Source organism: Flavobacterium shii (genome assembly GCF_025847235.1).
GTDB classification, from domain to species: domain Bacteria; phylum Bacteroidota; class Bacteroidia; order Flavobacteriales; family Flavobacteriaceae; genus Flavobacterium; species Flavobacterium shii.
This window is the reverse complement of the sequence record NZ_JAOZEW010000009.1, coordinates 1-115,343: the sequence shown is the minus strand read 5'-3', so window position 1 is coordinate 115,343 and position 115,343 is coordinate 1. Positions and strand designations below refer to the sequence as shown.

The 115,343-nt window shown below is 34.0% G+C and carries 94 protein-coding genes and 2 tRNA genes (1 of these 96 running past the window's edge); 52 read left to right on the top strand and 44 right to left on the bottom strand.

What is annotated here, in order from left to right:
* From OIU83_RS10110 to OIU83_RS10070, 9 genes are all read left to right on the top strand, one after another.
* On the top strand, window positions 1-82 hold the 3' end of the coding sequence (locus OIU83_RS10110) for an XAC2610-related protein (protein ID WP_264206135.1). It extends 935 nt beyond the left edge of the window; the window shows 82 of its 1,017 coding nt (coding positions 936-1,017); its start codon lies beyond the left edge, outside the window; the stop codon is at window positions 80-82.
* Window positions 83-197: 115 nt separating this feature from the next.
* On the top strand, window positions 198-1,097 hold the full coding sequence (locus OIU83_RS10105) for a S66 peptidase family protein (RefSeq protein ID WP_264206196.1): 900 nt from the start codon (window positions 198-200) through the stop codon (window positions 1,095-1,097).
* Between the two features lie 174 nt (window positions 1,098-1,271).
* A complete protein-coding gene (locus tag OIU83_RS10100; RefSeq protein WP_264206134.1) occupies window positions 1,272-1,631 on the top strand; it encodes a YraN family protein in 360 nt (119 codons plus the stop codon).
* A 118-nt stretch (window positions 1,632-1,749) separates the two neighbouring features.
* On the top strand, window positions 1,750-2,406 hold the full coding sequence (locus tag OIU83_RS10095) for an aspartate kinase (RefSeq protein ID WP_264206133.1): 657 nt from the start codon (window positions 1,750-1,752) through the stop codon (window positions 2,404-2,406).
* Window positions 2,407-3,156: 750 nt separating this feature from the next.
* Window positions 3,157-6,297 carry a SusC/RagA family TonB-linked outer membrane protein gene (locus OIU83_RS10090; protein ID WP_264206132.1) on the top strand — a complete coding sequence of 1,047 codons (3,141 nt, stop codon included), beginning with the start codon at window positions 3,157-3,159 and terminating at the stop codon, window positions 6,295-6,297.
* 23 nt (window positions 6,298-6,320) lie between these two features.
* The gene (locus tag OIU83_RS10085; protein ID WP_264206131.1) at window positions 6,321-7,820 is read left to right on the top strand and encodes a RagB/SusD family nutrient uptake outer membrane protein; all 1,500 of its coding nucleotides are present in this window, start codon (window positions 6,321-6,323) and stop codon (window positions 7,818-7,820) included.
* A gap of 145 nt (window positions 7,821-7,965) precedes the next feature.
* Window positions 7,966-10,053: an MGH1-like glycoside hydrolase domain-containing protein gene (locus tag OIU83_RS10080; protein ID WP_264206130.1), complete on the top strand. Its 2,088-nt coding sequence runs from the start codon at window positions 7,966-7,968 to the stop codon at window positions 10,051-10,053.
* A 41-nt stretch (window positions 10,054-10,094) separates the two neighbouring features.
* Entirely contained in the window at window positions 10,095-12,230 is a 2,136-nt protein-coding gene (locus tag OIU83_RS10075) for a beta-galactosidase (protein ID WP_264206129.1), read from the top strand.
* A 262-nt stretch (window positions 12,231-12,492) separates the two neighbouring features.
* Window positions 12,493-14,796: an aminotransferase class III-fold pyridoxal phosphate-dependent enzyme gene (locus OIU83_RS10070; RefSeq protein ID WP_264206128.1), complete on the top strand. Its 2,304-nt coding sequence runs from the start codon at window positions 12,493-12,495 to the stop codon at window positions 14,794-14,796.
* Window positions 14,797-14,894: 98 nt separating this feature from the next.
* On the opposite strand, the gene OIU83_RS10065 is transcribed toward OIU83_RS10070, so the two are convergent.
* The 3 genes from OIU83_RS10065 to OIU83_RS10055 form a co-directional block, all read right to left on the bottom strand.
* Window positions 14,895-15,449, bottom strand: a complete 555-nt coding sequence (locus OIU83_RS10065; protein WP_264206127.1) for a DUF5683 domain-containing protein — start codon at window positions 15,447-15,449, stop codon at window positions 14,895-14,897.
* Window positions 15,450-15,622: 173 nt separating this feature from the next.
* Complete coding sequence (gene mfd, locus OIU83_RS10060) at window positions 15,623-18,988, bottom strand: transcription-repair coupling factor (protein ID WP_264206126.1); 3,366 nt, start codon at window positions 18,986-18,988, stop codon at window positions 15,623-15,625.
* Window positions 18,981-19,586 (bottom strand): hypothetical protein, encoded by a 606-nt coding sequence (locus OIU83_RS10055; RefSeq protein WP_264206125.1) that lies wholly within the window; start codon window positions 19,584-19,586, stop codon window positions 18,981-18,983. The genes mfd and OIU83_RS10055 overlap by 8 nt, the downstream gene beginning before the upstream one ends.
* A 229-nt stretch (window positions 19,587-19,815) precedes the next feature.
* Between OIU83_RS10055 and OIU83_RS10050 the strand changes: the two genes are divergently transcribed.
* The 4 genes from OIU83_RS10050 to OIU83_RS10035 all read left to right on the top strand — a co-directional run bounded on the left by OIU83_RS10050 (window position 19,816) and on the right by OIU83_RS10035 (window position 25,003).
* Window positions 19,816-20,763, top strand: coding sequence for an L-threonine 3-dehydrogenase (locus OIU83_RS10050; protein ID WP_264206124.1), 948 nt, complete (start codon window positions 19,816-19,818; stop codon window positions 20,761-20,763).
* A 185-nt stretch (window positions 20,764-20,948) separates the two neighbouring features.
* Window positions 20,949-22,157, top strand: coding sequence for a DUF418 domain-containing protein (locus OIU83_RS10045; RefSeq protein ID WP_264206123.1), 1,209 nt, complete (start codon window positions 20,949-20,951; stop codon window positions 22,155-22,157).
* A gap of 212 nt (window positions 22,158-22,369) precedes the next feature.
* A complete protein-coding gene (locus OIU83_RS10040; RefSeq protein ID WP_264206122.1) occupies window positions 22,370-23,578 on the top strand; it encodes a DUF418 domain-containing protein in 1,209 nt (402 codons plus the stop codon).
* 216 nt (window positions 23,579-23,794) lie between these two features.
* Window positions 23,795-25,003 (top strand): DUF418 domain-containing protein, encoded by a 1,209-nt coding sequence (locus tag OIU83_RS10035; protein WP_264206121.1) that lies wholly within the window; start codon window positions 23,795-23,797, stop codon window positions 25,001-25,003.
* A gap of 84 nt (window positions 25,004-25,087) precedes the next feature.
* Here OIU83_RS10035 and OIU83_RS10030 read toward each other — a convergent pair whose 3' ends face one another.
* From OIU83_RS10030 to OIU83_RS10020, 3 genes are all read right to left on the bottom strand, one after another.
* Window positions 25,088-26,965, bottom strand: a complete 1,878-nt coding sequence (locus OIU83_RS10030) for a M1 family metallopeptidase (RefSeq protein WP_264206120.1) — start codon at window positions 26,963-26,965, stop codon at window positions 25,088-25,090.
* 62 nt (window positions 26,966-27,027) lie between these two features.
* Window positions 27,028-28,644 (bottom strand): S8 family peptidase, encoded by a 1,617-nt coding sequence (locus tag OIU83_RS10025; protein ID WP_264206119.1) that lies wholly within the window; start codon window positions 28,642-28,644, stop codon window positions 27,028-27,030.
* A 199-nt stretch (window positions 28,645-28,843) separates the two neighbouring features.
* Window positions 28,844-29,701 carry an MBL fold metallo-hydrolase gene (locus tag OIU83_RS10020; protein ID WP_264206118.1) on the bottom strand — a complete coding sequence of 286 codons (858 nt, stop codon included), beginning with the start codon at window positions 29,699-29,701 and terminating at the stop codon, window positions 28,844-28,846.
* 256 nt (window positions 29,702-29,957) lie between these two features.
* Between OIU83_RS10020 and OIU83_RS10015 the strand changes: the two genes are divergently transcribed.
* The 6 genes from OIU83_RS10015 to sufD all read left to right on the top strand — a co-directional run bounded on the left by OIU83_RS10015 (window position 29,958) and on the right by sufD (window position 34,462).
* Window positions 29,958-30,287, top strand: coding sequence for a HesB/IscA family protein (locus OIU83_RS10015; RefSeq protein WP_264206117.1), 330 nt, complete (start codon window positions 29,958-29,960; stop codon window positions 30,285-30,287).
* 97 nt (window positions 30,288-30,384) lie between these two features.
* The gene (gene sufB / locus OIU83_RS10010) at window positions 30,385-31,833 is read left to right on the top strand and encodes a Fe-S cluster assembly protein SufB (protein WP_264206116.1); all 1,449 of its coding nucleotides are present in this window, start codon (window positions 30,385-30,387) and stop codon (window positions 31,831-31,833) included.
* A 17-nt stretch (window positions 31,834-31,850) separates the two neighbouring features.
* Window positions 31,851-32,051, top strand: coding sequence for a DUF2683 family protein (locus OIU83_RS10005; RefSeq protein WP_264206115.1), 201 nt, complete (start codon window positions 31,851-31,853; stop codon window positions 32,049-32,051).
* Window positions 32,042-32,311 carry a Txe/YoeB family addiction module toxin gene (locus OIU83_RS10000; RefSeq protein WP_264206114.1) on the top strand — a complete coding sequence of 90 codons (270 nt, stop codon included), beginning with the start codon at window positions 32,042-32,044 and terminating at the stop codon, window positions 32,309-32,311. The genes OIU83_RS10005 and OIU83_RS10000 overlap by 10 nt, the downstream gene beginning before the upstream one ends.
* A gap of 21 nt (window positions 32,312-32,332) precedes the next feature.
* Window positions 32,333-33,079, top strand: coding sequence for a Fe-S cluster assembly ATPase SufC (gene sufC, locus OIU83_RS09995; RefSeq protein WP_035618340.1), 747 nt, complete (start codon window positions 32,333-32,335; stop codon window positions 33,077-33,079).
* 66 nt (window positions 33,080-33,145) lie between these two features.
* Window positions 33,146-34,462: a Fe-S cluster assembly protein SufD gene (sufD, locus tag OIU83_RS09990; protein ID WP_264206113.1), complete on the top strand. Its 1,317-nt coding sequence runs from the start codon at window positions 33,146-33,148 to the stop codon at window positions 34,460-34,462.
* A gap of 235 nt (window positions 34,463-34,697) precedes the next feature.
* Here the strand turns inward: sufD and OIU83_RS09985 are convergent, their stop codons facing one another.
* The gene (locus OIU83_RS09985) at window positions 34,698-36,041 is read right to left on the bottom strand and encodes a serine hydrolase domain-containing protein (protein WP_264206112.1); all 1,344 of its coding nucleotides are present in this window, start codon (window positions 36,039-36,041) and stop codon (window positions 34,698-34,700) included.
* Window positions 36,042-36,065: 24 nt separating this feature from the next.
* Here OIU83_RS09985 and OIU83_RS09980 point away from each other — a divergent pair, with 24 nt between their 5' ends.
* From OIU83_RS09980 to OIU83_RS09950, 7 genes are all read left to right on the top strand, one after another.
* Window positions 36,066-36,317 (top strand): hypothetical protein, encoded by a 252-nt coding sequence (locus OIU83_RS09980; protein WP_264206111.1) that lies wholly within the window; start codon window positions 36,066-36,068, stop codon window positions 36,315-36,317.
* 49 nt (window positions 36,318-36,366) lie between these two features.
* Window positions 36,367-37,581: an aminotransferase class V-fold PLP-dependent enzyme gene (locus tag OIU83_RS09975; protein WP_264206110.1), complete on the top strand. Its 1,215-nt coding sequence runs from the start codon at window positions 36,367-36,369 to the stop codon at window positions 37,579-37,581.
* 11 nt (window positions 37,582-37,592) lie between these two features.
* Window positions 37,593-38,018, top strand: coding sequence for a hypothetical protein (locus tag OIU83_RS09970; RefSeq protein WP_264206109.1), 426 nt, complete (start codon window positions 37,593-37,595; stop codon window positions 38,016-38,018).
* Window positions 38,019-38,020: 2 nt separating this feature from the next.
* Entirely contained in the window at window positions 38,021-38,446 is a 426-nt protein-coding gene (locus OIU83_RS09965; RefSeq protein ID WP_264206108.1) for a SufE family protein, read from the top strand.
* 51 nt (window positions 38,447-38,497) lie between these two features.
* On the top strand, window positions 38,498-38,821 hold the full coding sequence (locus tag OIU83_RS09960; RefSeq protein ID WP_129540193.1) for an SUF system Fe-S cluster assembly protein: 324 nt from the start codon (window positions 38,498-38,500) through the stop codon (window positions 38,819-38,821).
* A gap of 65 nt (window positions 38,822-38,886) precedes the next feature.
* Window positions 38,887-39,396: a DUF2480 family protein gene (locus tag OIU83_RS09955; protein WP_264206107.1), complete on the top strand. Its 510-nt coding sequence runs from the start codon at window positions 38,887-38,889 to the stop codon at window positions 39,394-39,396.
* Between the two features lie 80 nt (window positions 39,397-39,476).
* Window positions 39,477-40,409, top strand: coding sequence for a DUF3078 domain-containing protein (locus OIU83_RS09950; protein WP_264206106.1), 933 nt, complete (start codon window positions 39,477-39,479; stop codon window positions 40,407-40,409).
* Window positions 40,410-40,448: 39 nt separating this feature from the next.
* On the opposite strand, the gene hflX is transcribed toward OIU83_RS09950, so the two are convergent.
* The 7 genes from hflX to OIU83_RS09915 all read right to left on the bottom strand — a co-directional run bounded on the left by hflX (window position 40,449) and on the right by OIU83_RS09915 (window position 51,056).
* A complete protein-coding gene (hflX, locus tag OIU83_RS09945) occupies window positions 40,449-41,693 on the bottom strand; it encodes a GTPase HflX (RefSeq protein ID WP_264206105.1) in 1,245 nt (414 codons plus the stop codon).
* 107 nt (window positions 41,694-41,800) lie between these two features.
* Complete coding sequence (locus tag OIU83_RS09940; protein WP_264206104.1) at window positions 41,801-42,667, bottom strand: hypothetical protein; 867 nt, start codon at window positions 42,665-42,667, stop codon at window positions 41,801-41,803.
* Between the two features lie 169 nt (window positions 42,668-42,836).
* Window positions 42,837-44,189, bottom strand: a complete 1,353-nt coding sequence (locus OIU83_RS09935; protein WP_264206103.1) for a DUF5689 domain-containing protein — start codon at window positions 44,187-44,189, stop codon at window positions 42,837-42,839.
* An 18-nt stretch (window positions 44,190-44,207) separates the two neighbouring features.
* Complete coding sequence (locus OIU83_RS09930) at window positions 44,208-47,045, bottom strand: TonB-dependent receptor (protein WP_264206102.1); 2,838 nt, start codon at window positions 47,043-47,045, stop codon at window positions 44,208-44,210.
* 316 nt (window positions 47,046-47,361) lie between these two features.
* Entirely contained in the window at window positions 47,362-48,579 is a 1,218-nt protein-coding gene (locus tag OIU83_RS09925) for an MFS transporter (protein ID WP_264206101.1), read from the bottom strand.
* A gap of 222 nt (window positions 48,580-48,801) precedes the next feature.
* Window positions 48,802-49,842 carry a Gfo/Idh/MocA family oxidoreductase gene (locus tag OIU83_RS09920; RefSeq protein WP_264206100.1) on the bottom strand — a complete coding sequence of 347 codons (1,041 nt, stop codon included), beginning with the start codon at window positions 49,840-49,842 and terminating at the stop codon, window positions 48,802-48,804.
* Window positions 49,843-49,985: 143 nt separating this feature from the next.
* A complete protein-coding gene (locus tag OIU83_RS09915) occupies window positions 49,986-51,056 on the bottom strand; it encodes an NADH:flavin oxidoreductase/NADH oxidase (protein ID WP_264206099.1) in 1,071 nt (356 codons plus the stop codon).
* A gap of 197 nt (window positions 51,057-51,253) precedes the next feature.
* On the opposite strand from OIU83_RS09915, the gene rseP reads away from it, so the two are divergent.
* From rseP to OIU83_RS09900, 3 genes are all read left to right on the top strand, one after another.
* Window positions 51,254-52,597: an RIP metalloprotease RseP gene (rseP, locus tag OIU83_RS09910; protein WP_264206098.1), complete on the top strand. Its 1,344-nt coding sequence runs from the start codon at window positions 51,254-51,256 to the stop codon at window positions 52,595-52,597.
* 83 nt (window positions 52,598-52,680) lie between these two features.
* Window positions 52,681-52,754, top strand: a tRNA-Asn gene (locus OIU83_RS09905).
* A gap of 38 nt (window positions 52,755-52,792) precedes the next feature.
* A tRNA-Asn gene (locus tag OIU83_RS09900) sits at window positions 52,793-52,866 on the top strand.
* 65 nt (window positions 52,867-52,931) lie between these two features.
* Here OIU83_RS09900 and OIU83_RS09895 read toward each other — a convergent pair.
* The 20 genes from OIU83_RS09895 to OIU83_RS09800 all read right to left on the bottom strand — a co-directional run bounded on the left by OIU83_RS09895 (window position 52,932) and on the right by OIU83_RS09800 (window position 75,504).
* Window positions 52,932-54,464 carry a hypothetical protein gene (locus tag OIU83_RS09895; protein WP_264206097.1) on the bottom strand — a complete coding sequence of 511 codons (1,533 nt, stop codon included), beginning with the start codon at window positions 54,462-54,464 and terminating at the stop codon, window positions 52,932-52,934.
* Between the two features lie 39 nt (window positions 54,465-54,503).
* On the bottom strand, window positions 54,504-55,175 hold the full coding sequence (locus OIU83_RS09890; RefSeq protein WP_264206096.1) for a hypothetical protein: 672 nt from the start codon (window positions 55,173-55,175) through the stop codon (window positions 54,504-54,506).
* 235 nt (window positions 55,176-55,410) lie between these two features.
* Complete coding sequence (locus tag OIU83_RS09885; protein WP_264206095.1) at window positions 55,411-56,607, bottom strand: C1 family peptidase; 1,197 nt, start codon at window positions 56,605-56,607, stop codon at window positions 55,411-55,413.
* 180 nt (window positions 56,608-56,787) lie between these two features.
* The gene (locus tag OIU83_RS09880) at window positions 56,788-57,003 is read right to left on the bottom strand and encodes a hypothetical protein (RefSeq protein WP_264206094.1); all 216 of its coding nucleotides are present in this window, start codon (window positions 57,001-57,003) and stop codon (window positions 56,788-56,790) included.
* A 362-nt stretch (window positions 57,004-57,365) separates the two neighbouring features.
* A complete protein-coding gene (locus tag OIU83_RS09875) occupies window positions 57,366-58,520 on the bottom strand; it encodes a BamA/TamA family outer membrane protein (protein ID WP_264206093.1) in 1,155 nt (384 codons plus the stop codon).
* A 1-nt stretch (window position 58,521) separates the two neighbouring features.
* Complete coding sequence (locus OIU83_RS09870; RefSeq protein ID WP_264206092.1) at window positions 58,522-59,520, bottom strand: hypothetical protein; 999 nt, start codon at window positions 59,518-59,520, stop codon at window positions 58,522-58,524.
* A 94-nt stretch (window positions 59,521-59,614) separates the two neighbouring features.
* On the bottom strand, window positions 59,615-60,328 hold the full coding sequence (locus OIU83_RS09865; protein WP_264206091.1) for a PorT family protein: 714 nt from the start codon (window positions 60,326-60,328) through the stop codon (window positions 59,615-59,617).
* 88 nt (window positions 60,329-60,416) lie between these two features.
* Entirely contained in the window at window positions 60,417-61,394 is a 978-nt protein-coding gene (locus OIU83_RS09860; RefSeq protein ID WP_264206090.1) for a SphA family protein, read from the bottom strand.
* Between the two features lie 105 nt (window positions 61,395-61,499).
* The gene (locus tag OIU83_RS09855) at window positions 61,500-62,429 is read right to left on the bottom strand and encodes a helix-turn-helix domain-containing protein (protein ID WP_264206089.1); all 930 of its coding nucleotides are present in this window, start codon (window positions 62,427-62,429) and stop codon (window positions 61,500-61,502) included.
* A 432-nt stretch (window positions 62,430-62,861) separates the two neighbouring features.
* Window positions 62,862-63,446, bottom strand: coding sequence for a DUF4136 domain-containing protein (locus tag OIU83_RS09850; protein WP_264206088.1), 585 nt, complete (start codon window positions 63,444-63,446; stop codon window positions 62,862-62,864).
* Window positions 63,447-63,714: 268 nt separating this feature from the next.
* On the bottom strand, window positions 63,715-64,446 hold the full coding sequence (locus tag OIU83_RS09845) for a DUF6515 family protein (protein WP_264206087.1): 732 nt from the start codon (window positions 64,444-64,446) through the stop codon (window positions 63,715-63,717).
* 18 nt (window positions 64,447-64,464) lie between these two features.
* Window positions 64,465-65,205 (bottom strand): DUF2092 domain-containing protein, encoded by a 741-nt coding sequence (locus tag OIU83_RS09840; RefSeq protein WP_264206086.1) that lies wholly within the window; start codon window positions 65,203-65,205, stop codon window positions 64,465-64,467.
* A 129-nt stretch (window positions 65,206-65,334) separates the two neighbouring features.
* Window positions 65,335-66,879 (bottom strand): arylsulfatase, encoded by a 1,545-nt coding sequence (locus OIU83_RS09835; protein ID WP_264206085.1) that lies wholly within the window; start codon window positions 66,877-66,879, stop codon window positions 65,335-65,337.
* Window positions 66,880-67,016: 137 nt separating this feature from the next.
* Window positions 67,017-68,417 carry a DUF2252 domain-containing protein gene (locus tag OIU83_RS09830; protein ID WP_264206084.1) on the bottom strand — a complete coding sequence of 467 codons (1,401 nt, stop codon included), beginning with the start codon at window positions 68,415-68,417 and terminating at the stop codon, window positions 67,017-67,019.
* A 12-nt stretch (window positions 68,418-68,429) separates the two neighbouring features.
* On the bottom strand, window positions 68,430-69,125 hold the full coding sequence (locus tag OIU83_RS09825) for a DUF2490 domain-containing protein (protein WP_264206083.1): 696 nt from the start codon (window positions 69,123-69,125) through the stop codon (window positions 68,430-68,432).
* 138 nt (window positions 69,126-69,263) lie between these two features.
* Entirely contained in the window at window positions 69,264-70,613 is a 1,350-nt protein-coding gene (locus OIU83_RS09820) for a DUF1214 domain-containing protein (RefSeq protein WP_264206082.1), read from the bottom strand.
* A gap of 33 nt (window positions 70,614-70,646) precedes the next feature.
* Complete coding sequence (locus OIU83_RS09815; RefSeq protein WP_264206081.1) at window positions 70,647-71,474, bottom strand: hypothetical protein; 828 nt, start codon at window positions 71,472-71,474, stop codon at window positions 70,647-70,649.
* Window positions 71,475-71,582: 108 nt separating this feature from the next.
* Window positions 71,583-72,602, bottom strand: a complete 1,020-nt coding sequence (locus OIU83_RS09810) for an HAD family hydrolase (protein WP_264206080.1) — start codon at window positions 72,600-72,602, stop codon at window positions 71,583-71,585.
* Window positions 72,603-72,669: 67 nt separating this feature from the next.
* Window positions 72,670-74,325 (bottom strand): arylsulfatase, encoded by a 1,656-nt coding sequence (locus OIU83_RS09805; RefSeq protein WP_264206079.1) that lies wholly within the window; start codon window positions 74,323-74,325, stop codon window positions 72,670-72,672.
* Window positions 74,326-75,168: 843 nt separating this feature from the next.
* Window positions 75,169-75,504 (bottom strand): single-stranded DNA-binding protein, encoded by a 336-nt coding sequence (locus OIU83_RS09800; RefSeq protein WP_264206078.1) that lies wholly within the window; start codon window positions 75,502-75,504, stop codon window positions 75,169-75,171.
* A gap of 170 nt (window positions 75,505-75,674) precedes the next feature.
* On the opposite strand from OIU83_RS09800, the gene OIU83_RS09795 reads away from it, so the two are divergent.
* The 3 genes from OIU83_RS09795 to OIU83_RS09785 all read left to right on the top strand — a co-directional run bounded on the left by OIU83_RS09795 (window position 75,675) and on the right by OIU83_RS09785 (window position 80,151).
* Entirely contained in the window at window positions 75,675-77,204 is a 1,530-nt protein-coding gene (locus OIU83_RS09795; RefSeq protein WP_264206077.1) for a bifunctional GNAT family N-acetyltransferase/carbon-nitrogen hydrolase family protein, read from the top strand.
* A 185-nt stretch (window positions 77,205-77,389) separates the two neighbouring features.
* Window positions 77,390-77,737 (top strand): hypothetical protein, encoded by a 348-nt coding sequence (locus OIU83_RS09790; RefSeq protein ID WP_264206076.1) that lies wholly within the window; start codon window positions 77,390-77,392, stop codon window positions 77,735-77,737.
* A gap of 14 nt (window positions 77,738-77,751) precedes the next feature.
* Complete coding sequence (locus OIU83_RS09785) at window positions 77,752-80,151, top strand: M20/M25/M40 family metallo-hydrolase (protein WP_264206075.1); 2,400 nt, start codon at window positions 77,752-77,754, stop codon at window positions 80,149-80,151.
* Between the two features lie 56 nt (window positions 80,152-80,207).
* On the opposite strand, the gene OIU83_RS09780 is transcribed toward OIU83_RS09785, so the two are convergent.
* Entirely contained in the window at window positions 80,208-81,140 is a 933-nt protein-coding gene (locus tag OIU83_RS09780; RefSeq protein ID WP_264206074.1) for a DMT family transporter, read from the bottom strand.
* 391 nt (window positions 81,141-81,531) lie between these two features.
* Window positions 81,532-81,927, bottom strand: a complete 396-nt coding sequence (locus OIU83_RS09775) for a rhodanese-like domain-containing protein (protein ID WP_264206073.1) — start codon at window positions 81,925-81,927, stop codon at window positions 81,532-81,534.
* A gap of 147 nt (window positions 81,928-82,074) precedes the next feature.
* Here OIU83_RS09775 and OIU83_RS09770 point away from each other — a divergent pair, with 147 nt between their 5' ends.
* The 3 genes from OIU83_RS09770 to OIU83_RS09760 all read left to right on the top strand — a co-directional run bounded on the left by OIU83_RS09770 (window position 82,075) and on the right by OIU83_RS09760 (window position 84,503).
* Entirely contained in the window at window positions 82,075-82,974 is a 900-nt protein-coding gene (locus tag OIU83_RS09770) for a LysR family transcriptional regulator (RefSeq protein WP_264206072.1), read from the top strand.
* Window positions 82,962-83,411, top strand: a complete 450-nt coding sequence (locus tag OIU83_RS09765) for a GNAT family N-acetyltransferase (RefSeq protein WP_264206071.1) — start codon at window positions 82,962-82,964, stop codon at window positions 83,409-83,411. Before OIU83_RS09770 ends, OIU83_RS09765 begins: the two co-directional genes overlap by 13 nt.
* Before the next feature lie 261 nt (window positions 83,412-83,672).
* Window positions 83,673-84,503 (top strand): Rossmann-fold NAD(P)-binding domain-containing protein, encoded by an 831-nt coding sequence (locus tag OIU83_RS09760; RefSeq protein ID WP_264206070.1) that lies wholly within the window; start codon window positions 83,673-83,675, stop codon window positions 84,501-84,503.
* Window positions 84,504-84,744: 241 nt separating this feature from the next.
* Here the strand turns inward: OIU83_RS09760 and OIU83_RS09755 are convergent, their stop codons facing one another.
* Window positions 84,745-86,805: a M13 family metallopeptidase gene (locus OIU83_RS09755; RefSeq protein ID WP_264206069.1), complete on the bottom strand. Its 2,061-nt coding sequence runs from the start codon at window positions 86,803-86,805 to the stop codon at window positions 84,745-84,747.
* A 209-nt stretch (window positions 86,806-87,014) separates the two neighbouring features.
* Here OIU83_RS09755 and OIU83_RS09750 point away from each other — a divergent pair, with 209 nt between their 5' ends.
* Window positions 87,015-87,938: a DMT family transporter gene (locus tag OIU83_RS09750; RefSeq protein ID WP_264206068.1), complete on the top strand. Its 924-nt coding sequence runs from the start codon at window positions 87,015-87,017 to the stop codon at window positions 87,936-87,938.
* Between the two features lie 207 nt (window positions 87,939-88,145).
* On the opposite strand, the gene OIU83_RS09745 is transcribed toward OIU83_RS09750, so the two are convergent.
* Entirely contained in the window at window positions 88,146-90,206 is a 2,061-nt protein-coding gene (locus tag OIU83_RS09745) for a M13 family metallopeptidase (RefSeq protein ID WP_264206067.1), read from the bottom strand.
* Between the two features lie 237 nt (window positions 90,207-90,443).
* On the opposite strand from OIU83_RS09745, the gene OIU83_RS09740 reads away from it, so the two are divergent.
* The 4 genes from OIU83_RS09740 (at window position 90,444) to OIU83_RS09725 (ending at window position 93,763) form a co-directional block, all read left to right on the top strand.
* A complete protein-coding gene (locus tag OIU83_RS09740) occupies window positions 90,444-91,109 on the top strand; it encodes an SCO family protein (protein ID WP_264206066.1) in 666 nt (221 codons plus the stop codon).
* Window positions 91,110-91,292: 183 nt separating this feature from the next.
* Window positions 91,293-91,523 carry a FeoA family protein gene (locus tag OIU83_RS09735; protein ID WP_035618447.1) on the top strand — a complete coding sequence of 77 codons (231 nt, stop codon included), beginning with the start codon at window positions 91,293-91,295 and terminating at the stop codon, window positions 91,521-91,523.
* An 8-nt stretch (window positions 91,524-91,531) separates the two neighbouring features.
* Complete coding sequence (gene feoB, locus OIU83_RS09730; protein WP_264206065.1) at window positions 91,532-93,631, top strand: ferrous iron transport protein B; 2,100 nt, start codon at window positions 91,532-91,534, stop codon at window positions 93,629-93,631.
* 6 nt (window positions 93,632-93,637) lie between these two features.
* Window positions 93,638-93,763, top strand: coding sequence for a FeoB-associated Cys-rich membrane protein (locus OIU83_RS09725; protein WP_319005350.1), 126 nt, complete (start codon window positions 93,638-93,640; stop codon window positions 93,761-93,763).
* Between the two features lie 215 nt (window positions 93,764-93,978).
* Here the strand turns inward: OIU83_RS09725 and OIU83_RS09720 are convergent, their stop codons facing one another.
* From OIU83_RS09720 to OIU83_RS09705, 4 genes are all read right to left on the bottom strand, one after another.
* On the bottom strand, window positions 93,979-94,548 hold the full coding sequence (locus OIU83_RS09720; protein ID WP_264206064.1) for a hypothetical protein: 570 nt from the start codon (window positions 94,546-94,548) through the stop codon (window positions 93,979-93,981).
* Window positions 94,549-94,715: 167 nt separating this feature from the next.
* Window positions 94,716-95,369, bottom strand: a complete 654-nt coding sequence (locus OIU83_RS09715) for a metal-dependent transcriptional regulator (RefSeq protein ID WP_264206063.1) — start codon at window positions 95,367-95,369, stop codon at window positions 94,716-94,718.
* 96 nt (window positions 95,370-95,465) lie between these two features.
* The gene (locus OIU83_RS09710; RefSeq protein ID WP_264206062.1) at window positions 95,466-97,337 is read right to left on the bottom strand and encodes an Nramp family divalent metal transporter; all 1,872 of its coding nucleotides are present in this window, start codon (window positions 97,335-97,337) and stop codon (window positions 95,466-95,468) included.
* 85 nt (window positions 97,338-97,422) lie between these two features.
* Window positions 97,423-97,800, bottom strand: coding sequence for a Fur family transcriptional regulator (locus OIU83_RS09705; RefSeq protein WP_264206061.1), 378 nt, complete (start codon window positions 97,798-97,800; stop codon window positions 97,423-97,425).
* An 84-nt stretch (window positions 97,801-97,884) separates the two neighbouring features.
* On the opposite strand from OIU83_RS09705, the gene OIU83_RS09700 reads away from it, so the two are divergent.
* From OIU83_RS09700 to OIU83_RS09645, 12 genes are all read left to right on the top strand, one after another.
* Complete coding sequence (locus tag OIU83_RS09700) at window positions 97,885-98,238, top strand: MerC domain-containing protein (RefSeq protein WP_264206060.1); 354 nt, start codon at window positions 97,885-97,887, stop codon at window positions 98,236-98,238.
* Entirely contained in the window at window positions 98,235-99,443 is a 1,209-nt protein-coding gene (locus OIU83_RS09695; RefSeq protein WP_264206059.1) for a GTP-binding protein, read from the top strand. Before OIU83_RS09700 ends, OIU83_RS09695 begins: the two co-directional genes overlap by 4 nt.
* Before the next feature lie 17 nt (window positions 99,444-99,460).
* On the top strand, window positions 99,461-100,372 hold the full coding sequence (locus tag OIU83_RS09690) for an NAD(P)/FAD-dependent oxidoreductase (RefSeq protein ID WP_264206058.1): 912 nt from the start codon (window positions 99,461-99,463) through the stop codon (window positions 100,370-100,372).
* 191 nt (window positions 100,373-100,563) lie between these two features.
* The gene (locus tag OIU83_RS09685) at window positions 100,564-102,840 is read left to right on the top strand and encodes a TonB-dependent receptor (RefSeq protein WP_264206057.1); all 2,277 of its coding nucleotides are present in this window, start codon (window positions 100,564-100,566) and stop codon (window positions 102,838-102,840) included.
* Between the two features lie 218 nt (window positions 102,841-103,058).
* Window positions 103,059-103,520, top strand: a complete 462-nt coding sequence (locus OIU83_RS09680) for a thioredoxin family protein (protein WP_264206056.1) — start codon at window positions 103,059-103,061, stop codon at window positions 103,518-103,520.
* Between the two features lie 151 nt (window positions 103,521-103,671).
* Window positions 103,672-104,844: a lycopene cyclase family protein gene (locus tag OIU83_RS09675; RefSeq protein ID WP_264206055.1), complete on the top strand. Its 1,173-nt coding sequence runs from the start codon at window positions 103,672-103,674 to the stop codon at window positions 104,842-104,844.
* Window positions 104,845-105,439: 595 nt separating this feature from the next.
* Window positions 105,440-105,868 carry an ArsR/SmtB family transcription factor gene (locus tag OIU83_RS09670; protein WP_264206054.1) on the top strand — a complete coding sequence of 143 codons (429 nt, stop codon included), beginning with the start codon at window positions 105,440-105,442 and terminating at the stop codon, window positions 105,866-105,868.
* A gap of 216 nt (window positions 105,869-106,084) precedes the next feature.
* Entirely contained in the window at window positions 106,085-106,513 is a 429-nt protein-coding gene (locus tag OIU83_RS09665; protein WP_264206053.1) for an ArsR/SmtB family transcription factor, read from the top strand.
* A gap of 184 nt (window positions 106,514-106,697) precedes the next feature.
* Window positions 106,698-107,108, top strand: coding sequence for a BrxA/BrxB family bacilliredoxin (locus OIU83_RS09660; protein WP_264206052.1), 411 nt, complete (start codon window positions 106,698-106,700; stop codon window positions 107,106-107,108).
* Window positions 107,109-107,370: 262 nt separating this feature from the next.
* The gene (trhO, locus tag OIU83_RS09655) at window positions 107,371-108,738 is read left to right on the top strand and encodes an oxygen-dependent tRNA uridine(34) hydroxylase TrhO (RefSeq protein ID WP_264206051.1); all 1,368 of its coding nucleotides are present in this window, start codon (window positions 107,371-107,373) and stop codon (window positions 108,736-108,738) included.
* 6 nt (window positions 108,739-108,744) lie between these two features.
* Window positions 108,745-109,986, top strand: coding sequence for a peptidase U32 family protein (locus OIU83_RS09650; protein ID WP_264206050.1), 1,242 nt, complete (start codon window positions 108,745-108,747; stop codon window positions 109,984-109,986).
* Complete coding sequence (locus OIU83_RS09645) at window positions 109,986-110,216, top strand: ferredoxin (RefSeq protein ID WP_264206049.1); 231 nt, start codon at window positions 109,986-109,988, stop codon at window positions 110,214-110,216. The genes OIU83_RS09650 and OIU83_RS09645 overlap by 1 nt, the downstream gene beginning before the upstream one ends.
* A 104-nt stretch (window positions 110,217-110,320) precedes the next feature.
* On the opposite strand, the gene OIU83_RS09640 is transcribed toward OIU83_RS09645, so the two are convergent.
* Together OIU83_RS09640 and OIU83_RS09635 are read right to left on the bottom strand one after the other, a co-directional pair.
* A complete protein-coding gene (locus OIU83_RS09640; protein WP_264206048.1) occupies window positions 110,321-111,298 on the bottom strand; it encodes a PorP/SprF family type IX secretion system membrane protein in 978 nt (325 codons plus the stop codon).
* Window positions 111,299-111,339: 41 nt separating this feature from the next.
* A partial coding sequence (locus OIU83_RS09635) for a T9SS type B sorting domain-containing protein (protein ID WP_264206047.1) occupies window positions 111,340-115,343 on the bottom strand: 4,004 nt, incomplete at its 5' end.

The following is a 115,343-nucleotide window of genomic DNA, read 5'->3' as shown; positions in this document are numbered from 1 at the left end:
TTGGGATGGAAATCTTACAACCAAAAAAGGCAAACTAACAGATATAACAACTACCTCATTTGACAATGTTGCAGAAAACTAAAATAAGAAATATGAATACAAACCAATTCCAACACGTAAAGAAACATTTTGCCATTTGTAAATTCGCATTTCTTATTTTTGCTTTACAATCATTCACCTGTCAATCTCAACAAAACATGATAACACCACCTTATTTACAAGAAGGCGATACTGTAGCACTTGTAGCAACGGCCAGAAAAAATATCGATGATAATTTACAACCTACTATAGATTTACTTAAAAGTTGGGGAATAGAAACTGTAATAGGAAACACAATAGGTCTAGACACAAATCAGTTGGCAGGAACCGACGAGCAACGTGCAGCCGATTTCCAACATCAAATGGACAATCCAAATATCAAAGCAATTTGGTGTGTTCGTGGTGGTTATGGAACTGTTCGAATGATTGATTTACTTGATTTTACAAAATTTAAACAACATCCTAAATGGGTTATTGGTTTTAGTGATGTAACAGTTTTGCACAATCATTTAAACACAATGGGTTATAAATCTATTCATGGTATTATGCCAGTAAGTGTAGCACGCGCTACTCCAGACGCTGTTGCAACTATGAAAATGGCATTATTCGGAGATCCTATATCCTACACCATTCCGTCAGATCCAATGAATCGATTCGGAAAAGCAACTGGTGAATTAGTTGGTGGAAATCTCTCTATTTTATATAGTTTGTTAGGTTCTAAATCGGCTATAGATTGTCGGGATAAGATATTATTTATAGAAGATCTCGATGAATATCTATATCATATAGATCGAATGATGATGAACTTAAGACGCAACGGTTGCATCGAAAACCTAAAAGGAATTGTGATTGGAGCAATGACAAAAATGAAAGATAATGATATTCCGTGGGGTAAAAATGCATTAGAAATCGTTGATGATGTGACCAAAAAATACAATATTCCAGTGATTTTTAATTTCCCAGCAGGACATATCCAAGACAATCGAGCATTGGTAATGGGAAGTACAATTACTATAGATGTGAATCAATCCGGAAGTACAGTTATTTTTAATAAATAATCGAAACTAATACTGAATTCGACTCTCTGTCTCAAGTCACAAATTGACACTAATCAATTCGTAAAATTCTATATCAATATTACTCAAATTAGACCTAACAGGTCTTTAAAACCTGTTAGGTCTTCGTTTATACTAGATACTGAGACTAAATACTAACCTCACAAAACTAAGAAAATGGCAGCACACAATGAATTAGGAAGAATAGGAGAAGAACTTGCTGTGGAATATCTTGAACAGAATGGTTATAAAATTCTGGACACCAATTGGACTTACCAAAAAGCCGAAATTGATATTATTGCAACCAAAGAAAACATCTTGGCCATTGTAGAAGTAAAGACCAGATCGAGACTGGATTTTGGTTCACCACAAGATTTTGTCGATTCAAAAAAAATTCAATTACTTGTAAAAGCAGTAAATGCCTACATAAACTATAGGGAAATAGATTTTGAAATTCGTTTTGATATTATAGGGATCCATAAAAATAAGGAATCATTTGTTATAGAACATCTTATAGATGCATTTTATCATTTTTAACATAATTTTTTATTGTTATATTTGTAACAAATTGTTTTTTTATTTATATTTGCAAAAAAATATAACACACAAATTAACTAAACCACCACAACTAAATTAGTACAAAAACCAGAAAATTATGAAAACTGTTTCCTCCATCGTAGAAAATTACATCAAAACGAAGCCTTTTTTATTAAATGCATTGTCACTCGGCATCATTAATTTGACCTCATTATCCAGAAATATAATGACCGAATTAGAAAGCGAGTTTGGCAAAGAAGTAAAACAAGGAGCTGTAGTTATGTCTTTAAAAAGATTAACGGAAGAATTAGACTTTAAGTTAAATCATAAAATCAACAAAGTAATCAAGAATATTGGGGAGATTACTGTTCGATCAGAACTTACAGATTACACTTTTGCAGCATCAGAAACTGTCTTAAATAAACAAGCCGATTTAATTTCGGATATCAATACCTTATCAGATATATTTTATACCTCTTCTCGTGGTGTAAACGAAACCAACATTGTAGTAAGTAGTAGTATAAACCAATTGGTAGAAAAGCATTTTGCCCGCGAAAAATTAATCCAAAAACTAAGTAACTTAGCTTCAATTACAGTAAAATTGCCAAAGGAAAACATTGTAGTTCCTGGAATTTATTATTTCATTTTCCAGCGTTTGGCTTGGGAAGGAATTATAATAAATGAAGTAATTTCAACATCAAATGAGTTTACAATTTTAGTAAGTGAAGAACAAGTCGATATTGCTTTTAAAGTAATCAAAGATTTAAAAAACTAAAATTTAACAATAATATGTCAAAATCCCTTTTTCAATTTAAGTTGAAAAAGGGATTTTTTTTACCTTCAAATTAAAAAAGCACATTAGAATTTCCTATTATCTCATTCAAAAAGCGCGTAAAAATCTACTGGTAGGGTCAATTTTTAAGTAATTTATTGCCCTTAAACCTTTCTATATTTTTTTAATTTCAGTATTGAAACTCGCTAAACTTCAACTTATAAATACTTCATAAGTTGAACTCCCATTAACCATTTCTACATCGAATAAAATCATCAAAATTGATAACAATTTAAAATATTAAAATGCATTCTTCACTTTGCTTCTAAATAATCTCGTGACGCATTTCACTTAATATTACCAAGAAAAAACCTATTTTAAAAAAGGCGTTTATTCTGATTTTTTAGTGTTCTCGAACACAGTTTTTTTTGCGCATAAAAAACTTAAATTCAATGGTTTTTCTTACATACAAAACCTTCTTTTGAATCAATTTCTTTTCCACCTAAAATTCATTTGTAAAAACAGACCACCATTAAAACAAAAAACAAACTGGTAGGTACTGGTGTATTCTGAATAGGCAATCTTCTAAATTTGGATTTCACTATTCTTAAAAAAACATATTCAAAAAAACGAATATTACTATTTTAAGCGTGAAAATTACACATAATAATAAAAATTTTAATAAAAATAAAAAACTCAACAATTTAGAATACAAAAAGCTTAATCACAACCAGAAACCAAAAACCAGTACAAATGAAACAACTTAAAACCGTACTTAGAAAGCAATTTCTAGTACCAATCATGCTCCTTTTTTGGCTGCCAAATACCATGATTGCACAAGAGAGCCAACAACGAAAAACGGTGTCTGGGAAAGTCACAGATGACAAAAACAACACACTACCAGGTGTAAGTATTTCCATAAAAGACACTAAATACAATACCTCAACCGATATTGATGGGAATTACACATTAACGTATTCATCAAATGGTACAACAAATCCAACTATTATTTTTTCTTACTTAGGTTTTATAGAAAAAACAGAAACTCTGGGAAACCGTAATGAGATCAATGTTGTAATGCAAGAAGAAACCAACAAACTTAACGAGGTAATCGTAATTGGTTATGGTTCCCAAAAGAAAAGCAACGTTACCGGTGCCATTTCTTCTGTAAAGAAAGAAAGTCTGGAAACACGAGCCACAACAAATCCAGCCGAAGCGCTTCAAGGCTTAGTTGCCGGGGTAAATGTGCAAAAAAGTGGTGGTGTTGCAGGAGCTGATGTAAAAGTAAAAATACGTGGAGTAAATACCTTTGGAAAAACAGAACCACTTTATATCATTGATGGATTTCAAGGTTCTATATCCACTGTAAATCCAACGAACATAGAATCTATGGAGGTTCTTAAGGATGGTGCTGCTGCCGCAATTTATGGATCGGTCGCTGCCAACGGAGTTATTATTGTTACAACAAAAACCGGACAAAAAGAAGGTGTGAAAATAGATTTTAGCTCTTTCTTAAACTATACCAATGCATCAAAAACACTGGATATGTTGGATGCAGATGGATATCGCACGGTACATAAAAGAATGTATGATGAGTATAATAAATATGCTACCTCTCCAAAACCATTACCAGCTTACATAACTGCTCCTGCTACAGCCAATACCGATTGGCAAAATGAAGTTTTCCGCTCAGGACTTACTCAAAATTATGGTTTGGGCATACAAGGAAGACAAGGCGATGTAAAATTTGCTCTTTACGGTAACTATGTAAAACAAAAAGGAATTGTAATCGATAATGATTTTGGCCAGCAAAATGCGAGTGCCAGAATTAGCTTTAAAAAATCCATCTTTGATATAGATGCAAAAATGGCTTACATAGCAACACAAAATGAACTGCCAAATTTCCAACTAAAAGAAGTTTATACAATGTCTCCGTTAGTGCCTGTTTATGATGAAAATGAGCCTTACGGTTATGGACTTACAAATAAAAATGGCTTACCTGCAGGAACAAACCCTGTTGCCGAAGAACATTTTAAAAGCAGTATGGACAAAGGACAAGATTTAACCGCAAACATTGCTGTTACAGCAAACATTAGCTCTTGGATAAAATATAAATTGGCCTATTCTTACCGTGTAAAAAACAACCAACAAACGGCTCATTTCCCACCATATATTGCAAATCCAAAAGAAGTTCATCTGTATCCGATGCAAACCGAACTAAGGACATTTTGGGATGAAGAAATTTTAGACAACATTATAACAATTGATAAAACCTTTGGCAAACATACCTTTGGTTTGATGCTTGGTAATACCATAAATGGCGTATCGTCCAACTGGAATCAAGTAAGTGTAGAAGGAAAAACAACCGATTATTCTGTAAATAATGGAGAATTAGTATCTATTGATCGTCCATCAGGATTTTTAGATCCAAATTTCCAAACTATTGGTGCAGGAAAAGGAGGGACATACTCGGCAGATGGTTCAAAATTTCAATACAACCGTCTTTCATTTTTTAGTCGACTTAATTATTCTTATAATGATCGTTACCTACTTCAGATGACTATCAGAAAAGATGGCTCTTCGAAATTTGGAGAAGACAGCCGTTGGGGAACTTTCCCATCAATAGCTTTAGGTTGGAAAATAGAACAAGAAGATTTTTTTCCAAAGGATTTTATCATATCAACTTTAAAATTGCGTGCTAGCTGGGGACAATTAGGCAACGAAGCTGCTTTAGGATATTATTCGGCAAACACATTAATTAGCACAGGAAACACATTAGGCAATGGTTATGTACAAGGAAACGGAAGTAACCCTTGGCCAGGAAGTATTGCAAAAACATTAGAAAACAGAAATTTACAATGGGAAACAACGGATTCTAAAAACATAGGTATTGATTTTACGCTTAAAAACGGGAAAATTAGCGGTTCTATGAACTACTACCACAATGTAACTGATAATTTATTGATTACAAAAAAACTGGCTCCATCTGCCGGAATAGACAATCCCATTCTTAACGTAGGTAAAATTAGCAATAGCGGATTTGAACTTGAAGTTAACTACCGCGACCAGATTAATGAGTTTAAATACAATATCGGCTTCAACCTTACTACGCTTAAAAACAATGTAAAATCCCTTGCAAACGAAGGGCAAACTATTTACGGTGAAGGGTTAAAATATGGAGACGAGCACTTCCCTACCCAAGCACGTGTAGGAAGTCCTATAAGTGGATTTTATCTATACAAAACCGATGGTATTTTCCAATCTGTTGCAGAAGTAAATGCTCATAGCAAAAATGGTGTTTTATTGCAACCAAACGCACAACCGGGAGACATCCGATTCAAGGATTTGAACGGAGACGGTGTTATCGATGAAAATGATAAAGCCTATTCTGGAACTGGATTACCAAAACTAGAAGCCAATCTTAGTTTAGGCGCAAGCTATAAAGGCTTCGATTTCTCTGCATTGATAGGCAGCGGTTGGGGAAACAAGTTATATAATGGAAACAGGTATTTCTATGAATCAATGAATTCCGGAACCAATATGTTGGCAACAACACTTAATTCCTGGACACCAGACAACCACAGTAACATTCCACGTGCCGTCTTACAAGATCCAAATGGAAACAGCCGTGAATCGGATCGTTTTCTTGAAAGTGGTGATTTTATAAGAATGCGTCAATTACAATTTGGATATTCTATACCTAAGAAAATGTTAGGTAATGCAAAAATTGACAAGCTTAGATTTTATGTAAGTGTAGAGAACTTGTTTACAATTACCAAATACACCGGTATCGACCCGGAATTTTCACGTGAATCTGTTCTTGACACTGGTGTGGATCGTTTTGTATATCCATTTACAAGATCATTTGTATCAGGTGTTCAATATATATTTTAATTCTATTTATAAAAGACATAATCATGAACAAGATATTTTTTTTATTATCCGTTATAGGTTTATTCACCATTACTGGTTGTAGTGACTATCTAGACCAACAATCACCAGATCAACTTACCTCAGGTATTTTTTGGCGAAATAAAGCCGATGCCGAATCTGCATTGGCAGCAACTTATTCACAACTCGAAGGAGCAGTAGATCAATGGGCTTTTGCCGAAGTAAAATGGCCAGTTGAAGCCTATCGTGAAGACATTTGCGACTTAGGAAGTGATGCTTTAAATTACCAAAACTGGGTAGAACTTTCTACATTTACCTATACCAATGGTAATAGTCAGTTTACAAGATATTGGACATTAAATTACAGAGGAATTAGTAATGCCAATCAGATAATTGATAAACTACCACAAGTTCCAGCAGCAACGCTAAACGATACTGACCGCAAACAAATAGAAGCCGAAGCCCGCTTTTTACGTGCTTATTATCACATGAAATTACTTCTAAACTGGGAACAAATTTACATACGAAACAAATACATAACCAAAGAAAGTGACCTAAGTATTCCGTTATCTACACGTGCCGAAGCTTGGGATTTTATTACAAGCGAATTTAAGGCTGTAGCCGAAATATTACCACTTAAACAACCTCAGGAAAAAACAGGCCGTGCCACAAGTGGAGCTGCCAACAGTTATCTTGGATTTGCATATTTAACAAGAGCATATGAAGAAACAGCTCAAAAACAAGCATTCCTAAACGAATCTCTTACAGCGCTAAACAAAGTGCAAGGATATGAACTTGTCAAAGATTATGCTTCAATGTTTGATGGTACCACTAAAAACACCAAAGAATCTATATTCGAATTACAATTCTCAGAAACAACTGCCAATGGAGCATTCTATCGCAATGCACTCCACTATTGGATGGCTGCAGGAGAACTAGGCGGATGGGACGAAATTCTTCCTAGCACAATGCTTGTAAATGAATTCAAGAAAGAAGGAAAAATTGCGACTACAGGAAATTATGATAGCCGTATTTACAATACTCTTTTCTTTAAAGATCCGTATTTTAATGATGTAGATAATCCAAGAGTATTGGGAACAACTTATGATGATAAATTTGGAGACACAGATAAACCAGTATTCCGTAAGTTCATACCAAACACTCAGGAAAAAATGGATCAGGAATTTACAGCAATCAATATTCCTCTTATGCGATATTCGAATGTATTATTAATGCAAGCCGAAGCACTTAATGAATTAGGTCGCACACCCGAAGCTATTCAGTATATCAACAAAGTTCGTGACAGAGCTGATATGCCTGCAATGAATGGTACAACTGGCAACGAAGTAAAAGCACAAATCGAGCATGAAAGAATATTGGAATTCCCTCTGGAAAACTACCGTTTTTATGATTTACGCCGTTGGGGAAAAACAAAAGCTGCACTTGATGCTGTAGGACGCACCGGTTTTGACGCATCAAAGAACAATTTTTATCCAATTCCATTAACAGAATTACAAGCAAATTAACCACCTAAACAATTCCAAAAGAATAACCTATATTACTTAGGCTATTCTTTTTACCTAATAATAGAATTTCGATTATTATTGAAAATTAAATACAATTGAAAAATAGAATTCATTCATAACAGTGTAATTCCTGCAAGGTTTTAATATGTTGTTATATCAACAGGTTGACAAAACCTTACAGGATAATGGATTTGAAAAAGTAAAACACACCATAAAACAAAACAACATGGGCAAAAGGCAAACACTTTTTATTCTTTCATTCCTTTTTATCTTACAATCTAGTTGGGCACAAAAAGGTTTTCCAATTTTAGAATCTTCAAAAAATAGTATAAATTACAAAGGAAATCCAGCAAATGCAACCGACAGAAAATCATTAGTTTTCTCAGATAAAGGCGCTTGGTTCGGATTCGGATTCCTAGAACCATCCGAAGTTCAGGCAGGTTTTTCTGGTCCTTTTTTAATGACAGAACAAAACGGCGTTTGGTTAAGTCCCTCATTTGTTTCCTTGCAACTTAACGACGAGAACAAGCAAGAAGTTATTAACTGGAAAACAGCTTTAGTAAGTCAAAACAGCTACAATAGCCACTTAGAACAACAATTTAAAAACGAAAAATTAGAGATAAAGCAACAACTTGTTTTTTTATCAGGACATTCGGCATTACAAAAAACAAGTATTACCAATAAATCAGGAAAAGCAATAACACTTTATCCATCTTATGGTGCTACTCTTTTTATAGATGATTTGCAGTTATCTAAAGAAAATAAAACATTAAAAATCGTTTCCACGAAAAGTACAGCCGTGGGTTATATTCAGTTTTTTAATGCAACACCAGAAATTGAAATCACAAAACAAGGTTATAAAACTCAAACAGAAAAGCTAACATTAAAACCAAACGAAACCAAAGAAATAGTTGTTTCTCAATCCTTTATTTTCCCACAATACTCATGGAAAAAGGAGAACGAAGTTATAGCCAAAACTACCTTCAATACCTTACTTAAAAACACACAAAAAGAAAAAGAAACCCAACTAGCACAATTAATAGCCAGGAAAAAAGCCATCTATAAAGACAATACGTATTCTGATTTAGTAGCTAAACTGGTACTTACATTACAAAACAATACCCGAATTGCAGCCGAAGGTTTAAAACATGGTGGACTTTTCCCGAGTTACAATTACGAATGGTTTCATGGTTTTTGGGCATGGGACAGTTGGAAACACGCTGTTGCCGTTGCCAATTATGATTCTGAACTAGCAAAAGACCAAATGCGCGCACTATTTGATTATCAAGAACCAAACGGATTTATTCCGGATTGTGTTTACAGAAACAATCTAATAGAAGAAAACAATTACCGAAATACAAAATCTCCACTTGCAGCATGGGCAATCTGGAAAATTTATGAAAAAACTAAAGATGCTAATTTTATAAAAGAGTTTTATCCAAAACTAAAATCATATCATAACTGGTGGTACAAAGAGCGTGACCATGATCAAGACGGAATATGCGAATTTGGTTCTACAGATGGAACATTGGTCGCTGCCAAATGGGAAAGCGGAATGGATAACGCAGTACGTTTTGATGATAGTAAAATCTTAAAAAACGGTGATAAAGCCTATTCATTAGACCAAGAAAGTGTTGACTTGAATTCCTTTTTATACGCCGAAAAGAACTATTTAAACAAAATGGCTCAAGTTTTAAAATTGAATGAAGAAGCTAAAAAATGGCAAGACGAAAGTGTAGCATTAAAGGCTAAAATCCAAACTCAATTTTGGGATCCGGCAACAGGTTGGTATTACGATACCACAATCGACGGTAAAACATTGATAAAAGCAATGGGATGCGAAGGTTACTTGCCTATTTGGGCTGAGGTTGCTACTGCCGAACAAACCAAAGTGATGAAAGAAAACATGATGAATCCTGCTATCTTCAACACTTTTGTTCCATTACCAACATTGGCAGCAAACCACCCGAAGTTTAAACCAGAACGCGGCTATTGGAGAGGGCCAATTTGGCTTGACCAAAGTTATTTTGGTATAAATGGATTAGAAAAATATGGTTATACAACCGAAGCAAACCAATTGGCACATAAACTCATTCATAATGCAGAAGGAGTTCTGGACAAAGGCACATCTATAAGAGAAAACTACCAACCGCTTACAGGAAAAGGAATGGAAGCTTTTAACTTTAGCTGGTCGGCCTCACATTATTTAATGCTACTTTTAGAAGATAAATAATAAAAAATACCACAAATTCGATTAACCCAATACAACCAAGAATGTTCAAGCAAAATATACCATTAGTCAAAATTTTATTTACACTATTGCTAATCGCAAATTGTAATTCGAATCCTGTTTTTTCTCAAACTAAAAAAACCATTGCTACAGAGAAGAAAGACCCACAACGCTTTTTCTCAAAACCTGATTTAATGCAAATTGGTGTTTACTATTATCCTGAGCAATGGCCAAAAGAACAATGGGAACGTGATTTAAAAAACATAAAAAAACTAGGATTTGAGTTTACGCATTTTGCCGAATTTGCTTGGACTTATATGGAACCTGAAGAAGGCAAATATGATTTTAAATGGCTTGATGACGCACTTGCTATAGCCGAAAAAAACGGTTTAAAAGTGATTCTTTGTACTCCAACTCCAACTCCACCAGCATGGATGGGAGACAAATATCCTGAAATTTATTTGGTAGATGCAAGCAGACGTCGCAGAGAGCACGGCAATAGAGCTAATGTATCTATAACAAATGAAAAATACCGAGAATATACAGATCAAATAGTTGCCGAACTTGGAAAAAGATACGGTAAAAACAAAAACATCATGGGTTGGCAAATCGACAATGAACCTCTAGGTACTGCCGATTTTAGTCCTTCTGCTCGCAAAGCATTTCAAATTTGGCTTAAAGCCAAATACGGAACAATCGAAAAATTAAATACGGAATGGGTTGGGAATTTTTGGAGTACCCGTTATAATAACTTTGAACAAATAGTTTTACCTAATGCAGAAATTTATTTTGAAGATAAATTAAGTCCGCATGCCGTATTAGATTTTAAAAGATTTACCTCTGATGCACAGGGGGAATATTTGAACAGACAAGCCGAAATACTTCGTAAATATGTTGATCCAAAACAATGGATAACAACCAACTTTACCAATGTAATTTATGATGCCGACCCAAGAAGTGCCAACAAAATGGATTTCATTACCTATACGATGTATCCTGTAAGTGGACAAAATCCTTTGGGAGGAGATAGTTTTAGAATGGGATCTCCTAACAAAATCTCTGAAGCCAACGATTACTATAGATCAATAAGTGGTGTTACTGGTATTATGGAGTTACAACCTGGGCAAGTAAACTGGGCAGGGATTAATCCACAGTTACAACCCGGAACGGTTCATATGTGGATTTCGCAAGCTTTTGGTGGTGGGTGTTCATTTACTTGTACGTATAGATACAGGCACCCGCTAGGAAGTAGCGAAATGTACCATGACGGAATCGTAGGAACCGATGGTGTAACACTTACAACAGGCGGAAAAGAATTTGTACAATCTATCGAGGACATGAAATTGCTTCGTAAAGAATACAATCCTAAAGCAGTAATTCCGCAAGAAATTGCAAAGAGAAAAACAGGTTTTTTATGGAGTCATGAAAACCTTTGGGATTTAGAAAACCAAAAACAAACCGAATTCTGGAGTACTTGGAGACATAGAAACACGTATACAACAGCTATTAAATCGACTGGTGCTCCTGTAGATTTTATTACCGAAAATGATGATTTCTCTGCTTATCCATTTATCGTTGCTCCTGCTTACCAACTTATAGATCAAAAATTAGTAGATAAATGGACTAAATATGTTGAAAACGGAGGAAACTTAATCCTTTCTTGTCGTACAGGTCAGAAAGATAGAAACGGACATTTCTTTGAAGCCAATTGGAGTGCACCAATCGTACCGTTAATTGGTGCCGATGTAGATTTTTTTGACATGCTTGTTGCTAATGTAAACGGAACAATAACAGCAGGAAGCAATACTTATAAATGGAATACTTGGGCAGATGTCTTGAGTCCGAAACAAGGAACAGAAGTTCTGGCAACCTATGCCGACCAATTTTACAAAGACAAAGCAGCAGCTGTTACAAGAAAACTAGGCAAAGGAACAGTTACTTATATTGGAGCAGAAAGTAAAGATGGAAGTCTGGAAAGACAAGTCGTACGTACTATTTACGAACGTGCCAAAGTAGCTATCGAAGATTTGCCAAAAGGGGTATTCATAGAATGGAGAGATGGTTTTTACGTAGGTGTAAACTATACAAATGAGCCTATAAACTTACCTATACCTCAAGGAAGTAAAATTCTTGTGGGACAAAATCCTTTACAACCAGCACAAGCCATTATTTGGAAATAAAAAACAGCAACGAATTTCATACCTGCAAGGTTTTTGAAACCTTGTAGGTATAATTCTCACACCATTAATCACAAAAAAAGCAATCACAACCCGAGTCCGAAAGAGCGAACAGATGAAGCAATTACAAGATTTTTTAAAAACAAAACACAAATATTTTGTATAAATTCGTGACAGAAAATTTAACTACAAATACCTACAAGGTCAAAAAAAGACCTTGTAAGATTACTAGAAAACAAACAAAATAACTTAATAAACAATACCAATGATTTTTTCAGAAACAGACATTCAGCAATTAGCGATAGAACATTATGGATTATCCGCTACCGTAAAAGCATTAGACGGTTATGATGAATTGAACTTTATCTTAACCGATGAAAAAAATCAGAAGTATATTTTAAAACTTTCCGATGAAAATCAGTCGTTTCCATTTTTGGAAGCACAGGTTAAAATCATCCAGCATTTAAGCAAAAGCCCATTAGCTGAAAATTTTCAGCAGTTTTCTACCAATAAAAACGGAGAAGCTTTAACTCAAATCATCAGAGATAACAAAACGTATTACATACGAATCCTTAGTTTTCTTGAAGGTACTTTTTGGTATGAACAACCAAAAAAATCAAATACTGCGCTCTATAATTTAGGGGCTTTCATGGGCAATATGGATAAATCGCTTCAGGATTTTTCTCATCCGGCAATGCATCGTCATTACACTTGGGACATTAGCAGAGCTAGTGATGCTAATGAAAAACTGAAATACATTACCAATCACGAACGAAGACGAATTGCAGGGTATTTCCTTTTACAATTTGACACCGAGGTGCTTCCGCAAATACATCAGCTACGGCATGCATACATTCATAATGATGCCAATGATTGTAACGTGATGGCTCAGGAAGAAAAAACAACTGGTTTGATTGATTTTGGCGATATGGTTTATTCTGCCTTAATTAATAACCTTGCCATTGCTTGTACCTATGCAATCCTTGAAAGTGACGATCCATTAACCGCTGCTTCATTTATTGTAAAAGGATATCACGAAACGTATCCACTTACAACACAAGAATTAGATTTATTGTATTATTTAATTGCTGGAAGACTTTGTATAAGCGTAACACAATCGGCTTATAACGCATCGCTAAATAGCGATAATGTCCATCATTTCCTCACCGAAAAGCCTGCTTGGGAGTTACTATACAAACTCATCAAGATAAACCCGATAAAAGCTCAGGATGTTTTTAGAAAAACATGCGGATTTGATGGTGTAATAAATGATTCCGATTATTCGGATTTATTACAAACTCGCCAAAAAAATGTAGGTCGAAATTTAAGCATTGGTTACAACCAAAAACTAAAAATCGTAAAAGGAGCATTACAATATTTGTATGATGATAAAGGACGAACATTTGTAGATTGTGTAAACAATCCATCTCATGTAGGTCATTGTCATCCTGTAGTAGTAAAGAAAATGCAAAAGCAAATTGCGACTTTAAATACAAATACGAGATACCTTAACGATACTATATTAGAATATGCCGAAAAACTTACGGCAACATTACCATCGTCATTAAGCGTTTGTTATTTCGTAAACTCTGGTAGTGAGGCCAATGACCTTGCTATACGAATGAGTCGCCACTTTACTAAGCAAAAAGACATTATTGTATTAGATCATGCCTATCACGGAACCTCAACTGTGGCAATGGAAATGAGTCCGTATAAATTTGATAGCAAAGGAGGCTTTGGTCAAATGCCTTGGATTCACAAAGCTATTAACCCTGACCTATATCGAGGTCCTTATAAATATGGCGATGCAAGGGCAGGCGAAAAATATGCTGCCGATGTACAACGAATTATTGAAGACTTAAAAAAAGAAGATAAATCACCCGCAGTATTTATTTGCGAAACCTTATTGGGTGTTGGAGGTCAAATCCCGCTACCAGAAAATTATTTAAAAACAGTATATGATTATGTAAGAGCTTCGGGAGGAGTTTGTATCGCCGATGAAGTTCAGGTAGGATTTGGAAGAGTTGGGGATAAATTCTGGGGATTCGAATTACAAGATGTTGTTCCAGATATTGTTGTACTAGGAAAACCTATAGGAAACGGTCATCCGCTTGCAGCAGTAATCGTAACAAACGAAATTGCCGATGCTTTTAACAACGGAATGGAATACTTCAATACTTTTGGAGGTAATCCCGTATCAATGTCGGCTGGACTAGCCGTTCTAGAAGTAATTCAAGATGAGGAAATGCAACAACATGCCTTAGAAGTTGGTAATCATCTTATGGATTTACTAAAAGGATTAATGGCTAAATTCCCAATTATTAGTGATGTTCGCGGACATGGTTTATTCATTGGTGCCGAAATGGTAAAAGACAGAACAACCATGGAGCCTGCAATTCCTGAAATTGATGTTGTTGTCGAAAAAATGAAAGAAAAGGGATATTTGCTAAGTACTGATGGTCCTTTGCATAATGTTTTAAAAATAAAACCACCAATGCCATTCAACAAACAAAATGCGGATGAAATGGTACAATTCCTTGAAGAAATTTTAGAAGAAGTTCATGTTTAAAAATTAATTATCAAATAGTTAATTACAATAATCGGGTATCGTTTCTATCCTGATAAATTAATAAGGGCGTATGAAGTTTTCATACGCCCTTTGTTTATTTAAAAAGAATAACTAAAAGCAAAGCCAAAATTAGATTGCATATTTTCATTCTTGAAATTCATTACGGGTTTAAAAGCTAATTTTTCGCTTATATTAAATTGGGATAAAGCAGCATCAATATTAGCATCGATAATATTTAAAACATAAAAACCAACAATAAATAGAGCTGATAAATCCCTGTTTCGTTGGAATTGCTTTTGGGCAGAAATTAATTGGCTATCACTTAGTCTAGCTAGATATTCTGAGTCGCTTGTGTTTCCTGCAAGTCTGTTTTTATATTCGTTTCTATAAGTATTATAGTTTTTCTGACTATCGATATAAAAATAAGCACTAGTCCCAATTGCACCATAAACCAAAGGAAGTTTCCAATACTTTTTATTATAGATCTGTCCTAACCCAGGAAAAATAGCGGAGTAAAAAGCTGCTTTTGCGGGACGTAGAGGGTCAATAGTTTCTGACTTAAGAGCATCGTTTAAAATGATTTGTTTCTTTTCCTGAGCGAAAATTGAAGTTAATCCAAAAAATAAAAACAGAAGAATGAATTGATATTGCATATTGGGGTTTGCTTTGAAATTTTGATTCAAAGAAAACCTATTATATCTAAGACTTTTCTTAAGTAAAAGATAAATAAAACTTAATGTTTATTATTGTTTTCGCGACGAATTTCACAAATTTTCACAAATCATTATGAACAATTCTTTGTGAAATTCGTGGCAACTTTCTCTGTTTACTCCCCCAATAATTCCATCAATTCGAGAGCTCGTTTGGTTGATTTTACATTTTCGAAAGTCAATAAAAGTCGTAAACCGTTTGGAGTTTGCTTTTCTTTCATTTGACAAAGATTACTGTGGGTTTGCACAAATTTTATTATTTTATGAAAACGCTTGGATTGGTAATAATCAGACTGTTGATCTGAAACGAAATAGCCAATCATTTTGCCTTTTTTCATGACCAGCTTCTCAATACCTACACTTGTAGCAATCCATTTGATACGGATGCTATTCATCAATGCATTGGCACGCGGAGGCATTGGACCGAAACGGTCAATTAATTTGTTTTGAAATACAACCAGTTCCTCTTCATTTTTTACAGAACCCAACTCGTTATATAAACTCAAACGTTCTGTGACATTATTAATGTATTCATCAGAAAACAAGAGTTCAAAATCGGTATCGATTTGTAAATCTTTTACATATTCCTTGGTTTCAATATCGTTCTCTTCCGGATACAAATCTTTGAATTCGTTTTCTTTTAATTCTTCGATTGCCTCGTTCATGATTTTTTGGTAAGTATCAAATCCAATTTCATTAATGAAACCACTTTGTTCACCTCCTAATAAATCTCCAGCACCACGAATTTCAAGATCTTTCATGGCGATGTTAAAACCGCTTCCTAACTCGCTAAATTGTTCTAATGCCTGAATACGTTTTCTAGCGTCTTCGGTCATAGATGAATATGGCGGGCATATAAAATAACAGAATGCCTTCTTGTTACTTCTACCTACTCGACCACGCATTTGATGCAAATCCGATAATCCAAAGTTATTGGCATTATTGATAAATATGGTATTGGCATTTGGTACATCCAATCCACTTTCGATAATTGTTGTAGCAACCAAAACATCAAATTCACCGTTCATAAACGCCAACATTAATTCCTCTAGCTTAGCTCCTTCCATTTGTCCGTGACCAATTCCTACTCTTGCATTTGGAACTAATCGCTGAATCATTCCGGCAACTTCTTTTATATTTTCGATTCGGTTATTAATAAAGAAAACCTGTCCGTTACGCTGAATTTCATACGAAATCGCATCCCGAATCAATTCTTCATTAAACCCAACTACATTGGTCTCGATAGGATAACGATTGGGCGGCGGCGTAGTAATTACCGATAAATCTCGCGCTGCCATTAAGGAGAATTGTAATGTTCTCGGGATTGGCGTTGCGGTTAAAGTCAATGTATCAACATTTGCAGCAATAGTTTTAAGCTTGTCTTTTACGTTTACTCCAAACTTTTGTTCCTCATCGACAATTAGCAATCCTAAATCTTTAAAAACTACATTTTTGTTTACCAACTGATGCGTACCAATTACAATATCAAGTTTCCCTTCTGCTAAATCTTTTAGGGTTTGTGCTTTTTGTTTTGCAGTTCTAAAACGGTTTAAATACCCAATAGAAACTGGCATTTCTTTCAATCGTTCGGAAAAAGTACGATAGTGTTGGTAGGCGAGAATCGTTGTCGGAACCAAAACTGCTACTTGTTTGCTATTATCCACAGCTTTAAAAGCCGCACGAATCGCAACTTCAGTTTTACCAAATCCTACATCTCCACAAACCAAACGATCCATTGGTCGATCGCTTTCCATATCGGCTTTTACTTCCTGAGTTGATTTAGTTTGATCGGGTGTATCTTCATAAATAAACGAACTTTCTAATTCATTTTGCAAATAACTATCTGGTGCAAACTGGAATCCTTTTTCCAATCTCCTTTTAGCATATAGCTGAATAAGATTGAATGCAATATGTTTAACACGTGCTTTGGTTTTTTGTTTTAAAATCTTCCAGGCGTTCGAACCTAACTTATAAATTTTAGGTGGAGTTCCGTCTTTTCCGTTGTATTTGGAGATTTTATGAAGCGAGTGAATACTTACATACACAATATCATTGTCGGCATAAACCAACTTAATGGCTTCTTGTGTTTTACCTTCGACCTGAATCTTTTGTAAACCTCCAAATCGCCCAATTCCGTGATCAATATGCGTTACATAATCACCAACAGATAATGTGGTGAGTTCCTTAAGCGTGATATTCTGTTTTTTAGAATATCCATTTTTAATATTGAATTTATGATAACGCTCAAAGATCTGATGATCGGTATAACATGTAATCTGATTTTCGTCATCAATAAAACCTTGGTACAATGGTAAAACGACTGTATTATATTGCTTGCGAATGTTCTCGGAATTGGCTTCGTCTAAAGTTTCGAAAATATCGTGAAACCGTTTTGCCTGTGCATCATTCGAACAGAATAAATAATTCTTATATCCATTAAAATGATTATCACTAAGATTATTCAGCAACAAATCAAATTGTTTATTAAATGAAGGTTGCGGCTGTATATGGAAATCATATTTTTTAATCGTTTTAAAAATTGGTTTACTAGCCAATTCTACAATCGAAAAATCCAAAGCCTTTTTAATAAACGATGACTGATTTAAGAATAACTGATCAGGTGTTGCGCGTTTAATTTCTTGTGATAATTTCTCGTAAGCTTCTTCGGCTCTGGTAAATTGTTTGTCAAGCTGGCTTAAAAGCCCATCTGTATCTTGAATAAAAAGCACCGTACTTGCAGAGATATAATCTAGAAAACTTTCTCTGTTTTCCTGAAAAAGTTTATTCTCAACATTGGGAATTATCATGATTTTTTTATGTATTTCCACAGATAGCTGTGTTCCAACATCAAAACTTCGGATACTATCGACTTCATTTCCAAAAAACTCTATACGATATGGATTGTCATTCGAGAAAGAAAAGACATCGACAATTCCTCCACGAACCGAAAACTCTCCGGGTTCGGTAATAAAATCGACTCTTTTAAATTCGTATTCAAACAAAACTTCATTGATAAAATCAATTGAAATTTTATCGCCTACAGCAACTTTCAACGTGTTTTTATCTAATTCTTTTCGAGTCACTACTTTTTCAAAAAGTGCTTCGGGATAAGATACAATTACTGCCGGTTTTTTACGGGAATTAATTCGGTTTAATACTTCGGCGCGAAGTAAAACATTGGCATTATCTGTGTCTTCTATCTGATAAGGTCTACGATATGATCCAGGATAAAACAGTACATCCTGCTCTCCAATCATTTGTTCCAAATCGTTAAGATAATAAGCCGCTTCCTCCTTGTTATCCAAAATAACAAGAAAAGGCAATTCAGATTTCTTAAATAAAGAACGAATTACAAATGAAACCGACGATCCTAGCAATCCGTTAAGATGCAATTTTGCTTCGTTGTTTTCTAATAATTGATTTGCAATTTGCTGTACTTTCGGCAAATTATCGTACGTAGTATATAAAGCGCTTTTACTCAACTCTAGGAATATTTGGATTCACACTCACATCAGGAATTGCTCTTGCAGTATCCTTAATCATTTTCATTAATTCTGATTCTCCTTCTTCAAGCGGAATTTTATTTTTCTCGACTATTTTATCCATTTGTCTTTCTAGAGAAACGAGTTCTTTATTGATATCGCCAATCAAAAAAATGACTTTTTGATCTGGAATTTTATCTAAATGGATATACAAATCCATCATTTTTATTTTGGTGATCAAGATAGAAATTCTGCTTTTTATTTGTGGCTGATTGAATTGTGCAGGAATATTATCGTTCAATGCCGTTGCTCTTTTTGCAATTGCACTCGATTTTTTCTGAAAAGCACCAATTGTTTTTTTAGGCTTCTCACCCAATTCGGCTAAGAATTGACGCCATTCGTTCCAACTTTTTGCATTTTCTTCAGAAACTGTATTAATTGGTGTATCATAAAAAACCCAGCCTTTATTGATATTATTAAAAATCAATTCTTTTCTTTTGGCTTCTTTTTTATTTTCGGCAAGTCGTTTTTCATCCTCATTTTGACAAGAATTCAAAAGAAAAGCAAAAAGAAGAAAAAGGAATATTCTATATTTCATTGGTTCAAACATTAAGCTACAAAGTTACAAAGTAAATCCACAATTACGAATTCCCCTTTAAGAAGAAGTTATGAAATTACCACACTGTTTTTAATCAACTTACTAAAAACAGAAACCGATGAACAATCTTAAGAAACAAACATCCTTTTTGAGAAGTCTTTAAATAATCATCTGTCAATTAAAATATAATTGCGAAATCGTTATCTTTGCTACACTAAATCAACATAACATGAATCCAAAAATATTGATCATTGGCGCTTGCGGTCAAATCGGAACAGAACTTACCCAAAAACTACGCAAACTATACGGAACAGAAAATGTAATTGCATCTGACATTCGTAAATTAAATACTGACGTTGTTAATTCTGGTCCTTTTGAAGTAGTGAATGCTTTAGATTTTAATCAAATCGAGCACCTCGTAGAGGTTCATAAAATAACTGATATTTATTTGATGGCTGCTTTATTATCAGCAACTGCCGAAAAAAACCCAGCTTTTGCATGGGACTTAAACATGAACTCTTTGTTTCACGTTTTAAATTTAGCCAAAGCAAATAAAATTAAAAAGGTTTTCTGGCCATCTAGTATTGCTGTTTTTGGACCAACTACTCCTAAAGAAAATACGCCGCAATATACCATCATGGAACCTTCGACTGTATACGGAATTAGTAAACAAGCTGGTGAAAGATGGTGTGAATACTACCATAATATCTATGGTGTCGATGTACGTAGCATCCGTTACCCTGGTTTAATTAGTTGGTCTACACCTCCTGGTGGTGGAACAACAGATTATGCTGTTGACATTTTTTACAAAGCTATTGCCGATAAAAAATACGAATGCTTTTTATCATCCGAAACAAAAATGCCAATGATGTATATGGATGATGCTATTGATGCTACTATTAATATCATGAAAGCTCCTGCTGAAAAAATCAAAATTCATTCTTCATACAATTTAGCAGCAATGAGTTTTACTCCTACTGAAATTGCAGAAGAAATTAAAAAACATATTCCTGAATTTACAATTACTTATGAGCCTGATTTCCGTCAGAAAATTGCTGATAGCTGGCCTGCTAGTATCGACGATAGTTCGGCTAGAGAAGATTGGGACTGGAAACACACTTTTAACCTTGAGTCTATGACAAAAGACATGCTTGCGCATTTAGGTGACAAAAAATAAATAATCCCTTTATACGATAAAAGCCCGTTTTTAAAAGAAATTTCTTTTAAAAACGGGCTTTTTCATAGGTCATATTATTTTATAATTTAAAAAATGATTGCTTTATAATTTTCATACTTTTGGTTTGTTTTCAACAACATCATTAACCAAAATCATTTATAAAAACTATAAATTCAGTTAATTATATGACAAATTCACTTCAACCTATTCAGGAAGATAAAAGAACAGCTATTGTTGATATTTTAAGAGGTTGGGCTTTACTAGGAGTCGTGATAGGAAATTATGTTGATTTTCGATATATCGGATTAGAACGTTTTATTCTAAAAAAAGGTGTTTTTTCTGAAGTCATCAGCTATTTTAATCTGTATTTTTTTTCTGCTAAATCTTGGACTTTATTAAGCGTTTTATTTGGATATGGATTTGCTGTTCTTATTAATAATGTCGCTGATAAAGGAAAAAATCCTGTTTATTTTTTTTGCTGGAGAATGTTTATCCTGTTTATTTTTGCATTTATAAATTCCGCATTTTGGCTGGGTGATATCTTAAAAGACTATGCTTTTTTAGGTCTATTCCTTTTATTATTTTACAAAAGCTCAAAAAAAACAATACTTATAAGCTGCGCAATACTTCTTTTAACTGTTCCGTTTCTTAATGCTTATATTCATTCTATAAAACAAACATTACCTGACGTACAATCTAATGCTAAATACTTAAAATTATTTTATTCTGATAACTGGTTCGACGTATTCAAATTTAATTTACTGGGAACTTATTATCAAGAGATGATTAATCTTGCTTATGCTGTTACGGTACATGTTGTGATGTTTGCCCTTATGCTTTTAGGTTTCTACGCTCAAAAAGTCAACTTTTTTAATCGTTTACCTGAGTTTAAAAACACACTAAAAAGAACTGTTTTAGTAACATTTGTTCTGGCAATAATTTCTGGTGTTCTTTTTGAAATTGCAATTAAACAGAAAATAACTTTTACCTATTTTCATCCCGTTTTTTGGATAATTATAAATACAATGGTTTGCATTGCGTCTGGAATCTGTTTATTATATACGAACGGAAAACTGAAAACAACTTTTAGCTATTTTAGAGTTAGCGGTAAAATGACACTTACCAACTACATGATGCAAAATATTCTTGCTGCTTTTCTTTTTTCCGGAATTGGCTTCAAAATTTACAATACTTTACCTTATTGGTTTTACTTTTTCTTAGCTATTATAGTTTTTACAATTCAGTTATTCATAAGCAAATGGTGGCTTTCAAAATTCAATTATGGCCCCGTTGAATGGTTGTGGAGGGTATTAAGTTACAGAAAAATGTTTCCGTTTAAAAAACAAAAACAGAACGCTACTCCTTCAGAAATCAATGCAGAAGCAGCAAAATAATCATTTTAATAAGAAAACAATTTTCTAAATAAAAGCCCTTAAAGTACAACCTCTTTAAGGGCTTTTATACAAATACCCTTAATTTATTGAAAAATAATTATTCATCTTATAAAAACTGATTGCCTTATAATTTTATTACTTTTGAGCGCGTTAACAATAACACATAGTTTACACACAATCATCAATCAAATCACAACAAAAACGTTAATCAAATGACAAATTCTTATCATCCTATCGAACTAAGCAAAAGAACTGCTATTATCGATATCCTCAGAGGCTGGGCAATTTTAGGTGTTGCAATTGGCAATTACAGCGATTTTCTCTTTATTGGTTTACCCTCAAAAATCAATAGCGATCTCTTTTCTGATATTCTCCAAATAATTAATCGCTATTTTTTTGCTGCAAAATCCTGGACATTATTAACCGTATTATTTGGTTATGGTTTTGCCATTTTAATCAACAATATTGCAAGTAAAGGCAAAAATCCTGTTGCCTTCTTTTCCTGGAGAATGATTTTACTTTTTATATTGGCTTTTATTAATTCTTCGTTCTGGTTTGGCGACATCTTAAAAGATTACGCTTTTTTAGGGCTTGTATTGTTGCTTTTTTACAAAGCCTCAACAAAAACTCTAGCAATTATTTGTAGTGTACTTCTTGTTTCAATTCCATTTTTGATGGCTTACATAAATGGCCTTCAGATGGAACGTCTTGAGATTACAACTAACCCAGAATACTTAAAGCTATATAACTCTGGGAATTTACTAGATTTTTTTAAATTCAATTTACTAGCTTCTGTTCATGAGCAAATAATTGTTCCGGGATATGCAATTACGGCACATGTTGTAATGCTCCTTTGTATGTTATTTGGTCTTTTACTTCAAAAAATAGATTTTTTTGTTGACTTGGACAAAAAGACTAAACTCCTGAAACGTATTCTTTGTATTAGTTTATTTTGTGCTGTTACTATTGGAACTCTTTTTGCAATTGCAATCAATCAAAAAGCTGGATTTCTTAAATTTTTCCATCCTCTTTATTGGCTCATTTTAAGCACTATGATTTTTATCGCTACAGGAATTTCGTTATTGTACATAAACAGTAAGCTAAAAACCGTTTTTAGCTATTTTCAGGTTGCAGGAAAAATGACTCTTACAAATTATATATCTCAGAACATACTGGCTGCTCTTATTTTCTCAGGAATTGGTTTAGGTATTGGAAACTCAATGCCTTATTGGTTTTATTTTTCATTGGCTGTTTTTGTATTCATTGTTCAATTATTTATAAGCAAGTGGTGGCTTTCTAAATACAATTACGGCCCAATAGAATGGTTATGGAGATGTGCCAGCTATAGACAACTTTTCCCATTTAAAAAACCAACTCAAAACAACGTTACTATAGAAATCAATACCAAAATAGCAGAGTAATTTATTGCTAAAGCTTTTTTGCAAATAAAAAGCCCTTAAAGAACAATGTGTCTTTAAGGGCTTTTTACATTTATACGAATGCCCTTAGTTTAATGAAAATAATTATTCATCTTATAAATCTGATTGCGTTATAATTTTATTATTTTTGATTATGTTAGTAATAACACGCAATTATCTCATGATTACCAATCAAATCACAACAAAAACGTTAATCAAATGACAAATTCTTATCGTCCCATTGAACTAGGCAAAAGAACTGCTATTCTCGATATTCTCAGAGGCTGGGCCATATTAGGCGTTGCAATTGGCAATTATTCCGGTTTACCACACATTCATTCAACACATGAGCCTGAGAATAGTATGTTATCTGAAATACTAACTAATTTTGATCAGTTTTTTTTCTCTGGAAAATCCTGGACTTTACTAACCATCTTGTTTGGCTATGGCTTTGCTATTTTAATTAATAATATCGCCTCGAAAGGCAAAAATCCAGTAACCTTTTTTAGCTGGCGAATGTTATTACTTTTTGTTTTAGCTTTTATTAATTCTTGTTTTTGGTTTGGCGACATCTTAAAAGATTATGCTTTTTTAGGACTTGTATTATTACTTTTTTACAAATGTTCTGCAAAAAAATTAAGTATAATTTGTGCTGTTCTTGTTCTTATCATTCCGTTTTTTATGGCTTATCTCAAAGGTTTTAACTTTGAAAGGATAAATATTATCTCCAATCCAGAATATTTAAAATTATATTATTCTGGAAACTGGCTGGACTTTTTTAAATTTAATCTATTAGCTTCTTATTACCAACAAATCATTTCTCCGGGCTATGCCATTATAGGACATATTGTAATGCTGGCTTGTATGCTTTTTGGGGTTGTGCTTCAAAAATTAGATTTTTTTAATCGTTTAAACAAAATGAAAAAACTTTTAATATACATACTTATAATCAGTCTGATTATTGCCGTTATAACTGGTATTGCTTTTTATTATGGTATTGAAAACAAAGCTGACTTCCTTAAATTCTTCCAACCCTATTACTGGTTTATTTTAAGTACAATGATTTTTATTGCAACGGGAATATGCTTGTTGTACGAAAATGGTAAACTAAAAACGATCTTCAAATATTTTAGTGCCGGCGGAAAAATGACTCTGACCAATTATATAACTCAAAATGTACTCGCTGCTTTTATTTTTTCAGGAATTGGGTTAGGTATTAGAAATCCCTTGCCTTATTGGTTTTACTTTTCATTAGCAGTTTCTGTTTTTATAGTTCAATTATTTATTAGTAAATGGTGGCTTTCAAAATACAATTATGGTCCAATAGAATGGCTATGGAGATGTGGCAGCTATAGACAGCTTTTCCCGTTTAAAAAACCAGTTCAAAACAACGTTATCATAGAAACCAATACCAAAATAGCTGAGTAACTTATTGCTAATTCTTTTGCAAATAAAAAGCCCTTAAAGAACAATGCGTCTTTAAGGGCTTTTTTATTAAATGAGAGCAAAGATTTACTTTACTTCATAAACATTATTTGCTGCTTTTACATCAGCCATTAATCCGCTTGGATCAATAGTGATTTTCTTAATTGTGCTTTTGCTTTTATCAATTGTAAAATTATAGCTAGGCATTGCCCAAGCCCAGTCGTTTAAAACAGTTCTTTTTACAGAAGGATTTGGGTTTTCTTTTATAAAATTCATCATTCGCAACGGAATGTAAAAACTCTCTTTTGTTCCATCTGTATATTCTACAGTTAAATCAATAGGCATTGGCATCCTTCCAATTCTTTCTAAAGTTATAGTAGTTTTATCCCCACTATCAGCAACGTCTTTAATACCGTAATCAATTGTATTTGTAGTTTCGGTCCAATCGATCAAATACCAATCCAATTCAGCTCCCGAAACACGCTCGGCAGTCCTCTTAATATCATTTGGTGCTGGATGTTTGAATTTAAAATCACTATAATATCTTTTTAGTGTTTTATCCAAATTATCTTCCCCGATCAAATATCCTAATTGCGATAAAAAGATACTTCCTTTTACATAAGAGGATATGCTATAAGGTCTGTTCTCATCATAACGATCACCATGCGTAGTTTGAGGTTGTTCTTTACCGGATTCTACCAATTTATAATATGCTGCATAGTTTCCTTTAAACGGATTCACTACTTTTTTATCTCCGGCTAATTCATTCAAAGCCAAATCTTCGATATAAGTTGTAAAACCTTCGTCCATCCAAGGATGTTTAGATTCATTTGAAGCTAAAACATGTTGAAACCAAGAATGCCCCAACTCATGCGTTGCTGTCCCTAGAATTCCTTCAAGTGTACCGTTTCCTAGCATCAAAGTACACATTGCATATTCCATTCCACCATCTCCACCTTGAATAAATGAATATTGCTTGTATGGGTAAGGTCCTACTTTATGATCATAAAAATCCATTACTTTAACCATTAACGGTTCTAGTTTCTTCCAGTTTTCGGTTGTCTTTGGATTATTTTTATAAAGGAAATGCAAGTCAACATCGTTCGGTCCTTTTACCACATCATGTGTATATTCTTTATCGGCAGCCCAAGTAAAATCGTGTACCATTGGCGCTACAAAATGCCAAGTAAGGGTTTTAGCTTTTTTAGGATAAACTACTGTAACTCCAGCATCTTCATATCCATGACCGATTTCGTTTTTGTTTTGCAAATATCCAGACCCACCAATTGTGTATTCCTTATCGATAGTAATATTTACATCAAAATTCCCCCAAACACCGTGAAATTCTCTTCCAATATATGGATCAGCATGCCAACCTTCAAAATCAAATTCGGCTAATTTAGGATACCATTGCGACATTGACAACGCAACGCCTTCTGAGTTGTTTCTTCCTGCACGACGAATTTGTACCGGAACCTGACCATCAAAATCTAATGTAAAAGTAGTTTTTGAATTTGGAAAAATTGGCTTAGCCAAAGTAACCTCCAAAACAGTCCCCGAAGTTCTTGTTATAGCAGTAACTCCATCTTGCTTTAAATTTGTAATATTAAGAAACCCAATTTCATTAGGTTTCAAAGTTTTCATGCGGCTTTCTTTAACATCTTTACCATCTACCTTTACCTTATTCACCATTCTTCCGTCTGGATCTTTAATAGTTTGAACTCTGGCATCCATCTCACTTCCTGGCTGGAATGCATTAAAAAACAAATGATAATATACTTTTCGTAAAGTATCTGGTGAATTATTGGTGTAAACCAATTCTTGCTTACCTTTATATAGATAGGTTTTTACATCCATCGATACATCCATCTTGTAATCTACATGTTGCTGCCAATAAGGAGCATTTTGAGCAACAACAGAGCCAAAACTAAGGCTCAAAAAAGAAAGTAATATAATTTTTCGCATGGGCTATTATAATAAAAATGGAAGGGTTGCCACCCTTCCATCGGATTAATATTCTTTATAATTTATTTCTTAGACATTTTCTCAGCCATTAACAATGCATTATAAGCATTTACCATTCTACCTGTTTTTGATGAATCTGCTCTAGTTTTCACTTCGTGGTCATCACCCAATTTAACAGTTTCTGGAAGCAATACTCCCGAATTCATCAAAATATGTTTTACTTGTGAAGCTTTCAATTTTGGATAGTAAGAACGAATCAAAGCTGCAACTCCGGCTGCATTTGGCGCTGCCATCGAAGTACCTTGCAAATATTTGTATTTATTATTTGGGACTGTCGCATAAATTTCTTCTCCTGGTGCAAATACATCTACATTAATTGATCCGAAATTAGAGAAACTTGCGATTACATCTTCCCCATATACTTTATTTATTGCACCAACTGTAAGTACATTATCTACATATTCTTTTATATTATCTTCAGAATCATTTGGATAATTAATATTTTTCTCCAAGTCGATATTATACCCATCATTTCCTGCTGCATGCACAATTAGAACATCTTTTTTCTGAGCATATTTTATAGCATCATAAACCCATTGTTTGTGAGGAGAAAAGCTTTTTCCAAAACTTCCGTTGATTACTTTCGCTCCATTATCTACAGCATAACGAATTGCCAACGCAATATCTTTATCATACTCATCACCATCCGGAACAGCTCTTACTGTCATAATTTCAACATTATTTGCAACTCCGTCTCCACCTAAATTATTATGACGAACCTGTGCAATAATTCCTGCTACGTGAGTTCCGTGTAATGCTTTTTCTTTATCTGGACCAAAAACAATATTATTACCATAATGATTGTCTTTAATATCCTCTGGATTATCTCCAACAATTTTTCGACCATCAAAATCCTTGTTCAGGTTAAAATTCAACTGATCATAAACCTGCTCTCTGTATTCTTCAAAATCGGCTTCAGGATTAAAAGTTGGACCTGCGTTAGTAAAAATCTGAGTCATAATCATTTTACATCTGGTCACTTTGGGATCTGTAGAAGTAATAGTGCTTAAATCTTCAATCTTATAGTCTGTTTTATTTAAAGCAGCTTTTATTGTCGCGTGTACATCAAGCAAAAAGTCAACTTGTTGTTTGTCTTCTAATGCTTTTTTATATTTTTCGTCATACTGCGCTAAAGCATTTTTATATTGAGCAGAACCGTCATCGCCTTTCTTCACGATACGTGTCAATTCAAGATTTTCACTCACAGCATCACCAAGAAAATTCCAACCGTGAACATCGTCTATAAAACCGTTTTTATCATCATCGATTCCATTACCAGGGATTTCCTTTGTGTTCGTCCAGATTTTTCCTTGTAAATCTTCGTGTTCGATATCCACACCCGAATCTACAATTCCCACAATTACCTTTACTCCTTTTTTATCTTTTAGTAATTCGGCATACGCTTTGTCAACACTCATTCCGGGAATAGTATCTTTTACTAAATCCAGATGGCTCCATCTCTTTAAATCATTTTCAGTAACGGGAGCATTTTTTTTAATAATTGCCGGAGCAATTTCAACAACTGGAGGAGTTGCTATTGACGCTTGTTTTGTAGCACCACAACCTGCCAAAACCATTAAAGCAAAAGCAGATATGTAAATAGGTTTGATACTATTCATTTATATAAATTTAATAAAAGTTAGAATTTCGGACTAAATTATAATTTTTGTTACAAAAAACAGACAGATTAACAATCTGTTAGGATTCTCCTTTGTTATTTTCTTGCCAAAAACAGAAACGGTTCAAATATAATCATTCTTTAGAAATGATTAATACTGAATTTCCCGTCTCCAATAACAACAATTAAAATCTCATTTTTTAAAGAATCTCTTCACAAGTAAAAACATCTTTTAGTCGAACACCTTTTTCGGTATGTTCAACAGTTATAATTTGGTTATGCGCATCATGTTCCAAAAATAAATAATAGTTATTATCGGCTGCAGCGTTTAAAAATTTTGATTTTTCGGGCATTGTCAATAATGGTCTTGTATCGTATCCCATAACATATGGCAACGGAATATGTCCAGCTGTAGCCAATAAATCAGCACAAAAAACAATTGTTTTATCCTGATATTGAATATGCGGAATCATTTGTTTTTCGGTATGCCCATCGGCAAAGAAAATACCAAAACCAAGTTCAGACGTTGAAAGAAAATCACCTTCAGGTCTTTTTATAAAATTCAATTGACCACTTTCTTGCATCGGCAAAATATTCTCGGATAAGAAAGATGCTTTCTCGCGAGCATTCGGTTTCGTTGCCCATTCCCAATGATTTGCATTACTCCAATATTTTGCATTTTTGAATGCAGGTTCATATCCTGTTTTGTCTGTATTCCATTGAACACTTCCTCCACAATGATCAAAATGCAAATGCGTCATAAAAACATCGGTAATATCATCACGATGAAAACCATATTTAGCCAACGATTTATCTATTGAGTGTGTTCCCCAAAGCGAATAATATCCAAAAAACTTATCGGATTGCTTGTCTCCCATACCGGTATCTATGAGAATAAGTCTATTTCCATCTTCGATAAGCAAACATCTTGCAGCAATATCAATCAAATTATTAGCATCGGCGGGATTGGTTTTGTTCCAAATAGTTTTGGGTACAACTCCAAACATTGCACCACCATCCAACTTAAAATTACCAGATTCTATAGGATATAACTTCATTATATTTTTTATTATAAAATTAAACATCAAAAAAGCAGAATGTCAATATGTTTAAAAAAGCACTTAAATAGTCTCTTAAATTATCAATACTTCAAACTTTTTAAATAATCCTGCAATTTAACAAAATCCATTTGCTTTAAATGAAATCAAATAGACTTTATCTATTTTAACATTAATTATAAAAATGTTAAGCGTTATGGAAAAAGGTTTTTATATAGTATCTTTGCGGATAATTTAGACAATAATCTATATAACAATGATAAAGGTTTCAGATACTGCCAAAAAGAAAATTATCGACTTAATGCAAGACGATGGTTTTGATGCCGCACATGACTACGTAAGAGTAGGCGTGAAAAGTGGTGGATGCTCAGGTTTATCATATGATTTAAAATTTGACAAAACCAAAGGAGACGACGATAAAATATTCATAGACAACGATATAACTATTGCTGTCGAAAAAAAATCATTTCTGTATTTAGCCGGAACAATATTAGAATTTTCAGGCGGATTAAACGGAAAAGGATTTGTGTTTAATAATCCAAACGCAAGCAGAACTTGTGGTTGTGGAGAATCTTTTTCTCTATAAAATAATTAAATGATTGCAAAATTTAAAGATTTAAAGATTGCGTAAGTGATTTTAACATTTAAATCCTTCAGTTTTTAAATCTTTCAATAAAAAAACAATGAGCAAATACACAGAAGACGATTTAAAAATCGAACTCGAGACTAAAGAATACGAATACGGATTTTATACAAACATAGAATCAGACACGTTTCCTATTGGGCTAAACGAAGATATTGTTCGTGCCATTTCTCTTAAAAAAGAAGAACCACAATGGATGACCGATTGGCGTATTGAAGCTTTTCGTGCTTGGAAAGAAATGATTGAACCAGAATGGGCAAATGTGCGTTATGAAAAACCAGATTTTCAAGCCATTTCATATTACTCTGCTCCTAAACAAGTAGATCCAAATAAAACATTAGACGACGTAGATCCAGAACTTTTAGAAATGTACAAAAAGTTAGGAATCTCTGTCGATGAACAAAAAATGATGAACAATGTCGCTATGGATATTGTTGTCGATTCTGTTTCTGTTGCAACTACTTTCAAAAAAACATTGGGAGAAAAAGGTATTATTTTTTGCCCTATTTCAGAAGCAATTAAAGAACACCCAGAATTAGTTCGTAAATACCTAGGAACAATTGTACCTCAAAAAGATAATTTTTACGCTGCATTAAATTCTGCTGTATTTTCAGATGGTTCATTCTGTTATATCCCAAAAGGCGTTCGTTGCCCAATGGAACTTTCAACTTATTTCCGAATCAATCAGGCAGGAACTGGACAATTCGAAAGAACATTGGTTATCGCAGACGAAGGAAGCTATGTATCATACCTTGAAGGTTGTACTGCACCAAGTCGTGACGAAAACCAACTACACGCAGCTGTTGTAGAATTAATCGCTTTAGACAATGCTGAGATTAAATACTCGACAGTACAAAACTGGTATCCAGGAAATAAAGAAGGAAAAGGTGGGGTTTTTAATTTTGTAACCAAAAGAGGTTTATGCGAAACTAACGCAAAAATTTCATGGACTCAGGTTGAAACTGGTTCTGCCGTTACTTGGAAATATCCTTCTTGCGTTTTAAAAGGTGACAACTCAGTAGGTGAATTTTATTCAATTGCTGTTACCAATAACTACCAACAAGCAGATACTGGAACAAAAATGATTCATTTAGGAAAAAACACTAAATCGACTATCATTTCTAAAGGTATTTCAGCCGGAAAATCACAAAACAGCTACCGCGGATTAGTCCAAATAAGTGCTCGAGCAGATAATGCTAGAAATTTTTCTCAATGCGATTCTCTTTTAATGGGTAACAATTGTGGTGCACATACTTTTCCTTATATCGAAAGCAAAAATCCTTCAGCAAAAATAGAACACGAAGCTACAACAAGTAAAATCGGTGAAGACCAGGTTTTTTACTGTAACCAACGTGGAATTCCAACTGAAAAAGCAATTGCATTAATCGTAAATGGTTTTAGCAAAGACGTTTTAAATAAATTGCCAATGGAATTTGCTGTAGAAGCACAAAAATTACTAGAAATTTCTTTGGAAGGCTCTGTAGGATAAATTAAAAACAATTAGTTATGGATGTCATTTTAAAAAATGTAAAGAAAAAAGATTTTCCTGTTTTAAAATCATTAGCAAAGTCTCTTGGTTTTGAAATCGTTGAAGAAAAACCATACAATCCTGAATTTGTAAAAGAGATTTTACAAGGTCAAAAAGACATAAAGGAAGGCAGAGGTATAAAAATGACAATGGAGGAATTACAAGCTTTATGCAAATAATTTTTACTCCAAAAGCTAAAAAAGATTTAGATTTTTGGGTTAAATCAGGCAATAAAAATATTCTAAAAAAAATTAATGCGTTAATTGAAGACATACAACTTCATCCTTTTGATGGAATTGGAAAACCAGAAGCTTTAAAATATAACCTAATGGGAGTCTGGTCAAGACGAATTGATAAGGAACACAGATTAGTTTATGAAATCATAGACAAGGATACAATCGAAATACTAAATCTCCTTTCTTTGAAAGGGCATTATTAAAAGAAAAAACACATTAAAAAGATGTTATCAATAAAAAACCTTCATGCCTCAATTGGCGATAAAGAAATTCTTAAAGGAATTAACATAGAAGTTAAAGCTGGCGAAGTACATGCCATCATGGGACCAAATGGTTCTGGAAAAAGTACCCTTTCAGCAGTAATTGCCGGAAACGAAAACTACGAAGTAACACAAGGTGAAGTTTTTCTTGACGGAGAAGATTTAGCCGATTTAGCACCAGAAGAAAGAGCACACAAAGGTGTTTTTCTTTCTTTTCAATATCCTGTAGAAATCCCTGGAGTTAGTGTAACTAACTTTATGAGAACTGCAATTAACGAAACTCGCAAAGCAAACGGACAAGAAGAAATGCCAGCTAACGAAATGTTGAAAGTAATTCGTGAGAAATCTGAATTATTAGAAATTGACCGTAAGTTTTTATCACGTTCTCTTAATGAAGGTTTTTCTGGTGGAGAGAAAAAACGTAATGAAATTTTCCAAATGGCAATGTTGGAGCCAAAACTAGCAATCCTTGACGAAACAGATTCAGGTTTAGATATCGATGCGTTAAGAATTGTTGCTAATGGTGTTAACAAACTAAAAAGCGACAAAAACGCCATTATAGTTATCACACACTACCAACGTTTATTAGACTATATCGTTCCTGATTTCGTACACGTACTTTACAACGGAAAAATTGTAAAATCTGGCGGAAAAGAATTGGCTTACGAGCTTGAAGAAAAAGGATACGACTGGATTAAAGCAGAAAATTAGTTTGCAGTTACAGTTTACAGTTTACAAAACTCATAACTCATAACTTCTAACTTACAACTAACAAAAATGGATTTAAAAGAAAAATTAGTGTCGTCTTTTATGGCTTTTGAAGAAAGTGTTGATGTAAATTCAGACCTTCACGAAATCAGAACACAAGCGATAAAAAACTTCGAGAATAAAGGTTTCCCAACTAAAAAAGAAGAAGCTTGGAAATACACATCGTTAAATGCCATCCTAAAAAATGACTTTACAGTATTTCCTAAACAAGAAAATGCAATTGAATTTAATCATGTAAAAAAATATTTTATACATGAAATAGATACCTACAAAGTAGTATTTATCGATGGTGTTTTCAGTTCACATTTATCTTCTACCACGCACGACGGAATTGATGTTTGTTTGATGTCTTCGGCATTGACCAAACCTAAATATAAAATGATTATTGATAAATACTTTAATCAAATCGCTAATAAAGAAGATAGTTTAACTTCTTTAAACACAGCATTTGCAATTGAAGGAGCTTATATCAATATCCCTAAAAAGAAAGTAGCCGCTAAACCTATTGAAATCATGTATTTCTCTACAGGGAATGAAGCTGCACTTATGGTTCAACCGAGAAACTTGGTAATTGTGGGTGAAAATTCGCATGTACAAATCATCGAGCGCCACCAAAGTTTAAACGAAAATCCAGTTTTAACCAATGCTGTTACAGAGATTTTTGCTGAAAAACGTGCCATTATTGATTATTACAAAATTCAAAATGACAATAGCGAAGCCAATTTGATAGACAACACTTATGTTTCTCAACAGCAAGAAAGTCACGCATCGGTTCATACATTTTCATTTGGCGGAAACTTAACCCGAAACAATCTGAATTTCTATCACTTTGGTGAGAGATTAACAAGTACGTTAAACGGAATAACAATTATAGGAGAGAAACAACACGTAGATCACTATACATTGGTAAAACATTCCACACCAAACTGCGAAAGTTTCCAAGATTACAAAGGAATTTTTACAGACCGCTCTATAGGAGTTTTTAACGGTAAAGTATTGGTTGAAAAAGAAGCGCAAAAAACAAATGCATTCCAAAAAAGCAACAATATCTTATTGAGTGATAAAGCAACTATAAATGCAAAACCTCAATTAGAAATTTTTGCTGACGATGTAAAATGTTCTCACGGTTGTACAGTTGGACAATTAGATGAAACAGCAATGTTCTACATGCAATCTCGTGGAATTCCTCAAAAAGAAGCTAAAGCATTACTTATGTACGCATTCTCGAATGCTGTTATAGAAAGTATCAAAATACCTGAATTAAAAAAACGAATCACTACAATTATCGCCAGCAAATTAGGCGTAAAAATGGGATTTGATTTATAGATAATTTAACAACAAGCTTTGCAATAGATTCAACCGCAAAGCTCACAAAGGTTTACGCAAAGACCGCAAAGTTTATATGCTTTGCGGTCTTTTTTTATAAAATCTAACCATAAAGAATGTAAAGGTTTACGCAAAGGGCGCTAGTTTAATAATAAAACTTAGCGCCCTTTGCGATTTTCTACTTTGCGAACTTTGCGGTTAAATACTTTACCTTACGTTCTTTTCGGTTAATTTTCTATTTAATCGCAGAAAGCACCTCCTTCAAAAAAATATTAAAATCAAATTCAAGATCATCTGTTAATCCCATTCTTACAATCACTAAATCTAAAGATGGAATAATAAATACTTTCTGACCTTGAAAACCGCTACAGTAAAACATATCTCGCGGCGCATCTTTATACTTTCCACCTGCATTTAACCAAAATTGAGCCCCGTAATTACCATTTGATGTATTAGTAGGTGTTGATACATATTTAACCCAACTTTCGTCAAGAATTTGCTCTCCATTCCAGTTTCCTTTATGCAAATATAAAATTCCCAATTTCGACCAATCTCTAGTTGTAGCCCAAGCATAAGAAGACCCCACATAATTACCAACCATATCCGTTTCGATAACCGTAGAGCTCATACCTATTTTATCTATTAAACCCGAATACCAAAAATCAAGATATTCCTGATGTGTCTTAAACTGTTTTCTTAAAATAGCCGACAGTAGATTACTAGTACCCGAAGAATAGTTCCAATGTGTGTTTGGTTTAAACAAAGCTGGCTTCTCTAACTGTACTTTTGCCATATCTTCAGACCCAAAAAGCATAATAGTTGCATCACAAATTGTATTATAATTCTCGACCCATTCTAAACCCGAATTCATATGTAGCAAATCGTTCGTCGTAATGAGTTTACGTTCGTCTTTTTGCCATTCAGCTATTGGAGCAGGCTTATAAATATCAAACTTTTTTTGCTTTTGCAAAACTCCAAACATAGTTCCTGTAATACTTTTAGTCATAGACCAACCAAGTAATTTGCTGTTTTTAGTAAAGCCATCCTCATACTTTTCGGCAACCAATTTATCTTTATACAAAACCAAAACTGATCGCGATCTTTTTGTTTTTTGTCCCGATACGTCAAAAGCATTTGCAACAGCTTTATTCAATTTTTCATAGTCAATATTAGCAAACACCGTATCCTTTGGCTCATTATTCCCATAAGGGAATGGCAAATTATTTACCAGTTTAGTTCTTTTGGGAACTTCATACGGTTTTGTTTCATCAAACTTGTCATTAATCAATGTCGCACCTATACCCTCCCGATATATCGCTTTTCGTTCTTTTAACCCATAAACATTTGATGTAGCAAATTTCCCCACTTCATTAATTTTACTTGTTGCCAAATCAAGCAAAGGAATATTATTATCTCCTTTTTCTATGGATTCCAACGAACGATTATCAATAAAATGGCATGACGCAATACTTTTGGATGTAAAACCAGAAATTAAATCCAGTTTGGGATAAGTAGTAAATCTGAAATAAACAATTATTATAACCAGAAGAAGAACGAGAAGTTTTAAGATTTTTTTCATACTAAGATTATATTTTATTTATAAATGACTCAAACAATAGCAAACAAGCAAAGTAATATGACAATGCCAACCCTAATTATGATTTTAAAACAAGGTAATTTCACAAAATCACAAGTTAATTTACACTGCAATATAATTATAATTTCTTCAAGAATTAACTTTGAAACCACTCAAAATCAAATACAAACCATTCAAAATTATCAAATCTGCAAGACATTATTGTATTTAATGGGATTATCCAAAACCACAAAAGGAAATTTAGCAATTACTACTTAATACAATTTAGTTTTAGTACTTTTGTATGTAGAATTTTTCTAAATAAGATATGCTAGACATTCATAAAATAAGAGCTGAGTTTCCGATACTTTCACAAAAAGTAAACGGAAAACCTTTGGTATATTTTGACAACGGAGCTACATCACAAAAACCACAAATTGTGATTGATGCTATTTCAAAATATTACGAAGAAATTAATGCAAACATACACCGTGGAGTACATACTTTAAGTCAGTTGGCAACCGATGCTTACGAAATTTCAAGAGTAAAAATCCAACATCATATTAATGCCAAACATTTACACGAAGTACTATTTACTTCGGGAACAACACATGGAATTAATTTAGTTGCAAACGGTTTTGCTTCAATCCTAAAACCAGGAGATGAAGTAATGGTTTCTGCTTTGGAACACCACAGTAATATTGTGCCCTGGCAAATGTTATGCGAAAAAACAGGTGCTGTTCTTAAAGTAATCCCAATGAATCAGGATGGAGAGCTTGAAATTGCCGCATACGAATCATTATTATCGGACAAAACGAAAATTGTTACTGTAAATCATATTTCGAATGCATTAGGGACAATCAATCCTATAAAACATATGATTGAGAGAGCTCATGCCGTAGGTGCTGCCGTTTTAATTGATGGCGCTCAGGCTGTTCCTCATTTAAAACCTAATGTTCAGGATTTAGATTGTGACTTTTATGCTTTCTCTGGACATAAAATGTGCGGACCTACAGGAACCGGAATTTTATACGGGAAAGAAAGTTGGTTAAATAAATTACCTCCTTATCAAGGTGGTGGTGAAATGATTAAAGAAGTTACTTTCGAAAAAACCACTTACGCCGATTTACCACATAAATTTGAAGCTGGAACGCCAAATATTGCTGGCGGAATTGTTTTAGGAACTGCAGTAGATTATATGAACAGCATAGGTTTTGAAAACATTCAACGACAAGAAAATGAATTATTAGCGCATGCTACAAAACAGTTACTTGAAATTGAAGGTTTAAGGATTTATGGTACTGGTAAAGAAAAAGCTTCCGTTATTTCATTTAACATCGACGGCATTCATCCTTATGACATTGGTTCAATAATTGATAAATTAGGAATTGCAGTTCGTACAGGACATCATTGCGCACAACCAATTATGAATTATTTTGAAATACCAGGAACTATTAGAGCATCTTTTTCTTTTTACAATACCAAAGAAGAAATTGATCTAATGGTTGAAGCTATCAAAAAAGCCAAAACAATGCTATCTTAACAACAAGACATATGAAAATACTATCTTTTTTACTTCTGACAATTTTTATAGGAAACAGCTGTGCTAGCCAAAAGAATACAGATATGAGTACAACGCAGATAGAATATTCGGCTATGTCGCGAGGTTATTTTCAGAAGATTGTGGTAAAAGACCAGATGGTTTCTATCACAAAAAGCAGAGGAGAGGAACCTGTTACCAACAAAATCAATGGAATGCAATGGGCAAAAATTACTTCTGAATTAAAAAAAATAAATTTAGAAGCTATTCCAAATTTAAAAGCACCTACCGAAAAACGTTTTCATGATGGAGCTGCCATTGCAAATTTAAAAATAACACGAAACAGAAAAACCTATGAAACTAAAGGGTTTGATGATGGTTTTCCGCCAGCAGAAATAGAAAAACTAGTAACATTATTAGTTGCTTTTACTGAAGAATAAATATGACAATAAAAGAAATACAAAACGAAATAGTCGACGAATTTTCAATGTTCGATGATTGGATGCAACGTTACGAGTACATTATCGAACTAGGAAAAAATTTACCGTTAATAAAAGAAGAATACAAAACCGAAGAGAACCTAATTAAAGGCTGTCAATCGAAAGTTTGGCTACAAGGCGAACAGAATGACGATAAAGTTATTTTCACAGCCGATAGTGATGCTATTTTAACCAAGGGAATCATCGCAATCTTAATTAGAACTTTCTCTAATCAGAAAGCAGAAGATATCTTAAAAGCAGATGTTGATTTTATTGATGAAATTGGATTAAAAGAACATTTATCTGCAACACGTGCCAACGGTTTGGTCTCGATGATTAAAAACATCAAAATGTATGCTTTGGCATTCGACTCTAAAAATAAAAATTAAACAGAATAAAACGAATTAAAGCACATCCGGCTTTATATTTATATAGAAATTATGGAACAAGAAATAGACACTAACGAATTAGGAGAATCAATCGTAAAAATCTTAAAAACAATTTACGACCCAGAAATTCCTGTAGACATATACGAATTAGGTTTGATTTATGATGTAATGGTAAATACCGATTATGAAGTAAAAATCTTAATGACATTAACATCTCCAAACTGCCCAGTTGCAGAAAGCTTACCAAGAGAAGTTGAAGAAAAAGTAAAATCTATTGAAAACGTAAAAGATGCAGAAGTAGAGATAACTTTTGATCCGCCTTGGAGTAAAGAATTAATGAGTGAGGAAGCAAAATTAGAATTAGGAATGCTTTAAAAATAAGTCTTCAGTCGCAGTTTTCAGTTTTACCTGCGACTGCGACTAAGAATTTCATACAAAAAATGGAAGAAATAATCAATAAAGTTGCCAATAGTGTCTTAGAAATTTTTGATCTTGAGGATTATTATCCTAAAGGGCTACGTGCGCAAGTAGACATTTCGCAATGGTTACTAGAAGGTTTTCTTTTAAAAGAAAAAGACTTCCGTGAGCATCTTAAAAATCACAATTGGTCACAATATCAAGATGCTTATGTTGCAATTAATTGTAGTACAGATGCTATAATTCCTGCTTGGGCATCTATTCTTGTTGCAATCCAACTTGCACCATTTGCCAAAAAAATTATTGATGGTAATCTGGAAGATTTAGATGCAAGTTTATATGAAGAAATCCTGCATACTCTCGATTATTCAGCATACAAAGGCAAACCTGTTATTATCAAAGGGTGTTCCAAAAAACCAGTTCCAACTCGCGCTTACATCTTGGCAGCTCACTATTTGCAGCCATTTGCAAGAAGCATCATGTATGGGGAAGCTTGCTCTGCAGTACCATTATACAAGGAAAATAAGAAATAATTTACATTTAAGTTAAGGAAATTTTAACAACTTCATGGTTTTTAGTATATTTGTTTAAATCAACTTTAAACAGGAATCATATGAAAAACCTTCTTCAACTCCTTTTTATTTTTCTTACAAGCATGACGTTTGTACAGGCACAGAATACCGAAAAAGAATTAATAAAGAACACCGAAAAAGCAGTAAAATTCATAACCGACACTACAGGAAATGGATGGAGAAGCTCGGGAAATGTCTCTTTCCTCTTTAACCAATCAAATTTTAACAACTGGATTGCGGGTGGTGAGAATAATGTCTCAGGAAATCTAGGAATTAATTACAACATTAATTACAAGAAAGACGATGTAAGTTGGGACAATAAACTCCTTGCTTCATATGGTATATTGCAAACTGAAAACTCTGATTTTGAAAAAAAGACAGATGACCGCTTAGAAATTAATTCTATTTACGGAAAAAGAGCATTTGGAAATTGGTATTATTCCTTTTTTGTAAATTTTAGAACTCAATTTACAAAAGGATATTTATACGGTCAAGATGCAAATGGTGCCGAAATACGAACTGAAAACACAAATTTCATGTCACCTGGTTACCTTACTTTTGGTCCTGGTATCTTCTGGACAAGAGATGATCATCTAAAAATAAACTTTGCGCCTGTATCTTCAAAAATGACTTTTGTAGACAAGCAATACACATCTCAGACAGGATATGTAGATGAGGCTTATTTTGGCGTTAAAGCAAACAAAACGATGCGTTACGAGTTAGGTTTTTATACATCGGTATACTACAAGCTTAACATTATGACCAATGTTTCTGCCGAAAACATTTTAAACCTATATTCAAATTATCTCGAAGACCCACAAAATGTTGATATCGATTATTCATTGAATATTGTAATGAAAATCAACAAATTCCTGTCGACCAATCTATCTTTCCAAGCTATATATGACGACAATGCATTTAAAGGATTCCAAACAAGGGAAGTCTTTGGCTTAGGAGTTAATTATATGTTCTAAAAACATAAAAAAAGAGCGCTTAAAATAAGCGCTCTTTTTTTATTCCTGATCTTCCTGATCATCTTCTTTTTCAATTGCATCTTTATAATCCGGATACAAAAACTTATTATATGGAAATCTAGTGATATGTATTTGCCTTACAGCTTCATAAACACGTTCTCTAAACTCTTCAAAATTCTCTTTATTTGTTGCCGAAATAAACAAAGCATTTTGTTCACCTAAACGATTCATCCAAGTAGTTTTCCATTCTTCAAGTGTATAATGGCTTGGCGTTTTTTCGGTAATTAAATCGTCCTCATCAATCGTTAAATGCTTGAAAGCATCTATCTTATTAAAAACCATAATAACAGGCTTATCATTAGCCTTTATATCAAGTAAAGTTTGATTTACTGATGCGATATGATCTTCGAACTCTGGATGAGAAATATCTACGATATGCAATAACAAATCGGCCTCGCGAACCTCATCAAGGGTACTCTTAAAAGAGTCAACTAATTGAGTAGGCAGTTTACGAATAAATCCTACTGTATCTGAAAGTAAAAAAGGTAAGTTTTTAATAACTACTTTTCGAACGGTTGTGTCCAAAGTAGCAAACAACTTATTCTCTACGAAAACATCACTTTTACCAACTGCATTCATTAATGTTGATTTCCCAACATTTGTATATCCTACCAAAGCCACACGAACCATTGCGCCACGATTACTACGTTGCACCCCCATTTGCTTATCGATGGTTTTTATTTTTTCTTTCAACAATGCAATTCGATCACGAACGATACGTCTGTCTGTTTCAATTTCTGTTTCTCCAGGTCCACGCATACCAATACCTCCTTTTTGACGCTCCAAGTGTGTCCACATACCAGAAAGTCTAGGCAATAAATATTGGCATTGAGCCAACTCAACTTGGGTTCTTGCATAAGATGTTTCGGCTCTTTGAGCAAAAATATCTAGAATAAGGTGGGTTCTGTCAAGGATTTTACAATCTATTATTTTGGAGATATTCTTTTGCTGTGATGGTGATAATTCATCATCAAAAACCAGAGTCGAAATACCATGTTCTTTTACAAAAAGATTGATTTCGTCTATTTTACCTGTTCCAACAAAAGTTTTGGGATTTGGACGTTCCATTTTTTGCGTAAAGCGTTTCACAACTTCTCCGCCTGCAGTAAAAGTTAAGAACTCTAACTCGTCCAAATATTCGTTTAACTTCTCTTCACTTTGATTTTGAGTTATAATACCAACAATGGCTGTTTTTTCAAAATTTAGTACTTCTTTTTCTAACATAACTTTAAATAAGATACAAATTTAATCATTTGCAAGCTACCATAGCCAATAGAATCCTTTTTTTAAATACAAAACAAAAGGATTCTATTGAATATAAATAATTTTTTCTATTCGTATATGTATGTTTTATCAATTTTCACAATCCCGTTTTGTTCAAGAAATGAAGAAGAAATAGGATAATTCAGAGTGTTATATTTATATTTTCCAGCAACTCCAGTGTAATTTGTTGTTGATGGAACAAATGCCAATTCATTATTACTTGAGATAGATTCAAAGTTAAATTCATCTTCATGAAAAGAAATTAAAGGCACAATTACTTTGTAGTTAGGACCAAATAAACTTTGTACAATTAATAAATCTACTGATTTTTTATCGTCGAAAGTATAGTTTTTTATAGTCTTTTCTCCAAGTACTCCTTTGTGTCTTATAACATTATCATTAGAATACACATATTCGGTTTTGTTGAAAATTTGCTGATTTCTATCTCTCGCAGAACGTCTTATAATAACTCCACCTTCAACAACATATTCAATGTCTTCCATTACAGTATGTACATTGCTTTTTTTGGTTATTACTTTTATTCTTGCTCCTTCATAATTCATAGTTACTGTTTTGATTACAGTCTCCCCGTTTTCATCATATTTTTTTGAAAACTTAGTAATTCTATCCTCTTTATCATAACTATAATTGACCACTTCTTTCCAGTTACTCCCTGTTCTTTCTTTAACTGTCATGTCTAATAATCCTTTTGGATTATAAAAAAAACTCTGAATAACATCAGATGTTTTAATTGTCAAAAGTTTACCTTCTTTAAATAAAACTGTCTTGTTTTCTATTTCACCACTTTTTGAATCGCGGTAATTAGTTTTTACGACATTAATTTGTTTTAATTTAATTTGATTTTCTTGGTCCTGACTGTGGATCAAAAATGGGAAAGCCACCATAAAAATGGCAATGAAGTAATTTTTCATCATGGTATTTATATCGATTTGGGATGACCAAAATACAAAAATCATGGAAAGAATGATATTCTCAAAACCAAAAATCCAAATTACATATCAAATCATCAAAACAATTCACAAGTTATCATTTGAATTACAGCAATTTACAAATTACAGCAAATATTAATTAAAATCTAAATTCCTACTTATCTCCTACAATTACAACATCATCAACCATAAAAGCACCATTAAGTGTTTTATCTTTACCAGATCCGATATACTTAAATGCAATATGAATGTTTCCTGAATAGGAGGACAAATCTATTCCACCAGAACTTATAAACTGACGAGCTGGAGTTGTCAATGAAGCAAATTTCGCTGATAATTTTGTCCATTTTGCTTTACTGATATTCGAGCCATCAAAATCACCTGACACATAGACTTCTAAAACATTTAAAGGAGAATCGACTTTTAAATCATGTTGAGCACTTCTAAAAGATAACACCGAGTTTTTATAATCCGCCATATTAATTTTAGGAGAAACCAGCCATGCAATATTTACTGCAGCAGTTGTACTTGTGGTATTGAACTCGGCATAACCATTACCAGCGTACACAATACTTTTCCATAATTTGGCTGCTTTCTCTACGATATTACTCCAACCCGGAAGACTAAAATTCACATTGTTTTTTACGGTTTGAAAATTCTCAGAGAAAAAAGGTACTGTTCTTTTCCCTGTCATAACAACATCTCTCTCCGAGCGTACCATTATTTGGTAATCGGTACCATATTTAGTCAATATACCCCTCACAGTTCCGCTACCATTTGGAACTAAACTGCTTGAAAAATCGGCATAGCTACTCGTTCTAAAAATAACCTGATTCCCTGCTTTGTCCCATAAATCCCAATTGGTTGACCCTCCAACATTATTGGATTCTTCAAAATAATGGTGACCTACTGCAGCATCGGCAAATTGAACATTCGATACCTCTACCAACGTATTAATATTATCATCATTCAACAATTCGGCTACCGTAAGGTAACGAACCAATTTACTTTCATCAATTAAATTACAAGAAGTATTGAGGACATTTTTATATTCATTTTGAGAAACCCTGCCAACTGTAGCATCACCATAGGCATTAACATACAAGCTCCCTATTCTCAATCCTCCAAAATTAACATCGGTAAATTGGTTCTTTAATTTAATAAATACTTTACTCCCAACACGGTAATCTATGTATGAATTGGATGCGTCAATACCTATACTAAATCCTTGCGAAGAAACTGTTTTTGTTGGCAATGTTTGGAATGATATTGTTTTAAAAAAATTACCAAATTCATCACTCGAAACCACATACCCTTCGATAATATCGTCATACTGATACTTTGTTGCAACAAGATTAGTACTATTACGAACCTCATCGACTGTTCTGTTTACAATTAAATCTGGCTGGTTACAAGCAAACTCAGGAATAGCTGTTTCATCTCCCACACAACTATAGAAAGCAAGAATTATTACTAAAAAAAACGAAGGGTTGATTCTATTTTTCATATTAATACATTGTAAAATTTATAAATTAATTGCAAGGTTCCCAAAATAAGTTCTTCCATACCCATAAAAATATTTTGGACCAAATGAAGGAGTTTCGCTTGAAGCTTCTTGATCTAATCGACGAAAATTAGCATTTCGAGCTTGTTCAAAACCACCCGTTTTATAAATGGTATTCGTCACATTATTAACACTTGCAAAAAAAGAAATATTCTTTCGGCGTATACGCCATGATTTCCCACCTGTAATATTTAATAAACAAACAGGATCAAACTTTTCCTGTTTTAATAATACCTTAGCTCTTTCTGGTGTCGCTTCTGGAAAAGGAAAACCACTTGCAGGATTAATATAAAATTGTGCTGTTCTAGAAATAGGAGAAACATCTATATAAGAATTTGTAAGGTAATTTATATTGGCACCAAGCCACCAATATCTAGGATTTCGATATTCTACTCCTAACGAATAAGCCTGCTGAGGCATTCCGGGTTGCTTATAATTTTTGAGTGATGCTTTTCCAAAATCAAAAGTCGGACTACTATTCGTTAGTGATGCTTTTGCATCATTGGTAATTCTGACATTTGGATTACTATCGTATGTATATTGTCCATATGCCGCAGAAAAAGTGCTTTTTAAAGTAGGCAAAATTTGATATTCAAAACTTAATTCAGCTCCAATATTTTTTTTATTTAAATGTGTTAGCGTCTGACTTACAAAGGCATTCGTATTATCATAACCAGCTCCATCATCAAAAATTCCTTCGGCATAAAAAAAAGATGTCTGTGTTGCATTCTTTATCAAAGTATAATATCCTGTAAGTCGAGTTTTAAGCTTTGGTGAATGATAAATATAATTCCCTTCAAGACTACTAATGTTTAAACTTTCGATCCCATCTACAACCAAATTATTAAGTCGGGAATTTGGAAATGTATTTCGAATTGAAGGCGCTTTGGTTAAATGTGCACCATTAAAAAGCAACCATTGTTTTCCTGATATTTTATATGTTAATCCACCTTTGAAAGCAAAATTTTCAAAATTTACTTTTTCGCTTTTACCAAAAGAATTAGTTGCATATATACCATTTTGATACAAACCCTCTCTTTGATAAGTAGAATTTGAGAAAGCCTGAGCCAGATAAAAATCTACTTTCCTGTAAATAAATTTAAATTGCGTAAATACATCAATTGTATTTGCCAGATAATTATAATTGTATCCATAAACATCTCCTACTCCAACATGTCTATTCGGGTTTTTTAAATCAGATTGCGATTGCTCGCCATCATAAAATGAATCGATATCATTAAAAAAAGATCCGCCCAATAGATCCGTAAGAAATTGAAAGTTGTGTGATTTTAAATTTCTAAAAGCAATTCCTCCATTAAAGAAAATGTTTTCGGTTAATTGCGAATTTAAATTAGAATTTATTGACAATACTTTATCATCCGTTCGATCTTCATACAAAACATAACGACTCTGAGCTGGCGTATACCCAGAAAGAATACCGTTTGTGTCTATAATTGGTTGCTCATTTGCCTGATATAATGCTTTCCAGTTTATTTGGGAATTTGCCAAAAACAAGATTCTGTTTCTTTCGGCATTTTCATAATCCGGAGCAAACTCTCCTGGATATTCTCCTTGATTCTTCGCATAAAATGAAGTATAATAACTTGGCATTTTCCTGTAATATGTGGGATCAGGGCTATTCCCTTTTTGATAATCAATACTACTATTACCTACTTTTCCGAATTGATATGATACACTTGTATTAAGACTAGTTTGTTCATCGATTTTAAAAAAATGATTTAGCATTAAAACTGGCTCTTCTACTGTTTTAACTCTGGCATCCCTTTTCTTACCATCTTGCCAACCCCAATATGAATTGTACTTTTCACTAGTCAATTGAACTACTTCATCAGTATTTGGTGAATTTTTCCCTCTAGAATTTGGAGTATAAAACCCTGTAAAATTAAGAGCATGTTTTGTACTTAATTTCTTTTCAATACTTATAAAAAAAGAATCTGCATCGTAATTTGTTCCCTCAAAATAACCTTCATTAGCCCATCGTTTTCCTGCTGAAATTACAAAAGCCCATCCCGATGACATTAAACCAGTTGCATAAGTAGCCATTGTCCGTAAACTATAGTTAGTATTACTCCCCGAAAATGTAATTCTGGAACTTGGTCTGTAAATTGAAGCTCGTGTATTAATTTGCTGCGTTCCTAAAACTCCGCCAAAAGTATAATCTGATGTTGCTGCTCCTACAGAGAATTCCTGATTTCTCGTTGCATCATTCAAACCTCCCCAATTCCCCCATTGTGGTCGTCCATCATACATTTTATTCATTTCGACACCATTAATCGTCATCTTAGCATGCTCACTATCGAGACCTCGCATCCTAAAACGTGCTTGTCCCCAATTAAAAGCCGATGCTTGTAAAAAAGCATCACGAGAAGATTGTAAAAGTCCTGATGTATTTTCGGAGGTACTATTATCATCGAACAAATCACTTTCTGATAATGTAATTAAAATTGCTTGTGATTCTATTCGTAGATCTTCTTCGAGAATTAAAACACCTAAATCGACTACTTGTCCTGTAACAACTTTAACTGGAAACAATAAATCTTTATATCCCTGACTATGCACTAATAACAATTGATTTCCTCCCGATTGTAAAACCAACTTAAAAGTGCCGTCTTCATTTGTCAATTGCATTACGTTAGAGTTTTGAATACTAACCACAACATATTGAAGCCTTTCTTGTGTCTTTGACTCTATAATTTTTCCTAAGAAACCAGTTTCGCTTTGCGCAAAAATGGACCCTAATTGAAAAATAACTAAAAATACTACTGCCCATTTTTTCATAAATATTATTCTGTTTTAGATTGTGAAATTCCCTAACGATAAAAAAGAATAACAATTGAAGATAAAATCCCGAAAGCACTACATCTTGAAATATTGAATATTTCAATTTATAGCACAACCGAAAAACAAAAAATCTATTTTTGGAACAGTGTATTAATAAAAATGGTGGTATTTAGCATTTAATCAAAAAACAACCTGTAGGTTTTTTCCTTGATTAAGCATCAAATGTAGTTAAAAATATTTAACTTTCTTTTTCTTGTTAAATTATTTTTTAAGCCGTAAAAACCTATTTAAAGTAATTTGAATAAATTTAGAGTTATTCTATTGCTTTAATTCTGGAAACCATGAAGGCAATAAAGAATCCGAAGATGCCTATAAATGCAAAAGAAAAACGAAGACCAAAAGCTTCGGCTATGTAACCAATAACCGGAGGCCCCATTAAAAATCCAAGAAAACTAACACTCGAAACAATGGTTAAAGCTTCACCTGCAGGAACAGTAGGATTTTTTCCTGCCACACTGTATAACGTTGGCACAACTGTAGAAACACCTAACCCTACAAACATAAAGGCGATGGTACAAGGAATTATATAAGGAAAAAGTACCGAGGTGAAAAGTCCAAGTGAAATAACGATACCACTTATTTGCAATACTTTCTTTCTTCCGAATTTAAGGATCAAACCATCTCCAAGAAAACGACCACTAGCCATCATTATCATAAACGAAGTGTAGCCTAAGATTACCAATGCACCTGGAGCTTTTACAACATCCTTAAAGTAAACACCGCTCCAATCGAACATAACACCTTCACTCGCCATGCAACAAAACCCGATTACACCCAGCCAAATTAAAGAACTGTCTGGTTTTGTAAATAGTTTCTTTTTCTTTTCTTCTACTTTTATTTTTTCTTTGGCTTTTACCAAAAACTTATAGTTAAAAGCTATCATAACAAGTACTATTCCTGCTACGATAACAAAATGATAATACGGCGTTAGATTCAAAGCTAGCATTCCTAAACCTACCAATGCACCGGTAAATCCAGCAAAACTCCACATTCCATGGAATGAAGACATTATAGTTTTTTTAAAAAGTACCTCGGTATAAACTCCTTGCGTATTAACAGCAATATTTGCCAAATTCCCAAATAGTCCGAATATGAACAGTCCAAGTGATAATTGCCAAGAAGCATTGGCTAAACCTAAATTCGTCAAGCTAAAAGCATAAAATAATAAAGAGAAAATCAAGATTCTATGACTACCAAAACGAGTCACAACTTTACCGGAAAAAGGCATAACAATCAATTGCCCAAGAGGTAACGCAAATAAAATAGAACCTAATTGTCCCTCGCTTAAATGTAATGCTGTCTTGATATCTGGAATTCTACTTGCCCAAGTAGCAAAACACAAACCCATTGCAAAATAGAACATTCCTACAGCAAAACGAATTCGGTTTAAGTACGAAGCTTTGGCATTTTTGTACGTTTTCTTGAATTTTGCCTTACTTCTGAATCTGCCAAGAAAGTTTAAATCTATCAAAATGAGTTATTTAAAGTTTAATTAGGCAAAATTACGAAATTCATTCTTCACTTTAATTTAACCCAACCAGTTCCTATAATTTATAACGTTATTGTTTATAAATTAAATGGAACGCGGATGAAACAGATTCGCCAAGGCGGAAACGCGAAAAAAAACGGATTTCTTATCTATTGTTTAAAAAAATCCGTTTAATCCGCGTTACTTTCGGAAAGAGTTAAATACTTACAAATTAATCACTTTGTGTTGTGCGTTACTAGCAATAGCAGCTTCGATAATTTTCATTGTTTTCACACCATCTTCTGCTGTAACAGGTTCTGTACTATTTGTCGTAATCGATTTGTAAACGCCATCAAAAAACTCATAATAATTCCCTTGAAAAGTTGGTTTTTTTTCTCTGATAATTTTACCATCTATTTCCGTATGTAAAATTCCGTTTAAACCTTCTGCTTCGGTTCCCCAAGTTGTTGTATCTGGCTTTTTTCCCAATTTTAAATCATCTTCCTGAACATCTCCACGAGCTTTTAAGAATGAACCTTTTTTTCCATGAACAACATATGCTGGATTGGCTTCTCTAACAAAGAAACTCGCCTTTAATCGAACACGGTGATCATCGTAGTACAACAACAAATCGATATAATCATCAACCAATGAATTTTCTCGTGTTATCCTGATATCTGCAAAAACAGCTTTTGGAAATCCAAATAAATGCAATGCCTGATCTATTAAATGCGGACCTAAATCTTTTAAAATTCCTGCACCCGAATTGGCAGTTTCTTTATGAGATTTAATACTCAATAAAGGATTATAGCGATCAAAATGAAATTCGGCTTCGACCAAATCTCCTAAGACACCATCCTTAACCACTTTTTGAACGGTTTTAAAATCACTATCCCATCTTCTGTTTTGGAAAACCGCCAATTTTAATCCTTTTGCTTTAGCCAAATCGGCTAATTCCTGAGCCTGAGCCACAGTAGTTGTAAATGCTTTTTCGACTATCGCATGTTTTCCAGCTTCCAAAACTTTTTTGGCAAATTCGTAATGCGTCTCAACCGGTGTATTTACAATTACCAAATCGATGTCATCTGCCAATACATCTTCGATAGTTGGATAACTTTTTACTGCAGGATAATCTTCTTGTATTAATTTTTTACTTCTTTCCCATGAACCAACAAGTTCAAATCCTGGGTGAATCGCTATAAATGGAGCGTGAAAAACTTTCCCCGACATTCCGTATGATAATAGTGCTGTTTTTATTTTTTGCATTTTATATGTGTTTAGTTTTTTGCCACAGATTTAATTAATTAAAAGGATTGTTTTTGCCACGAATTTTACTAATTATCACGAGTTAGTAAAACCTTTAAACGTATCGTTTTGTGAAAATTAGTAAAATTCGTGGCAAAAGAAAATTAAATCTTAGCTCTTTCGTATTGTTTTGGCCAATGAATATCGGAATTTAATTCAGATGCAAAATGCAAAGCCAAGTTTGGATCACGAAGCGATTCTCTTGCAAGAAGAATTAAATCGGCACGACCGTCAGCCAAAATAGCTTCTGCCTGAGCAGCTTTGGTAATTAAGCCTACTGCTCCCGTTAAAACTCCTGCTTCTTTTTTTATCCTTTCGGCAAAAGGTACTTGGTAACCTGGTCCTATTACAATTTTTTGGTGCGAAACTAATCCTCCCGACGAAACATCTACAACATCTACCCCTTTGGATTTTAAAATTGCCGAAAGCTTAACTGATTCTTCTAGATTCCAACCTCCTTCTGCCCAATCGGTTGCCGAAATACGAATAAACAAAGGCAAATCGGCAGGCCACTCTATTTGCACTGCATCAACGATTTCCAAAGTAAGTCGGATTCTGTTTTCGAAACTTCCGCCATATTCATCGGTTCTAAGATTAGTTAATGGCGACATAAACTGATGCAATAAATAACCATGTGCACCATGAATTTCCAAAACCTGATATCCAGCCGTTACTGCTCTTTTGGTCGTTGCCTTAAAATCGGAGATTACTTTTTGGATTCCGATTTTATCTAAAGCTTCCGGAAGAAATGGTTCGTTCTCATGGTATGGAACCGCACTTGGAGCAACTGTTTGCCATCCGCCTTGAGCGACATCCAACTTTTTATTGCCATCCCACGGAGCCGAAACACTCGCTTTACGTCCTGCATGTGCAATCTGGATTCCCGGAACTGCGTTTTGAGAGATAATAAATTTATTAATCGTTTGTAGTTTTTCAATTTGTTCGTCTTTCCAAAGTCCTAGATCTTCGGGTGAAATCCTGCCTTCGGGTGAAACGGCTGTCGCTTCCTGGATTATCAATGCCGATCCTCCGGTTGCGCGACTACCTAAGTGTACCAAATGCCAATCATTGGCAAAGCCATCAATAGCCGAATATTGACACATTGGTGAGATAACGATTCTATTTTTTAAAATGATTTTTTTTATCGAAAGTGGAGAAAATAATACCGATGCCATAAGTTGTAACTTTTAGAGGTTTTAGACTACTTATATTTAAATAGTGTTTAAAAAGTAAAGTTACTGCATCTGGTTAAAACAAGAAATCTAAATCTTTATTAATTAACAAACATTTAAAACCATATGACTTATATTGCACTATGAATTAAAATAGAAAACGTTACTTTTGTGCGTTATTTAAGAACTAAAATTAAACAATGGATATAGTTATCAAGCTTTCTCAATTTTTATTGAGTTTATCATTACTTATTATTCTTCACGAATTAGGGCATTTTATCCCAGCAAAATTATTTAAAACAAGAGTCGAAAAATTCTATCTATTTTTTGATGTAAAATATTCTCTTCTAAAAAAGAAAATTGGCGAAACCGAATACGGAATCGGTTGGTTACCTCTAGGTGGTTATGTAAAAATCTCCGGAATGATCGACGAAAGTATGGACAAGGAGCAAATGGCTTTACCTCCACAACCTTGGGAATTTCGTTCGAAACCAGCTTGGCAACGTTTAATCATAATGTTAGGTGGTGTTACTGTAAACTTCATTTTGGCGTTTATTATATATATAGGAATGGCATTTGCCTATGGCGAAACCTATGTTGCTAATGCTGATATAAAAGACGGCCTTTCGATTGAAAATCCAGTTATGATTAAAGCTGGCTTTAAAACTGGTGATAAAATTCTTGCTATTGATGGTAAGAAGGTTGAGAATTTTGACAATCAGATCAACATGGATTTAGTTATGTCAAAACAAGTTCTTATTGAAAGAAATGGAGTTGAGCAAACTATAAAAATGCCAAATGATCTTGTTGACCAATTATCGAAACATGAAAAAAGCCCTCTTGTATCTATAAGAATGCCATTTGTAATAGGAAACATTGCCGCCGAATCTCCAAACAAGGAATTACAATCAAAAGATTTGGTTACTTCTCTTAATGGCCAAAAAGTAAAATATTATGACGAGGTAAAAACAATATTAGAAAACAATAAAGGAAAAACGATTCCTGCTATTGTTTTAAGAAACCAAAAAGAAACGCCGCTTTCTGTTATTGTTACAAAAGAAGGAAAACTTGGCGTGACTGTAGGCAGCCTTGGAATGGAATCATTAGAAAAACTAGGTTACTATAAGATAAGCACAAAAGAGTTTGGATTCTTTGAATCGATTCCTGTTGGGATTGAAAAAGGGAAAGATCAATTAGTAGGTTACGGAAAACAATTAAAAATGATCTTTAACCCAGAAACCAAAGCATACAAACAAGTAGGTGGTTTTGCTGCTATTTACAACATTTTTCCTAGTACTTGGAGCTGGGAAGTATTCTGGTCTATCACTGCACTTTTATCAATTATGCTTGGTGTAATGAATTTATTGCCGATTCCTGCGCTTGATGGTGGTCATGTGATGTTTTTATTATACGAAATCATTAGTGGCAAAAAACCAAGCGATAAATTCTTAGAAAACGCGCAAATGGTTGGTTTTGTCTTACTTATAACATTGCTTCTATTTGCTAATGGTAACGATATTTATAAAGCAATCGTTGGCAAGTAAAAATTATTAATAAAAAGTGCAAAAAAGTTTTTTTGAAAGCAAAAAACCTTCTATATTTGCACTCGCTAAAAAGAGCAACAACTTCCTCCTTAGCTCAGTTGGTTAGAGCATCTGACTGTTAATCAGAGGGTCCTTGGTTCGAGCCCAAGAGGGGGAGCAACTTTTTTTAGCAAACATATTTACCTTTAAGGTGATTCCTTCTTAGCTCAGTTGGTTAGAGCATCTGACTGTTAATCAGAGGGTCCTTGGTTCGAGCCCAAGAGAGGGAGCTTAAAAAAGACTATCATTCAAATGATAGTCTTTTTTCGTTTTAAGAGAATCCTTAAAATTCTCTTTAATTTGCAGGAAGCGGCTCTGTTCCTTCTGCAAGACGTTTCAATCCTGCAATTCCAGGTAAGAACAAGTACAAACTCCCATCAGTACGTATAAAACGCGTTAGTTTCGGTTCATCAGGGTTATTTGGAACTTCCTTGTAGGTATTACCACCATTATATGCAAAAACTGCATCACCCGGAATAGTATCTAAAACTTGTGGACCAAAAAGCGGATCTACACCACTCTGATTTGGCGATGCATCCGGATTTCGGAAACCTCCTAATTCAAACCAGATTCTGGTAACGAACCGAAATTGAAAATCAAGAACAGCACCAATAAACAATCCAACCAAACCTCTTTGCACCTCTCCTTTCTCATTTGGATCATATACGGGTCCATAAGGCGAGGCGCGCCTTAAAATTCTATGCGTTTGTGCATTATCATTATTACCCGTTACATTTATATCATCACGAGGATTTGCTCTTCGGATGTGTGATGCATAAGGACATTTTAAACCAAGTTCATCACTATCCTGATTACCATACTGATTTGGACTTGGAGCTAAATAATCAAAATTAGTAAAATTGAAATTTTTAGCACTTGGCTCACCTAGTCCTTTATCTTCTTTATCCGGAGACACAACAAGTGGTGTTCCGTCACGCCAGCGTCCGCACATTTTTGCAGCCACAAGCTCAGGAGCATCATCACCTGAATGGATGAATTCATTAAATTTGGCTTCATCCTGATACAATAGCCTGAATGCAGCAAATGTTCCGTTTGTTAATAATGTATGCGCATAGTAATCGGATGCATCCTGACTTATTACAAAGCGATCTGCAGGCACTAATGGTCTATCATCAACACTACTTACACCTATTAACATTTTAACCTTACGTTCATTCCAAAAATTACCATCAATACGTGGTTGGGACAAACTATCTCTATACCCAAAATGTACATAATCGGAATTACCATCAACCGTGATAGGATCGGAATCCTGATAATATACCGGAACCACTGATGGTCCCGATGCTGTATGAGATATCATATCCAATAATTTCTGATAATATTTTTCTCGGTTTTCGGGCGTTAAAGTAAAAAGAGTTATCTGAATATGAAGATCTGTTCCATCGCTCTCAGGATCAGTTTCTGACAACCATCCTCCGTTTTTCCACCAGTTAACTGGAGCACTATCACCGGTATCGCCAATTGCCCCTGCATCATTAACAGCTCCATCTTTAAAAGAACCAAATACTTCTGCACTTGAAGAAGAAGTTACTGTATCACAATTATCTGTACCAATAAGCTTTTCCAAACCCGAATAAGTAAAACCAATATTAAGACAATAATCTGGCTTTACCATGCCTTCCCATAACTGTGCATTGGTAACTTGTAACCCTGAACCACTTCCCGAAGCAAGGTCTTCACATAATTTCTGTGCGCCAACTACGTCTTTTATTTTCAAAATGATATACCTAATATTGGGAAAATTATAACCCCGCAATATTAATCCTTGCACATCACTCGCATCAACCAGATTGGTGTTGCTCATAGCTATCTTAATTAGTTTATTTTAGGAGTAAACTCAGGACTATTTGCAATTTGGTTTCTGAGATTTTGGAAAATCATAACTAACCTGACCAGCAGTTGGAGGCCATGTTTCTCCAGCCTTTGGATAATTATCAATAATCTTAGCTACCGTTAAACCTGGAAAATTTGTACCAAAGACATATTTACCACCTTTATCTCCAGCAGATAAAATTGGATCTCCAAAATTATAACGCATCAATAAGCAATAAAATGCCAGTGCATTTTTCTTCACTCCTTGTTTAGCTATATGATATGCAGATGTTAATCCTGTAGGATCTACACCCGGAATTCCTGTTTCATCCATTAAAAGCAATAAGCCATTTAAGCCTTTCACAACTTCATCAATTTCGAAAAATGCACTGATGTAAGCATCAAACTGTCCGTCATAGATAGACATAACTACCAATACATCTTTCCCAGGATAGGACTGGAATCCCGGAACAGGTATTCCTGGTGTCGGTTGACCATCTGCTTGTGCATAAATTGTAAAATAATGTACTCCTGTCGTTTTACGAGGATCTCCAACTGGAGGCGCTACAGACTTGGCTGCTTCCTTAACTTTTTCGGCCGCAATCATTGCTTGGGCCAACATTCCTTTTTTTAAAGGGATAAATAAAAATAACAGATGTTGTTGATCTGTTATTGGTACGGTAATAACTTGTGGTGTTGACATGGGATTAAATGTTTATTTGGTTACCCTACTCTATTCAGGCTTTTCGGGGGACGCCTTTATTCGTATAAGAAACACGAAATTAAACATACTAAACACAATGAATACAAGTACTTATACCTGATTTAAAAAACAGGATTACTTAAGAATCGTAATTATAGGTCACAAAAGATTCTATAAAAAAAAGCGCCACAATTACTTGTAGCGCTTTCTTTATAATCTAAATGTTGTAATAAACTTAAACCCCTAATTTTTTAGCAATTTCAGCAGGTATTCCGCCCTTGTTTACCATAAGAGCAGTTGTTTTATACTTCACAAAGTTTTTGGTCACAAATAAGAAGCCTTTGTAATCATTTGTTTCTCCCCATGAATTTTTTACGATATAATATTCTTTACCCGTTTGATCTTTGGCCAAACCAATAATATGCATTCCGTGATCATCTGTAGTTTGATAGTTATCAAAAGCTTCCTGACGCATTTCGGCAGTAATTTCCGGTTCTGGTTTTGGTCCATTGAACATGTCTGCTTTTTCATCGGCAGTCATGTCATCGAATTTTTTATTAGGTACGTATGCTACTCCATTTTTCCAGCTAAAGCTTTTCTCACTAACATCTGTAGCCCAAGCAACTGTATACCCTTTCTTTAATGCATTATCGATAACATCGGTCATATCATTAACTTTTACATTATATACCTGATCAAATGACCAGTTATCAGGAACTGCTAATAATGTTTTTTGATAATATGGTGCAGTCGTAAATGAAGACATCTCTACATAATCATCTGGATTAATCCCAACAATTTCTTTAGCAAATGATTGTGGTGTATAGTTTTTACCTTTATAAGTAAAGTTTTCCGGCACTTTCCCTAAGTAAGAATCGATAACTGCTGTATATGCTTTTTCCCAACTTGGTGTAAGTTGTCCATTTGGGTTTTTTACTACTGCCGCCAAAACTCCTTCATTAATAGCCGCCATTTCGGCAAGTTTATTTTTATCTGTCCCGTAGTTTAATCCCGTATATACTTCTCTTGGAACAGATCCGTATTTTCTATACATATTGATTACATCATGCAATGAACCTCCATCTCCCAATGTTACAGCACCATGCATACGTACATAATTTTTTCCTTTCTCAACATATACATTTCTTGCCGAAAAAATTTGAGATAATTCTACTGGTTGTTTTCCCATTCTGATCATTTCTGATTCCAGAAAAGAGTTCGTTGCATAACTCCAGCATGTTCCCGATGAACCTTGTGATTTAACCGATGTCGTTCCTAAGTTAATTTGCTCCGTAAATTTAAAACTCTCTTTACTTTTATCGCTTGCATTTACTTTTAATGAATTAACCAAAATGTCTTGCGCAAAACTACTACTCGCACCTAGCAAAAAAACTGAAGCTACGAATACCGATTTCATTGAAAATTTATACATAATTATTATTTAATGATTTGATAAATTAGTAGTAACTAATCTATTTTTGTTACAAAACAATTAAATATAAAATAGAATGTTCGGAATCTAACCGTTAATCTTTTTATAATATTTTTGTTAATCTATAAAAACCTACAAAAGATAAATACCTAATAATTAAGTATAATCTTAATACACGGATTAGGATTCTCTATCTACATTTGCAACCACATTATAATCAATCGCTAATCCTAATGGTATTAATCCATCTATATCGAATAAATGATCAAGCAAAATCATAGTACTATCATAACTTAACTCTCCCAGGTTTTCTATTTCTCTAAATAATTTAAGTTCTGTTTCAATTTCATAATTAACATCAAGCGAACTTATAAATTCATTCGTAAGATCTTTCATAGAATGTAAAATGGGCTTTAACTGACACTGGATAATATACTCCACATTACTACGCGTAACCGACATATAAGATTTGCTCCCAAGAAGCACTTTTAATCCTTTTTCGTTATGATCTTCATAAAAGTTATATTGTCGTATATGTCTATATTCTAATTTCATAGTAAATTATGAATTACAAAAGTCCGTCTTTTCTCATTTTTTCACTTTACATCATTCTTAGATTTATTTACATTATTTGTGCATCTTACAGTTGTCACCATGCCAATAGATCTCTTTAAAATAAAAACCTGATAGTAATTCTATCAGGTTTTCCAACAATTATTGAATCAAAAACTAACTAACCAAATGAATATCTAAACAAACTAACGAAGCCAATTACTACCAAAAACCACATAATATGCCCAGTCTTCCGGACCTCTTGCAACATCAACCCCCATCCGGAGTTTAAATTTCCTGGCGATTAAATACCTAAAGCCTGTTCCATAACTATAAACAATTGGTTTAGCAAAGGCTTTATCCCAATCGTTAAAAGCACTTGCAAGACCGCCATACCCCATAAGACTCCACCTTCTGTACAAATCCCATCTTAATTCTCCCTCTGTAACCACACTGGCTTTACCTTGGTATCTGGCCGAAGGAACTCCTCTTAAATTAATTCCCGGTCTAAGGTAAAAAGGAGCATTGCCAAGTGCCTGCTCCCCTTCCAATCTAAGTCCGCCAATTAATTTTTTAGTAATAGGATAATATCCTATTGCAGATAAATTTAACCTCCAGGCATCATAATCACTCCCAATTGCATTATCTGACCAGAAAAAGTCAAACTGAAGCCGCATTCCTTTGTCTGGCGTAAAAATATTATCGCGCCCATCAAACTGAATGGCTCCGCCTAATTGGCTTACTACACTTTTAACATCACTTAACTTAGCAAACGATGGAAGATTATTTAAATCCGGAAAATTAATTTTAGAATCTAACAAAAAATACTGTGGGCCTGCGCTCCATTTTCCGTTTCGAAACTGCTTCATAACTCTAGCATAGAAGGCAAATGATTTAAAATTAAGGTCAATTTCTTTGTCTTTACCATTGGGTAAATTTTCATAAAAAGACATATTTACATTTCCATATCCCCCTCCTACACGATACATTATCCTTGATTTTATAAAACTTCCTGCACGAAATGCGCCTACAACCCAAGTTTTATTACCTGTATACATCCCCATTGCTCCTGTTATATCAGGATCTACAAATCTTTTCTTTCCATTTTTATCTATAACCGGATCGTGTTTTTTAAGAAAAATAGGCAATACTGCCCCGCCAATTCCTCCTAAGGCTGGCTCTGTAATAAGCGTGGGAACAACAATAAAACCATGTGCATAAATTAAATAATCACTCAGATCAAAAGCTCCATCAAGGGAATCTTTCATCATTATATGCTTATGTTCCTGACCAGTCATTGGAATTGCAATGAAAACCATGATAAACAACAAAATTTGTCGGAAGTATTTTTTCGCTTTCATATTAAAATCCAAATCTATAATTTACAGAACTTAAAATCGATTTACGTCCGCCAAGGAAACCAGCTTCTGCTCGAAATTGCCAATGATGATCCAATTGAAACTGACCACCAATTGACATACTCCATGCAGAAAGTGCTTTCTTTTTAAGAGAATAAGAAATTGTTGCATCTGTTGGATCGAGATTATCTAATTTGTCACGTATTTTATCAGCAACTTGTTTTACAATAACCTTATCTCCGGCTGGCAAATTTTGATACCAAGTCTTATCTTCAACATTAAAATCTGCTGAGTTTCCCGAAACACCAAGATCAGAAAGGTTAATTGTACCTTGGGTCATTCTATTTACAAAAAGTCCCTGAGCTCCTATCCATGGACCGAAATTCCTATTTGGCTTTCTTTTTGATTGAAAAATATATCCAAATCTAGGTGCCAGCATCTGAGAATGAATAGCTCCATCGATTTGCTCAAACCTTGTCCAAGTGTTATTATAATCTAATGTCCCAAAGACATGTTTATATGCTCCTCCCAAGGTCATTCCAATTCCAAAAGTTCCTCCTTGAAAATCGACTTTATTACTAAAATTCATTGGCTCGACCACATTTACACTTGTGCTTGCCCATGTTTTACCTACAACAGCATAAATATCTACAAAAGGTAAAGCCCAGACATCGATGCGTGATGTAACTGAATTAAGGGTTGCTTTGGTTTCTCCGAATTTCACAAAATTCAACGGAACCAATGGGCTGCCATTTATACCTACTTCGAGGTCGCTTATAACTACTTTTTGGGTTCCCGAAAAGTAATTAACCATAATTCCTATAGGATAAGGTAAATCGACCCCTCGTTTAGTAATACGTTGTCCCCAAGCTGGAAGTTTATAGTTCCAAGTAGATTTTTTAATACTGTCGGCATATGCTTCTCGTAAATCTACTTTCTGAGCAAACCCTATATTCTGATTGATAATTACAAATACCAACACTAATAATACTTTTAATTTCATACGCGACAGAATTTTAATCTTAGATAAAACAATTTTGTTTTAAGCTTGGATTACTGGATAAAACAATACTAATGAGCCTATAGGAAACAATTTATTATTTTGAAGATTCTCCTCCTCCACCAATTGGTATACCAACACCTAAATGCCAGTATTGATTAAAGGCTTTTAAAGGAACACTTGATCTATAAATATTCGTTAAGCCAGATGTAAAACGAAGATTAAAACGAATTCCTTTTCCTTGTCTTAGAACATATTGGATATCACCGGATACTCCAGCATCGAGAAGACTAAAATAATCTTTGGTTTTATACACAACCGATGCTTTTGAACCATCATCTAATGTTGTTTTATAAAAATCCTTGCTCACGGTACGAACACCTACTTGTGGCCCGGCACCAATACCAAATGATGGGGTTATATTGTAACGAAATAAGGGAACTATCTCAAAATAAACCAGCTTACGTTTTATTGTTGATCCCTCGGCATAATTAGCATCGGGAACAACCTGATACTCTAGCGGAATATCTGTACCTCCTTTTGGAGCTTTAAAAGTCATATAATTACAAAAATTCCATTTTGGAGATAGCTTTACGTCTACATAAGCACCAATTGCCAAACCCAGACTCGCTTTATCATCATCGGTATTGGTTAAATGAGATGCTTGTTCTGCAAAATAAAGACCAATGGAAAGTTTATCATTTGTGATTTTTTTTCCAAAAAGAAGTGCAATCATTGCTTGCGAACAAACAATTTGAGGTGACAAAAACAATAACGCTCCGAAAATTATAACTGGAATATTCTTTCTCATTTACATTAATTTTAGTTTTTTAAATACCTGATTATTCTTTGATTCTGAATCAAAGACCTCTAAATGCAATTATTTGGAAAGCTGAAATCTATTTTTTAAAACTAAAGACATGAGCAAGGGTTAGGAAAAAAGTATTTCCTTTAAACCTATTAATAGATTCTACCTCACCAAACCAGCGCAATCCCGCCGAAGTACTTGAGCTAATGTGAAAATAATTCACCTCGGCTCCTAAAGCCATAACCCGATCTTTGTTTCCTGTAAAAACGGCGTTTCCAATAGGTAATGGAATTTCATCACTAGTTGTTTTAAATTGCATGTAATAAATCAAACCGGCATTTATTATGGATTTTGGAGCGGGTGCATCTGTAGTACCTCCCATTACATAGAAAGTTTTTCCGAAGCCTCCTTCAAGACTTAAAATATCTCCTGTTTTAATATCGGTGCCTTTTTTCTTTCCATTCATTTCATAGGAAGCTAATGCGGATAAATGCAACGTTTTTTTATCGTTAAAATAAACAGTTGTACCAGCAGATAATTCGTTTATAAACATGCCTAAACCGCTATTATCACTAGCTCCGTTCTCATATTTACCAGTTGGGAGATACATGGCGTAACTAAAGATGAAGTCTGCTTTTTTATTATGCCAGCCCAACTGAATTGGCACAAAGTAAGTATCTGAAAATGCAAAAGGGCTTTTTGAATTTACGTAATTTCCCTGAATTGCATTGGATGCAAATGGTAACAATACTGATGCTCCGTAATTGGCTCCTAAAATTTTTAAATCACTTACCCAGCCAACTCCTACACCTGTAAGAAACATATTTAAATCTGGATTTGCTACAGCAACATCACCATCATTGTCTCTTAAAGAGGTTGTGTTGTAAAAATAAGCTGGTAAAAAAACACTAAGCGTATTTTCGGGCGTTTGAGTTCCAGATTGTAATCCCATAGCACCTAGTAAATGCCCTCCTTTAAGTTGTGCATTACTATAAAAAGAAACTAAAAGCAATGTAATTATAACAACTGTTTTTATAGAGTGTAGGTCTCTAATAAATATATTTTTCATGATTTTATTTTTTAATAGAATGAATTAATGAACTTGGGGCAATACTCCATCAATAAACAAAAGCACTCAACAGAAGTTCCGATCTTAATTTTGATTGATGAGAAGTTATTTAACTAAATATTCTTTTCTCTCTTCATGAGAAACTCTAATAAACTTAAAATATTCCGAAGGTGACTTTCCTGTGTGTTTAACAAATGCTCTAAAACAAGTTGTACGGGATTTAAATCCAGATCCCCATGCCATACCTTCCAGAGACAGATGTTTCCAGTCGATGTCATTTACATTATCCTTAAAATATTCTATCCTTTTAAGATTAACATAATCCTGAAAATGAAGATTATATTCACTATTTATTATACTGGAAAGATGATGTACTGGTATTCCTGTTTCATCGGAAAGGTCACGAATTACAAGATTTTTTTTTAGAAAAAGCTTTTTACTAAGAAAGGCCCGTTCAAGTGTTATGAGGTAGTCTATTTTTTTATCTTCGGTTAACATACTTATTATAGGCAAAGTATCTTTTACTTCCTCTATTTTAGGAATTATGTTATTATTAATTGGTATTGTATCCGGTTCTAACAAATTATATAAAACCTGAGGTTTAAAACACAACCAACCAACAGTAAAAAAAAGAATAAAAGAGACCATTCCGTTGTAAACGAAATCAATATTAATCAACGAACTACTCAAAAATCGATGTATAAAAAGGGTAGAAAACAACAGTACAATCATAACATTAAAAATCATCAGCCAATTGATAACTTTAATGTTATAGCTCTTAAGTTTATACGTTTTTTTAAAATCAAAATTTAAAATCATTATTGTTTGCACAAATGCATACGCCAACCATGTTGTTATAACTATCAATGGGAAAACAGCATTTACTTTAACAGATAAATAATCTGTTATTTGAATAGTGTTTTTATTGAATTTACTTCCAAAATGAGTGAAATATTGCTCAAATAAAGAAAACAATATATAACCGAAGCATAAAATAAAATGCATAAAATGCAACCAATCGTATTTTCTAATCATTTTTCCAGGCTGCAAAACATTCCTAACATATAAAAAAGAACAAGGGGCTACTAAAAAAATAAAAGATCGGGTAATCATAAAAAAACTTGAAAACTTCTTCAATTCACTTGCAGACAAATAGAAACTATAAACACTTCCAATCGCAAGACTAAATAAACAAAGACTCAGAAATAAATTTTGATTAAGATTTTTTTTCGTGAAGATGATTACAAACGAAACAGCAAAACCAGCTACTGATGCAATAAAGAAAAAAAGGGATAATAATATATAGATCATAGCAATTTCGGTTTAAATTTCTCATTCATAAAATGATTTCAATTATTAAAATCAATATCGTTAAAAGAAATTTTAAGTTTGGGGAATTATAAAACGATTAAACTTATCTTATATCAACAAGTTTAATCGAGTTTTACTATGAATTCATAGGGTTCTTTATTTTTTGGCAACTAAGCCAGGAGGGAATCCAGCAAGAATTTTCTTAACCGAGGAGCTAATAAATTCATCTGGGTTGTCTGGTCTTTTATCAAGTTCGGTATTTCCGATTCCTTGCCAAACTAATTTTTGCGTTTTTGTAGATACAATATCGATTATTAAAGATCCGTCAACATAGTTATAAGTATCATAAGTTGTTGTACCACTTATCATACCACCACCAGCTCCCCAATATCCATATGGTCGATACATACCACCATAACCATAATAATTAGAATTTGCTGTAACCTCTTTTTTGTCTTTTAAAATTGTTACCGCATTAACTTTTAAATCAGGGTTACCAGTTGTTTCAACAAATCCTTTGCTAATCATTTCTGATCGGATCGCATTTATAACTCTGTCTACATTTAACTGGCTTATTTGCCCCTGTTGTGCTTTTAAGTCATAGACAGCAAATGTTTTAAATGCTGCAAAATTGACTGCGTGATCATAATCATTTGTAACTTTTACTGTTGGAGCACAACTGTAAATCAAACCCAATACTATGATTGGGATTATGAATAAGGTTTTTCTTCTTGTGTTCATTTTATTAAATTTTAAAGTGATTATTAAAAAATTAGTAAGCGATTAAATAATTAAATAAATGATCAAATTCTGAATGAACGGAAATTCTTATTAAGAATACTTGATTTATCAGTTAAAGTATTCCCAAAGTCCAAGTGGTATTTGCATTAAAGATAAATTATTTTAATTAAATACCATAAACAAAACCGATTAAATATTTATCATTACAAACTGAATTACAATTATTTAACTTTAAAACAAAAAAATATTATAAATGTATTTCTGACAATTATTTACCTTGTACGACAACATAACTATCTTGGCCGTCCTTAGAGATCGGCTGATAATACACATTGTTATAAAGCAAATATTTCTGACCATCGATTGTTTTTTCTTCTGCTCCTTCTGGAAGATGTGTTACAACTGCCCCAACTGGTGCTGTCACAACTTTATACTTACCTGAGTTCTTACTATAATATGTCCCTCCATAATAGTAATATTCAGTTCCCGAAACAGATATCGCTACATACCCTTTGGGCAAATCAGATATTGATGCTCCAATTGGTGCTGGTACCACTTTATAGCCACTGGATTCTTTTACATAATAAACCCCGTCATCATAATTATAATTTGTATTCTCTACAGATACAACTATAGCTGCGGTGGTTAATGTTGCCAAAAAGAAACCAACCGGATACCATGTTGGTCCCCAAACATAAGGCACAAACGGATGATATATATACGGGTAAGGCACTGGATATGGATGAAACGGCACTGGATATGGCCTTGGATAAGGATGTGGGTATGGGTGCGGCGGCGGCGGCAATGGTCTTGGTGGTATCGGTCTTGGCACTGGGGGAATTGGCCTAACCGGCATAGGTCGAGGCATAGGACGCGGCATAGGTCGTGGTGGCGGAAAATGGCCAAAACGTTGTGCTGTAATTGTTTCTGGAATCATTAATAGCATTGCAAACAATACCATAATAAATATCGAAATTCTATTTGATTTATATGATTTCATAGGAATCTATTTATGTGATTATTTTGTATTTTCTCTAGGAACGAATTTTATTTTAGTAGCCTTAGGAGGTGCTTTAAATTCAAACATCGAGTCCGGCAAATCTGAGTTTATTGCCCAGTCTTTATAAACAGCTTCAAACTGCGGGCTTTCTTTTTGATCTGTATAAATTATTACCATTTTAACAGGCAAAAACAAATCATCATTTGCAATCCAGAACTGAAAACTTTTGGTTTTATCATGGCCCGCAATATGAAAACATTCTTTCCCATCAACGATAGTTTTTCCTAAAAAGACCAAATCTTCACTAGAGGACTGAATGTCGCTCGCAAAAGAAGGGTAGAAAAAATCGGCTGCTGGAAACTCAATTCCAAACTTTTTACTAACGGTATCTATTGTCTCAATCACCGAGTTTGGGGAAGTAGTCGTAGCATAGGTATTATTATCATAGGAGTAATAATTTAAACTCTGCCCGTTATATAGTAATGCTCTATTCCCTTTATCTCCTGAAGAAGTAACTTTCATTTTTTCTGGAAACTTCATCGAAACTTTATCGATAATAGAATGCTTTACAAGTCCTAAGTTATCTGTTAGAATATCATAAGTTGTTACCGTCGTAAAACTGCAAGATTTTATATCCTGCATCGTTTCGGTAGTACGGGTTAAGAGATAAACAGCCGTAGAATCTATACGCTGCGTTTGGGCATTTGTTGTGATAACCATAATCACAAAGCCCATTAAAAATAAAAACTTTCTATTCATACGTTTGTTCTTTAACTTATTATACTTTTAATGAGCTCAACTATTTCTGAATAATTTATTTTATTGTAATAGTCAAGCTAATTTTTATGGCTCTCCTATATCTCAAATAAAATATATCGAGTTACTTATTTATTTGTAATCATCTGGAATAAGTTTAGTTAATCCTTCTCCAAAAGGAATATATTTTTTGTTTGGTACTTTTTTCATCTCTTCAAATAATTTCATTACCCGAGGTGCCATATACATACCAGCCCAACCGTTATCTGATCCGCTAAAATGTCCTGGTGAATTCCCATTATCAGGCGCAGCTCCATTAAATGTCATATCATAATGTTCTGCCGGATCCCATAATAAGTCATAAGTTGCCACTACTTTTAGTGGTTTGTCTGAACCTAACCAAGAATCCTTAGCTGTAAAAAGAAACTTAAAGTTTTTAACTCTAACTGCTCCAAAGGCTTGTCCTGCGAAATAATAAAAATCCTGACGTACTCCCGGACCTTTTCCTAAAAGAGAAGCACTAAGATCTAGACCATCAAAAATAATTGGGCTTCCGTTATTGTCTTTCCAATCATGAGTTGGTACTGGCTGCGCAATAATTGATGCAATTGTAGGCCACCAATCCATGTGCGAAAACATATCTGTATTTACTGATCCTGGTTTAATATGTCCCGGCCACCATGCTAATGCCGGTACACGGAAACCTCCTTCATAAACAGAACCTTTCATTCCTCTAAAAGGGGTATAGCCAGCGTCTGGCCAAGCGTCAACCCATGCGCCATTGTCTGTTGTCCAGATTATTAGTGTGTTATTTTCTATTCCCGCATCTCGAACTGCTTCTATGATTTGACCTGAATTATCATCCATTTCCATTAAGGCATCTAGATAATTCCCTCCTCCTGGAGATTTCCCTTTCCAACGTGGTGAAGGGTTATTCGGATTATGAACTTTTTCAAAGCAAACTGTAGCAAAAAATGGTTTATTATCTTTTGCATGTTTTTTTATATAATCTACAGTTGCTTCACGCATTTCATCATCTACAGTTGCTAAATCTGCATAACCAACTTTTTGTTTTATAACCTTAGCTTTTTGTCCAGCCTTGCCTTCAAATTCTCCAAGATTTATAGAATTCCACACTTTTAAAAATTCAGCATCATCTGATGGAAAATTTGGATGAAGCGTTTTATCATCATAAGCATATACCCCTGCATAATAAGGCAACATATGATACATCTCATCATAACCGTGTGCTATTGGGTAATTTTCATCTTTATCTCCAAGATGCCATTTACCTACAAACATGGTCGAATAGCCTGCTTTTTTCATTGCTTCTGCAATTGTAGGAGTTTCTTTTGTTAATCCGTTTGGATCACCTGGAACTAATACTGCCGAAAGTGCTGACCGAACCGGTATTCTCCCTGTAATAAATGATGCTCTTCCTGCAGTACAACTAGATTGTCCGTAATAATTAACAAATCGGGCTCCTTCAGCCGCCATCCGGTCAAGATTGGGCGTAGGAGCGCCACGCATAACACCACCACCATAACTTCCTAAATCTCCCCATCCTACATCATCTGTCATTATAACAATAACGTTTGGTTTACTTTGTGCTTTAAGATCTATAGAACTGATACTCAGCAGACCTAAAAATAATACTGTGATTTTTAACTTTTTCATAATACATCTTTTAAAATAACAAACGACTTACATTATACAAACATGTGTTTTAACTTACACAAAACAGATCTGCTTTTAGTTTGTTTATAACATAACTTTAGTATAAACTGATTGATTTAATAAAAACAGTTTTTTAATTAACGTTCCATCGGTATTGGTAACCTTCCGGTTTTAATTGCTTCCAGCATCTTTTTATAATCTACTTCATTTTGATTGGCATATAAAACTGCAAAATCAGCAATTGCATTTGTAAAATCATCGTTTTTACCTATATAACCGGATAAAAGCGAAGCATCTCCCGAACGTGCGTGGGCTCTTGCTAATACCCATCCGCAGGCTTTAGCATAATCCATAAGATTTTTGGCTTTCATAACTTCAAGAACAGGTTTAACTTTGGCATCACGAAGTTGTCGTATATAAAAAAACTTCCCGCTCTCTCCATCTGTCCATCCCAAAAACATATCCGAAGCAGATTGCATTAACTTCTGTCCCATCACGATTCGTTCTCCTTGATGTTTATAAATACTTTTTGTCTTTAAATGAGGTTCTAATACACTTTGTCTTGCTTCTTTAAATTGCAAAAAAATAGGTTCACCTGTGCTCGACATCAGTAAGCTAATTCCGCAAAGAGTTCCTACGCTCCCTACACCTACCACTTTTATAACAATATCATGTACCGAATAACGATTTAAGAGTATTCGCTTATCTTCCGATAATGATTTTATATATTTCTGATGAATCGCTTCGGCTTGTCCCAACATATTTTCTTCTTCTTCACCCGTTAAATGATAAATAAGTGGTGGTTCATCTTTAATTCTTGCACGCTTCCCTTGTTGATAAGTGAGCTTTGCAAACTCTTTTTCATGAGCTGTATATTCTGCTGCTTTTTTTAATCGCTTTTTCTGAAACTGTTTTATTTCATCATCTCTTCCTAATTCTATCAAATCGGCAAGATCTATATGTGCATACCATATCTGAAGTGCCGATAATTTACTATATTCAAGCATATGTCTTTTATAACTATCGGCAACAAGCCAAGCAGCTTCTTTACATATTTTTGAAGAAAAATTCTTCCATCTTCCTGCAATTGTAAAACTAGTTGCCAGTCTTTTTAAATCCCATTCCCACGGTCCGGGAAGAGTTTCATCAAAATCATTTATGTCAAAAACCAATTTACGTTCGGGCGTAGCAAATCCTCCAAAATTCATTAGATGACAATCCCCACAAAGCTGCAGTTCTATTCCTGTATTTTGAGTTCTTGCTAAATCGGCTGCCATGATTGCTGCTGAACCTCGGTAGAAAGAAAATGGTGATTCCATCATTCGGCTATATCGAATGGGCAATAAACTTTCGACTCTTCCTACACTTGTATTAATTAATATTGCTACTGGGTCTTGTCTATCTTTTGCTGATTTCCATTCTCGATGAATTGCGCGCGGTGTAGTATTACGAATTGCTTTTCCTTTGGCAAATCGTTCCGCTTTTGATACTCCTGAATCAAATATATTTTCGTTAGGTTCTTTGAATTCATCAGTCATAACTTCTAAATTTTATTTTCTTTTAAAAGGCAAATCTGTTGTAAGCGTAATTCGTATAGTATGATTCATTCTGCTAAGACCACTTTCGGTATCGGGTGATTTCCAGAAGATCTGATTCATATAACCTACTTCCAATCGTATTTCTCTACGTTTATCAAGACTATAAGCCGTTCCTAAATACAATCGGTTTTGATCTAGATAATTCTCATCACTACTTGCTGCATTAGTTCTTATATGAACCTCATCATAAACCACCGCAGCCCATCTTTCTTTAAACCATAATTGATAACGCACCTGATATCGTAACGTATTTTCGAATTTGTAATAATCAAAATGGTCGCTTTCGCTATTTGGGTTGTCTTTTCTTCCTAACCATCTTTGCTCCATCCTAAAACGTTGTGACCATACTTCTTTTCCTTCTTTCTTAACTATACGCCAAATAAATTGCTCGTATATCCTGTAATCAGGATTATTGTATGGCAACGAAACTTCATCATAAGGCAAATCCCATTGGTAGGCAACTCCTGCCCCGAATCGGTTTCCGTTTTTAAGATAATAATTGGCTCCTACTCTATAAAAAGAACCCTGAAGCTCGGATACGAATTGATTGCCTTTAGAATATCCTTCTAATAATAAACCCCATCTTCCATCTTCTTTAAAAGGCAAATACATTTCGTAACCTACCCATGCTGCAACATTTTTCGCCATTTTTTGAGCATTTGTTTTAACGCTAATCACTAAGGTTAATACAATTAAAAAAAACAGTGTTTTAGGAATATCGGCGCTCTTCATATTACAATTCTGTTGGTTTTTAATTGGGTACTATTTCTGTTTTTTCTGATAAAATCAATTATTCTTTTGTTCGATTGGAGCTGGAAACCATGTACCGTCGAGAACCTCTTTTTTCGATACATACATACGTAGATTTAAAGAGAAACCTTTGCCTGCCGGTGTTGGTAACCAATTACTTTGAGGTACATCTTTTGGCAATGACGATACCAACCAGATACTCAAAGAACCATCAGGGTTTTTCTTTAGATTTGAAATATTATTCAGATTGTATCTTTTTAATTTATTATCGACCACTCTATAATCTGGAACGCTGTATAACGTAACCGACCAAAATGCATTGACTGCTAAATCTGGCAATTGATCCTTGGGGAACTTGATTTCATAAACTTTATCACCACTTAATGGTACTTTATTACTATCTGTAAGACCAATAAAGTAAATAGCCTCTTGTATTACATTTGCCCATAATCCTCCGTAATTAATAATGTCTCTTGCCATTATATCATCACCAAATTTACCGGCAACATACGATACTGACCAGCCTCCTTTTTGTGTACCAAAGCCTTTTGCTCCTGCTAAAAATGCAGGAATTGCTTTTGTTTTAACTACTTCATCGATATGTGACTTTGCTTTATCATTTGTTTTAGCATATTTGCCAACTTCAATTGCTTTCGCCTGATATTCTTTTGCTTTAGGCATAGGATCAGGATAAGAATTAAGAACTTCTTCGACTTTGTCAAAAATTTCACCTGCAATTGGTGCTTTTGGAGTAAAATCTGGTATTATAACTGGAGGCGCAATTTTAATTCCTTCAGGAACATTTAATGTAAATTGCTCTTGAAGTTTTTTGGCAACAGCTGGTGTTCCTTTCAATTCTACCCGAGCTAATATTTTGGCTTTTTCAGCTGGTAATTCTATTTTTACAGCATCTGCAGGAATTGTTGGATTAGTTCCTTTTAATACTAAGGCAAATTTCCCATAAGGTGTTTTAGGAAAATTACGCTCGTTGATATTTACAATAACTTCTCCCCAACCGTCTAATAATTGTGCGGTATAATAACGTCCTTCGATTTTAGGAACATTCAGGATAACTGCATGAGCTGCATCTACAGCAATCCAAGCCTCGAGATAAGCAACATCTAGATTTGGATTTACGAATTGCGCAGATCCAAGAGGATTATATTTAATTTTATTATAACCAACTTTCTCTACATTAATATCATGGTTTTCTTGTTGGATTACAAGATATCTTCCGTACAAATAAGTATAGGCATCTATAATATCCTGATCTTCAGGAACTGAATTAGCATTTAAAGTCGGAGTTGTAGTTTCTAAACTTATTATTTCTTTTTTACAACCAACAAATAAGAATACAACAATTAGTATAAGGAGTCCTTTTTTCATGGGGGAGTATTTTTTAAAAATTAAAAAATAGTTTTATGAACCTGGAAATACGAAAGCCAATACAGCTCTTAAGCCCCAGTCTGGTTTATATTCTGATGGGCCAATTATGGGAATCAAAGGCATTAAAGCAAACTGAACTACTTGACTTCCTAATTTTGTTACTGCTCCAATTGAAGGATTTAGTGAAACCATCGTTGTATTGCCGTCCCAGTTTTGAGTTATTTCGACATTTGCCCCTAAGCTGGCTCCACTTTTATAACTATGCGAAAGAAAAGCTTGCACATAAAACTGATTCACATCGGCACGATCTTGGTTTCCTGCTACCGACCATATATGATTGGCAAGAAGACCTACAGAAAGTCCTTTTCCCTGATGCATTATTAATACACTTGGTCCAATACCGAATTTTTGAGTTCCTAAAACCTTATCTGTAGCTGTTGGTACTAAAAATGCCGGACCAAATCCCCAAATTATTTTTTCACTTTTGGGAGCAAGAAAAGCTGTTATGGTTGCATCGCTTAAACCAAATTGATGTGTATTTTCTCCTGTAATATCTCTTTGATCTACAATTGGAACTATATAACGGGTAATTAAGTTTAGATTATCACTTAATTTAAAAGGAATTACCGGTTGCACGTTAATTGTATATTTAGATCCATTAAAAGGGCCAATACCATAACTAAGATTGTTTTGCAATGGAACACTTATAAGACTAGCAACTGGATTAGCCAATTTATCGGCAAGTTCCTGTGCACTTGCTCCAGCTTTTTCCTCCTGCGCAATTGCAGTTAAGTGAAACAACGAAATCGCTGCTAGAACTAAAACTGATTTAAATTTTAAAGATGGGGTGGAGCATTTCATAATAATTTAATTAAGAAGTTTTCTAAAAATTCAATTGAATATTTAAAGTGATACAGCTTTAAACAAACGAAAAGCTGTACCCCTTTAAAAACTAACCAAAAACCAAAATCATTTGTCTGCAAAAACTTTTTTCCAATCTTCTTTCATGTTTATTACATGCCAGTTGTTTTTTGCAGCAGCATTTAAGGATGCATTATCTTTTTCCTGATAACTAAATTCTCTTATTGAATCATTATGATTTACCAACATTTGAAACGAAGGATATTTATTTCCCTGACTATATTTAAGCATAGCAATATCACCAGCGCCACCTTCGTTACCACAAGCAAAAACTGGTCTTTGCCCAATATGTAATTGAATTCCAACAGGCTTTCCTTCTTTATCGTTCAATAAATCAAGTGCAGGTTCCCGAATAATATTACGGGTTGCATCATCAAATTTATATTTGAATGAAGTTCCAACAACTTGCTCTTTTGGAATTCCGTAAAAATCTTCAGAAATTGCACGAACCAATTCAATTGTTCCTCCAGTTACAATAAATGTTTTAAAACCATTGGCACGTAAGTAATTTAATAACTCCAATTGGGGTTGATAGCGTATTTGCTTTAGCGGTACATTCTTTCCAGGGTAGGTTGCGCCTGTAAAAAATTCTTTAAGCGAACTTTCAAATTGATCTTCGGTCATACCAGTATGTGTTGCAGCAACCAATTCGATAAGCGCTTTATCTCCGCCTTTAGCAAAAAACTCTTTGTCTTTTTCTACAACTGCTTTAAACGGTTGCACTTTAGCCAATTCTGGCTTTGCTTCTACCATTTTTTTTACACGGTAAAAAGCAAATAATTCCTGAACATATGGTTTCTCTGCCCAAAGTGTTCCATCGTTATCAAAAGTTGCAATTCTACTCTCAAGAGGAATAAAATCTGGACTTCCTTCTTTGGTAACTTTATCTACATAAGCGATAATATCTTTTTTTAGTTTTCCATCATTCCAACTTGGCAATGGGTCTCCGCTTATTTCAACTGCTTCCGTTTTATTAGAAGTACTAACTGCTGGAACATCTTCCGTCTTATTCCTACACGAAACAAGTAAAAATAAAAATAAGGGTAACACATATATTTTTTTATACATAACCGTGAGTATTAAGTTTATAAAAGATTGAGTCATTATAGACCCAATCTTTTATTCTAATTAATTTTTATTTTTTCTTAGATCCCTGAGCATTTTTCTTTAGCTCATTTTCTAATTTAATACCGCTAAGAGTTTCTTCCATAATTGTAAGAGGAGAGAAACTTGGTGGGATAGAACGTGGAGGGAATTCTTTGAAAGTTGCTGCAAATTCACCTACTTCAGCTATAAAATCGTAACCGAAATAAACATGGTTCAGAATCCAGTCCCAATAGGTATTAGAAGTAATATCTGCTCTTTCGTATGGATCTTGGAACAAGTTGTACATTTTTTGCAAACGTAATCTGGTAAAAGGTTCTGCCCAAAGCTCTAATGTTCCTTGCGAGCGTTGCTCTGCAAATACAGATTTATAATCTCCTTTTCTCATTGCTACAAGTAGACCATCATCATCCGAATAGATGAATTTAGTTCTCGCACTTTTAGGGCTAGTTCCTCTTAAATATGCCGATTGGTCAAACCCATCTAAATGTACTTTATAGTTTTTACCATTAGCGGTATAGCCTGTTAGTAATTTTTTTACCAAATCCGGTTCTCCTGCAATTGAAGCAAAAGTTGGTATCCAGTCATTATGAGCTACGATTTCGTTACTTACTGTACCTGGCTTAATAACTCCTGGCCAACGAACTACACAAGGAACTCTAAATGCACCTTCCCAGTTTGTATTTTTCTCAGAACGGAAAGGGGTCATAGCACCATCAGGCCAAGTATTCATGTGTGGACCATTATCTGTAGAGTACATTACGATGGTGTTATCGGCAATACCCAAATCATCTAATACTTTCAAAAGTTCTCCAACTGTAATATCGTGCTCAATCATACCATCGATATATTCACTATCTCCATGTGTATATTTCCCACGGTGCGATGCTCTTACGTGTGTACGTACGTGCATGCGAGTACCATTCCACCAAACGAAAAATGGTTTTCCTGCTGCATTTTGTCTTTTGATAAAATCGATTGCTGCTGCTGAAGTTTCATCATCTACAGTTTCCATTCTTTTTTTGGTAAGTGGTCCTGTATCTTCGATTCTTTGTTTTCCAACTTTCCCAAAGCGTGGATCTACCGTAGCATCATCTGTATTTGTAGCAGTACATTTCATTACTCCTCTTGGTCCAAATTTCTCTAAGAATTTTGGGTCTTTAGGATAATCTGGCAATTCTGGTTCTTCCTCGGCATTTAAGTGATAAAGGTTCCCGAAAAATTCATCAAATCCATTTACTGTAGGTAAGTTTTCGTTACGGTCACCCACGTGGTTTTTACCAAATTGTCCTGTAGCATATCCTAGATTTTTCATGATTCCTCCAATAGATGGATCTAACTGACTCATACCCATTGGCGCTCCTGGATAACCTACTTTGGTTAATCCTGTACGAATACCTTGTTGTCCGGTTAAGAATGCTGCACGACCAGCAGTACAACTTTGTTCACCGTAGTATTGAAGAAACATTTCTCCTTCTTTGGCTAAACGATCAATGTTGGGCGTAGTATACCCCATTAACCCATTGCTATATGCACTTATATTACTAATCCCAATATCATCTCCCCATATTACGAGGATATTAGGTTTTTTACTGTTTTGAGCTTCCAGCTGGGGCACTGTAAGACATCCTGCCGCAAAAATGAACATTGCGCCTTTTAATCCACACTTGTTAATTAATTGTTTCATAATAATAAAATTTGTTAATAATCCTTGTTGTTATAGATACTATAAATGCGAACCTAAGTGTCATTTTATGAGAACTAAGGGATAAAATGTTCTGCATTTATTTTACTTCTTTATTATCTTCCAACTTCTAGTTTTTATCAAAGTAAGCTACTGTTGGTTCATAAAAGCGCATGTTGGTAAACTGATATTTACCTGAAAGAGATTGTACTTAATCCTTAATTTTTATTTTCTCTTTAAATTAAATTAAACTTATATAGATTAACAAATATATAAGAAAAAAAATACAAATTGTATTTGGTATATACTATTTTACTTTGAATAATACTTATTTAAAAGAGTAAATCCAATACTCTTAAATGATAATAGCCAAAAAGCTAAAACTTCGGGTTCTAATTTCAGTAATCTAAAAACCCAATAAACTGAAACAGGAATTTTCTTAAAATTATCCTAAGGCTTTCAAAATTAAATATTAAAAAAACGCAACATCGATTAGATTTGACCTGCTTTGTTTCATTTTGTAAAATGGAACCTCAAAAAAATAATCTATTTTGTGTCATTTTGTAAGATGAAACCTTAACAAAACTAAATTGATCACGGTGTATTCTATAAAGCTTATTTTATATGTGCTATTTATTACAAATTTGTTCTTTATCGTTTTTTTTACCAAAATTTGAAAAAACAGAAAATTAAATTCGAAAAAACTTATAAGATGGAACACAATATGTAGTATTTTTTTTGAATTAATTAAAAAGAAACAAATTTTTTAATCATAAAAAAGTTCTATAAAATGACTTTCATAGAACTTTTAAATTAAAATTATTATAGTAACTTTATTATTACGGATTATTTACCTCCTAATAAAAGAAGCTCTGTTACAACTACTTCTGTCATATATCGTTTTTCTCCATTTTTGTCATCATAACTTCGATGCGTTAATTTACCTTCGATAGCTATTTCTTTTCCCTTAACTACATACTTTTCTATAATCTCAGCAGTTTTACCCCAAGCAACAAGACGATGCCATTCGGTTTGTTCTACTTTTTCTCCTTTATCGTTGGTATACCTCTCATTTGTGGCGATTACTAAATTGGCTAACTTTTTACCTCCCTCCAGGTTTTTAATTTCCGGATCGTTTCCTACGTTCCCTACTAATTGTACTTTGTTTCTTAATGTACTCATGGCGTGTATGTTTTAAATTGTTATGTTGAAATGTCTATCAAATCAACAGGGCAAAGATGCGACCTGAGTTTATGGTTAATCGGTTAGTAACTAATTACTTTCGACTGTAACTATTTGTAACCGTTTGTAAATGGGAATTTATTCATTATATTTGAGGAAAATCGCACAATATGCAGGCAAAAATCAATAAAGTCGAATTACGAAATTTAGAAATCGAAGACTATAAACAGTTAAAGAATTCTATGGTGGAATCTTATCCTGCAATGGCCGATTCTTATTGGAGGGTGGAACATATTGAAAAATTGCTTGAGATTTTCCCCGAGGGTCAATTGGTGATTCTTGTGGATGGAAAAGTTGTTGGATCGGCATTATCGCTAATTGTTGATGAAAAATTAGTCGACAAAAAACACAATTACCTCCAGATAGTAGGAGACTATACTTTCTCAACGCACAATAAAAATGGAGATATTTTATACGGAATCGACGTATTTATTCATCCCAATTATCGTGGATTACGCCTAGGGAGACGTTTATATGATGCCAGAAAGGAATTATGTGAGCAACTTAATTTAAAAGCAATTGTTTTTGCTGGTAGAATTCCGAATTATGCGCAACACGCCAAGAAATTAACTCCAAAAAATTATATAGATAAAGTAAAACACAAAGAACTGCATGATCCTGTTCTTTCGTTTCAGTTAAGTAATGATTTTCACGTTATCCGTATCATGAAAAATTATCTGGAAGGTGATGAAGCTTCTATGGAGTTTGCTGTACTTCTGGAATGGAATAATGTTTATTATGACGAAAGTCCGAAGTTAATAAACCTAGACAAAAGCATTATCCGACTTGGATTAATCCAATGGCAAATGCGCCAACTTAATAATATAGAAGCTCTCTTTGAGCAATCGGAGTTTTTTATAGATGTAGTCTCTGGTTATGGAAGTGATTTTGCTTTATTCCCAGAACTTTTTATTGCGCCTCTTATGGCCGATTACAATCACTTATCTGAGGCTGAGGCGATACGCGAATTAGCCAGACATTCGGATCCTATTCGTAAACGTTTTCAGGAATTTGCTATTTCTTATAATATCAATATTATTACTGGTAGTATGCCGTATATGGAAAATGGCAATTTATACAATGTTGGTTTTTTGTGTAAGCGTGACGGAACATCCGAGATGTATAGCAAAATACATATAACTCCTAACGAGGTACAACATTGGGGTATGAAAGGTGGATCGGAAATTAAGACTTTTGACACCGATTGCGGTAAAATAGGAATCTTGATTTGTTATGATGTTGAGTTCCCTGAGGTTTCGAGAATCATGTCTGACGAGGGCATGAATATCTTATTTGTTCCTTTCCTGACGGATACTCAAAATGCGTATGTTAGGGTAAAACATTGTGCTCAAGCAAGAGCGATTGAAAATGAATGTTATGTAGCTATTGCCGGTTGTGTTGGTAATTTACCAAAAGTAAACAACATGGATATTCAATATGCACAGGCTGCCGTATTTACACCTTCGGATTTTGCATTCCCTAGTAATGGAATAAAAGCCGAAGCAACACCAAACACTGAGATGACATTAATTGTAGATGTTGATCTGGATTTATTAAAAGATATTCATGAACATGGAAGCGTTCGAATTTTAAAAGACCGTCGACATGATTTATATGAAATCAAAAAATTAAAACCTTGAGAATCTCAGGATGCAAACAATAAGAAAAACAATAATACCGATTAGCCCTGATAGAGCCGGTATCCTCGTAACGGAGTGGAGAGATAAAGGCGATAGCAGGAACTATGTCAACAAATAAAAACTATTAATTCGCTCAAAATAATAAAATAAATCAAGCTGAATTATTAGCATAAAAAAATGAATCCATGAAAACATGCTTGGAGTGCTCGGAAAAAATTGTAGGTCGGGAGGATAAAAAATTCTGCTCCGATAGTTGTCGCAACGCCTACAATAATAAAATAAATAAAGACAGTACAAACTTTATGCGCAATGTAAACAACAAGTTGCGAAAAAATTACCGAATATTGTCGGAACTAAATACTGATGGAAAATCAAAATCGACTAAGTCTAAAATGCTTAGCAAAGGATTTGATTTTCAGTTTTTTACAAATATTTTGGAAACAAAAACAGGAAATACCTACTATTTTTTATACGACCAAGGATACCGTTCTTTGGAAGATGATTACTTTATGCTTGTTAAAAAAGAACTATAGCCCCCAAATACCACATGAAAAAAAACATTCCCTCCATCTTATCAATTCTGGTCATTCTCGCCATACTGACTTTTGTTTATGTTACTCTCAAACCACAATGGGTTTCTAAAGGAGAGGAAGCATTGGCCGAATTTTCGACCGACAGAGCTTTGGCTCATGTAAAAGAAATTGCTCAAAAACCGCATTACGTAGGTTCTGCAAATCACGAAATAGTAGCACAATACATAGAATCTGAGTTGAAAGAATTAGGATTGGAAACTTCTGTTCAGGAAGGCTTTACAATGAGCGACTGGGGAAATCTGGTTAAATCAAAAAATATCATGGCCCGCATAAAAGGGTCTAACAATACCAAAGCATTATTATTGCTATCGCATTATGATAGTGCTCCACATTCCTTCTCTCACGGTGCCAGCGATGATGCATCGGGAGTTGCAACAATTCTAGAAGGTGTTCGTGCTTTTTTATATAGCAAACAGCAACATAAAAATGATATTATTATCCTGTTTACCGATGCCGAAGAATTAGGATTAAATGGTGCTGCTCTTTTTGTAACGCAACACAAATGGGCAAAAGATGTAGGTTTGGTAATAAACTTTGAAGCTCGCGGTACTTCTGGTCCAAGCTATATGCTAATGGAAACCAATAGTGGAAATGCTGAATTGGTTAAAGAATTTGCTGCTGCAAAAACTACTTACCCTGTTTCTAACTCACTCATGTATAGCATTTATAAAATGTTACCGAATGATACCGATTTAACCGTTTTTAGAGAACAAGGTGATATCCAAGGATTTAATTTTGCATTTATCGATGATCATTTTAACTATCATACACAACAAGATGACCTTGCACATTTAAACAAAACCAGCTTAACGCACCAAGGAAGCTATCTAATGCCTTTGATGAAGTATTTCTCTAATACCGACTTAAATCATGCTCCAACTACTGAAGACTTTGTTTATTTTACGATTCCGTTTACGTTCATAAACTATCCTTTTGCTTGGGTTTTACCAATGACCCTTATTGCTTTAGGTCTTTTTATATTCTTTATTTTTATAGGAAAAGCCAAAAGAATTATCACATTCAGCGAAATATTCAGAGGTTTTGTACCATTATTGATTGCAATAGTTGTTGCTGGACTTATTACCTTTTTAGGCTGGAAAATTATTTTGCAAATTTACCCTCAATATAATGATTTGCTAAATGGCTTTACCTATAATGGCCATGCCTATATTGGAGCTTTTGTTTTATTGGCAATCGCAATTTGCTTTGCTTTTTACAATAAATTCTCGGATTCCAAAGTTACCATGAACCATTATGTTGCGCCATTATTTTTATGGATTGTTATTAATGGCTTATTAGCAAATAGTTTAAAAGGAGCTGGATTTTTAATCATTCCTGTTTACTTTGGATTGTTTCTATTTGCAGCTTTTGTAATTACCCAAAGAACCAATTTATTCATTAGCCTTTTATTCAGCATTCCTGCTTTATTGATTATTGCTCCGTTTATCCAAATGTTCCCAATAGGCTTGGGGTTAAAAGTTCTTTTTGGAAGTGCAATCCTAACCGTCTTAACTTTTGGATTATTACTTCCGGTATTTGGCTCATTTGCCAAAAAAGGAGGTTGGGCAATATTGTTTTTCATAGCATCGATTGGCTGTTTTGCTTGGGGAGGTTACACTTCTGGTTATGAAAATGGCAAAGCAAAATCAAACAGTTTGCTATACATATACAATGCAGACACTAATAAAGCCAAATGGGCAACTTATGATGTAAACCTGGATGATTGGACTCAAAAATATTTAGGACAAAACCCAAAAGATGCTGTAGCTTTAAATAGTCTTCCGTTGTTTAGCAAGTATAGTTCTGGTTTTACATATAGTGCCGATGCGCCACAAATAACTTTGGCAAAACCAACAATTGCATTTCTTCAAGATAGTGTGAGAGGAAATATGAGGTATTTAAAAATAAAAATTACACCTAGTAGAAATGTAAATCGTTACGATATTTTTGCCGACCCAAAAATGACATTCAATAATTTTAAAGCAAACGGTGTAACAACTCTTGGTCAAAAAGGAACACAACTAGCAAGAAATGGTGCCAAAATTTTAAGCTATTATGTTGTAAACAATGAACCGCTTGTAATGCAGTTTAACATTGAGGCAAAAACAGTTTTTGATATGACTTTAATGGAGAGTTCATTTGATTTACTGACCAATCCGATGCTTAATGTTGAACCTAGAAGTTCCTGGATGATGCCTACTCCATTTGTACTTAACAATGCCGTTGTTATTCAGGAAAAAATAAAACCTTCGAAAGTTATTTTGGATATACCTGCCACAACGATAGTCCCTCAAGACAGTACAAAGGTTGTAAAAGATAGCTTAATACCTACTACAGTCGCACCACGAATATAAAAATTACATAAAACAAGAAATCCCAAATTATCAAATTGATAGTTTGGGATTTTTCATTAACTACAAGCTGGTATTCCTTTCTTTATTGTAATCTCTTTTTCTTTCTTTTTATAATTGATAATAAAAACGCCCAAAATAATCAGCGCAGTTGCAATAATAAAATCAACCGTAATTACTTCGTCCAGCAGCAACCAACCCAAAAACACTGCAATTATAGTATTGATGTACGACAAAATAGAAATTTGAACCGCCGTAACTCGCTTTATCGCATAATGGTAAGAGAAGAATGCGAGTACTGAACCAAAAACTGACAAATATAAAGCTGCCGAAAAGCTTCTTAAACTCCATGAACTTATATCGGGATTGGGAGAAAATATAAAAGCCAAAACAAGCTGTACCAAAGTTGCTATTGCAAATTGGTAAAACAAATTGAGTGCGATTGTATTAGATTTATGTGCGTGTTTTTTGGTATAAATTGTTCCAGATGCCCAACCAAAAATTGCTAAACTTATAAATATAAGTCCATGTTCATAATTGGAGTCCAAAAATGCCCCTAGCCCATCTTTAAATATAAAAACAACGCCTGAGAAACCAATCACAACGCCAAAGAACCCTTTTAAACTTGCTTTTTGCAAACCAATAAAAACGCTTCCAATAAAAATAAGTATCGGAGATAATGCGCTCATTATAGAAGCTAACCCGCTTGGTAAAGTTTGTTCGGCAATTGTAGTAAACCCATTTGCAATAACAATCATTAATAAAGCCGGAATTAACTGATGCCTGAAATTTGCCCAGCCAATCCATTTAAGTTCTTTTTTAAATAGTAAAATAACCATTACTATTAATCCTGCAAAACCTTGGCGAATGGAAGTAACAAACCAAGGCGGAATTGTTTCTACCGCAACCCGGATTCCCAAAAAAGTTGTTCCCCATACAATTCCTACTGTCGCCAAACAGAGTAATAATTTATAATCTGGACTTTTTTCCATTATGATTAAATGTGTGTGTTTTTATAAATGTTAGCCAATGTATTTTTGTTGTTGTTGTTTTCCAATTCTTAAGGTCCTGACTTACCTCCTGCTTTAGCTGGAGGTTTAAGAATTGATTGTAATCTGGCTTTAGCCAAATAACAAAGCATTTTGACTAAAGCCAATTCCTAATATTCATTTTGTTACTCCAGCTAAAGCTGGAGCCAATTCAAAAAAGGAGAACAGAACCTAAGCAAATCTTAAAATATCAAAATCAATTGTGATTAATCATTTTCTCGCGAAGTCGCTAAGCTTGTATTTATTTTCTTTGTGGTTTTGCGTCTTTGCGAGAGATTTATTAGCCAAAGCATCGTAGTGGCTTTCTTAATTTTGTGCCATTAGGCGGCTATTCTTAACAAGCACATTCAATTTTCAACCCAACTTGCTTTCCATTTGTGCCTTCGGTAGCATAACCGTCAAATTTCCACCATTCGATTCCGCCCATTAGTTCTTTTACCTTAAAACCCAGTCGGGTCATATTAAGAGCGCCTTTTGTGGATGCGTTACAACCAATCCCATCACAATAGGTTACATATAAAATTTCTTTATCAAGGTGTTTTGTGCTTTCGATTGTCATTTCGCGATGCGGAATATTAATCGCTCCCGGTATATGCTCGGCTTCGTATCCAAAAGCTTTTCGGGCATCCAATGCAATTACTTTTTCTCCATTATTTAAGGCATCAAATAAGTCCGACGGATCCATCTCGAATGCTAGTTTATTTTCGTAATGCTTAATTTGCGTTTCCATTATAGTATTGTTTTAGTTATTTAACAATCCAAAATTAGAGCAACCACAACTGTAATAAAAACGAAAAGAATTCATCTATTACATTACTTTTTTTCATGCAAATGCAAGTATAAATTTTTGTTCCTTTGTGTAAACAACGCTCAGAAAATGGAAATAAGACATTTACGATTAATAAAAGCAATTGTCGAAGAAGGGAGTATTACCAAAGCTATTGATAAATTACATCTCACTCAATCGGCATTAAGCCACCAATTGAAAGAAGCAGAATATCAATTGGGCACCAAAATATTTTTAAGAACAAACAAAAAATTGGTTTTAACCAAAGCCGGTGAAAAATTATATGGGATTTCAAATGAAATTCTGGATAAAATATCAGAAACAGAGCTAGAAATCAAACAGATGGTTTTTGGCGAATATGGCGAAATCCGTATTAGTACCGAATGTTTTTCCAGCTATCATTGGTTACCTTCTGTTTTAAAACAATTTCACTTTGTATATCCAAATATTGAACTTAAGATTGTGACCGAAGCCACACAACAGCCAGTTCAGAAATTACTTGATAACGTAATAGATATTGGTATTGTAAGTGACATTATAAAAGATGACAGAATAAAATACCTTGAGCTTTTTCAGGATGAAATGGTAATGGTTGTATCTGAAAATCATTACTGGGCAGATAAAAAGTATGTTGTAGCCGAAGATTTCATCAATGAGCATTTAATCATCCATTCTTTACCGATGGAAAGTGTTACGATTCATCAACTGGTTTTGGCTCCAGCCAAAGTAGCTCCAAGAAAAATAACTCCCTTACCTCTTACCGAAGCTTCTCTTGAAATGATTAAAGCTGATATGGGAGTAATGTCTATGGCAAAATGGGCTTTGCAACCGTATTTAAAAAATAGCCCTTTAAAAGCGGTGAAAATTAGCAAAAACGGTTTAAAAAGAAAACATTTCATCGCTATTAGACAAAGCAAAGAATATCCAGACTATTTTAATCATTTTATAGAATTTTTACAAACCGAAATTCACCATCAATGGAATTTATAATACGAGATTGTAACACAAACGATTTACCCAAACTGGTCAACTTGTGCCAGAAACATGCCGAATACGAGAAAGCAACTTATAACCCTGAAGGAAAAGAAAACAAACTAAAACTTGCTTTGTTTACCGAAAGGCCAAAACTGTATTGCTTAATTGTTGAGATAAATGCATCAATTATTGGTTATGCTACTTATACTTTCGATTATTCTACATGGGATGCAGCCGACTTTATGTACTTGGATTGTTTGTATCTTGAGGATTCCGCTCGCGGATTTGGAATTGGTGAAGCTATTATAGAAAAACTTAAGCAAATTGCGATTAACAAAAACTGCATCAATATACAATGGCAAACACCAACATTTAATACAAGAGCAATAAAATTTTATAACCGTATTGGTGCAAACGGAAAAGACAAAGTTCGTTTTTCTCTACCCTTGTAACATATTGTTATATTGCAACCTGATTTAAGATTGTAACAAAAAAGTTAACCATATAAGTGATGAAAGTAAATATAAGCATGACTAATCAATGCAAAACTTAAATGAACTTACATCACTTAAATGGTTAAAAAATCTCATTGAATTATAAAGAAGTTTTAATAACTGTAAACTTAGCGACTTGGCGTCTTAGCGAGAAAGTTCAAAAACAGCTTTAAAAAGAAAACCTGTTTAAAAAAAATACACTGATTACAAGAAACAAAAATGACAAAAATTAGTATTTTAGGATGTGGATGGCTAGGATTTCCTTTGGCGAAAGCCATTATTACAACAGGTTTTTCAGTAAACGGATCTACAACCTCAACAGAAAAATTATCGATATTAGAAGAATCCGGGATTAATCCGTTTTTAATAAATATCAATCGTAACGAAGAGAATCCGCCTTTCGGCAAAAGTACATCAGGACAAATTGAAGCTTTTTTGAATGAAAGTAGTATTCTTATTATCGATATTCCGCCCAAATTGCGTGGCGAAAATGCAGATAACTTTGTAGATAAAATCAATTTTCTTATTCCGCTTATCGAAAAATCAACCATCGAGAAAGTACTTTTTATAAGTTCGACCTCTGTTTATGGTGAAAGTGATTTATTGATAACCGAAGAAACAAAACCTGACGCTGATACCGAAAGTGGTAAACAATTGATAATTGCCGAAACTCTTTTACAAAGCAATTTCACTTTTAAAACTACAGTTCTGCGTTTTGGAGGTTTAATTGACGAAGACCGAAACCCTATTAAATTTCTTGCTGGCAAAGAAAATGTTGAGAATCCCGATGCGCCTATCAACTTTATTCATCAGGAAGATTGCATTGGTATTATCCTAAAAATCATAGATTCTGAATCATGGAACCAAACCTTTAATGCTGTGGCTCCTTTTCATCCTACCCGAGAAAAATATTATACTCAAAAAGCAATCGAAAAGAATTTGGCTGTGCCAACATTCAGTCACGAAAAAGAAAGTGCTAAAAAGATTATTTCAAGCACTAAAATAGAAACTGTACTCGATTATAGTTTTAAAAAGGTACAGAGGCTCTGAGAGGCAAAGGTTCAAAGGCTTCGTTTACATACAAAAAACACAATCTTGTCAGGTTGAGCGTCCCGAAACTTCGGGAGAAGCCCCACAAGTAACTAACACATCGTATTCCCTAGATTATTGAACCACTAGTAGAGATTCCTCAATTCTTCAAAATATCAAGATTGTGATTGTTTTGCTGAGAAAAAGCATAAAAAAAGGGGCTGCTTTATTAAAGCAGCCCCTTTTATATATAAACTTGATATTACCAGATTTTAACTCTCTTTTCTGGTTCTATGTACATTTTGTCTCCTTTTTTAATAGAGAATGCTTCATAAAAAGAATCCATGTTTTGGATTGGCACATATCCACGATACATCCCTGGAGAGTGTGGATCTACTTTTACTTGGTTTTTCAAAGCTTCATCACGAGTTTTGGTTCTCCAAACAGTTGCCCAAGAAATAAAGAAACGTTGTTCTGGAGTAAATCCGTCGATTAAACCAGGATTACCATTTGCTTTTAAATACAATTGTAAACCATCATAAGCAGCATTTACTCCGCCTAAATCTCCAATGTTTTCACCCAAAGTAAATTTACCATCTACGTGAACTCCCGGAAGTGGTTCCAAGGCACTATATTGATCTGCAAGAGCAGTTCCTAATTTTGTAAATTCTTTCAAATCATTCTCTGTCCACCAGTCAACAAGGTTTCCATCTGCGTTATAACGTGCTCCAGCATCATCAAAACCATGAGAAATTTCATGTCCAATTACTGCACCGATTCCGCCATAATTAACCGCTTCATCTGCTTGATAGTTATAAAAAGGAGGTTGTAAGATGGCTGCCGGGAATACAATTTCGTTATACGATGGATTGTAATAGGCATTTACCGTTTGTGGAGACATTCCCCATTCAGTCTTATCAACCGGTTTACTCAAATCAGAAAGTCCTTTGTCAAAACTCCATTTGGAAACATTTCTCATGTCTTCAAAATAAGTTCCACCTTCGGCAAGACTTTTAATTTGTAAAGCCGAGTAGTCTTTCCATTTATCAGGATAACCAATTTTAATAGTAATCTTTTTTAACTTCTCAATCGCTTTAACTTTAGTTGCCGCAGACATCCAAGTTAGATTATTTATTCTGTTTTGGTATGCTAAAATTACATTTTCGATCATTTTTTCTGCTTTTGCTTTAGCTTCAGCTGGAAATAATTTCTCTACATATAATTTACCTAATGCCTCACCAACAGTTTGATTCACAACTTGAAGTGCTCTTTCTTCGCGTGGACGCTGCTTAATTGCTCCTGTTAAAGTTTTTCCGTAAAAATCAAAATTAGCAATTTCTATATCTGTAGATAATTGTGATGCAGTGGCTCTTAAGAAAGACCATTTCATGTATTCTTTCCAAGCCGCTACATTATTTTCTTTGAAAATAGTTTCCAAAGCTTTCATATATCTTGGCTGCGTTACGATAACTGTATCTACCTTGGCCATTCCTATACCGTTTAAGTAATTTTTCCAGTTAATCGCTGGTGTCATCTTTTGTAAATCGGCAATAGAAGTTGGATTATACTGTAATCGGCTATCTCTACGTTCTACTCTATCTAATCTAGGTTTAGACATTTCGACCTCTAATGCTAATATTTTTTCAGCGTTTTGTTTTGCAGCTACAGGAGTCTCTCCTATAAATTGCAACATTCTCGCTACGTGAAGTACATATTTTTCACGTTTTTCTTTAGAATCTTTATCTTCAGATGTATAATAATCTTTATCCGGTAATCCTAATTTACCTAAATCAAGGCTAACAGAATTTTTGGTACTATTTTTTTCATCAGCACCTACATATACTCCAAAAAAACCAACTCCTCCAATAGGTTCGGTTTCGATTAAAAATTTCTCTAGATCGGCAATATTTTTTATTGCATCTATCTTTTTTAGATATGGCTTTAAAGGTGTAATCCCTTGTTTGTTTCTCCCAACTGTGTCAAGAATAGCGTTGAAAATATTTATAGCTTTACCCTGATCAGTATTCGATTTATATTTTGGATCTTTTGATGCTTCTTTTAAAATAGCAAGAGAATTTGCATCTGTTTTCTTCAGCAATTCATTAAAACTACCCCATGTAGTTCTATCACTTGGAATCTCGGTTTTCGCCAACCACGTTCCATTTACATAACGGAAAAAATCTTCACTTGGCTTAACACTTTTATCCATTAAAGAGACATCAATTCCCGATGCTGAAGGCTCCTGGGTTTGTGCCTGACACATTGCAAAACCCAATACTGCAGGAATCGCAAACAGCAAATGCTTACTATTATTTTTTTTCATTGTTAATTATGGTTTTATAGTTATTTACAAACTTATTGTTATTCTTTTAAATAAATCGTTAATTTTTGTTAGATTTTACTCTACTTCTGAATTGGTCTATATTTTAAAAAAATGTTACAGATTTAGATCAAAAAGTGTAATCTAAAAGCAATTTAATGATATTAATTGAAAATAATTTCTGAATATTTACATCTCAAAACCATCATTACGTGAGAGCTAAAATTCAGCAGGCATTTTCCAACAAAGTAGAATCTATCGGATTGCCGATACTCGCTTTATGCTGGGTAAGTTTTTTTTGGGGAACAACATGGTTGGCATCCAAAGAAGGTGTTAAACATATGCCTGCGTTACAACTCGCAACCATCCGACAATTTATTGGCGGTATTTTATATGTGGGTTATTTTATACTCAAGAAAGAACCATGGCCAAAAGGAAAACAATGGCGGACTATTTTGGTTTTAAGCATTTTGAATTTCGCTTGTAGCAATGGCTTAAGTACTTGGGGGGTAAAATATATTAGTAGTGGTTTGGGTGCTATTATCGGCGCTATTTTCCCAATATGGATTGTTATTATTTGCTTTTTTAAAGGGGAACGCATTGCCCGACTTGCAGTTGCAGGACTCTTAATATGCTTTGTGGGTGTTTGTATCATTTTTGTAGACCATCTAACCGATTTTCTAAATCCTCAATTTCAATTCGGAATCTTCTTATCTGTAGCTTCAACTATAACCTGGGCTTTCGGAATTTTACATACCAAGAAAAAAGCGGCAAGTTTTAACCCCTATTTTAGTTTAGGATTACAAATGTTTATTTCGAGTTTCATACTTTTTGGAATAACCGAAGCCACCGGAACCAACATATCCCTCGACAAAATCCCTGCAACGGCATGGTGGGCAATTGGTTATCTGGTTATCATTGGATCTGTGCTAACTTTTATTGCATTTATCTATACATTACAACATCTGCCAAAAGAAATCAGCAGTATCTATGCTTACATCAATCCTATTGTTGCCATTTTATTAGGATACATGCTTTTTGGCGAAACACTTACTCCTGCTATTATTATTGGGGTTTTGGTAACTTTAATTGGTTTGTATTTGGTCAATTCTTCTATTAGGAAGATAAAAAAGTAGACTAATTAGATTGTTAGACTGGCTTAGACTTTTAGACTCCTTAGATTATTAGACTTTTTAAATATTGGTATTTAAGAAAAATAGCTTTTAGGCACAAAATACTTAATACTTAATACTTAATACTTAATACTTAATACTTAATACTTAATACTTAATTAAATAAAAAACGGCTGTCTTAAATAAGACAGCCGTTTTTTGTATTTTATTTTACCAAATCTTAACTCGTTTTGATGGTTCTATATACATACCATCTTCCGGTTTTATCGAGAATGCATCATAAAAAGCCTCTACATTTTGCAACGGCACATAAGCTCGGTACATTCCCGGAGCGTGTGGATCTGTTTTAACCTGACTTTTTATTGCTTCATCACGACTCTTAGTTCTCCAAACTGTTGCCCAAGAAATAAAGAAACGTTGTTCTGGTGTAAAACCATCTATTAATCCAGGGTTTCCATTGGCTTTTAAGTACAACTGCAATCCATCATAAGCAGCATTTATACCACCTAAATCGCCTATGTTTTCACCTAATGTAAACTTTCCGTCTACGTGAATTCCAGGTAAAGGCTCTAATGCACTATATTGGTTTGCCAATGCAGTTCCTAAAGCTGTAAATTGTTTTAAATCATCTGCCGTCCACCAGTCAACTAGATTACCGTTTGCGTCATAACGTGCACCCGAATCATCAAAACCATGAGAAATTTCATGACCAATTACCGCACCAATTCCGCCATAATTAACTGCTTCATCTGCTTGATAATTGTAAAATGGAGGTTGTAAGATAGCTGCTGGAAATACAATTTCGTTATACGATGGGTTGTAATAAGCATTTACAGTTTGCGGAGACATTCCCCATACCGTTTTATCAACTGTTTTTTTGTATTTAGCAATATCTTGATTATAATTCCATTTGGCTAGGTTAATGCTATTCTCAAAATAACTTCCTCCCTCGGGTACATCTTTAATAACCAACTCGCTGTAATCTTTCCATTTATCAGGATAACCAATTTTTATGGCAATTTTATTCAGTTTTTCAATTGCTTTAATTTTAGTTTCTGCAGACATCCAAGGCAAATTGGTAATACGGTTTTGGTATGCCAAAACTACATTCTGAATCATTTTTTCGGCTTTTACTTTAGCTTCAGCTGGAAACATTTTCTCAACATACAATTTACCTAAAGATTCTCCAACCACTTGGTTTATTACCTGAAGTGCTCTTTCTTCTGCTGGACGTTGTTTTATCGCTCCAGTTAATGTTTTTCCGTAAAAATCAAAACTAGCATCTTCTATTTGAGTAGTTAACTGCGAAGATGTTTTGTTTAAAATACTCCATTTTAAATACTCTTTCCAAGCACCTACTTTATTTTCGGTAAAAATGGTTTGTAATGCTTTCATGTAACGAGGTTGCATTACAATAATCGTATCCACTTTTACCATTCCTATATCTGTAAGGTATTTATCCCACTGTATTCCAGGAGTCATTTTCTTAAGATCAGCAACAGCCGTAGGATTATATTGTAATCTTCCGTCTCTACGCTCCACACGGTCTAATCTTGGTGCAGACATGGCAATTTCTAAAGCTAAGATCTGAGTAGCATTTTCTTTTGCCTTTTGTGGAGTCTCCCCTATTAATTGCAACATTCTTGCAATATGAAGTTCATACTTAGCACGTTTTTCCTTAGAATCCTTATCTTCAGACACATAATAATCCTTATCAGACAGTCCTAATCGACCTACGCTTAAGCTAACAGCATTAACATTACTGTTCTTTTTATCAGCACCGATATAAAACCCAAAAAAACCAATGCCTCCCTGAGATTCCATTTCTGCCAAGAAATTCTGCAAATCGGCTACATTTTTTATAGCATCAATTTTCTTTAAGTATGGTTGCAGCGGCGTAATTCCTCTCTTATTTCTTCCAACAGTGTCTAAGATTGTATTAAAAAGAGCGATTGCTTTTCCTTGATCTGTATTCGATTTATATTTTTGACTTTTTGAAGCTTCTTTCAAAATTGCCAAAGCATCATTATCAGTCTTCTGACGTAGTTCATTAAAACTTCCCCAAGCATTTCTATCACTAGGTATCTCCGTTTTATCGAGCCAAGTCCCATTAACATATCTAAAAAAATCTTGGCTTGGATTTACATTTTTATCCATTAAAGAAACATCAATGCCTGATGCTTTTGGCGCCATGCTTTGGGCTTGACACATTGCAAATCCTAACATTGCAGGAATTGCAAACAACAAATGTCTATTAACTTGTTTTTTCATATTTGTTTTTAGTTTAGTATTTACAAACTTATCGTTATTATTTTGAATAAAATGTTAAGGATTATACGATTTTTAGTTTCAAAAATCGAAAATCTTTAGTTGTTTCCTAACAAAACAAATAATATTACAATACATTCCTATCATCTTGGCAGAAATCACATCCTATAATTTGGTTAAAAAAAACAATGTTACCGTATTTAAAAAGAGGTTTTTGTACTTTTGCCCCAAATTTTGTTTATGAAATCTTTACTTTACAAATACAGGAAATTTTTCTTGGCCCTATTCGTGTTTTCTGCAATTACAATTTCGCTATTTTACACAGCCTTAAAACCAAGTAAAACATTACCTATTTACAATCCTGCCGATGTAAACCCTGAGTTGGTTGACAGCACTATGCAATACAAAAGCAAATACCATACGATTGCCGATTTCTCATTTGTAAATCAGAATGGAGATACTATTACTCAAAAAAATTACGAAGGAAAAATATACGTAGCCGATTTCTTTTTCACAACTTGTGGCTCTATATGTCCTAAAATGACCGCTAATCTAGCCGATGTTCAAAAAGCAATTCTGAATAATCCAAAAGTTATGTTGCTTTCACATACCGTATTTCCCGAAACCGACAGCATTCCTGTTTTAAAAGCCTACGCTATAAAAAATGGTGTAGTAGATAGCAAATGGAATCTTGTTACTGGCGATAAAAAAGAAATTTACACCATGGCTCGAAAATCATACTTGGCAGTAAAACTAGGAAGACCAGATCAATTATATGACATGGTACATACCGAAAACTTTGTTTTGGTAGACCAAAAAAGACGCGTTCGTGGTTTTTATGACGGAACAAAAAAAGAAGATATTCAAAAACTAATAGCAGATATTAACTTTTTGTGTACCGAATAACTTTTCGGTTTTATAATTCCTTCCAAAAGCGTTAATTATCTGAATAAACAGTTTTTGTTTAACGTTTAATGAATCACATTTCATATGTGAATTATATCTTAAAACATTGAAACCATAGCGTAAAATGGCCTTAAATAAATATTAAATGATTAATATTGCAATATTAATTCAATCTAAATAAACTTGAAACATTCTATCCACACACTGAAAAAAGGCGAAAAAGCCATTATCAAAGAATTTGATATTGATCTGGTTCCGTTGAAATTATTAGAAATGGGTTGTTTGCCGGGTAATATGGTCGAATTACTTCAAATTGCTCCTTTTGGAGATCCCTTGTATTTGAATATTAATGGTTCACATGTAGCGATTCGTATAGAAACAGCTCGTGTAATTGAAGTAGAAATAATCAAATAGAATTTGCAATGAATATCCAAAATATAAATGTTGCCTTAATCGGTAATCCAAACACAGGAAAAACTTCAGTTTTTAATCAATTAACAGGTCTTAACCAGCAAGTAGGAAACTATCCGGGAATTACTGTTGAGAAAAAAATGGGTTTTTGCAAATTACCTAATAATATTAAAGCCAACATTCTCGATTTACCGGGAACGTACAGCTTAAATGCCAGTTCTATAGATGAGAATGTGGTAATTGAGCTTTTACTAAACAAAAACGACAAGCTATATCCGGATGTAGCTCTTGTTGTTACAGATGTTGAAAATCTTAAACGAAACTTACTTCTTTATACTCAAATAAAAGACCTTGAAATCCCAACGATATTAGTCATTAACATGGCCGATAGAATGGAAACCAAAGGAATAACGCTTGACATCCCTTATCTTGAAGAACATTTAAAAACAAAAATTGCTTTAATAAGTTCCCGTAAAGGTCATGGAATCGAAGAGCTTAAAAACTTAATTGTTACTTATAAAAACATTCCGAACGAACCTTGTTTAAACGCATCGGTCATTGATCCAGAGTATTTTAAGAGTTTACAACACGCCTTCCCTAACCAGTTATTGTACAAACTATGGTTGGTAATCACACAAGACGTAAACTTTTTAAATCTTGATCGAAACGAAATCAGAAGTACTTTTACCAAATCACATTCGGAGTTAAAACGTTTGCAACAAAAAGAAACCATCAAAAGATATCAGTTTATAAATGATGTTTTAAAAGAAGGTCTAAAAGTAGATCATACTGTTGCCAAAGATTTCCGCGCAAAGCTAGACCGTGTCTTAACTCACAAAGTTTGGGGATATGTGGTGTTTTTTGCCATACTATTTATCATATTTCAATCTATTTTCCAATGGTCAACAATACCAATGGATTTTATCGATAGCACATTTGCATCGTTAAGCTCTTTGGCAGCCGAAAAATTACCAAGCGGAATCTTAACCGACTTAATATCGCAGGGAATTATCCCGGGTATTGGAGGTATCTTAATATTTATTCCCCAAATTGCCTTTTTGTTCCTCTTTATTTCTATACTTGAAGAAAGTGGTTATATGAGCCGTGTGGTTTTTCTTATGGATAAAATCATGCGTAAATTTGGATTGTCAGGAAAAAGCATCGTGCCTTTAATTTCGGGTACTGCCTGTGCAATTCCAGCTATTATGGCAACAAGAAATATAGAAAACTGGAAAGAAAGATTAATCACAATTCTGGTAACTCCATTTACAACCTGTTCTGCCAGATTACCTGTGTATGCCATTATTATTTCATTGGTGATTCCTAACGAACGTGTTTTTGGAATACTTAACATGCAAGGATTGACATTAATGTTATTGTATCTTCTAGGTTTTGGAATGGCGATTTTCTCGTCTTATATTTTAAACAAAATCCTAAAAGTAAAAGGCAAAACATATTTTGTAGTCGAAATGCCAAACTACAAATTACCATTATTCAAGAACGTAGCAATTAATGTAATCGAGAAAACAAAAGCATTCGTTTTTGGCGCAGGAAAAATAATCTTGGCAATATCCGTTATTTTATGGTTTTTAGCCTCTTACGGACCCGGAAACAACTTTAATAACGCAGAAGCTATCGTAATAGAAAGAACCAAAGACAAGCCTCTTGATAAGCTTGAACTTGAAGAAGCTATTGCATCTCAAAAAATAGAGAACTCCTATATCGGATTAATGGGTAAAACCATCGAGCCAGCAATTTCTCCTTTAGGGTATGACTGGAAAATTGGTATTGCAATTATTAGTTCATTTGCAGCCAGAGAAGTTTTTGTAGGTACATTGGCAACCATATATAGCGTGGGTGGTAGTGATAATGAAGCTACTATAAAAAGTAAAATGCAACAAGAAATTAACCCTGAAACCGGCGCTAAAATTTTCAATTTTGCCTCAGGAGTTTCCTTGTTACTCTTCTATGCTTTTGCACTTCAATGCGCGAGTACACTTGCCGTTACCAAAAAAGAAACAAACTCTTGGAAATGGCCAATGATCCAACTCATATTAATGAGTGGTTTTGCATACATTGTGGCTTTACTAGCCTACCAATTATTAAAATAAAATATTATGGTACAAGAAATAATAGCCTTTATAATTCTATTTGCAGCAGTTGCTTTCATTATTCGCAAGTTTTTTTGGAAACCTAAAAAGAAAAAGGGCGACTGTGGAGAGAATGACTGTGGATGTCACTAAGAAAAGGGACTAAGACTTTTAAAAAAAGGCCCTAAGCCACTAAGAGATAAAGGTTCAAAGGTTGCTCGGTTTATGTATAAACTGGACAATCTTTGAACCTTTTAACATTTCAGAACCAATATAGCCCTGAGGCGTAATCGAAGCGCGACTTATAAAACTCAGCCTAATAGAATTCTGATTGATTTAAACCATTAAAACTTAAAATCAAGACATTACTACTTTTTGACACTTTTTACAGGTGCTTTATCGAAATGATTACTTGAAATCTTAATTGCATTTCTAGCTAAAAATTCAGCAAACTCATCTATCATAGCTACCACCTCGTCTTGTTTTCCATCTAGGGGAATCTTTGTAGACCAATCAATATTAATTACCCTATTAGATAAAACATAAGTAAATCTATAATAATAGTTAATTTCTTTATCACTAAAGTGCCTTTCAAAAAACACTACACGATTATCTATCTTCTCGCAAGAACATTTGTCATTTAAGCCATTACATTGCGATTGTATATAGGACTCACAAAACTCTTTAGAATAATTTATTTTATTAGGTTCTGTAAAAACCTGAACCATTACACCATTCGGGAATGCCGTTGGAACACCCGAAACCATTTTAAATTTCCAATTTGGCAAACCAGTTATTGTTATCAAATCATTCTTTAATCTAATCTTAGTAACCAAAGTAGAATCTGATTTTTTAATCTTTAATTCATCACTAACAGATACTTGTGCCATCGAAATCATAATATAAAAAAATGCAATAAGAGTAAATATTTTTTTCATGTAAACAATCTTTTTTAGGTTGAACCCAAATGTATTAAAATATTCCCTTAGAATAATTCATTCAACATCAACATATATTACATGTTTCAATATTGCGTCAGTTTTTCAGTGAAAAGCAAACTTTTTAGCCGCTATAACCATAAACCTTAACTTCTTACCACCTATTTTCAAACCAACTTTACGAATAAATTCGAGGCAATTTTATTAGAGATTGTTAATTCCTTATCGTTTACTTTAATTTTCAATGATTGATCGAAGCTTTCTTTAGATAAACATTCGATTTTCGAGCCCAAAGCTATTTCCTGTTTGTCCAGATACTGTAAAAACTCCGATGAAGTATCTTTTACACCTACGCAAACACCGACTTGCTTTTCTGTTAGTTCCGAAAGCAATTGTTTTTCGACTTTAATAATTCTACCTAGTGCATCCGGGATAGGGTCCCCGTGAGGATCCTCGGTTGGATTACCCAGAAAATCATCTAATCTATTAATTAATTGCTCCGATTTAATATGTTCCAGTTGTTCGGCTATATCATGAACTTCATCCCAAGAGAAATCAAGTTTATCTACTAGGAATACTTCCCATAAACGATGCTTACGAACAATCATTTTGGCGGCAAGTTTTCCATTAACTGTAAGCGAAACACCTTGGTATTTTTTATAGTTTATCAAATCTTTTTCGGATAGTTTTTTAAGCATATCCGTTACCGATGAAGCTTTGGTCTCCATCATTTCGGCAATAGCATTGGTACTAACTTCAGCTTCAGAAGAAGTGGTTAAATGGTAAATGGCTTTAAGGTAATTTTCTTCTGAGAAGGTCATTTTTTTTGAGGTTCTAAGGTTCTAAGAATCTGAGGTTCTAAGTTATTTAAGAATCTTAGAAAACCTTAGAAACTTAACAACTCAGAACCTTAGTAGCTATTTTTTAACAATAAACAAAGGTATTGAAATTTTATGACGGAGTTTGTCGACTGTCGTGCCAAAAATCAAATCTTTAAAGCCCGTATGTCCATGTGTTCCCATCACCAGAATATCAAAACTTCCTTTATTTACAATGGCTGGGATGATCTTATTTGGTTTTCCGAATCCTAGTTCTGTTTGGATCTTAAATCCTTTATCTGAAAGCATTACTTTGTATTCCAGTAACAATTTTTCATCAATTGTGGTTTCATGATCATCAACATTCTGTCCATACATTAAAGCTCCAACGGTTTCAACAACATGTATCAAAGTATAATTGGCTTCTATACCTCCCAACTCAAAAGCACTGTTGATAGCTGCTTCATCGGCATTTGAGAAATCAACAGAAATAGCAATATTCTTTTTACTATAAGTCTCTTTTACAGAAAAACGCAATGATAAATTATGCGGTGAATGATTTTGAATATTAGATTTTGCCCTTACAATAAATGGTTTTATAACAATATAAAGCAATAGAACTAAAAATGCTATTGCCAAAGGCACAACGGTAATCCAGATTATAAAGGGGTTCTCGGCAGTTTCCAGCCAACCGGTTATTTCATCATAAACCAATTTCCCATTTAACGACACAATAATTAAGGCAATGATCCATGCAGTAACCTGTGTTAATCGACTTATGTGGAATCCTTTCATCTTAGTTTTATCGCTCACAAAATGAATCAACGGAATAATTGCAAAGCCCAATTGTAAACTCAGGATTACCTGACTCAAGATCAACAATTTTCCTGTGACGCTCTCGCCGTAAATTAAGATTACAATAACAGCAGGCACTATTGCAATTAATCGTGTTATGATTCGACGCACCCAAGGCTGGATTCTTAAATTCAGATATCCTTCCATAACAATCTGACCAGCAAGAGTCCCCGTAATTGTAGAACTTTGTCCAGCCGCAATTAAGGCAACTGCAAAAAGGATTGGTGCCCATTTAGTTCCCAAAAGCGGTTCCAAAAACTTATGGGCATCTTGAATCTCGGCGACTTCAAACATGCCATTTCTATGAAAAGTAGCTGCCGCCAAAATTAAAATAGCTGCATTTACAAAAAAAGCAAGATTAAGAGCTATTGTCGAATCGATAAGATTGTATTTCAATGCTTGCTTGATTCCTGCAGTACTTCGATCAAACTTTCTGGTTTGAACCAATGAGGAATGCAAGTATAAATTATGAGGCATTACAGTAGCTCCGATAATACCGATTGCAATATATAAAGCAGCAGAATTTGGCAAAGATGGAATCAATCCGTATAATACTTTATCTAGCTCCGGCTCGGCAAAAATCATTTCGAAAACAAAAGAGAATCCAATAATTGCAACCAATACAATGATAAAAGCCTCCATTTTTCGAATACCTTTATTTATCAAAAACAATAATAAAAAAGTATCAAGAACAGTAATTAAAACACCTTCGATAAGCGGAATATCAAATAACAAATTAATACCAATCGCCATTCCTAAAACCTCCGCAAGATCACAGGCTGCGATAGCAATTTCGGCAAGGAAGTATAAAATATAGTTGATCGGTTTAGAGTACGTTTCTCGTGAAGCTTGCGCCAAATCACGCTGCGTTACGATTCCTAAACGGGCACTTAAACTTTGTAACAACAAAGCCATTAAGTTACTCATTAACAAAACCCAAAGTAAGGCATACCCAAACTGACTTCCACCAGCAATATCAGTCGCCCAGTTTCCTGGATCCATATATCCTACACTTACTAAATATGCAGGACCAAAAAATGCTAATATCTTTCTAAAAACCGATGATTTATTTTGCGTATGAACCGACTGGTTAACTTCTTCTAGAGATTTACTCATTTCATAAAAAATTATTAAAGCAAATATATATAAAAATTGTATTGCTCAAATATTTTTTTTAGCCTTGTCTAAATGTTAAATGCTTTTATAAACAATTCGGGCACAATCCCGAAAGAGTAAAGTTCACATCGTTTACCTTATAATTACGAGGAATTATGTAACTCGGCTGCACATTCTCCATGCAAGTAACCTTAAGGCATTTCTCACAACTAAAATGTACGTGATTATGAATATGCACATGATTTGCATGATGGCATTTGGCATATTTAATGGTTCCATCAAGGTTAACAATTTTATGAATCACATCTTCATTAACCAATCGATCCAAAATCCTGTAAATAGTAACACGATCACATAAATCTGCAGTTAGTTTATGAATCTCCGAATGAGATAATGCCGAGTCTGAATTGGTAATTAAATCTAAGATGGCTCCTTTGGCCGCTGTATTACGGGTAACTTTCATATGTAAAATATTAACGCAACATTGTTGCATTTAAAATAAATTTCTATATTTGCAACAATATTGCATTAAGCAAATATACAAGAAATGAAAACAAAAACAACTTTTAATTGGGACTTTTTAGGGATTTCAAGCGCAACTATATGCCTGATACACTGCCTTGTCTTCCCTGTACTTACAATCATTCCTTTAGGCATAAGCCACAACCCATTAATTGATTTACTATTTGCATCTGTAGGTTTCTTTGCAGTTATAAAAATAATAAAGAAATCCGATCTATTGATAAGTAGTATTCTGATTTTGTCTTTGACACTGATTATTATAAGCATCCTAATAGAAATTATAGTAGACATTCACACCTACCTAATCTTTATTGGAGGAATCGGAATGATAACCGGTCATTATTTAAACTACAGATCTCATAAAAAAACACAACAATGAAAAAACTACCTGTAACAGTATTAAGCGGATTCCTTGGAGCTGGAAAAACAACCTTGCTCAACCATATTCTTCACAATAAAGAGGGATTGAAAGTTGCTGTAATCGTAAATGATATGAGCGAAGTAAATATTGATGCTCAACTTGTGAAGAACGAGCATGCTTTATCACGTACCGAAGAAAAATTAGTCGAGATGAGTAATGGTTGTATTTGTTGCACTTTGCGAGAAGATTTAATGATCGAAGTAGAAAAACTCGCAAGGGAAAATCGTTTTGACTATTTACTTATCGAAAGCACCGGTATTAGTGAACCCATTCCTGTTGCACAGACTTTCTCATTTGTAAATGAGGATGAAAACATAGATTTATCAAGATTTAGTTATGTTGATACGATGGTTACTGTTGTAGATAGCTTTAACTTTTTCAAGGACTTTGGTTCTGCCGAAACTCTCGTAGACCGAAATGTATCGGATATAGAAAATGACAACCGCACTATCGTAAATCTTTTGGTCGATCAAATAGAATTTGCCAATGTTATTATTCTAAACAAAACCGATTTAATAACTCCTGAATCACTAGAAATACTAAAAGCATCTATTCAAAAACTAAATCCCGTTGCCAAAATACTTACTTCGATTTTAGGAAAAGTAAATCCATCAGAGATTATAAATACTGGATTATTCAACTTTGAAGAAGCAGAAGCTTCAGCGGGATGGATAAGAGAATTAGAAGGAATTCATACACCCGAAACCGAAGAATATGGAATCAGTTCTTTTGTATTTCGAGATGCGAAACCTTTTCATCCGCAACGATTTTGGAATTTTATCAAGTCCGATTTTCCCACAAATATTATACGAAGTAAAGGATTATTGTGGATGGCATCTCGTCCTGAGCAAGCAATAAACTGGAGTCAGGCAGGTGGATCAATGAAAGCAGAAGGCGCTGGTGTCTGGTGGGCAAGTATGCCGCTTGGCGAACGCATGACGTTTAACAATTTTATTGAATTTCAGGATATAATCGAAGAACGCTGGACTGCCGATTTTGGTGACCGACTTAATGAGATTGTTTTTATAGGTCAAAAATTAAATGAAACCGAAATCCTGGAAGAACTAAAAAAATGTCTTTGTACTCCAGATGAAATTATAGATTTTCAAGATGGTTTTTTTCCAAACAAAGACCCTTTCCCTATTCCAAGAGTATTTTCATAAAAACTAAACATAAAACTATGATAGACAATAATAAATATGATGTTATAATAATTGGTGGAAGCTACGCAGGATTTTCTGCTGCAATGGCATTAGGTCGCTCTTTGCGAAAAGTATTAATAATCGATAGCGGAAAACCCTGCAATCAACAAACTCCATATTCCCACAATTTTATAACCCTAGATGGCAAAAAGCCTTCGGATATTAATGCTAAAGCAAAAAAACAAGTCTTAAAATATCCAACAATAACTTTCATAAATGCAAAGGCAACTAAAGCTATAAAAAATGAAACAACTTTTGAAATAAAAATCGACAAAGGGGAAACATTTTCTGCTCGAAAATTACTTTTCGCAACAGGTTTAAAAGACATATTTCCAGGAATAAATGGGTTTGCAGAATGCTGGGGAGTTTCAATATTACATTGCCCATACTGCCACGGATATGAGGTTAAAAATGAAAAAACCGGCATTATTGCAAACGGGCCTATTGGATTTGAATTCGCCAAAATGATTTCCAACTGGACAAAAGACCTAACTTTATTTACAAATGGAGAAACAACCCTGACAGATGAACAAAGCAAAATTCTAAGAAAAAACAATGTCACTATTGTAGAAAGCGAAATCGATTATTTTCTCCATAACGAAGGAAAGCTAATGAATATAGTTTTTAAAGATGGATCAAAAACTGCAATTAAAGTTATTTATGCCAAACCTCCTTTTGAACAACATTCCACTTTACCGCAAGAACTAGGTTGTGAACTAACGGAACAGAATTTAATAAAAGTCGATACTTTCCAAAAATCAACTATCCCGGGAATTTATGCTGCTGGTGACAACAGTACATTCGGTCGTTCCCTGGCTCTAGCAGTTTCATCAGGCTCAATCGCTGGTGCCTTTATTAACAAAGAGCTTATAGAAGAAGATTTTCATTAAATATAGTTAAAGTAGCATTTTTAGATTATTGTTTTTTATAACCCCAATTGTTTTGGTTTGCGATTGGGGCATTAAGCGGTTCATTATTAACGATGAGCCGTTTTCTTTAATGTAAAATGATATTTTTCTACATGATAATTTTGTTTGTCAAATATAATTTTTAGATTTGTCTAAAATATAATTTAAATAATATGAAATATTTATTTTCGATACTATTGTTTTCAATCTTACAAACCTCATTTTCACAGAATACCTCCTCTATCTCAGGAAAAGTATCGATTGAAAACCAAGAAAACCAACAAGCAAGTGTTCAATTATTAAAAAACAGTTACAAAACCCAAACCGATAGTTTAGGCTATTACAAATTAGAGAACATCCCACAAGGCAATTATAAAATTCAAATTTCATTGCTTGGATTTCAAACGATAACCAAGAACATTTCTATCAAAGAAAATCAACCGTTACTTTTAGATTTTAAACTATCAAATGATGAAAATGAACTAAATGAAGTGGTAATTTCAGGAACTCTAAAAGCCGTAAAAAGGTTAGAAAGCGCTGTTCCTGTTGAAGTTTATTCGCCTGTTTTCTTCAAAAAAAACCCAACAGCCAACATATATGAAGCTTTGCAAAACGTAAATGGAGTCCGACCTCAACTTAACTGTGGCGTTTGTAACACTGGAGACATTCATATAAATGGTCTCGAAGGTCCATACACAGCCGTAATGATCGACGGAATGCCTATCGTAAGTAGTTTATCGACTGTTTATGGATTATCTGGAATTCCCAATTCACTTGTTGAAAGAATCGAAATTGTAAAAGGGCCCGCATCTTCTTTATACGGAAGTGAAGCAGTTGGAGGTTTAATAAATATTATTACCAAAAGCGCAGCCAACGCACCCACTTTCTCTGCTGATGTTTTTACCACAACTTGGCTAGAAACAAATGTAGATTTAGGAGTAAAATTCAATGCTGGTAAAAAAGCAACTGCATTATTAGGCGTTAACTATTTCAGCTATAACCAAAGAATTGACAATGATAATGATGGCTTTACAGATGTTACGCTACAAGATCGGATTTCGGTATTCCAAAAATGGACTTTTAAAAGAAAAGAAAACAGAATTTTTACCCTTGCTGGACGCGGAATGTATGAAGATCGTTGGGGTGGCGATGTACGCTGGGAGAAAAAATACCGAGGTGGTGACGAAATTTACGGCGAAAGCATTTATACGAAACGTGGAGAACTTATAGGAAGTTATCAATTACCAACAGATGAAAAACTGATATTTTCCTTCTCAGGAAATGTACATTATCAGGACAGTCGTTATGGAACTACCTCTTATATTGCCAATCAAAAAATAGGTTTTGCTCAACTTACATGGGATAAGAAAATCCGAAGTAATGATTTACTTGCCGGAATTGCTTCCCGTTACACCTATTACGATGATAATACAACCGCAACCTCATCACAAGGACAAAACAATCCAGAAAAAACATGGCTACCCGGTATTTTCTTGCAGGACGAAATAACATTCAGCGAAAAACATAAAATACTTTTAGGGCTTCGATACGATTACAACTCAGTTCACGGAAATATTATCACACCAAGATTTGCCTATAAATTAAAATTCAACGACAACAATATCCTACGCTTTAACGCCGGAACGGGTTATAGAGTAGTCAATTTATTTACAGAAGACCACGCAGCTTTAACAGGTTCAAGAGAAGTGGTTATTGCGAATAATCTAAATCCAGAAAAATCGGTCAATGCCAATTTAAACTACATCAAAAAAATATATTTTTCAAGTGGAACATTTATCGGTATTGAAACTACAGCATTTCACACACGCTTTAGCAATAAGATAATTTCGGATTATATAACCGACCCAAACAAAATCATTTACGATAATATTAATGGTTATGCGGTAAGTCAGGGAATTAGCACAAACATTGATGTGAACTTCAATAACGGATTAAAATTAATTACCGGCGCAACGATTATGGATGTTTCCAATGTAGAAGACGGAGTTCGAGAAAGACCATATCTAACTGAGAAATTCACAGCAACATGGAGTATCTCATATAAAATCAATCCTATTGATTTGGCTATCGATTATACTGGAAATTTATACAGCCCGATGAAACTACCATTATTAAGCGATACCGACCCAAGAAGCCCAAACTCGCCTTGGTATAGTCTACAAAATATACAGTTTACTTATAGTGGTTGGAAAAATTTCGAATTATATGCCGGAATAAAGAACCTACTCAACTTTACACCAAAGCGAAACAATCCATTCCTTATTTCGAGAACCAATGACCCATTTGATAAGAACGTGCAATACGACCCAAACGGAAAAGTACTCGTAACACCTAGCAATCCATACGGGTTAACATTCGACACTACTTATGTTTATGGACCAAATCAAGGAATACGCGGTTTTTTCGGATTACGATATAACCTGAGATAAGAATAATCTATACCACAGATTAAAGAAGTTGGTCACGAAAAAAGAACGCGGATAACATGGATTTACAAAAATAAAGACGCAGATAAAAACAGATTTCAAAAACATTAAAAAAAACATGTTATCTGTATTCCTTTTTAAGCCACAGATTATAAAGATTAAAAGGATTTCAAACCTTTGTGCCCTTTGCGGTTAATATCGCTAGCAAAAAAACAACCCAAATGAAAAAACTAATTCTAATTATTTTCTTTCTGATAATATCCAATGGATTTGCTCAACTACACTCCTATTCGTTTGAGCAAATAGATAGTTTACAGCAAATCCAAAAACGAAAAGTCATTGTTTTTATTCATACAGATTGGTGTAAATATTGTCAGGCTATGAAAAATTCGACTTTCAAGAACAAAACAATAATAACGCAACTCAACGCCGAGTTTTATTTTATTGATTTTAATGCCGAAGAAAAAAGAACAATCCGTTTTAACAATCAAACATTCAACTATAAACCAACCGGAAATACTAATGGAGTAAATGAATTGGCAATTGCACTAGGAACTATAAACAATCAAATAACTTACCCAATTGTTTGTGTTATAAATCCAGAAAACGAAATCATTTTTCAAGATACAAGTTATCGCAATGCAAAAGACTTTGAAGTGATCTTCGCTAAACTAAAAGATTGAGTTTTTACTCTATTTCATACAACCACAATATTGTCAGACTGAGAAGTCGAAGTCGAATCCACAATGCAATTCAACTATTCTAAATTATATCCTTGATTAAACTCAACGAATTAAAATTGCCTATTTTTGATAAAAATAGTTTTCCAAAAACATGAAACATTTCGATTACATTTTCACTGGAACTGGTTTATCAGCAATGATGACCGTTTATAAAATGGTATTATCCGGAAAGTTTACAAAAAAGTCTATTTTGCTAATTGATGAAAATCCCAAGAAAACCAATGATAGAACTTGGTGTTTTTGGGCAGAAGAAGAAACAATCTGGGAGAGTATTATTTCAAAAAAATGGGATTTGGCATTATTTGTAAATGATAATTATAATCGTGATTTAGAGTTAAAGCCATATCAATACAATCAAATTCGTAGTTTGGATTTTTACAACTCTGTTTTTGATTTAATTGTACAACAAGAAAACATCACTTTCTTAAACGATAAAGTAACCGACATTAACGAACTCGATACACATGTTTTTGTTGCAACTTCTACCAATACTTTTACTTGCAACCACCTTTTAAACAGCATTTATAATAAAGCATTGGTCGAAAGCCAAAACAAATACCCTGTTTTACAACAGCATTTTATCGGTTGGTTTATAAAAAGTTCCCAACCCATTTTTAATCCGGAACAAGTTACATTCATGGATTTTTCGGTTGCCCAAAAAGGCAACACCCGTTTTATGTATCTTTTACCAACTTCCAAAAATGAAGCTTTAATAGAATATACTTTGTTTTCACATTCACTTTTAGAAAAACAAGAATACGAATTAGAGATTAAAAATTACATTCATAATTTAGGCATTGGTGATTATGAAATAATCGAAAAAGAACAAGGAAGTATCCCGATGACGTGCTTTCCTTTCTGGAAAAGAAATACCAAACGTGTACTGAATATTGGTACGGCAGGCGGTTGGACAAAAGCAAGTACGGGATATACTTTTAAAAAAACAGATAAAAAATCAACACAATTAATCGCGTTCCTTCAAAGAGATAATAATTCTTCGACTCCGATCGAGATGAAATCGTTTCATAAAAAAAGTCGATTTTGGTTTTATGATTTGCTTTTATTGGATATTCTCAACAGGAATAATGAACTTGGAAGTCGCATTTTTTCTGGCATGTTTCAAAAGGGAAATCCTGCATTGATTTTTAAGTTCTTAGATGAAGAGACCAATTTTATTGAAGATGTTAAAGTTATTTTAAAATGTCCTAAAGCACCATTTATAAAATCGTTATTTAGAGTGATTTTTCTTTCAAATAAGCTTTGATTTTAAATCTTAACTATTGAAAAAAAATATTTTAAGCTTTAGCTTTCTTATTACCATTTTATCATTTGGTCAAGTATCCAAAAACAAAGCACAAGATATAATTATTAAACGATCCTTAGATAGTTGTGCTTATAAATACAACTTCGGATAACTCTTGAATTATTTGTTGTCTTATTAAACTATCATCTTCTCTGTTAAGATTACTTCGAAGTCGAGATACTTTGACTTGAATCCTGACTTTATTAGGTTATTTATTATTGAGAAAAGCAGCATATACATTGAAAAATTGGGCTTATTCTAAAAATAAAAAAGCAGATTATCACTATAAATCCCTTTTTGATAATATAGTTTGTCTGAACAAGAATGTCTTATTGTTTTCTTATAAGGTTTTATTGTGGCAGTTGGGAAGACTCAGTGATGCCTAGCTTTGTAGATTCTAAATAATGGTGAACTTATTATTGAAGAAATCAATGGTTTACTCACTAACAATAGCTCACAAACCAAAGTAAAGAGAAAAAATGAGTAAGAAAATCTACAACAATAATGTAGATCTATTGTAATCGTTCATTCACGATAATGAATTAATTGGCAAATTATGGGAGTTCGCAAGCACTTAAACTTTGATATAGAAACAAAAGCAATAAGTAAAATTTGTAAAGCACTTGGACATCCAACGCGAATACAGATTATTACCCTCCTATGGAAAAGGAACAACAGAACTTGTGGCGAAATCGTTGAGTTAATTCCGCTGGCTCAATCAACAATATCTAAACATTTATTAGAATTGAAGAAAGCAAATATTGTAATTGTAACAAATGAAGGAAAAAAAACAATTTATTCTATTGATATAAACGAAATACAACTGCTTAAAAAATATCTGACTAGTTATCTATTATCCTTTGGATTTCCTGAACAAAATAAGACTACGGTTTTAGAAACCAGACGTATAATAAAAAGCAAAAAAAGCCATTTTAAACAATATAATTATCAATTTCCTGATAAAATAATAAAACGGGCAATTTAAAATCCCAGATTCTCCCCTTGTTGAAAAGACGTAAAGTAGAAGAAAATTTAAAGAAAACTATAGTATTGTGTTAGATTTAAAAACAAACTTCAAACTATTGCAAAAACTTTATCCAAGAATTAAATTTCTTGTTTTTAAACTTTGTAACTTTACAATTAAGAGTAATGTGCATTTAATGTAATCGTTCAATTACGATAATAAATTAATTGACAAATTATGGGAACTACAAAACGCTTAAATTTTGATATAGAGACAAAAATAATAGGGGAAATTTGCAAAGCACTTGGACATCCTACACGAATGCAGATTATGACCCTTCTATGGAAAAAAAACAACAGAACTTGTGGTGAAATTGTTGAATTAATTCCATTGGCACAATCAACAATATCTAAACATTTATTGGAATTAAAAAAAGGAAATCTAGTAAATATAAAAATTGACGGAAAAAAGACAATTTACTCTATTCAAGTTGACAACATACAAATACTTAAAAAATATTTGGCCAGTTACCTTTCAACCATTGAAGTTCCGGAACAAAATAAGGCTACCGTTTTAACAACTAAACATAAAACAGGGAGCATAAATAACCGCTTCAAGCAATACAATTATCAGTTTCCAGATAAAAACACCAAAGAGCCACTTTAGATATTTCGAATTCTTATCTGCCGAAAAGCCACAAACTAGAGGGATACTTTCAAGGCTGTATACTATACTGTTTGATTTAAAATCTTATAACAAACTATAACAAAACTTTATAGTGGAATTAAAGTTCTTGTTTTTAAACTTTGTAACTTTGCAACTCGAAAAGTTAAATTAAAAAAATAAAAATATGTATCCAGAAGAAATGGTAAAACCAATGCAAGCTGAATTAACAGTTGCAGGTTTTCAAGATTTACATAGTGCCGCAGAAGTTGATAACGCAATAAAATCAGAAGGAACAACATTAGTAGTTGTAAACTCTGTATGTGGTTGCGCAGCAAGAAATGCACGTCCAGGAGCAAAAATGAGTTTAGATGGTGCTAAAAAACCAGACCACTTAATCACTGTTTTTGCAGGTGTTGACAAAGAAGCTGTAGATGCTGCAAGACAACATATGTTTCCTTTCCCTCCATCTTCGCCAAGTATGGCGTTGTTCAAAAACGGAGAATTAGTTCACATGTTAGAGCGTCACCATATCGAAGGTCGCCCAGCAGAATTAATTGCTGAAAATTTACAAGACGCGTTTAACGAGTTCTGTTAAGGAAATAAGGTTCTGAAGTGCTAAGACACAAAGGTTCAAAGATTACAAAGGCTGTCCTATAAAGGCAGCCTTTTTTATTTTAATTTTCTTTTACAAATCTTTTACAATTGCATCACGAAGATACAGATGCGGTGCGTCTCTACAGAAAACCTTTGATCCTTATGAACTTCCATTCTTAGAACCTCAGAACCTTTGCAACTTAGAACCTTTTTCCCTACCTTTGCACCTCAAAATAATTTCTCAACTTAAAACTGTTTATAGCATGCAACTGTATAACACTTTGAGCGCAGAAGAAAGAGCCATCATGATTGATGATGCCGGAAAACAACGTCTTACGCTGTCTTTCTATGCTTATGCGCAAATCACAGACCCAACTCAATTTCGTAACGATTTATTCCTTGCTTGGAACCAACTTGAGGTTTTAGGACGAATATATGTGGCTCAAGAAGGTATCAATGCCCAACTTTCACTTCCTGCCGATAATTTCTACGCTTTTAAAGACACTATCGAAAAATATGATTTCATGAAAGGAATCCGATTGAATATTGCTGTAGAGCATGATGATCATTCTTTCTTGAAACTAACAGTAAAAGTTCGTGATAAAATTGTTGCCGACGGATTAATCGATGAGACTTTTGACGCTACAAATATTGGAATTCACTTAAAAGCTAAGGAATTCAATGATTTACTGGAAGATCCAAATACAATTGTGGTCGACATGAGAAATCATTATGAAAGTGAAATTGGTCATTTTACAAATGCAATAAAACCAGATGTGGATACTTTTAGAGAAAGTTTGCCAATCATCGAAGAGCAACTTGCCGAACATAAACAAGACAAAAAATTATTAATGTATTGCACAGGCGGAATTCGTTGTGAAAAAGCCAGCGCATACTTTAAACATAAAGGTTTCGAAAATGTTTACCAACTTGAAGGCGGAATTATAGAATACACTCGCCAGGTAAAAGCCGAAGGTTTAGAAAGTAAATTCATTGGTAAAAACTTCGTATTCGACCACCGCTTAGGCGAAAGAATCACAGATGATATCGTTTCGCAATGCCATCAATGTGGAAAACCTTGTGATGTACACACCAATTGTGTCAACGAAGGATGTCATTTGCTTTTTATTCAATGTGAAGAATGTGCGACTGCAATGGAAGGTTGTTGTTCTGCGGAATGTGTTTCTATAATTCATTTACCAGAAGAAGAACAAAAAGCCATTCGTCGTGGAATTACAAACGGAAATAAAATCTTTAAAAAAGGAAAATCAGATGTTCTTACTTTCAAAAACAATCAAGATCCATTGGCTGCTATTCCTAATCTTAGTGATTTAGTAAAATCAAAAAATCTAGCTAAGAAAGAGCCTAAAGTTAAAAAACAATACATTGGAAAAGGAACCCACTTTTTTCCAAAGCCATCAATTGGTCAATTTTTAATTGAAGAAAACGAAATTAAAATTGGCGATACCGTTTTAATCAAAGGTTCAACAACTGGAGAACAAAAATTAGTAATCGAAAAGATGTTTGTTAACGATATCGAGTCAGAAAAAGCCGTTTTGGGCGATACTTGTACTTTCAAATTACCATTTAGAATCAGACTGTCAGATAAAATCTATAAAATTTTAGAATAGTTTATCATGACAACAAATAATAAAATTGAACTTATGGCTCCCGCTGGGAGCTTTGAGTCACTTCAGGCTGCGCTTGATAATGGCGCCGATTCTATCTATTTTGGTGTAGAGCAACTTAATATGCGTGCACGTTCGACGGTGAATTTCACTATGGACGATCTGCAGGAAATTACCAATCGTTGTGAAGCTAAAAATGTACGAAGCTACCTAACTTTGAACACGATTATCTACGATCATGATTTATCTGTCGTAAAGACATTGTTAAACAAAGCCAAAGAAGCTAATATTACAGCCGTAATCGCATCCGATCAAGCTGTAATTGCAATGGCAAGAACCATTGGTATGGAAGTTCACATTTCGACTCAACTCAATGTAACCAATATCGAAACCATAAAATTCTATAGTTTATTTGCTGATACAATGGTTTTAAGTCGTGAATTGAGCTTACGCCAAGTAAAAAGCATCACAGATCAAATTGAGAAAGAACAAATAAAAGGTCCAAACGGAAATTTAGTAGAAATTGAAATTTTCGGTCACGGTGCTTTATGTATGGCGGTTTCAGGTAAATGTTATTTGAGTTTGCATTCGCATAATTCATCAGCAAATCGTGGTGCCTGCAAACAAAACTGCCGCAAAAAATATACTGTTATAGATCAGGAAACCGGATTCGAAATCGAAGTCGATAACGAATACCTCATGTCGCCTAAAGATTTATGTACACTTGATTTCTTAGATCAGGTAATAGATTCCGGAATTCAGGTTTTAAAGATAGAAGGCCGTGGTCGTGCTCCCGAATACGTTGCAACGGTTATTAAAACCTATCGCGAAGCTATTGATTCCTATTATGACAAAACATTCTCTAAAGAAAAGATTTCTATTTGGATGGAAGCTTTAAACACCGTTTACAATCGCGGCTTTTGGTCTGGATACTATTTAGGACAAGAATTAGGAGAATGGAGTGCTATTCCGGGATCGGCAGCAACACAAAAGAAAGTATATGTGGGTAAAGGCACTCATTATTTCCCGAAAGCAAACGTTGCACAATTCAAAATTGAAGCTTACGATATTAAAGTCGGAGACAAAATCCTTGTAACTGGTCCTAGTACAGGAGCTCAGGAAATGATAATCGACGAAATGTTCGTGAATGATATTGTATCTGAAAAAGCAACAAAAGGTGATGATTGCACATTCAAATTACCTTTCAGAATTAGAATGTCTGATAAATTATATAAAATTGTTGAGGCATAATGGTTATCATTACTTTACAAAGAGACAAATGCATTGGCTGTAATTACTGTGTAGAAATGGATCCGGTACATTTTCAAATGTCAAAAAAAGACGGAAAATCAGTATTGATACATTCGCAAAATGCAAAAGGGTTCTATACTTTAAAATCTCCCAATCATACCATTGTAGAAAGCTGTGAATTGGCAGCTAAAGCTTGTCCAGTCAAAATTATTACAGTTAAAGAAACCTAGAACAAATTTGGTTAAACATAAAGAAGTCCATTCTGTAATTTAGAATGGACTTCTCTTTTATTGACGAACTATAACATACGACTGTGTTTAATTTATAATATTCTTTAGTTCCGAACTGCACTTTGCGTACAAGGGCAATTACTTATTCCTCTAAGAAAATCAAGCCCAATAGTCACAACATGTGTTCCTGAATTATAAGCTCCAATCTGATTAAGTGATGCCTGATAGGAATATCCAAAGTAAAAATTAGACTTTTTGAACCCCGCCATTGGACCAACCATCAAAGGCTGAAACATCTGATCATTAAGGAAACGATACGAAACTCCTATCCAGAAATAATCATCATAACGATTGAATTTTCTATACTTAAAATTTAAATCGGTACTAGAACGTTTATCACTTGTAAACTGTTGATAATAAATAGATGGCTCAAATTCAACTCTGTTTTTAGTATCTCCTCTAAAAACATATCCTGTATAAACCTGATAGTTTCTAAGTAGATTAGGCTCAAGGCCATCAAACTTATCAATCTTCTTATCCAAGATATTACCAACATTAATACTCAAATAGAAACCTCTATTGCGGTATAATATACCTACATCAAAATTGTTGTTGGACATATTTCTACCATTAGTAATCCCCGGATCTAAAGCCTCGGGGACACCTGTTCCCGAACTAAATTTATCGATATCAATCTTAAAACTGTTAATATTGTACGAAATACCTAAAGACAAGTATTGTTTGGAATAATAATCTAAAATCAAATGATGCGCAAAGGAAACTTTGACTCCTGTTTGTTTTGTATATCCATTACTATCGTTATAAAGCGAAATCCCTACTCCAGAACGATCCAAAATTCTAAAATCGGCATAAAGCGATTGGTTATCAGGTGCATCTTTTATACCTACCCATTGTGTTAAACCATTGGCACGAATACGAAGATTGTCTCCAATTCCAGCAAATGTTGAAGAAACAACAAATGGATTGTCGGCTAGATATTGTGTGAAAACCGGTAAATTTAGCTCTTGACTATAACCCGAAGTAATAGCCATAAGCAGAAATGATATGATAAGTTTTTTCATTGTATTGTAAATTTTAGATAACAACATTATTTTGTTATTCGCTATCTGTAAAGGGTGAAATGTCCAACAAACTCTCTATTATCTTTATTATCGTTTAGTTTGAATACATACCAATAATCCCCAGAAGATAATTCTTTCCCATTGTATTTTCCATCCCATTTTTGACCGTATTTATAATTACCGATTATACGCCCGTATCGATCAAAAATTGTAAAAGTCAAATTTTTGTATTGTGTCGTGCATCCAGGACCCCATTCGTCATTTATGCCATCTCCGTTTGGAGTAAAATGATTTGGAATACAAACATCTATATATTCAAAATATCTCGAAGCCGTTGTCGTACATCCATTTTGATCTGTTACTGCAACAACATAGTCTCCAGATTTGTAAATAATGATTTTATTAGCAGTGCTGTAAGATTCATTATTAAATGAATATCTATATTGTCCTTCGCCACCAGCAACAGTTGCAACGATTTCATTTAATTCACCATCGGCTAATGTTAGGGTTAATGGTTCGATGTATTCTATAAAGAATTCTCTGGTCGGCTGTATACATCCATCAGTATGTCTAGCTGTTATTGTATGCGTACCAGAAGTAATGTTTGTAAATAAATTACTTGACTGAAAATCTGCGTTATCTAGAGAATAATCGATGTCATTAAGATTTCTAATACTTGGATCTACTGTAATTATAACTGAGTTTGACGGAGTATCATTCAGACAAGAATAACTAACATTCGCAACAGGATTAATAGTTATTCCGTTCGGCATAGATACTTCAATTTCTGTAGCACAACCTAATACATCTTTGATATAAACGTTATGTGAGCCACCCGCAAGATCTATAAAAGTGTATTCATTCCCCGTAATTTCAGTATATGTACCATTTTTGTTATCTAGATTTACACTATAAGGCATAATTCCTCCCAAAATTTCAATTTTGAATGATCCATCTTTTTCTCCAGCACAGAATTCTGGAATTAGGCTATTTCTTAGAAGAGAAGCTGTTAGTAATTGATTAACAGTCAGGTTTAATAGCTGATCGGCTGTACATCCATTATTCTTTTTGGTATAAGTTCCGGAATCCGTATAAGTTTGCCCATCTACATCCCAAACAAAAGATTCACCAAAACAGATATTTTCTATTCTTGTTACTGCTGTTGGTTTTGTACCAATAGTTAAGTTCAATACCTGATCGGCTGTACATCCATTATTATTTTTAGTATAAGTCCCCGAGACAGTATAAGTTTGTCCGTCTAGATCCCAAACAAAAGATTCGCCAAAGCAGATGTTCTCTATTCTTGTTACTTCTGTTGGTTTTGTGCCAACGATTAATTTTAATACCTGATCGGCTGTACATCCATTATTATTTTTAGTATAAGTTCCTGAAGCAACGTAGGTTTGCCCATTTACATCCCAAACAAAGGAATCACCAAAACAGATGTTTTCTGTTGTTGTTACGGTCGTGGGTTTGGTTCCAACAGTTAAGTTCAATACCTGATCGGCTGTACATCCGTTATTGTTTTTGGTGTAAGTTCCAGAATTCGTATAGGTTTGTCCATTTACATCCCAAACAAAAGAATCGCCAAAACAGATATTTTCTATTCTTGTTACTGCTGTTGGTTTTGTGCCAACGGTTAAGTTCAATACCTGATCTGCCGTACATCCGTTATTATTTTTGGTGTAAGTTCCAGAATTCGTATAAGTTTGTCCGTCTACATCCCATACAAAAGATTCGCCAAAGCAGATGTTTTCTGTTGTGGTTACACTTGTTGGTTTGGCTCCAACAGTTAAGTTCAATACCTGATCGGCTGTACATCCATTATTATTTTTGGTATAAGTTCCTGAGGTAATATAAGTTTGCCCGTCTACATCCCAAACAAAGGAATCTCCAAAGCAGATGTTTTCTGTTGTGGTTACACTTGTTGGTTTGGCTCCAACAGTTAAGTTCAATACCTGATCGGCTGTACAACCATTATTGTTTTTGGTATAAGTTCCCGAGACAGTATAAGTTTGTCCGTCTACATCCCAAACAAATGAAGCTCCAAAACAAACACTTTCTGTTGTAATTACTGCTGTTGGTTTGGTTCCAATAGTTAAGTTCAATACCTGATCGGCTGTACAACCATTATTATTTTTGGTATAAGTTCCCGAGACAGTATAAGTTTGTCCGTCTACATCCCAAACAAATGAAGCTCCAAAACAAACACTTTCTGTTGTAATTACTGCTGTTGGTTTGGTTCCAACAGTTAAGTTCAATACCTGATCGGCTGTACAACCACTATTATTTTTGGTATAAGTTCCGGAAGCAATGTAAGTTTGTCCGTCTACATCCCAAACAAAAGATTCGCCAAAGCAGATGTTCTCTATTCTTGTTACTTCTGTTGGTTTTGTGCCAACGATTAATTTTAATACCTGATCGGCCGTACATCCATTATTATTTTTGGTATAAGTTCCGGAAGCAATGTAAGTTTGTCCGTCTACATCCCAAACAAATGAAGCTCCAAAGCAGATATTTTCTATTGTAATTACTGCAGTTGGTTTTGGATTTATAGTTACTATTACTGGCTTAATTATCACACAACCTTGCGCAGAAACACTCTTAATATAATATGTACCAGATGTTGCTACAGCAGTAGGAGTAGTTAATGATATGGTTGCTACAGCATCTGTCCAATAACTCAAAGTTCCTGGAGTGCTTTCAGTATTTACTGTTGTCGAAAGATCTATTGTATTTGGGAAACATACTGTCTCAGGATTATTAATATTTAAAATGGCTACTTTAATAGTTGCTACAGGTAGACCAGTTGAACAACCTCCAGGATTTGTACAATTTATTAATGGAGGTGGATTTAAGTATTTACTACTTCCTGTACTTGTTACCCATGTACCATCATTTGAGACTGGAATAGGGGGAATCGATGTTTGTATTTCTACTCCATCTATATATATTCTTCCTTTAGTTTCTATTTGTGTCACACCTGTTAAATCACAATCTGCTTTTACAATAATTCTTATTGCTGGCTCACGCAAATAGCTTAAATCCCATAGATAGGGAAAATCTGTATAAGTTTCTGCTGAAAGAGAAAATGTGGACGGTGTAATAAAATTTGACTGTTCTGGGTTCACTAATGATGTATGTTCAGGTAAGTCAATAGAACCTTTAACATTGTGGAGTGTTATATGATCAGGGTCTATATTGGATAATCTCAACATAAAAGTAAGGATTTCGCCAGGCTCAACTGTTCCATTGTTATTAGCGTCTTTCATAAGTAGCCAAGTCGCAATTTTTGGAGAACCTATTTTAATATTAGTTTGAACTGTATTGCTGCAAGTTCCATTTGTAAACGTATAGGTTACTGTATATGTATTTTCTAAACTACTACCCGGATTAATTGCTCCGGTATTTTCATCAATACGTAAACCTGTAGGTGCCGCAGTATAAATACCACCAGCTTGACCATTTCTGATTACTAGGATAGCTACTTCTGTTGTTGAATATGAAGATGCTGAATAAGCAATTGATGTAGTAGGTCTTGGATATACAGTCAAATTTAGAATCTGATCGGCCGTACAACCATTATTGTTTTTGGTGTAAGTTCCTGAATCCGTATAAGTTTGTCCATTTACATCCCAAACAAAGGAATCGCCAAAACAGATGTTTTCTGTTGTGGTTACTGCTGTTGGTTTTGTGCCAACAGTTAAATTCAATACCTGATCGGCTGTACATCCATTATTGTTTTTGGTATAAGTTCCTGAAACAATGTAAGTTTGTCCGTCTACATCCCAAACAAAGGGATCGCCAAAACAGATGTTTTCTGTTGTTGTTACAGTTGCTGGTTTTGTACCAACGATTAATTTTAATACCTGATCGGCTGTACATCCATTATTATTTTTAGCATAAGTTCCTGAAGCAATGTAGGTTTGCCCGTCTACATCCCAAACAAAGGAATCGCCAAAACAAACACTTTCTGTTGTAATTACTGCTGTTGGTTTTGTGCTAACAATTAATTCCAATACCTGATCGGCTGTACATCCATTAT

Excerpts from the sequence above, each read along its gene's own strand:
- OIU83_RS10050 (WP_264206124.1), top strand. The coding sequence starts at position 19,816 with ATGAATCCAAAAATATTGATCATTGGCGCTTGCGGTCAAATCGGAACA.
- OIU83_RS09875 (WP_264206093.1), bottom strand. The coding sequence starts at position 58,520 with ATGAAAGCGAAAAAATACTTCCGACAAATTTTGTTGTTTATCATGGTT.
- rseP (WP_264206098.1), top strand. The coding sequence starts at position 51,254 with ATGGATATAGTTATCAAGCTTTCTCAATTTTTATTGAGTTTATCATTA.
- OIU83_RS09720 (WP_264206064.1), bottom strand. The coding sequence starts at position 94,548 with ATGAAAAAAATATTTACTCTTATTGCATTTTTTTATATTATGATTTCG.
- OIU83_RS09705 (WP_264206061.1), bottom strand. The coding sequence starts at position 97,800 with ATGAAAGTTACCCGTAATACAGCGGCCAAAGGAGCCATCTTAGATTTA.
- OIU83_RS09755 (WP_264206069.1), bottom strand. The coding sequence starts at position 86,805 with ATGAAAAAAAATAATAGTAAGCATTTGCTGTTTGCGATTCCTGCAGTA.
- OIU83_RS09835 (WP_264206085.1), bottom strand. The coding sequence starts at position 66,879 with ATGAAAAAGTTAAAAATCACAGTATTATTTTTAGGTCTGCTGAGTATC.
- OIU83_RS09770 (WP_264206072.1), top strand. The coding sequence starts at position 82,075 with ATGGAAATAAGACATTTACGATTAATAAAAGCAATTGTCGAAGAAGGG.
- OIU83_RS09845 (WP_264206087.1), bottom strand. The coding sequence starts at position 64,446 with ATGAAATCATATAAATCAAATAGAATTTCGATATTTATTATGGTATTG.
- OIU83_RS09760 (WP_264206070.1), top strand. The coding sequence starts at position 83,673 with ATGACAAAAATTAGTATTTTAGGATGTGGATGGCTAGGATTTCCTTTG.
- OIU83_RS10040 (WP_264206122.1), top strand. The coding sequence starts at position 22,370 with ATGACAAATTCTTATCATCCTATCGAACTAAGCAAAAGAACTGCTATT.
- OIU83_RS10005 (WP_264206115.1), top strand. The coding sequence starts at position 31,851 with ATGGATGTCATTTTAAAAAATGTAAAGAAAAAAGATTTTCCTGTTTTA.
- OIU83_RS09825 (WP_264206083.1), bottom strand. The coding sequence starts at position 69,125 with ATGGCGAAAAATGTTGCAGCATGGGTAGGTTACGAAATGTATTTGCCT.
- feoB (WP_264206065.1), top strand. The coding sequence starts at position 91,532 with ATGAATATCCAAAATATAAATGTTGCCTTAATCGGTAATCCAAACACA.
- OIU83_RS10020 (WP_264206118.1), bottom strand. The coding sequence starts at position 29,701 with ATGAAGTTATATCCTATAGAATCTGGTAATTTTAAGTTGGATGGTGGT.
- OIU83_RS09935 (WP_264206103.1), bottom strand. The coding sequence starts at position 44,189 with ATGAAAAATAGAATCAACCCTTCGTTTTTTTTAGTAATAATTCTTGCT.
- OIU83_RS10100 (WP_264206134.1), top strand. The coding sequence starts at position 1,272 with ATGGCAGCACACAATGAATTAGGAAGAATAGGAGAAGAACTTGCTGTG.
- OIU83_RS10105 (WP_264206196.1), top strand. The coding sequence starts at position 198 with ATGATAACACCACCTTATTTACAAGAAGGCGATACTGTAGCACTTGTA.
- OIU83_RS09805 (WP_264206079.1), bottom strand. The coding sequence starts at position 74,325 with ATGAAACAATTAATTAACAAGTGTGGATTAAAAGGCGCAATGTTCATT.
- OIU83_RS10090 (WP_264206132.1), top strand. The coding sequence starts at position 3,157 with ATGAAACAACTTAAAACCGTACTTAGAAAGCAATTTCTAGTACCAATC.
- sufB (WP_264206116.1), top strand. The coding sequence starts at position 30,385 with ATGAGCAAATACACAGAAGACGATTTAAAAATCGAACTCGAGACTAAA.
- OIU83_RS09690 (WP_264206058.1), top strand. The coding sequence starts at position 99,461 with ATGATAGACAATAATAAATATGATGTTATAATAATTGGTGGAAGCTAC.
- OIU83_RS10025 (WP_264206119.1), bottom strand. The coding sequence starts at position 28,644 with ATGAATAGTATCAAACCTATTTACATATCTGCTTTTGCTTTAATGGTT.
- OIU83_RS09700 (WP_264206060.1), top strand. The coding sequence starts at position 97,885 with ATGAAAACAAAAACAACTTTTAATTGGGACTTTTTAGGGATTTCAAGC.
- OIU83_RS09970 (WP_264206109.1), top strand. The coding sequence starts at position 37,593 with ATGAAAATACTATCTTTTTTACTTCTGACAATTTTTATAGGAAACAGC.
- OIU83_RS09930 (WP_264206102.1), bottom strand. The coding sequence starts at position 47,045 with ATGAAAAAATGGGCAGTAGTATTTTTAGTTATTTTTCAATTAGGGTCC.
- OIU83_RS10045 (WP_264206123.1), top strand. The coding sequence starts at position 20,949 with ATGACAAATTCACTTCAACCTATTCAGGAAGATAAAAGAACAGCTATT.
- OIU83_RS09710 (WP_264206062.1), bottom strand. The coding sequence starts at position 97,337 with ATGAGTAAATCTCTAGAAGAAGTTAACCAGTCGGTTCATACGCAAAAT.
- OIU83_RS10000 (WP_264206114.1), top strand. The coding sequence starts at position 32,042 with ATGCAAATAATTTTTACTCCAAAAGCTAAAAAAGATTTAGATTTTTGG.
- OIU83_RS09680 (WP_264206056.1), top strand. The coding sequence starts at position 103,059 with ATGAAAAAACTAATTCTAATTATTTTCTTTCTGATAATATCCAATGGA.
- OIU83_RS09650 (WP_264206050.1), top strand. The coding sequence starts at position 108,745 with ATGACAACAAATAATAAAATTGAACTTATGGCTCCCGCTGGGAGCTTT.
- OIU83_RS09980 (WP_264206111.1), top strand. The coding sequence starts at position 36,066 with ATGACTCAAACAATAGCAAACAAGCAAAGTAATATGACAATGCCAACC.
- OIU83_RS09800 (WP_264206078.1), bottom strand. The coding sequence starts at position 75,504 with ATGAGTACATTAAGAAACAAAGTACAATTAGTAGGGAACGTAGGAAAC.
- OIU83_RS10065 (WP_264206127.1), bottom strand. The coding sequence starts at position 15,449 with ATGCAATATCAATTCATTCTTCTGTTTTTATTTTTTGGATTAACTTCA.
- OIU83_RS09960 (WP_129540193.1), top strand. The coding sequence starts at position 38,498 with ATGGAACAAGAAATAGACACTAACGAATTAGGAGAATCAATCGTAAAA.
- OIU83_RS09810 (WP_264206080.1), bottom strand. The coding sequence starts at position 72,602 with ATGTATAAAAAAATATATGTGTTACCCTTATTTTTATTTTTACTTGTT.
- OIU83_RS09640 (WP_264206048.1), bottom strand. The coding sequence starts at position 111,298 with ATGAAAAAACTTATCATATCATTTCTGCTTATGGCTATTACTTCGGGT.
- OIU83_RS09890 (WP_264206096.1), bottom strand. The coding sequence starts at position 55,175 with ATGTCAACACCACAAGTTATTACCGTACCAATAACAGATCAACAACAT.
- OIU83_RS09670 (WP_264206054.1), top strand. The coding sequence starts at position 105,440 with ATGGGAGTTCGCAAGCACTTAAACTTTGATATAGAAACAAAAGCAATA.
- OIU83_RS10030 (WP_264206120.1), bottom strand. The coding sequence starts at position 26,965 with ATGCGAAAAATTATATTACTTTCTTTTTTGAGCCTTAGTTTTGGCTCT.
- OIU83_RS09840 (WP_264206086.1), bottom strand. The coding sequence starts at position 65,205 with ATGAATAGAAAGTTTTTATTTTTAATGGGCTTTGTGATTATGGTTATC.
- OIU83_RS09850 (WP_264206088.1), bottom strand. The coding sequence starts at position 63,446 with ATGAACACAAGAAGAAAAACCTTATTCATAATCCCAATCATAGTATTG.
- OIU83_RS09675 (WP_264206055.1), top strand. The coding sequence starts at position 103,672 with ATGAAACATTTCGATTACATTTTCACTGGAACTGGTTTATCAGCAATG.
- OIU83_RS09865 (WP_264206091.1), bottom strand. The coding sequence starts at position 60,328 with ATGAGAAAGAATATTCCAGTTATAATTTTCGGAGCGTTATTGTTTTTG.
- OIU83_RS09820 (WP_264206082.1), bottom strand. The coding sequence starts at position 70,613 with ATGAAAAAAGGACTCCTTATACTAATTGTTGTATTCTTATTTGTTGGT.
- OIU83_RS09855 (WP_264206089.1), bottom strand. The coding sequence starts at position 62,429 with ATGATTAGAAAATACGATTGGTTGCATTTTATGCATTTTATTTTATGC.
- OIU83_RS10055 (WP_264206125.1), bottom strand. The coding sequence starts at position 19,586 with ATGAAATATAGAATATTCCTTTTTCTTCTTTTTGCTTTTCTTTTGAAT.
- OIU83_RS09785 (WP_264206075.1), top strand. The coding sequence starts at position 77,752 with ATGAAAAAAAACATTCCCTCCATCTTATCAATTCTGGTCATTCTCGCC.
- OIU83_RS09665 (WP_264206053.1), top strand. The coding sequence starts at position 106,085 with ATGGGAACTACAAAACGCTTAAATTTTGATATAGAGACAAAAATAATA.
- trhO (WP_264206051.1), top strand. The coding sequence starts at position 107,371 with ATGCAACTGTATAACACTTTGAGCGCAGAAGAAAGAGCCATCATGATT.
- OIU83_RS10080 (WP_264206130.1), top strand. The coding sequence starts at position 7,966 with ATGTTGTTATATCAACAGGTTGACAAAACCTTACAGGATAATGGATTT.
- OIU83_RS09870 (WP_264206092.1), bottom strand. The coding sequence starts at position 59,520 with ATGAAATTAAAAGTATTATTAGTGTTGGTATTTGTAATTATCAATCAG.
- OIU83_RS10095 (WP_264206133.1), top strand. The coding sequence starts at position 1,750 with ATGAAAACTGTTTCCTCCATCGTAGAAAATTACATCAAAACGAAGCCT.
- OIU83_RS09765 (WP_264206071.1), top strand. The coding sequence starts at position 82,962 with ATGGAATTTATAATACGAGATTGTAACACAAACGATTTACCCAAACTG.
- OIU83_RS09895 (WP_264206097.1), bottom strand. The coding sequence starts at position 54,464 with ATGAGCAACACCAATCTGGTTGATGCGAGTGATGTGCAAGGATTAATA.
- OIU83_RS09950 (WP_264206106.1), top strand. The coding sequence starts at position 39,477 with ATGAAAAACCTTCTTCAACTCCTTTTTATTTTTCTTACAAGCATGACG.
- OIU83_RS09715 (WP_264206063.1), bottom strand. The coding sequence starts at position 95,369 with ATGACCTTCTCAGAAGAAAATTACCTTAAAGCCATTTACCATTTAACC.
- OIU83_RS10015 (WP_264206117.1), top strand. The coding sequence starts at position 29,958 with ATGATAAAGGTTTCAGATACTGCCAAAAAGAAAATTATCGACTTAATG.
- OIU83_RS09790 (WP_264206076.1), top strand. The coding sequence starts at position 77,390 with ATGAAAACATGCTTGGAGTGCTCGGAAAAAATTGTAGGTCGGGAGGAT.
- OIU83_RS10035 (WP_264206121.1), top strand. The coding sequence starts at position 23,795 with ATGACAAATTCTTATCGTCCCATTGAACTAGGCAAAAGAACTGCTATT.
- OIU83_RS09660 (WP_264206052.1), top strand. The coding sequence starts at position 106,698 with ATGTATCCAGAAGAAATGGTAAAACCAATGCAAGCTGAATTAACAGTT.
- OIU83_RS09695 (WP_264206059.1), top strand. The coding sequence starts at position 98,235 with ATGAAAAAACTACCTGTAACAGTATTAAGCGGATTCCTTGGAGCTGGA.
- OIU83_RS09725 (WP_319005350.1), top strand. The coding sequence starts at position 93,638 with ATGGTACAAGAAATAATAGCCTTTATAATTCTATTTGCAGCAGTTGCT.
- OIU83_RS09915 (WP_264206099.1), bottom strand. The coding sequence starts at position 51,056 with ATGGCATCGGTATTATTTTCTCCACTTTCGATAAAAAAAATCATTTTA.
- OIU83_RS09745 (WP_264206067.1), bottom strand. The coding sequence starts at position 90,206 with ATGAAAAAACAAGTTAATAGACATTTGTTGTTTGCAATTCCTGCAATG.
- OIU83_RS09885 (WP_264206095.1), bottom strand. The coding sequence starts at position 56,607 with ATGTATAAATTTTCAATGAAATCGGTATTCGTAGCTTCAGTTTTTTTG.
- OIU83_RS09880 (WP_264206094.1), bottom strand. The coding sequence starts at position 57,003 with ATGAAAGATCTTACGAATGAATTTATAAGTTCGCTTGATGTTAATTAT.
- OIU83_RS09965 (WP_264206108.1), top strand. The coding sequence starts at position 38,021 with ATGACAATAAAAGAAATACAAAACGAAATAGTCGACGAATTTTCAATG.
- OIU83_RS09955 (WP_264206107.1), top strand. The coding sequence starts at position 38,887 with ATGGAAGAAATAATCAATAAAGTTGCCAATAGTGTCTTAGAAATTTTT.
- OIU83_RS10085 (WP_264206131.1), top strand. The coding sequence starts at position 6,321 with ATGAACAAGATATTTTTTTTATTATCCGTTATAGGTTTATTCACCATT.
- OIU83_RS09860 (WP_264206090.1), bottom strand. The coding sequence starts at position 61,394 with ATGAAAAATATATTTATTAGAGACCTACACTCTATAAAAACAGTTGTT.
- OIU83_RS09795 (WP_264206077.1), top strand. The coding sequence starts at position 75,675 with ATGCAGGCAAAAATCAATAAAGTCGAATTACGAAATTTAGAAATCGAA.
- OIU83_RS09940 (WP_264206104.1), bottom strand. The coding sequence starts at position 42,667 with ATGATGAAAAATTACTTCATTGCCATTTTTATGGTGGCTTTCCCATTT.
- OIU83_RS09975 (WP_264206110.1), top strand. The coding sequence starts at position 36,367 with ATGCTAGACATTCATAAAATAAGAGCTGAGTTTCCGATACTTTCACAA.
- hflX (WP_264206105.1), bottom strand. The coding sequence starts at position 41,693 with ATGTTAGAAAAAGAAGTACTAAATTTTGAAAAAACAGCCATTGTTGGT.
- OIU83_RS09645 (WP_264206049.1), top strand. The coding sequence starts at position 109,986 with ATGGTTATCATTACTTTACAAAGAGACAAATGCATTGGCTGTAATTAC.
- OIU83_RS09985 (WP_264206112.1), bottom strand. The coding sequence starts at position 36,041 with ATGAAAAAAATCTTAAAACTTCTCGTTCTTCTTCTGGTTATAATAATT.
- OIU83_RS09830 (WP_264206084.1), bottom strand. The coding sequence starts at position 68,417 with ATGACTGATGAATTCAAAGAACCTAACGAAAATATATTTGATTCAGGA.
- OIU83_RS09815 (WP_264206081.1), bottom strand. The coding sequence starts at position 71,474 with ATGAAATGCTCCACCCCATCTTTAAAATTTAAATCAGTTTTAGTTCTA.
- OIU83_RS09920 (WP_264206100.1), bottom strand. The coding sequence starts at position 49,842 with ATGCAAAAAATAAAAACAGCACTATTATCATACGGAATGTCGGGGAAA.
- OIU83_RS10075 (WP_264206129.1), top strand. The coding sequence starts at position 10,095 with ATGTTCAAGCAAAATATACCATTAGTCAAAATTTTATTTACACTATTG.
- OIU83_RS09775 (WP_264206073.1), bottom strand. The coding sequence starts at position 81,927 with ATGGAAACGCAAATTAAGCATTACGAAAATAAACTAGCATTCGAGATG.
- OIU83_RS09780 (WP_264206074.1), bottom strand. The coding sequence starts at position 81,140 with ATGGAAAAAAGTCCAGATTATAAATTATTACTCTGTTTGGCGACAGTA.
- OIU83_RS09685 (WP_264206057.1), top strand. The coding sequence starts at position 100,564 with ATGAAATATTTATTTTCGATACTATTGTTTTCAATCTTACAAACCTCA.
- sufD (WP_264206113.1), top strand. The coding sequence starts at position 33,146 with ATGGATTTAAAAGAAAAATTAGTGTCGTCTTTTATGGCTTTTGAAGAA.
- OIU83_RS09740 (WP_264206066.1), top strand. The coding sequence starts at position 90,444 with ATGAAATCTTTACTTTACAAATACAGGAAATTTTTCTTGGCCCTATTC.
- sufC (WP_035618340.1), top strand. The coding sequence starts at position 32,333 with ATGTTATCAATAAAAAACCTTCATGCCTCAATTGGCGATAAAGAAATT.
- OIU83_RS10070 (WP_264206128.1), top strand. The coding sequence starts at position 12,493 with ATGATTTTTTCAGAAACAGACATTCAGCAATTAGCGATAGAACATTAT.